Source organism: Sorangiineae bacterium MSr11367 (assembly GCA_037157805.1).
In the GTDB taxonomy this organism is placed as follows: Bacteria; Myxococcota_A; Polyangia; order Polyangiales; family Polyangiaceae; genus Pendulispora; species Pendulispora rubella.
Genome location: CP089983.1, coordinates 1,613,884 through 1,729,226, shown reverse-complemented (window position 1 = coordinate 1,729,226; position 115,343 = coordinate 1,613,884). Strand labels below are relative to the sequence as shown.

The following is a 115,343-nucleotide window of genomic DNA, read 5'->3' as shown; positions in this document are numbered from 1 at the left end:
GGAATGCGGCAATCCGTTCGCGTTCAACCAATGACGCAGATGCATGGGGGCCATCTCAGTGCCTCTCGATTCGTTTGACGGCTTCGCTCGTCGTTTCCAGGAGCCGTTGCATCGCTTTGGCGGCCTGCTTCGGCTTGCGACCGCGCACCGCCACCAGCACGGCGCGGTGCAGCGGCAAGGTGGCCTCCACGCCCCCGGGGGCGTGCGAGCTCGCCTCCAGCCCGTGGTAAAGGCTCGTCTCCAGCAAGCGGCCGAGGTGCTCGATGAGCCGATTGCCGCACGCACGCAGCAAGGTCAGATGAAACGTGAGGTCCGCCTCGACGAACGCCGCCTCGGCTTTCGGCAGGCGCGGGGCGTATTTGGCCATTCCGGCATAAGACGATTCCAAAATGGCAATGTGCTCGGGACCGGCCCGCTCCGCGGCAAGCTGCGCAGCCGCGGGCTCCACCATGAGACGCAATTCGAGCAAATCCTGGAGAAACGCCGGATCGGCCACGTGGCCGTGCCAATCGATCACCTCGCGATCCATGAGGTTCCACTGTTCGCGCGGCAGGACGCGCGTTCCGAGGCGCGGACGCGGTTCGACCAGGCCCTTGGCGGCGAGCGCTTTGACGGCCTCGCGCACGCCGCCGCGGCTCACTTTGAGCTGCGCCGCCAGATCGGCCTCGTTGGGCAACTGCGTCCCGTCGGGCAACTCTCCGGAGACGATGCGGCGCCCCAACCACTCCACCACCTGGCCATGCATCGTGCGATGTTGGCCCAAGGGACTCGAATGCGTGTTGTTCACGACCCAATCATTGGATGATTGATCCATTCTGTCAAACGACTTAGCTTTGGGCGCAGCATGAAGATCACCGGAATACGAACCCACGTGCTCGGCACCCCGTGGCGCAACCTCACCATCGTCGAAGTGCTCACCGACGAGGGCATCACGGGCCTCGGAGAGGTGCGCATGCTCAACCACACCGACGCGCTCCTCGGTTACCTGCAAGAGGCGGTACCCAACCACGTGTTGGGGGCCGACCCCTTCGAGATCGAAAGCCTGGTGCTGCGCATGACGCGGCACGACTACGCCCGTCCCGGCGAAATTGCGATGTCCGCATTGGCCATTTTGGAAATCGCGTGTTGGGACATCCAAGGAAAGGCCCTGGGCCTCCCCGTCTACAAACTGCTCGGTGGCGCAGTGCGCGATAAAATCAAAGCGTACGCCAATGGCTGGTACCAGGTGGAGCGCACCCCCGAGCAATTCCATGCCGCGGCGAAGCGCGTGCTCGAACGCGGGTACCGCGCGTTGAAGCTCGATCCCTTCGGCGCGGGCATGTTCGAGCTGGATGCGGGGGAAACCTCGCGGTCGATGGCGCTGGTCGAAGCGGTGCGCGACGCCGTGGGGCCCGAGGTGGAAATTCTTTTGGAAATGCACGGCCGTTTCAGCCCGAGCACGGCCATCCGCCTCGCCGGGGAGCTGACCAAGTACCGCCCCGAATGGCTCGAGGAGCCGGTCCCACCCGAAAACCTGAAAGCCCTCGCCAAGGTGCGCGAACACACGGACATCCCCATCGCCACCGGCGAACGCCTTCACACGCGCTTCGACTACCGCGAACTCTTCGAACTGCAGGCTGCCGACATTCTGCAGACCGACATTACGCACTCCGGCGGTCTGCTCGAGGCGAAGAAGCTCGCCGGCACGGCGGAGACGCATTACATGCTCATGGCCCCCCACAACGTGGGCGGTCCCATTTCCACGGCCGCCAATCTTCATTTGGCTGCAACGACAGTGAATTTCAAAATCCAGGAACACTTCAACGATTTTGCGGATAGCTACGTCAAAGAGTGCGCCCCGGGTTTGCCCGAGGTCAAAGATGGCTATTTTTCTCTGCCCAACGGACCTGGCCTCGGCGTCGAGCTCAATCGAGAAGCCCTGGCCAAGTATCCTCGCGCAAAAGTGAATTTCAATTTGTTCGCGGAAGGTTGGGAACGGCGACAAGCGAAGTCTTGACGAAATCTATGAATCATCCAATGATTCGTAGATTCGCCCCGTGGCCTCGACAGATGCTCGAGGCGTGGGCCGGAGCGAAACACTCGAGGGAGTCATCATGAAAGAGGAAAGCCTTGCCTCGCGCAGGACAGCGCTGAAGCTATTGGGTGCGGGGGGCGCCGGCGCATGGCTGGCGGCCTGTAAGGGCGCGGCCAGCGAGAATCTGGCCAACGCGCAAAAGACGGTGGGGAGCTTCCCGAGCACCCCAGGGTGGAAGTTCGTATTCGTCAACCATGTCACCACGAACTCGTTCTTCGTCCCCACGCGCAATGGCCTGGCCGATGCCGCGGCCATGCTCGGCCTGCCCGCGCCGCAATGGACCGGCTCGCAATCGGGCAACGTGGCGGAGATGGTGAATGCGTTCGACACCGCCATCAATAGCGGTGCCGAGGGCATCGCCGTGGCGCTGACCGACAGCAACGCCTTCATCGAGCCGACCAAGAAGGCGCTGGCCAAGGGCATCCCGGTCATCGCCTACAATGCGACGGCGCCCGCCAATTTCCCGCTGACGTACGTGGGGCAGGACCTTTACCGGTCGGGCTTCATGATGGGCCAGCGCATTGCCCAGCACGTGCAATCGGGCACCATCCTCGTGGGCATTTCGCAGCCGGGCGGAAACAACGTGCAACCACGGCTCGACGGCATTCTGGCCGCACTCAAACAGGCCGCGCCCCAGGTCAACGTGCAATCGGTCAACACCGGCGCCGAGCAAGCGGGCGAGCTCAATGCCATGACCGCGGCCTTCCTGGGCCACCCGGACGCCAAGGGTGTCTATGCGGTGGACGCGGGAAGCACGGCGGCGATTGCGCAGCTGGTCACGTCGCGCGGCATTCAAGGCAAGGTGCACACGGGCGGGTTCGACCTTCTCGCGGACACCATCAAGGGCATCTCCAACGGGGCGCTCGAGTTCACCATCGATCAATCGGCGTACCTGCAGGGCTTTTTGCCCGTGCTCTACATGTACTTGTACCGATTGTCCGGGACCTTGGTCACGCCGCCGGTCACCGACACGGGGCTCACCTTCGTCACCAAGGACACCGTCGGGCCGTACGCATCGGCGGACAGCAAGTTCGAGGGGGGCTCCAAGCAGGACCTCATCACCATGCCGAGCTCCATTCCCTTGCCACCGGCGACCCTTGCAAACAAGTAGCGCGCGCAATCCCCCGGCGTGGGCCGCCCTATCGGGTCTCATCCAGATCAAGGAGCTGAGCATTCTCCTGGTCACGGTGGCGGCCGGCATCTATTTCACGGCGACCAGCACGGGGTTCAACAGCGCGGACAATTACCGCACGATTGCGCAATACGTGGCGCCATGGGCCATCGTGGCCAGCGGTCAGGTCATGCTGCTCATTTGCGGCGAAATCGACCTTTCCGCGGGCTTCGTGTTCACCTTGGCGCCGTTCGTGCTCACGTCGTTCTTCAAGAACGGAGCACCATTCGCGGTGGCGTTGCTCGGGGCGCTGCTGGTCGCGGCGCTCATTGGCGCGGTCAATGGGTGGATCCGCACGCGGCTCAATCTTCCGTCGTTCATCACGACCTTGGGGATGGCGTTTCTCCTCCAGGGGTCGTCACTCATCATCTCGAATGGGTCTCCGGTCCCCGCGCCCACGGTGGTGGACAGCGGCTTGGTCGGGATTTTCGGCGGCGGGCGCTGGTCGGAGTTTCTCTGGGCACTGATCATCGTGGCGACGATGCAGCTCGTGCTCTCGGCCACGCGCTTCGGCATTCACACGCAGGCCACGGGTGGAAACCCGGTGGGTGCGGCGGAATCGGGCATCCTCACGAACCGCGTGAAGGTCGTCAATTTTGCGCTGACCAGCGCACTTTCGGGTTTCGCGGGCCTCTTGCAAGGTATCCGCGTAGGTTCGTTCGATCCCACCAACGGCGGGTTCAACACCATGTTCTTCGCGGTGGCCTCTGCCGTCATTGGAGGCACCGCGTTGCTGGGTGGGTCGGGTACGGTGGTGGGGGCCTTGTTGGGCGCCATGCTCTTGGGCATCGTCTACGATGGGTTCAATCTAACGGGCGTAAACGCCAATGCCTTCAACGTGGTGCTCGGAATTGCGATTCTGGTGGCCATGTTGCTGAACGTTTACCTCACCGCGCTGCGCAAGCGCGCGAGCTCTCTGCGGAGGACGGCATGAGCGCCGACGTGATCCGGGTCGAACACATCAGCAAGCGCTTTGGCCCGGTGACGGCGCTGCGGGACATCAATCTGTATGCGCGCAAGGGCGAGATTTTGGGCCTCATCGGCGACAACGGCGCCGGGAAGTCGACGCTCATCAAGATCCTGACGGGCTTTCACCGCCCGGACGAGGGCCGGATGCTCTGGGAGGGGCAGCCGGTCGAACTCCGCTCGGTCACCCATGCGCGCTCGCTGGGCATCGAAACGGTGTTCCAAGATCTGGCGATGGTGAACGACCTTCCGGTGTACCTCAATTTGCATTTGAACAAGGAGCTCGTTCACAAGCCATTTCCGTTCTTGCGGCGCAAGGAAATGCAGCGGCGGGCGCGCGAGGCGCTGGATGCCATTGGCATTCACATTCCCTCGGTGACCACCGAGGTGGGGAATCTCTCGGGCGGGCAGCGTCAAGCCATTGCCGTGGCCCGCTCGGTGACGTCCAATGCCAAGCTGCTTCTCTTGGACGAGCCGCTCGCGGCCATGGGGGCCAAGGAGGGCGGGCTCATTCTGCGGTTGCTCACGCAGCTCAAAGAGCGGGGCGATATTGCGATGATCCTCATTGCGCACAACTACAGCCAGGTGGTCGACGTGTGCGATCGGGTCAACCTGCTGCAGCACGGCGCAATCACCTTCGACAAGCCGTGCAAGGAGACCTCCGTCACCGAGCTGCTCGATCTGGTGCACGCGGAGTATCGCTTCAACGGGGTGCGCACCGCATCGGCCGATTGGCGGAAACCCGACGCCAAGACGGCTTGAACGCGGGTTTCCGCCGGGCCGGCGCTCATCGCTGCGGATCGGTCATGCGGCCGAAGAAGAGCAACGCGCCCGTGGGGATGTCGCGGATGAAGAAGAAGAAGGGGCGGTTCGCGTTGAAGACCTTCACCTCGCGGGGCGCGGAGACTTTGTCCACGATCACGGCGGTGGCGGCCGCCGCCTCCGTACCCACCTCGTCGACATTGACGAACGCCTTGTGGAGTACGTCTTTCAGCATGAGCGGGTAGACGCTGGGGTCGAGGATGCCGGAGAAATCGGCATTGCCGGTGAAGGGCGTGGGCATGCCGAGATTGGAGAGCGTCTCCTTCAAGCTCATTGACTCGCCGGCAATCTTGAACTTCGGCAGCGATACCTTGACGGTCGCCGGAGCGAGGCTCGAAGTGATGTTTCGGTAGATGGAGCCATCGAACTCGGATTCGAAGGTCGCCCAGCGGCCTTCTTTCGGCAGCACCACCACCATCGAGGTCTCGCCACCAGCATACAGCAGGTTCACGGCCTGGTAGCTGTCCGTCTCGGCGTACGTGAAATCGGTCTGCCGGGTCATCATGTCGGCACGTTGGTTCGTGCCATCGGCGCGGGTGAAGTCCTGTTTGGCGGTGAGGTTTGCATCGAACTTCGCGAACCACTCGGCATTGAAGTAGACGGCGTTGACGAGCACCATCCGCGTGTTCGTGCTAATTTCGCCCTTTGGAATGAGATCGTTGATGCGATTTTCCGTTTGGCGGCTCGTCCATTGATTGATCAAGGTGCGTGACGGTTCCGGCTCGCGCTCGAAATCGGTCACGTACATCCCGGCGCCGTAGTTGCGTGCGAGCGTGTCGAGGAATGGCTTCTCGAACGGTGTGCCGGTGTTGGCCCAGTTCGAATTGACGACCCGAAGGCGAAACGGCTCTCCGTCAGCCCCTTTTTCACCTTGGCCGCGGCTAGAAAGTGCGAGATCGACGGCGTTCATCGCCGAATGCAAGGTCTCCGGCGCCTGGGCGAAGTGGAGCGCTTTCGTCATCTCCTGCGCGGTCGTTCCGCGGGCGCCGGCGAAGGTCATGGCCAACGCCGCCGAGATGCTGTGCGGCGAGAAGAAGAGATTTTGACCCGCGAGCTTGGGTGCGCTCGTACGATAAAAATCGAATGCAAAATCGGTATTGGCGGACGTGAGCGCGGCCACTTCGGCGGAGGTCGCCGACGGCGCCGTATCGCGTGCGAGCTCGGATTTCACCTGATCCGGCTCGCGAGCGGCGTTGTCGTCGCCGTTGCTGCACCCCACGGACGAGGCGGCGAGAGCGAGCGTGGAGAGAAGCATGGACGAAGAAAGTGAAATACGTGAGCGCATGGGCGGAACCTCCGAACACGGCAACGAGCCAGTGTACGGAGCGGATTCGCAAACGGCATGCCCTGGCTGGAACGATGGGATTCTTTGCGCTGCTCACGGGAGAATGTCGACCTCCGCGATGCCGCCGTGATCCGAGTGGCACAACACCTGGCACAGCGCCGTGCGACTTGGCTTGCGCCGTTTGCGGAAAATTGCCGTCACACGCTCGGCCGAATCGGCCACACGAGGGGGCCGGGGACCGACGGCTCCTTCTCCAAACGCTTCCGATAGCGCAGGTGGCGCAGGCGCGTCGCATGGACGAGCGGCGCCCAAACGACGTGCGTGAGGCGGTGGCGAATGAGGAGTTTCCAGAGCCAATTGGATCGTTTGTAAAGCAAGGCCATGCCGAGATATGGCAACACGGCCGACGCCTGCCGCGGGCGCCGGGCCCAAATGGATCGCAGCGAAAAGAGGCGCTGGTAGATCCATTCGTACCCCGCCTCGAGTTGCTCGGGCGTCATGTGCTTCGGCCGAAAGACGCAATGGGCGGTATCGTAGAGGGACCAATCGCGGTGCAAAATGCGATTCTGGCGCTCCATGCGCACGAACAGCGGCGTATTAGGGTACGGCGTGAGGATGTGGAATGTCGCACACTCGAGGCGCTGCTCCTCGATGAAGTTGGCCAGCTTTTCGAAAGCGTCGGGGCGGTCCTGGTCGAAGCCGAGGACGAAGCTGCCGTTCACTTGAATGCCATTCGCGTGAAAGAGTTGGATGCGGGCCGCATAGTCCTCGGCGCGCGGGGAGCGTTTGCCGGCAAGGCGGATGTTGTCGTCGGTGAGGCTCTCGAAGCCGATGAAGACGCCGGTGCAGCCGGCGAGGGCCATGTCGCGCACGAGGGAAGGATCGTCGCTCACGTCGAGGGTGACGGCAGCGCTCCAGATTTTGTTCAATGGGCGCAAGGCGGCGCAGAGCTCGCGGAGGTAGCGGCGGTTGGAGCCAAGGTTATTGTCGACGAACACGCCGTACGGTGCGCCGGTGGCCGCGAATTCGTCGGCGACTTGCTGCGCGGTGCGCATTTGGTACTTGATGCGCGTGTCGCCGGTGGCGAGATAGCAAAAGTCGCAACGATTGTGGCACCCCTGGGTGGCAATGAGGGACGCCGGGGTGAGGAATCCCCAGCGCGGGAGGACGCTGCGATCGGGCGCCGGGTCGGATGCGTAATTGCGGTATTCGGCATGGTAGCGGCGCTCGAGTTTGCCGTGTTCGATGTCCGAGAGAATTTTCGGCCAAATGGGCACGCCGTTGCCGATGGCCATGGCATCGCAGTGCTCCGCCACTTCGTCGGGGCACGAGAGCGCGTGCAGTCCGCCCAGGACGACGATGCTTCCGCGGGCGCGGTACCAGGCGGCAAGCTCGTACGCGCGCTTGGCAAAGGTCAGATGGACGGTGATGCCGACGACCTGGGGGACTTCGTCGGATGGCGGCGCGCCTTGAAGGAGGTTTTCGTCCCAGAAGCGGACCGTCCACGGTGCAGGGGTCGCTCCGGCCAAGCTGGTGAGCGCAAGGCTCGGGGTGAGCACGTGTTTGCCGAAGCTGGCATGGATATCCTTCGCGTAAAAAGGGTTGATCAAGAGCACCGTGTACGGCACCGGCTCGCCGCGCGGGGCGGGCGGCAAGAGGGGTGCATTCTGCATCGGATCGGGCATCGTATGTCCTTTCGTTCAATGGAAGTACGTCCGGGGATCGCGGGGAATTCGCGGGGCTTGGGCGAGCGGTCGAAAGCCGGCCGCGAGCGGTCGCCGGGTCGCGCGCGGGTCGTCCGCTCACGCGATGGAGCGCCGCCGTCTCGGCGGCGGCTTGCCGGCTTCCAGCCGGCTGTCTCCCCCATGCGAGGCGGCCCCGCCGCCGAGCATTTGGGGGAGACCGCCACGCGCCCGCAGGCGGCCCGCCGCCGAGGACGCGTGGCGAGTGGGGGCAGCCCCTCCTCTCTTCCTTCTCCTCCTATCTCGTCAACGATTACGGGTCGTCGTCGGTCGAGCGGCGGAGGCCGAGGCGTTTGCGGAGGGCGCGGGCGGATTGGCGCGAGATTTCGACGGTGGCGCCGGTGCGGGTGTGGGCCAGGTAGCCGCCGGTGGGGCACGGCTCGAGCTGGACGACGTGCTCGAGGTTGAGGAGGGCCTTGCGGTGCACGCGTTCGAAGGGGAAGCGGGCGAGTTTGTCGGAGAGGGTCTGCAGGGAGAAGTCGGTAAAGTACTTTTGGCCGCCGACGTAAATGGTGACGAGCTCCCCCTCGAGCAGCGCGTGGCTCACATCGCGCGGGTCGACGAGGACGATGCCCTGTTGCGTGGGAATGGCCAATCGTGGAAGGGCATTCTGGCCCTGTTCACGTTGTTCGCGAAGTTCGGCGTGGAAGCGCTCGCGGGCCTCGCGCGAGCGTGCGCGTTGCAGGGCTTTTTCCAAGCGCTCGCCCTCGATGGGCTTGAGGAGGTAGTCGATGGCGCCCACGTCGAAGGCGGCCACGGCGTGCTCCGCGTATGCGGTGCAAAAGATGGTGTATGGGCCATCCTCCGGCAGAAGGGCCATGGCCTCCAGGCCGGTGAGACCGGGCATTTGAATATCGAGGAGCATGACGTCGATATCGCCTTCCGCGACGCGCTTGAGGACGGCGATGCCGTCGGCGCATTCACCGCGAAGTTCGATATCGGGGATGGCTTTGAGCAGGCGCGTGAGGCGCTTGCGCGCGATTTCCTCGTCGTCGGCAATGAGTACGCGAAGCGGTGTCATACGAGCACTCCGGCGTCGGGGCCCTTCGCGGGAAGTCGCAATTGGGCGCGCGTGCGGTCGCCCAGGGGGACCATGTCGAGTTTCACGGTGTTGCCGTAGGCGACGGCGAGCCTTCGCTCCACGATGGGGAGGCCCTCGCTGCCGGGACGCGCGCCGCGGTATGCGCCGGGGTTCTCCAGGGAGAAGAGCACCACCCCGGCGTCGAGGCGAACGCGCACGGCGATCTCACCGCGGTGGCCGGCCGCGGGGCCGTGTTTGACGGCGTTTTCGGCCAGCGGGAGAAGGACCATGGGCGGCACGTTGGTTTCGGCGGCCGCGTCGTCGACGTCCCATGTAAGCGAAAACGCGGCCGGGTCGCGGATCAAATGCAGCGAGAAAAGCGCCTTCATGAGCTCGAGCTCCTTCGACAATGGCCACGTGGGGGAGCGGACGCCTTGAAGGATGGTGCGCAGCATCGAGGACAATTGCAAAATAGCACGCTCGGCGGTCTCGCCGTCGTCGCGGCACCATTCGGCAATCGCGTTCAACGTGTTGAAGAGAAAATGCGGGTCGAAGTGCGCGCGCAAGGCGAGGAGCTGGGCGCTCTCCGCTTCACGTGCAAGCGCCGCCGCACGGGCGCGCTCGCGCGAGAGGCTGGCCTCGAGGCCGATGTCGCGCCCGAGGCCCCAGCCGCCCACGAGGAAGAGCGCCACCGAGACGAAGAGGCTCGGGGCCGTCGTCAAGAAGGTGAGGCGCATGGAAAGCAGCGCCGGGGCGGCCACGCCGAGGGTGACGACGACGCCGATGCCGAGGACCGCGTAGGCCAAGAGCCCCAGGATGCGCCGTCGTGGCGCCGCCTCGTCGGGCACGAGGACGCGCCACGAGAGCGGGGCGATGAGGATGAACGCGAGGCAGTCGACGACGGCCAGGGAGACGGCCAGCGGATCGTCGCTGAAGCGGCCTTGGGCAATGACGAGGGGGATGGCCACGAGAAGCACGGGCACGAGCCGCTTGGGCGCGAGAAGCGCGCGGGTCGTTTCCCGAACCGTGGACCGTACGGACATGGGACGGAGCTTACCTCGTGAGCCATGAAACCACGGCATCGTGGGTCTCCTCGGCGCGAATCAGCATGGAGAAGTGCCCGGCATCGAGCTCGACGTAGCGGCCCCCCACGCGCTGGGTGTACGCACGCACCATGGATGCGGGCATCATCGTGTCACGCCGGCCTTGCACGGCGAGGACGGGAATGCCCGGGTTGGCGGCGCTCGAGGAGGCTCCGGACAGGAGAATGAGGCCCTTGAAGGTTCCACGCATGCGCGGCGCCAGAACGGTCGCGCCGACGCCGCCGTTCGAGAGGCCCGCGAGGTAGAAGCTTTGGACGCCGCGCCGGCGCAGGTTGGCGACGGTGGCGCGTAGGGTCTTTTCGCCGGAGGCGGACCACCAGTCGCCGTTCACGCCCGTCGAAGGGCACACGGTGGCGAGTTTGGCATGCGCGGCGGCGCGCGAGAGTTCCCAACAGGGTAGGACGAAGCTGCCCGCAAAGCCGTGGAGAAAGATGACGACGCCGGCGGCGTGCTCGATGTCGCCGAACTCGATGGGGTCGCGCGGCGTGAGGTCGACGTCCTGGGCACGCAGGCGCGCGTACGCGAAGGACATGGCCGCGGGTAGCTTGGCGACGTCGGGGTCGCGGTAGTAGCCCGTGACGCGTATCGCGTGGGCCGCCGTCACGGCGACATGGCCTTCGTCGACGGTGCTGGCGATGCCGAGGGTCACGACGAGGACACCGAGCCATTTGCGCATGCTATAGAAGCTAGGTCGCGCCGGGCGGCAGGCGTGGAGGCGTCGCGCCGAGCGGTCGCAACGCGGGGGTCAGCGGTCGCGGGCGGGGGGGCGGCCTCGGCGACGGGCGGAGACCGCAAGGGCATCGAGCAGGGCGACCGTCGCGGGAGGATCGGGCGGTTGCCCGTAGGTGGCCGCGAGCACGTAGCGCTCGGCACCGGGGAGTGCGCGCGCCACCAGGCCCGCGTGGCGTGCGGAAAGAAGTGCGAGCTCGGGCAAGGTGGTGACGCCCAGGCCTGCGGCGACGAGCGCTTGCACGGCGATGTAGTCGTCCGTCGTAAACGCGATCTGCGGCGTGAATCCCGCGAGCGCGCACTGCGCGAGCAGGTGGCGGCGGCAGCGCTCGCAGCCTGCGATCCAGCGATCCTTGGCGTACGCGGCGAGGTCCGTTCCGCGACGGCGGCCCTTGGGCACGACGAGGTACACGGGCTCCGTGAGAAGGCGGGTCAGGCGGATGCCGTGCTCGCCCTCGTCGGTGGTGGCGGCGAGATCGTGCTGGAACACGACGGCCACGTCGACGTTGCCGGTGCGGAGCATTTGCAGAGCCTCCGGGGGCTCGGCTTCGAGAAAGGTGAGCTGGAGGCGCGGATGCTGCTCCGCGAGGATGGCGGCGGCGGCCGGAACGAAGGTGCCCAGCGCCGAAGGAAATGCGGCGAGGCGCACCCTGCCCTCGCGCAAGCCGACGTGCGCCGCGAGCTCCGCCTCCGCCGCGTCGAGGCGGCCGAGGATCTCGGTGGCCCGGTCGGCGAGGAGTCGGCCGGCATCGGTCAAGCGGATGCCGCGCCCTACCCTTTGCACGAGCTTGGCCCCCGTTTCTTCCTCGAGGCGGGCCAGGTGATGGCTGACCGAGGGCTGCGCATAGTGAAGCACCTCGGCCGCGGTGGTCACGGAACCGTGTTCGGCAACGGTGGCGAGCACACGCAGGCGCGTCAAATCCAGCATGACGCAAATATAGACCGCATCTATGAATTGTCGCCAACATTGGCATTGGACGTATGTGCCAAACCTTGCGACGGTGCCCCATGCGCATTCCGAATTTCACCGATGTGCTACGCGCGCGGCGGGTGATCGGCCAACATCTGACGCCGACCCCGATGTGGTCTTACCCCGTGCTCGACGCCTCCCTGCGGGCGAAGGTGTACGTGAAGCACGAGAATGTGCAGCCCACGGGGGCGTTCAAGATCCGTGGCGGTATCACGATCCTATCGTCGATGGATGCCGAGTACCGGAAGCACGGTGTGGTCGCGTACTCGACGGGCAACCATGCGCAATCCATCGCGTACGCGGCGCATTTGTTCGGGGCGCCGTGCGTGATTGCCATGCCGGAGCGCGCGAACGCCGAGAAGGTGCGGGCCGTGCGGGCGTGGGGTGCGGAGGTGCTGCTCGAAGGCGCCACCGTCGACGAGGCGGCGACCAATGCGGCGCGCGTCTCGGTCGAACGAGGGATGCGATTGATCCACGCGGACGAGGCCGATCTCGTGGCCGGGGTTGCCACGTGTTACGTGGAGATCTTCGAGTCGATGCCCGATCTGGACGCGGTCATCGTGCCGGTGGGCAGCGGTACCGGGGTCGCGGCGGCATGCCTGGTGGCGGCGTCGATGGCCCCGAAGTGCCGTGTGGTCGCGGTGCAATCGGAGGCTTCGCCCGCGGCGCACGAGTCGTGGCGCCTCGGGAAGTGCGTCACGCAGTCGAACCGCACCATCGCCGAGGGGCTCGCCACCGGGCGTGGGTATGCGCTTCCGCAGGAGATCATCCGCGGGAAGCTGGCCGACTTCATTCTGGTGAGCGATGCGTCGATCCGGTGCGCGCAGCGCCTCATGTTGACGCATGCGCATACGCTGTCGGAGAGCGCGGGCTCCGCAGCCGTGGCCGCGGTGCTCTCGTACCCGGAGGATTTCGCCGGTCAGCGCATCGCGGTCGTGTGCAGCGGCGGCAATGCGAGCGAGCGCGAGATGCCCGAGGTGCTCTGCGCAGACTTCAAGCGGGAGAGCTTCGAGCGCACGGTCCCCATCGCGGCGGCAAGCGCCTAGCGCGCTCCCCGGGCAAACGTCCGCGACGAGTACGCGGCGGGAGCACCACCCCCCGGGTCCCGAGCGGCAAGAGGACAAACGCGTGCGCAAACGAGCGCTCCGCGCGTTCGCACACATTCTGCTGCTGGCCTTTTCTTATTTGCCAGATGAAGAGGAGGCATAAGGTCCGGTGGTTGCGAGCAGTTTTGTACAAGGCAGCTTCCCCAACGAGGATTCCGCCACCGGTCGGCGCCCGCTGCGCTTCCCGTCACACGTCGCGTGTTGTTCCCGATAGCTGGACGCCCGTGGGCGTTGGTTCCCTGCCTTCTCGGGCACGCGGCGAGCTGTCGACTCCCATCTTTACCAAATGTCGACCCATCGTCTGCGGTCTCGACCGCGCGGTGTCCGGAGCACCACGCGGCGATTCCTGCCCTGATGCAATGCCAGATTGGGGCCACCGGCGCCCCCACCCATTCGAACGAGAAAACCGCGCATCGCGCACCACGCCTGCCCGTCCCGGCCACCATGTGCCTGTCCCGGGACAGTCGCATCGAACCAAGCAGGAGCGCCGCACGGCGCCCAGCTGCCTTGGACCCCCGGAAACCTAGCGCACGGCCACGCTCACGCTGAGAACCGGCTCGGGGTCCCTGGTCGACTGGCTCAGGCTCGCGCTCACGCGCACATGGCGCGACTTCGGGGACGAGGACGTCGCCGTCCAGGTCCTTGCCACGACACTCGATTTGGGGCCGTTGGGATCCGTGGCATCGATGCGCAAATGCGCGTGCCCGCAATTGTCCGCGGTGGGCCATACCACGTGAACGAAGTGCTCATCGCGGTACGCGTAGACGTGGCGCGACTCGCCCGCGGACGCGAGAAAACTCGCCACGGGCTTCAGCGCCATCGTCTCGCTGCGGAAGCTCCGGGCCGCCCGCGTGCGCCGATCGACGAAGACGTGCTCGATGCTCAACGATGCCGCGCCCTCTTGCTCCCGCAAGCGCTCCACCCGCACGGGCATGACCCGCTCCGGCGGAAGGATCGACATATGGGGCGACATATGTTCGAGCCCGACACGCGTCAGGCAGCCCGGAGCGGTACCGGGCAGCGCATCGGCGTGGATCTCGACGCCCTCCTCCGGGCGCTCGTGGGGCTCCACACGAAGACCTGGCACCGCTTCCGCCGAAGCGACACTCGTCGGCATCGTTCGAATGCCGTCCTCCACCGTCGGACCTCGATGAAGCTCCGAAAGCAACACCACGGCAGCCGCGATCAAAGGCTTCATCACAGGGTCCGAACGTAGGCTTCCAGCGCATCGAGATCGCCGGGAGCAAGGTGCGAAACTTTGCCCATTCTGCCGTCCGTCTCCACGAGTAGGGCACGAAGCGACGTATAGCGACCGTCGTGAAAATACGGCGCGCTGCCGCCGATGAACCGCAGCGACGGCGTATCGAATTCGCCCGTCACGTCGGAGGTGGCTCGGCTCGAAACGTCGTGCCGCAGCCCGTCGGGATCGCGGCCGTTCTTGCCGTGGCACGAGGCGCAGCCGGCCTCCGTCGAGTGGAAGATCTGCGAGCCGCGCTCCAGCCGCGCGGTATTCGCATCGCCCTCGCGCGGCGGTGGCGTCATTTGCGTCACATAGGCCACCAGAGCCTCGAGCTCGTGCTTCTCCAAACCACGCCCGCGAAGCCGCGAGAACGTGTGCCCGAGGTGCGCGCTCACATCGTCACCGCTTCCGACCCACGCGTAGGGCGCCGTTCCTTCGATGCGCCCCGCCAGCATCGGCGTCTGCCGCGGCCCATCGGGCGTCGCCCACGTGATCGTGTCGTCGCGACCATCGGGATGGCACGACGCACACGCCCGGCCATCGGACGCGATGCGCTCATCGCCCGCCGCGTGAAAGAGCCTTCGCCCCAACGCGAGATCCGCCATCTCGGCCCGGGCCGAACGCCGGCTCAATGCAAGGCGCATCACCGGCGCGGGCTCCGCGGCATCGCCCAGCGGCACGGCGTTCAAGGTTCGGTCGAATTGTGACCACACCAGGGCGCGATGCGACGCCGCGTCGATGGCCAGCCCCATCGGCCCCGAGGCCACCCGCCAACGACGCAGCTCCGTGCGATGCGGCTCGGTGGAGGCCGCGTCGTACTCGACGAGGGTATCGCTTCCAAGGCAGGTGACGAACAGCGATCCGCTCGCCGGATCCACCGCCGCCGCGCGCGGCAGAAGGCACTCGGTCTCGTGCGGGGAGACGCTGCGGTCCGAGCGCACCAGCAGCGACGCCTCGAAGGGACGATCGGATCCCTGGTCGATCACCGCGACGTCCGGCACCTCGGACGGACCGCCGCTCATCGAACCGTACCCGTCCGACGGCTCGCGCGTGTCGCCGTTCTCCACCAGCACCTGCGGCGCAAGCACACGCCCCGTCGGTGCGACGCTCTTGGCGAGGGCAAACCCCTGGCATGCAAGGCGCTCGACCTTCTCGGTCCCCTCGAAGGCCGCCTCCAACGTCTTGGCGCGGCGCTTGCGAATCCCATCGTGCACGCGCTTCGCCTTGAACCGCGGTCGTTCGTCGTGCCCTTTGAGGCCGATGCTCGTCACGGCATGCGGGTCGGCGCGAAGATCGACCACGCTCATCGCCGAGCCCACGGCGTGGGCGACGTACGCTTTGGCGCCATCGTCCGAGACGATGACACTTCGCGGTTCCCTCGGCAGCTCCACTTGGTATTTCCGGTGCAAATCACCGCCATCCAGCGCCGTCAGCGCATGGCCCCAGCCCGAGGTCACGACCACGGTGGCATCGTCGGGGCTCATCGCCAGCCCCACCGGTTCGGTCGCCGTATCGACCGCGCACCGCTCGACCATCGTCCCGCCCTCGGAGGGCTCGAACACGCGCACCTGCGCCTTGTCCCGCAAGGTCACCACGAGGCGACCATCGGCAAGCATCATCATTTGCCCCGGCGTGCCGCCCGCGTCGAACGTCGTTCGCTCGAGCATCGACCCCACGTCGATGACATGAATCGACCCATCGTCCTCGTCCGCCACGTACGCCAATCGGTTCGAGCCCGCCGTCGCGAGCACCACCTGCGCACCTTGGCGGCCCCGATCCTGCGCGGCTGCCGCGGCCACCGAGGGTGGCGGGTGCGCGCGCAAGCACGCATGCTGCGTCTTCGCGGGCGGGCGCGCCTCCGACAGGACCCCGCGGCCCGAACCACATCCGGAGGCCACGACCACACCGAGAACCCCGACCCCGCGCACCCATCCTCGCGCCATCGCCAACACCTCTCGCCTAGCCAACGCCGATTCTGGAAACCCGCTTCCGAGCTACGGCGCGAAATCCCAAAAGATCTACGGTGCGGTCATTTTTGGCGGCGGATACTCTCGGACCGATGGATGTCACGCGGAGAAAAGCCACCAAAGGTCGCCCCAAGGGCGGCGACGTCACCCGAGCCATCGAGAAATTTCGCGATGTGCTCCACGGCCGCGCCCTCAAACTGTCGACGGTGCGCGAGGCAATCGTTCGCGCCGCCCTCACCTACGACGGGCACTTCAACGTGGAAGACCTCTTGCGTGTGCTCAAGAACCAGGGCGTATCCCAAGCGCACCTGGCCACCGTCTACCGGGCCATTCCCCTCTTGATCGAGGCCGGCATCATCCAGCCGACCATGCTTTCGCGAAGCCATGGCAACTATTACGAGGCGGCCTTCGAGCGGGAGCACCACGATCACCTGGTCTGCAAGGTCTGCGGACGGGTGATCGAATTTCACTCCGAAGCGATGGAAGCACTTCAACGCGAGATTGCCGCACGGCACCATTTCGAAATCGAAGAGCACGTGCACGAGCTCCTCGGGCGCTGCAAAACGTGCCGAAAGTCGTAGTGCGCTACAAATCAGCGGTAACCTTGACGAAATAGGCACGACCGGGCCGCTGTACGCCGAAAAAGTCGAACACCTTGGCATCGGTGAGGTTCTGCACCTCGAAGCTCGTCGATAGGGTCGTAAGGTCGGTGTGCAGCCAATAGGTCACGCCCACAGCATGGGTGACCTGTGCATCGATGGCATCTTTGGTATCCAAGGCGCCGAAGCTTTCCCAATTTCGATAAAAGCGATGCACGTACCGGCCTACGTAGAATGCTTCGAGCCAGTCGTCTGCGCGAAGCACGTGGGGAAAGCGCAGGCGCGCGCCCCAGCTGCCGAAGAGCCACGGCTTGCTCGGGACGCGATCGCCATCGAAGGCACCGAAAAGACCTTCGCTGGAGGCGTTGCGCACGTCCTGATAGGTCACCGTTCCATCGAGGGTGAGCCAGCGAAAGGGCGCCGTCCACGCAAACGAACCTTCGACGCCGATGGCCCGCGTCTTGTAGACATTTTGATACGAATAGAAGCGCTCCGTTCCGAAAAGGACGATGAGCTTGTCGCTCTCACGCAAGAACGCATTGACGTCGACGGCGATATCACCGGCACGCGAGCGCCGAAGCTCGATGCGCGGACCGAGGTTGGCATTGTGGCTCACCTCCGGCTCGAGTTGGAGATTCGGCGTGATGAGCACGCCGTTGCCGAACACCTCGTCGGGGCGGGGCAACCGGGTGGCGTATTCGTACGACGCTTTCGCGTAGAGCCAATCGTTCACGCGGTAGCGGAGGGTATCGCCGGCACCGAAGGTCAGCGAATCTTTCTCGAGGGACTTCCCGGCCCCATTGAGTTCGATGTCTTCGCCGTCGACGTGGTAAACGTAGTTTTTCACGAAGGCGATATTTTGAAATCTTGACTCCGCACCAAATTCGTATTCCGCCCCGGAGACGAGGGTCATCGACGTATTTCGCGCCGACAGCGGATCGCGCACCGTCATGTCGCGAAGGCGGCCTTCGCCGGTACGCGTGGCGTAGGTGGGCGTGGTGGTCAAACGAATCGTGTGCTCGGGCGCCACCGTCCATGCGAGCGTCGCGCGGGCGAAGCCGGTATGTTGCCACTCGGTTTGATCGCGGGGTTTGGCGTCGATCTCGCCACGGCCGAAGTCACGGAGCTCTCGACTGCGCTGTCCCAGCCAATTGTACTGCCAATGGCTTTTGTCGACGAAATCGATGCTGCGGTACGCGTAGCTGCCCACGAGCTCGAGCTCGACGTTCTCACGGAGCGGCTGCTCGTAGCGCACCGTGACGCCACTCACGCGCTCACCGTAGGTCGGCTCGCCGTACACCCTGGACATGATGGCGTCGTTTTGGAGATCCTTGTCGTAGCCGGTGGTAAACCCTCGAAGCAGCAGGCGCTTGGCCCACGGGCGATCGACGACGCCAGCCTCGACGGAAACACCGTAGGCGAGGTACCCGTCGTGAAAGCGGCGCACGGTCATGGGGATTTGCGCACCGGATGTCTGTGGGACGAGCACGTCGACGTCGTAGTTGTTCTTCGCCACGTCGAAAAAGCCATTCGCGCGCGCGACGATTCCGCTCGGCTCGTGGCGGTAACGACCCCCGAGTGTGAAGCGTTGCGTGCCGAAGGAACCGAATTGGTAGGAGACGTTCGCTCCGGTGTCGTATCGACGATCGCCCGCGAGGTTGACCGCGCCCCCGAGCGCGTCAGCACCGAAGCGCACCGGAACGACACCGCGGTAAATCTCGATGCGATCGATCAGGTTCACGGGAACGTTGGCAATGCCGAATGGATAACCGGCGACGTCGAGTGGAACGCCGTCGAGGAAGAAGCGAATCTGGTCGTCGGAGAATCCATTCAGGGAGAAGCGCGCATCCGATCCCAATCCGCCCATACGGCGCAGGGCCACGCCCTGAATGCGCGCGAGCACCTCCCCCATATCCGCCGATTGTCGTTTTGCGCGGTCGGTATTGACCACGGTAACGGCCTCGGCGGAGCGTTGAAGGCGCTGGGATTCCGAGGCACGTCCGCGCACTTTGACTTCCGCGGGGGCAGCTTCTTGCGCATGTGCGCGGACGGCGACCGTGCAGGTGCCGAGGATGCAAACGACGAAAGCGAGTTTCATTCGACGACGGGGTGACGCCTTGACAACCGGGCGGCAGAAATTGAAGATGCGAATCATTCGCACCCACACCGACCGGCTGTCAAGCCGCGCGAGAGAAACATCATGACGAAGACGACCATCGCCCTTGGCGCCACCGCCATTGCCGCACTCGCAGCCTGCAGCAGCTCGGATGACAATTCGGGTGGGAACGGTTCGGACACAGGTCCGGCCTACGTGGTGAGCAGCTTGGTGTTCACCCCCGAGGGCGGGAGGACGGCGTACGTGAGCGTGCTCGATTCCTTGCAACCACAAGAGATCGACTACAAAAAAGCGCGCGAATATTCGGGCGCGGCCGATACGTGGGTGTACGGGGGAATGGTCTACGTGTCGGACAACGAGAAGCAAACGGTGACGAAGTTCGCCGTGCGCGGGGGCGCCCTCGTGGAACAAGGGCGCATTTCCTTCGGTGCCTATGGCTTCTCGGACGTAGGTCTATGGAGCAACGACTTCGTCAGCCCGACGAAGGCGTACATGATGAACTTCAAGGCGCGCGAATACGTCGTATGGAACCCCACGACGATGACCGTCACCACGACGGTACGCCTGCCCGAGCTCGAACAGCGCCCCGGATTCATCATCGATTTGGGCCTCGCCGATCGCTCGACGGAAATTCGTGGCGGGCGATTGTATCAACCGATTTACTGGACCGACGAGTCCTATCACAACTTCACGCAGGACTCGCGCATTGCGGTCATCGACGTGGAGAACGACACCTTCGTCAAATACATCGAGGCCGGCTGCCCGGACCTGGATCATGGCACCCAGGACGACGCGGGAAATCTGTATTTCAGCAATTGGCAAAGTGCCGCCGTGGTGCACCTCGTGAAAAAGTCGCCCGCGAGCTGCGTGGTCAAAATCCCCGCCGGAAAGGACGAAGCCGAAGCCGCCTTTACCTTTGCCAGCATCGCCGACGGGCACGAAGGCTCGGCCCTTCGTTACGTGGGCAACGGCCGTATGATCTTCTCGGCCTTCGACGAAACGCGGGTCACCTACGATGAAACCACCGACCCCGAGCCCCTCATCGGCTCCGCCAACTGGCGCATTTGGTCCTACGACATGGCCACGGGCAAGGCTGCGCCGCTCGAAGGCATCGATTGGAACAGCGGTTCCTTCTACGCATTCGAAATTGACGGGCGAATGCACCTCCTGAGCCCGTCCGCCGAGTGGACCGGCTCCACGGTGTACGACTTGGGCGACCCGAGCAAGCCGGTCGAGCTGTTCAAAACGCGGGGCTGGTCACTTCGGTTGTTCAAAGTTCGCTGATCGGATTTTCGCAACGTCGCGAAAGGAGCGTACAACGTAGGCCATGCGCTTCTCACGCCTGGCCCTGCCCTTCGCTGCACTCGGAATCGCCTGCGGACAAGCGGAGGCACCGCCCGCCGCGGTGCCTTCTTCGCCTGCGGTCTCGGCGTCTGCCCCGCCGGTGGCCTCCGTGAGCAAGCGGCCCGTGTACCCGCCGACGGAGAAACGGGCCTCCTCCTTTCAGATGGGAGGGATGTCGTTTCAGGACGACTATGCCTGGCTGAGGAACGACGCCGACCCCGCCGTGGGCCGCTGGATCGAGGCCCAGAATGCATTCACCACCGCCCGTCTCGGTGAGTATCCGCACCTCGAGGCATTGCGGAATCGCTTTCAAGAGCTCACGCTGCGCTCCAAGCCGACGCTTTTTCAAATGATCGGTACGACGGGTGGCGTCTTTGCGCTGCGTCGCGCCCCGAAGGCGCCGCAACCCGCGATCGTGCTCGGGCCACAGATCGAAAAACTGAGCGACGAACGCATCGTGTTCGATCCGGCGGCATTCGATACGACGGGGCAGACGTCGATCGATTGGTTCGCGGTTTCGCTGGACGGCAAGCGCCTTGCGGCGTCGCTATCCAAGAATGGCAGCGAGGACGGCTCGCTCTATGTATTCGAGGCTGCGACGGGCAAGCGCATCGACGGACCGATTTCTCGGGTTCAATACGGCACCGGCGGGGGCAGCGCGGCCTTCGCAGTCGATGGAAAGAGCATCTTTTACACGCGCTACCCCGCACCGGGCGAGCGACCCGAGGCGGAGCTGCACAGCCATCAACAGCTCTATCGCCACGTGATCGGCACGCCGATCGAGCGCGACGAACGCGTGCCGCTCGAGCTTCCGGTCATTGCCGAGATCAAGCTGCTGCACCCCACGGAGGATGGGGTCATCGTGGCCAAGGTTCACATTGGTGACGGCGGCGACCGTCTCTGGTACGTCGGGCAGCCCTCGGTGAAGGGTTACACGTGGACGCGCCTCGCGGAGGGATCCGATGGCATCCCGGAAATGGGCGTTGCGCGCGACGCACTGTATTTGCTGTCGCGAAAAGGCGATCCGCGAGGATCCATCGTGCGCATTCCCATTCGCACGCCGCGGCTCGCGGAAGGCAAAGTCGTGGTCCCTGCGTCCGATCGGGAGCTCACCGGTGTCGTCGCGACGAAGAATCAGCTGGTGGTCTTCGACATCGTGCGTGCGGCGTCGCGCGCTCGCTCGTTCGACCTTTCCGGGAAGCTCCGGGGGGAGGTGCGGCTGCCGGAGCGTTCGACCGTGGAACCCACGATGCCAGCGCCGAACGGTTCGCTCTACGTCGAGATGGAATCGTACGCGGCGCCGCCGTCGATTCGACGGCTCGATCCAGGGGCGTTCGAGCTGCAAAAGACGCCACTGTTCGCGGAATCACCGGCGCGGTTCGACGATCTCGACATCGTGGACGAGGTGGCGGCGTCCCGCGATGGCACCAAGGTGCCCATCACCCTTTTGATGAAGCGCGGAACACCGCGTTCGGTCTCCACGCCGCTGTTGCTCAATGGATACGGCGGATACGGTTTCGGCTACACGCCGAACTTCGAAGCGCGACGCCGCGTGTGGCTCGATCATGGCGGTATTTGGGCGATTGCGCACATCCGCGGCGGCAACGACAACGGCGAATCGTGGCACATCGACGGAAAGCTGGGGCGCAAGCAGAACGTGTTCGACGACTTCATCGCTTCGGCCGATCACCTCGTTTCCGCCGGCTACACATCGAGGCGCAAACTCGCAATCCGCGGCAGCTCGAATGGCGGCCTTTTGATGGCGGCCGTGCTCAGCCAACGGCCCGACCTGGCACGCGCGACGGTCGTCGGGGTACCTTTTCTCGATATGGTGCGATTCGAAACATGGCCCAATGGTCTATTCAACACGACCGAATTCGGGTCGATGCTCGATCCCGAGATGGCACCGAAGCTTGTAGCCTATTCGCCATACCAAAACACCAAAGCGGCAGCTTACCCTTCGGTGTTCATCCTGTCCGGGGTGACCGATGCGCGGGTCCCGCCGGGCGATGCGCGGGAATTCGCCGCGAAGCTGCAGACGCTCTCCACGTCGGACTCGCCGATTCTCCTGCGCACATGGCTCGACGCCGGCCACGGCATCGGCACGAGTGTCTTCAAACGCGCCGAGGAAGACGCGCAAGTGTTCGCATTTCTTTTCCGCGAGCTCGACATAACGTATGCGAATCGGCAATAAGGAGTAGCATTCATGACCAACGTCGTCGTCATTAGCGGTGGGGGTACGGGAATTGGGTTTGCCTCGGCCGTGTACTTTGCACGAAAGGGGGCTCAGCTCGTTCTCCTCGGGCGCAGGGCACACATTCTCACGGATGCGGCCAAGCGGCTCGCCGCGGAATTGCCTGCAGCCCCTGCGGCGCTTTGCCTGACGGGGGACCTGAGCGCGGCGGAAAGTGCCGAGGGGGTCGTCGGCCGGATCCGGGAAGCGTTCACTCACGTCGATGTGCTGGTGAACGCAGCGGGCGGCTCCGTCGTCATGCAAGCGTCGGATGCGCAGTATGCCGATGGGTTGGCGGGCGTTGCGCGACGGTGGACGGACAACTTTCGGCTCAATGTATTGTCCACGGTGCTACTCACCGAAGGGCTGCGGGACCGATTGCGATCGCCCGGCGGACGCATCTTGTTCGTCAGCTCGATTGCGGCCTACCGCGGTTCCGTCCAGGGTTGCTATGCCGCGGCCAAGGCGGCATTGCATCCGTATACCTACGATCTGGCGACGGCGCTCGGCCCAAAAGGGATCACCGTCAATACGGTGGCCCCGGGCTACATCCGCGATACCGAGTTCTTCGGGGAGAAGCTCTCCGACGAGCGCCGTGAGACGCTCATCGCGCAAACCATGAACAAGCGCCCAGGAACGCCCGAGGACGTGGCGAACACCATTGGCTGGCTCGCATCGCCGGAGGCCTCCCACGTCACCGGGCAAATCATCCAAGTCAACGGCGGTGCCGAACGCGGACGCTAAACCGAGCAAGACGGACGCGACCGCGGGCGATTTCTGTGCGCCAACCACGTTCGAGCCGCGTCCTATCGTGGGTGAGGCTGACCAGCGATGACATTGCTCGACAATCGGAAATTTCCCATCAAGATTGACGTCCACGTGCGGCAGGCCGACCTCGGCCGAAATGGCAAAGCAAGTACGATCGGCATGGCCCGCTGGCTCGAGGATGCCCGGATCCGGCTACGACTGCGCCGCTTCGAACGCCTCGTGGCGACGGGTGGTTTCGGCCCGTTCGCCATCCTGCTCGTCGGTCAAGGTATCAACCGGCTCGCACCGGCCGGCTCGACCGGTGCTCACGTTCACGTGCACACGGGCATCAGCCGGATCGGGCGCTCCTCGTTCTCCTACGAGCAAGAGATCACCGCCGGTGAGCAGCGTGTAGGCAGCGGCAACGCCACGGTCGTATTGGCAAGCCATACGGGGCCGCTCCAACTTCCGGACGAGCTCCTCGCCGATCTCGCTGAACTTCAGCTATCAGGAAGCGAATCGACGGTGGCTCGCCCGAGTCCCCAGCGCCTGCAACGCGATCATTACGCATACTGGGCCCCGCTCCGCTCCCGGATCGGTGACGTCGATTCCAACCATCACGTCAACTTCGTCGCGCTGGCCACTTGGTATGACGAGGCCGTCGCCGCGTTTACGACACAATCCATCGGAACGGGCGGTGCGTACCCGCCGCCGGACCTTCCTCCGTGGTCGTACCAGATCCACTATCTCCGCGAGGTGACCTACCCGGGCGAGTACGAGATCGGGCTATCGATCCGATCGGCCGACACGGAATCCGTGCATTACGAGCTAGGCATTTTCCGCGACAGCACCTGCCTGGGCGTGGCCGATGCCGTCGGCGCACGCGGCGATCTGCCGGACGTGGCGCTTCAAGTAGCCAAAGCAACCGCCTAAAGTTCCTCCTCCAGGCTTCTCAAAATCCCCTCGAGGTGAATGCGGTCTTCGCCCGCAAGGGGAAGGATGGGGCGGCGTGGGGTGCCGATGGGGCGGCCTAGGATCTCCAGGGCGGTGTGGCACACGCTGACGTGGCCCTTGTCCATGAGGAAGGACATGAGCGGGGCCAGGCGGCGCTGCAGGATATGGGCGGCGAATTCATTTTGCGAATCATTCGCAAAATTGAAAAGGCGGCGGCATGCGCGGGGGACGATGTTGGCGGCGCCGGAGGTCCAGCCGTCGGCGCCGAGGCGCAGGGCTTCGACGATGGAGTCGTCGCGGCCGCCGAAGATGCGCAGACGGCCTTCTGTGGCCTCTTTGACCTGAGGAATGCGTAGAAGATCGCGGGCGCTCTCCTTGAGGTATTTCACGCGGCCGTCTTGCCAGAGACGCACGATGATGTTCGGTGTCATGTCGACGCCGGTCAGCACGGGGCTGTTGTATGCGAAAATGGGAAGCTGCGTCGCGGATGCGATGGCGCGGTAGTGCGCGCAGAGCTCCGCCTCGTTCAAGGGCCAATACGTGATGGGCACGACCAAGAGGGCGTCGGCACCCACTTTTTCCGCGTGCTCGGAAAGGCGCACGGCTTCGGCCGTGGTCATGGCGCCCGTGCCAATGGCGACGGGCACGCGGCGGCCGACGTGCTTCGTCGTCACCTCGGCGACGCGGCGGCGCTCGGCCTCGGAGAAGGATCCAATGGATCCCGTGCTACCGAAAATGGCAATGCCATCGACACCCGCCGCGATGAGCGTGTCGATGTGCGCGCACAATCGGTCTTCGTCGATGGATTCATCGGGGCGGGTCGGCGTCACCGAAAAGGCGACCAGTCCTTCGAAGGTACCCATGTTCTTGCCCTAGCTTCCTGGCACTTTTGTGGCACTAGCGAAGCGGCGAAAAGCGCGCGGGGATGAGAATCTTGTTCTCTTGCCGCGTGATCAGCGGCCGCACACGGTCGGCGTACCTCTGCCAATCGGGATCGGCGTACAACTGGGCGCGACGCTCGGAACGCTGTTTCAAATCGTCGTAGCCGACCATGAACGTGATCTGATCCAGTTCGCCGATCTCCGAGGAGAACACCCCGATGAGGTTTCCCTGTGTTCGGGCGTGTTTTTCGAGCCCCTGGGACTCGTACAAGGAATAAAATTCAGGGATTTTGCCGCAATGAAGGGTGTACGTCCGCACCTCGATGAACATGCATGGCCTCCCCAGACTGGGCGCGGGCACGCACGCCCGCTACCTTAGCGATGTAAGCTCACCGAAGCGCCGGCGCAAGCGCCGATGCCGATGTCGAAAGATGGCGCCAATCACGCGCTTCAAAAGGGGCCCCAGCGCGCCAATGCGCGGGGTGAACGTCAGCGCGTCCGTCAAAACGCACCCCCCTTCGCCGCCGCTGGTGTCGCCGCTGGTGTCGCCGCTGGTGTCTCTGGCGGCAACACGGCGGCGGTGCTCCCAGCGCGTTTGACTCCAGGACGTGGACTCTTCCCAAAAGGCACGCCCGGGTTCGACCGCCGCCAGCATGAAGTGATGCCGGTCGATGGGAACGAGGCCGCCCAAAAGCACCCAACTGGAAAACATCGGCGTGCGGAGCGGCGCGTCTTCGATGCGCAGATCGGAAGCCTCCGGCGGCGCGGTCATGCGCAGCCACGGCCCCAACTCGGCATTGACGCCCTTCATGGTGCCAACCGTGGCCCAGACCACCTCGACCGGGGCGTTCAACTCGGAGGCGAAGTGGAGGGAGTACGTCCGCGGCATCCTTGCGTTATATACCTCGGCAAGCGTTCACCATGGAGATTCGCTCGAACGAAGAATGGCTCGTCGCACTGCGAGGGCCGAGCCCGCAGGGCGACGGCGTCCGCGAGGAGCTCCGACGTCGTCTCTTGCGCGGGCTTGCGCATGGGTTGGCATCCCGCGCGCTCGACGAAGCCACGCTCGAAGACATGGCCCAGAATGCGCTGCTCCGCGTGCTCGATCGCCTGGCGGATTTCCGCGGCGAGAGTCGGTTCACCACCTGGGCCATGGCCGTGGCCATGCGGGTCGCGCTCAGCGAGCTGCGGCGGGCACACTGGCGCGAGGTCTCGCTGGAGGCCGTCGCCCCGGACGATGCGTGGAACCTCCCCGGCTACGACGAGCCCGTCGCGACAGCCGAGCAATCGATGGCGCAAAGGCACGCGCTGGAGGTGCTCGAGCGCGCGACCCAAGAGAGGCTCACCCCGCGCCAGCGGCAGGTGATCGCCGGCGAGTTGCGCGGCATGCCGCAAGAGGAGATTGCCCTGCAGCTCGGCATTGGACGCAATGCGCTGTACAAACTTGGCCATGACGCGCGGCGTGCCCTGCTGCGTGCGTTGCTCGACGCCGGCCTGAGCGCCGACGACGTGCGCTGGGCCTTCGAGAGCGAAAGGTAAGGCAGTCCGTGCACGATGCATCTAGAGGAAGAAGGTAGCGAGCGATGTCCCTCACAAAACAAGAGATCCAGTGGTTGGTCGAGGGGGTCCTCTCCACGCGAGAGGACGAAATCGGCTGCGACGACTGCCTCTCCCGCGTGGGCGCCTACGCCGAGACCGTCCTCGCCGGGCTCACCATTCCTGAGGCGCTCCGCACCGTCGAGGCCCATTTAAGGGATTGTCCCGAGTGCCGGGAGGAATACGAAGCGCTTTTGCTCGCGCTGCGCGATTCGGCGTAAGACTTCGCGCGGGCGTCGAAGGGGAAAGGAGGCATTGGTCATGGATTCCCTTTCGATCGACCCGGTACGTGTCGAACGCGTCGGCGGTTACGTGCTCCGTTATGGTCTGGTGGCGATTCTTCTGTTCTTCGGCGCCTTCAAGTTCACCGCCGTCGAGGCGCAAGGCATCGAGCCGCTCGTTCGCAACAGCCCGTTCATGTCGTGGATGTACGCGCTCACCAGTGTGCGTGGCGTGTCGAACGTCATTGGCATCCTCGAGATCGTCGTGGCCGGCGCACTGCTCGCACGACCGTGGTCCGCGAAGGTCGCGGCCGTGGGAAGCTTCGGCGGGGTGCTGATCTTTTTGACGACGTTGAGCTTTCTCGTCACCACCCCAGGCATCTGGGTGTCGGTTCCCGGCTTTCCCCTGCCTGTGCCAAACGAAATGGGATGCTTCATCGCGAAGGACGTCTTTTTGCTGGGCGCCTCGCTATGGAGCGCCGCCGAAGCGTTGCGGCATTCGAACGAATACACAATTGGCGAATTGAGCAGGTCACTTCGGTGATTGCCATATCGCCGAAGGTGCCCCATTTCTTCGGCTCATGCATCGTATCGGCTCGTTGGCGTTGGCACTCGTTCTCACCGCATGTTCCGCACACGCCACCGCCGTCGCGGAGCCGTCCGCGGCGGGCCAATGGGGCAATGTTCGTGTCGAGCCTGGGCAGAAGCAATCGGGGTTCTTGCCGGTGGCGGCGGGCCCCGATGGAGCAACGCAATTGCCCATGACCATCGTGCGCGGCGCGAAGCCGGGGCCCGTCGTCGCCGTGCTCGCGGGGGTCCACGGTTCGGAGTACGTGCCCATCTTGGCCTCGCAGCGATTGCGCGAACAGCTCGATCCGAAGGAGCTCTCCGGCACCGTGGTGTTGGTGCATTCGTCGAACCCGCCCGCGTTCTTTCAGCGCACCGTGTACTATTCACCCGTCGACTGGAAAAACCTGAATCGCGTCTTTCCCGGAAAGGCCAATGGAACGCTCACCGAACGCGTCGCGCACGTGCTCACCCGCGACGTGATCGAGCGCGCGGATGCGATGCTCGATCTGCATGCCGGCGATGCGAACGAAGCGCTCACCCCGTACGTAGCCTACATTGCAGACTCGCCGGATCCCCGGCTCGTGGCGCGGGCGCGGGACATGGCCCTCGCCTTCGGCATCGACGTGGTCAAAGCGCGCACGCCGGGGGTGCTCGATCCCGCGCACACGAAGTACACGAGCGACACCGCCGCCGCGCGGGGCAAGCCGGCCATTGGCGTCGAGTTGGGGCAGCTTGCGCAAGCGCCCGAGGCCGAGGTGGCGCGCGTGGCCGATGGGGTGATGCGGGTGCTGCGGCACCTCCACGTTCTGCCGGGGGAAGCGCGGCCGGTGGAGCATCCGCGGTGGCTCGTGCGCACGGAGTCCATCACGGCCACGGCCGAGGGCATTCTGACGACGAGTCTGCAACCAGGGCAACGGGTCGAGGCCGGTGAGCGCGTGGGAACGATCCGCGACTTCTTTGGCCAGGTCTTGGCCGAGGCGCGTGCGCCCATTGCCGGTACGGTCGTCTATGTGACCAAGACGCCGCCCATCCGCGCCGGGGAGTCGATTGCCAGCATTGGGCAATTCGACGATGCGCCACCTCACGCCAATCCGTGAGACGTCGAGATCGTTGACGCGGGCCGTGCGTAAGAGACGCTCATGGCACGCGTGCAATTCGGTTGGGCGCTGGGGATGGGATGTGCAGTGGTCGTGAGTTGTGCTCCGTCGGGTCATGCCCCACCGGGGGCATCGGGCGTTGCGGCGCCTGCGGAGGTGGCCATCGCCAAGGTCGAGCCACCCGCGGTCGCAACCGCAACGGCGCCACCTTCTCGTTTCGTGCATCGGCCCCGGCCGCCGGTGCCGCAACGTCCGCCGCCGCCCGTGGTCATGGCCGCGATGGCGGGTGAGCCGAGCCCTGCGACATCGCGTCTGGAGAGTGCGAGCTGCGCGAAAGCGGCGAGCGAGGATCGCGAAGCACGCGTGCAGGCCATGCGCGCAGAGGTGGATCGCGCCTTCGGACAATGGCGCAGAAATAAGGAGTCTTGTCAGGCGCGAAGGTATTCCAAACGGAGCTCGCTGGAGATGGATGCGCCCGAGCCCCCGCGGTCCGTCCCCGTCCCCACCACTGCAATGCCCAAACCCCTCTCCGAAGGCCACGCGAGCATGGCGATCGATGCGGCTGCACCGCAGGGTACCGGTGCACCGAAGCAAGAAGCGCCTGCGAAGGCCGGCAGGGCCTCGGGTACGAACAACCAGGTCGCAGGGGTCGACGAGGCGGACATCGTGAAGAACGATGGCCGCTACGTGTACTTTGCAGCCAATGGCGCTTTGCGCATCGCCGAAGCGCTGCAGCCGCGCATCGTATCGGTCACGCCCCTGTCGGGTGTCGCGCGCAACCTGTTCGTCGAGGGCGATCACGCCGTGGTCTACAGCTCCAATGCGCCCGCGAACCGCCCTTGCACCTATGGCTACGATTGCGCCTTCGCCGGAGACGGCACCAAAACGACCATCACCGTCTACGACGTGGCGGATCGCACCGCGCCGAAGATCGTGCGGCAAATCGACCTCTCCGGCTCCCTCATGGCCGCCCGGCGCATCGGCAATGCCGTACACACCGTGGTCGCCGATGGCGATTCCCTCGCCCCCTCGTACGCCACATGGCCCGAAGATCTGGGCAGCTGCGACGAGATCAGCGAAAAGGTCGCCGAGGCGAAGTTCTGGAAGCTCAAACTCGCCAACGAGCGCAAGCTTCGCGAGCAGCCCCCCACCTTTCCCACGATGCGAGACCACGGAACCGAGCAACCCATTTGCAAGGAGGGCTTACTGCGCACCCGGGTCCACGATGGCGGGGCGTTCACCACGGTGGTCTCCTTCGATTTGCAGAACGACAAATCCGCGCCCACCACGGCCATGGTCAAGAGCCGGCCCGGCGCAGTATTCGCCTCCGAGAGCGGGCTCTATCTGTCGGTCACCCATCAAAAATCGTCCTACGACGAGGTGAGCGAGATTCACAAATTCCGTATCGGCGGCAACCCGCACGACACGAAATACCTGGGCAGCGGCGTGGTTCCAGGTCACGTGCTCAATCAATTTGCCATGGATGAATGGGCCGGCTATTTGCGTATCGCCACCACGCGCGGACGCGTGCCCGATCCCAAGGTGCAAAGCACGGTATCCATTTTACGCGAAGGCGGAGGGCACAACCTGGCCCGCGTGGGCGCCATCGGGAAAATCGCCCCGGGCGAAGACATTCGCGCCGTCCGCTTCGACGGCGACCGCGCCTATGTCGTCACCTTCAAGAAAACCGATCCCCTGTTCGTGCTCGACCTTTACCATCCGGCGCACCCGGCGATCCTCGGGGAGCTGAAGATTCCCGGCTTCTCCACATACATCCACCGCATCGACCCGGAACACCTGTTGTCGATTGGCTTCGACGCGAACGACCATGGCAGCTTCGCCTATTTCGATGGAGTCATCCTACAGCTTTTCGATGTGAAGAATCCCACCGATCCAAAGCTCGTGCACAAGGAGAAAATCGGAACGCGCGGTTCGAGCTCGGAGGCGGCGACCGATCATCTCGCGTTCAACTACTTCGCCGAGCAGGGGCTCTTGGCCGTGCCCATGACCGTCTGCGAAGGCGGCGGGGACGGGATGCAGGGCAACGAGGTCTCCTTCAGCGGATTGCTCGTCTACGACGTGGACATCGACAAAGGCTTCACGCGGCTCGGGGGGGTGAACCACGCCGGCAGCCATATGGGATGCAGCACCTGGTGGTCCAATGCCTCCTCGGCGGTCAAGCGCAGCATCTTCCTCGACGACCTGGTCTACTCCATCGCCTCGGATCGCGCGAAGGTCCAGCACCTCGGCCGCCTGGGCGTCGACGTGGCGGACCTTCCGCTCTCTCCCTGAGTTCAGCGCGGGCGGGGAATGGATGCGAATTCGTCCCCCGGTTTCCATGCGGGCAGCGCCGGCGTATTCGCAATGCGCAGTCCGGCGAGGAGCAAGAGCCGTGCATCCTGAACGGCGCCGCTCAAATCCCAATTGGGATCGTATTCGTCGGAAGGCTGGTGGTACTTGGTGCTCTCGAAGAGGACCGTTTGCTCCGCGCCCCAGCCGGCAGGGCGACCGACGAAATCGGGCCCGCCCTTGATGTAGATTCCAGGAATTCCAACTTTCGCAAAGCTGAATTGGTCCGAGCGGTAATAAGAACCACGATCGGGGAACGCATCGCCATGCACGGTGCGGCCTTGGGCCTTGGCCACGGCGGTCACCACGTCGTCCAGGGACGATTTGCCCAATCCAACGAAACCAACGTCGCGCGTCTCGCCTAGAACGTTGGCCGAGTCGGTGTTCAAATTCGCGGCAATGCGGCCCGGCGCGAACGTCGGGTGCTCGCTGTACCACTCCGAGCCCAAGAGACCTTGCTCCTCGGCGCCCACGGACATGAAGAGGACGGAGCGGCGCGGTTTGGGCTCGGAAAGCGCAGCGGCACGTGCAACGGCGAGAATTTGCGCCACGCCCGATGCATTGTCGACGGCACCATTGTAAATGGCATCCCCATTGCGAGGGGCACCCAAGCCGAGATGATCATGGTGCGCGGTGTAGATGACCGCCTCCTTCGCCAACTCGGGATCGCTGCCCGGCAGAACACCGATGACGTTCCCCGTCTTCATGTTTCGCACGGTGTTCGTGAACGTGAGATCCATGGTGACGCCCAGCGGCCGAGGGCGGAAATCTCGCTTTTCGGCGGCGCTGCGCAGCGCATCCAGATCTTCACCGGAGAGGGCGGCGATGCGCTTGCTGGCCTCCTCCGTAGCCCACATCTTGGCGGACGTGCGCGGCTGGCCCGACGGCGGAAGCTCGTATTTCTCCCGCGCGTTCGACGTCACCACGACCTGCCACGGATAGCCGGCCGATGGCGTCGTGTGGATGATGATGGCGCCCTTTGCCCCTTTCTTCGCGGCTTGCAGGTACTTGTAATCCCAGCGGCCGTACCATAGACGCGTGCTTCCCGCGAAGAGTGCGGGATCGTCCGAGGGGTCGTTGTTCATGACCACGACGATTTTGCCGGTCACATCGACATCTTTGTAATCGTCCCACTGGTATTCCGGTGCGACGATGCCGTATCCGACGAACACCAGCTCCGCCGCGGTGATCTTCACCTCGGGCTCGTGCACGCCCGACACGACCACGAGCTCGTTGGGCACCTCGAGCGACTCCTTCTTCTGAGGATCGCGCTGCGACGAAAAGACGACCGGTGTCGGAACTTCCGCCTTGATGGCAACGAGCGGCACGTCTTGAAGAAATGTCCCTTGCTCTCCCCCCGGCTGGAGCCCCACCTTGCGAAATTCGTCGGCGATGTACTGCATCGCCAGCAGGCCGCCCGGCGAACCAGGCCCGCGGCCCTCGAGGGCATCGTCCGCCAAATATTGGATGTGCGGCGCGATTCGCTCGGCCGTGACTTCCGACTGAAGGCGCTGCTCTTCGGCAGAGAATCCATCCGCCGCGGGTGAACCGCCGTCGTCGCTCGAGCTGCACGCGAGCGAAACCACGGAGATGACCCCGAAGAAAACGCGATGGCCGTATGTCGTTCTCATACGGACGATTTTACGGCCATCGTTCCTCCTCGAGATACCTGAATTTTCCACTGACAGAGAAAATGGCGGAAGACGCCATCGCTCTCAGCCACGGCGCGGCGCGCAACGGTGAAGCGTCTCTGGTATTCTGGGCACGACCTGCGATGGCGATGACGGAAGAACAACTCCCGATCCAAATCGGAGACGTCATCGATGGCAAATACCGGATCGAGCGAATCCTGGGCCGAGGTGGCATGGGGGTCGTGGTGCGCGCCACGCACCTGCAGCTCGAACAGGCCGTGGCGCTCAAGTTCGTGCTGCCGCGGGTCGCGGAGGTAGAGGCCTTTCGCGAGCGCTTTCTGCGTGAGGCTCGGGCTTCGTCGCGCCTGCGGAGCGAACACGTGGCCCGGGTGTACGACGTGGGCACCACGGAAGCGGGCCTTCCCTACCTGGTGATGGAGCTCCTGGAGGGCAACGATCTCGCGACCCTGATCCATCGAAGTGGGCCGATGGCGGTGGCCGATGCCGTCGAATACGTCGTGCAAGCGTGCGAGGCCATCGTGGAGGCGCACGATTTGGGGATCGTGCATCGCGATCTCAAGCCCGCCAACTTGTTCGTCACGCGGCGGCCCAATGGAGCACCGTTGCTGAAGGTGCTCGATTTCGGGATTTCGAAACAGATTGGCCCGGGCGCGACGGCGGCGGCCGCGCTCACGCAGTCGACGGCGGTCTTGGGCTCACCGTTGTACATGGCGCCCGAGCAGCTGCGCTCGGCACGAGCGGTGGATGCGCGGAGCGATGTGTGGGCGCTGGGCATCATCGCGTACGAGTTGCTCACAGGTCGGGTGCCCTTCCACGGGGAGACGCTGACCGAACTTTGTTTGAAGGTGGTGAGCGATCCTGCGGCGCCGCCGAGCGAGGCACGGCACGATCTGCCGCCGGAGTTGGTGAGCATCGTGATGCGGTGCCTGGAGAAGGAGCCGAGTGCGCGCTATTCGAGCGTGGCCATGTTGGCGGCGGCGCTCGAGCCTTTCTCGGCGAGCGCATCGCGCGGGGTGACGGAGCGCGCGTGGCGGTCGCTGGCCGAGACGATGGCACCGCTGGATGACGTGGCGATGCCCGTCCAAGCCGCGCCGACGAATGCGACGGAGAACTCGACGTGGGGTGGGACACGGCCTTCGGCGCTCGATCTTCCGCGGAGGAGGAGTCGGGTCGTGGCGGCAGCGTCGCTGGTGATCGTGTTCGTGGCAGGTGCAGGGCTGTTCGCGCTGCGAGGATCGGGCCCCGCGCCAGCACCGACGCCGACGTCGGGTGCTGCGTCGCCCGCGGTGGTGGTGGCGTCTCCCTCGACGGCGCGGGTCACGGAGTCGGAGATCGTCGCTGCATCGACCGCACTCCAGGTCGAGGTCGATGCCGGCGCGCCGCTGAAAGCGAATCCTCCGCCGGTGCGGCGGCCTTCCTCGCGACGGCCGGCGGGCCCTGCGGCGTCGGGGAGCGCGCCGGCATCCGCTTCTTCGCAAGCGCCTTCGGAAACGCCGAGGACCTCGCCCAACGGGGCACCGATCCTTCACTAGGAAAACGCTATAGTGCGCCCGTGCATTTCGCCCGCCTCGCCGTGGTCCTCGGTCTCATCGCCCTCGCTTCGCCGGCATGGGCGGACGATCCGAATGCGCTGATCGAGCACGGCGTGGCGCTGCGGGAGCAGGGGCGCGACGAAGAAGCGCTGGCCGAGTTTCGAAAGGCATTCACCATCGCCCCCACGCCGCGGGCGCAGGCGCAGCTGGGGCTCGCCGAGCAAGCGCTGGGTCTATGGGTCGCGGCCGAGGCGGATGTGCGCGATGCGCTGAAGAGCCAGGGCGATCCCTGGATCCAGAAGAACCGCGCGGTGCTGGAGCAATCGCTCCGAACCATCGCGCAACACCTCGGCACCCTCGAGGTGCGCGGAAGGGCGGGTGCAGCGCTCTTCGTCGACGGCGCCCAGGTCGGTCAATTGCCGCTGGAGCGCGGTCTTCGCATCGAAGCCGGGCATCGAACCCTCGAGGTGCGCGCCGAGGGGTTCCAATCGACGTCGCGCACCATCATCGTCTCGCCGGGCGAAACGGCACGCGAGACGATCGAGCTGCGCCCCAGCGTCACGCGGGAGGAACCCTCGACGCCCGTGCGCGAACCGCGCCCCAACGACGTCCCTCCGCCTCCTGCGTCCAGCGGTGCGACCCAGCGCACGTTGGGCTGGGTGCTCACCGGCGTGGGCGGCGCGGCCTTGGTCACGGGAGTCATCGGCCTCATCGCGCGCGCAAACGCCGTGTCGGCCTACAACGACGATCCGAGCTGCCCTGGAACGGACAACCCGGCCCCTCGGCCGTCGCAGTGCCAATCGCACGTCGACGCCGAGGGAACATGGAAGGCCATTGCCATCGCCGGCCTCGCGGGCGGTGCAGCATTGGGCGCCGGTGGTTTGGCGCTGGTGCTCACCGCTCCCCGCGGGCCTCACGGCACCGCGGGGATTTCTCTCTCAGGCACCTTCTAGCGACGGATCAGAACAGCCCAGAAACCAGATTCGTAAACGTGTCGTGCCCGGCGCGGTTCGGGTGGTACGACTCGCTGATCGGATTGGAGAGACCGTTGATCCATTCCGTGTCGTCGCAGACGGCGTGACCGTTGAACGGCGTGCGCGCATCGACGAACTTGAAGCTGTGCGCGCTCGCGCGCCCCTTGATCGTCGTGGCAAGGAGATCGGCGGTCGCGTTCAGCCTCGACTGCTCGTCCGCGCTGATGCGGGCCAGCGCGTTGCAGGTCTCCCCGTTGAAGATGCGCGGGTAGCCCACGACGATGACCACGGCATTGGGCGCCTTGGCGCGAATGTCGTTGTACAGGCCATCGAGCTGGCCGGGCAGCGTGTTCTTGATGAAGTTGTTCGCCTTGTCGATGTCGCCGTTGCAGTTCGTCGGCCAGGGCCCGGCGCACTTGGTGATGACGTCGGCGAAGCCCGCGTCGTTGCCGCCGACCGAAACGGTGACCAAGCCGGTGTTGGAGTTGAGGGACCCCAGTTGATTCCGCACGTCCGGGATGCGCGCGCCCGAGCAGGCCACGAACGTCAGGTTCAAGCCTTTCGCCGAGGCGAGCTGCGGGCCGTAGGCATGGTTGGAGCGCTTGCAGCCATCGTCCGTGTACTCCCTCGTGCCGAGGCCCGATGCGTACGAGTCGCCCAGCGCCACATAATTGTTCGAGACGAGCTGACTCTCGATTCCCTCGGAGTCTTCATCGACGTCGCGTGCTGCACATCCGACCAACATCAACGCCAACGGCAAGAACGTAGTCCATTTCATGTCAGCCCTCCGCATCGAGTACGGCGATCCGTGATGCAATCGAGATCGCGATGCTTCGATTGAGCACTTCGAAACTCGATGAACACCTTATTTCGGTGAGATACTCTCATAGGCATGAATCAAAAGTCCATGTAGTTCCAGGCAATTCTACATTCCATGATCACATGGAATAGTCCGTCCTTTCCGGAACGGGATGCATCCGTGGTCATGACGCGCGGCGTCTATTCGCAATTGGGCAACGTGTTTCGCACGACTTCGCGACAACGTCGCGAGGCATGGCGAGATCACATGTCATACGCGCAGGATCATCGCCGACTCACCCCCGCACGGCCGCGGCTCGGCCTCGGCGATCACGAAGACATCGGTCGCGCCGAAGCGGACGTCCTCCGCCATGCCCGCGGCAATGGGCGTCACGATGTGCTCCTCGATCCAGCGCTTGAGCGGGCGCGCGCCACGGGTCAGGTGCTGGAAGGCGCGCGGCTGTTGCTCGACGCGGCTCGCAAGGCTCTTGACGTTGCCGCCCGATTCCAGACGGCGCCGCGAGATAGCGAGTCGGCGGCGTCGCGACTCAGGGAATGTTCTTGTGCACCGTCCAATGTGGGGTGTGGTCGTAGCCCTGGACTCGGGCAATCGTATATTGCGGATTGCCTGGATTGCGCGGGTCCTCGAGGACGTCGCTCAGTCGGACGAGTTCCGGCTGGCCGTCGGCGGTGACGTCGAGAAGGGTCCAGTTTTCGTCGCCGACCTTCTTGCTGCCCTCGCTCGCGAAAAGGCTCTCGGTCGTGGCAAAGCCATGGTCGCGCAGGCCGCCGGGCTGCGGGAGCTTCCAGTCTTTGCCCTCGTTCTCGCCTTCGAACGAGTCGCCCTTGTTGTGGAAGACCCTCCAGAACGGATTGTCGCCCTGACGTCCCAGGTTGTACACGCCCGGGTCGGCGCCGGCGGAGAATTCGCCGGTGACGACCAGATCGGGCTTGGCGTCGCCGTCGATGTCGACCGTCCTCCACACCTTGTCGCCGGGAACGTTCACGGAGCTCACCGCCGCAGCAAAGTATCCGCCCGCACCGATTCCGCCGCGCGGCAGGGGCCATGGTTTCATGCTGTCGAAGCCCGTGCCCGTGTTGGCGTACACCTCCCAGTGCGACGTGCTCGGATAGCCAAAGGCTTTCATCTGCTGGCTGATTTGGGACGCGGTGATGACCAAATCCGGTTTTCCGTCGCCGGTCATATCGAATACGCTCCACACGTTGTCGCCGTCCTCGGCGTCGGCGACGCTGGCGGGACCAGAGGTTGCGTTGAGGCCATCGTCGCCCACCCCGCGTTGCTTCGGCAGCGTCCACGAGGTCGACGCCGCGGAGAATCCCTTGCCGTCGTTCAGGTACACGTCCCAGTGCGGCGCGCTCGGTTGGCCGGGGGGACGCGCGCGGAAGCCGCCAGCGCCGGCATCGGGCCCCGCTTTGATCTCCTCCACCTTGCCGTAGGCGACGATGTCCGGCCGCTTGTCGCCGTTCATGTCCCGCATTTCCCAGACCTGTGTCTTGTAGTTCGCCCGCACGGCGGAGGCTTCGAGGGAGAGGCCCGCGAACGTATCCCAAACGGGGGTCTTGGGAACGAGCCACTTCGTCGGTTCCTTGGAGAAGCCCGATCCGTCGTTGAGGTACACGCGCCAATACGGCGCCTCCGCATCGCCGCCGAAGACGCGGAAGACATACCCCACTTGGACGAGCTCCTCGGCGGAGCCGGTCACCACCAAATCGGGTTTGCCGTCGCCGTCCATATCGCGCACCACCCAGGCGAGATCGCCCTGCTTGTTCACCTGGCCGTGGCCATTGTGGATTCGATCGGCGCCTCCCTGCATGGCCATGCGGTTGAAGCCGCGCGCGGTCCGGCCGCCCTGCGGCACGGGCCATTGGATGAAGTCTTTGCGGAAGCCCTCGGCGCTCCCCAAGTACACGTGCCAGTTCGGTGACGCGCTGAGGTCGAAGACTTCGTCGAGGATGTTGTCGTCACCCGGCTCCTCGGAGAGCACTTGGCGAATGGTCGTGGTGATGACCAAATCGGGATACCTGTCGCCGTTCATGTCGCGCAGGGCCCAGAACTCGTCGCCCTCGCTCGTGTACGCCCCCTGGTTGGCCGTGGTGTAGATGCCCGCGAGGCGCATGCCGGCCACCGGCAACGTGTACTCGATGGGCGAAAGCTCGAACTTCTCTCCGAGAACCGGGTTATCGTTGCCCGGATCGTTGGGACTCTTGTCGGGCGAATCATCGCTCTTGCTGCTGCAGGCCACGGCGAGCGCGCCGAGAAACGTCACGAGCAAAAGGGGATCATGTCGGCGCATTCTCGTTCAACACCTTTCCATTCGTAGCGACTTATCGTTCTTGTTTCGTGTTCTGGACGTCGATGGGTTCCCCATCGAGCCGTCGTCGCCGGCGTCCATAGCAACGCGAATGCCCGAGGCTTCCGCGTGTGATTCCCGCCGCTTGCGGCGCACATGTACCGAGGCGCCGTCGGTCGGGTGTACCAAATGACGTATTTGCGTCGGTACACCGAGAACCATCGGTACACGCCGTGATACACATGCCTCGAAGGAGACGCCCCATGTCGCTGCGAAGACTCCTGCCGTTCGGCGCCATTCCCCTCGCCGGCTTTGCCTGGCTCACGTGGTCCGCTTGCCAACCCAGGACCCAATCGGCCGAGTGGCGCCACTCCGCGGGGGATGGTGCGAGTAGCAAGTATTCGCCCGCCCATCAGATCACGCGCGAGAACGTGTCGTCGCTCACGGAGGCTTGGTCCTGGACCTCGCCGGACGATGCCATCGTTGGGGAGATCAACAAGAACGGCGTCAAGATTTGGCCGCATGCCTACGAGACCACGCCGCTCATGGTGGGCAATGTGCTCTATGCAAGCACCTCGCTCAGCCAGGTGGCGGCCGTCGATGCGACAACGGGCCAAACGCTGTGGGTGTACGACCCAAAAAGCTATTTGGCCGACGATGGCAAGACGGTGGCATTTCCACCAAACTTCGGTTTCGTCGCACGCGGCGTGGCCTATTGGGAAGATGGCGAGGACCAGCGCATCTTCTTCGGCACCGGCAATGCGCAGTTGCTCGCCCTCGACATCCATGGGCACCTCATCTCCAACTTCGGCACCGGAGGGCGCATCGACTTGAAGGCCGGGCTCCGCCGGCCGGTGTCCCAGAAGTTCTATTCGGTAACCTCACCACCGATGGTGTGCGGCGATACCGTGGTCGTGGGGTCCAGTATTCTGGATTTCCCCGTCATTCCCGAAATGCCCCCTGGAGACGTTCGGGGCTTCGATGTGCGCACGGGCCAACTGCGCTGGACGTTTCACACGGTGCCGCAGGCGGGCGAATTCGGCACGGATACGTGGAAATACGATGCGTGGAGGACTTTCGGCGGGGCCAATGTTTGGCAGACGATGAGCTGCGATACCGAGCTGGGAAATGTCTATTTGCCGGTAAGCACACCGGCCAATGACTATTATGGTGGTCAGCGGCAGGGCGACAACCTGTTTGCGGACAGCCTGGTCGCGGTGAATGCAAAGACGGGCAAACGCGTTTGGCATTATCAATTCACGCACCACGGCTTGTGGGACTACGATCCGCCCGCCGCGCCGACGTTGCTCGACATCCAGGTGGGCGGCCGGCCGATCAAGGCGCTGGCGCAGGTGACCAAACAGGGGATGGTCTTCGTCCTCGATCGGGTGAACGGCCAACCCGTGTGGCCCGTCGAGGAGCGGCCCGTGCCCGCGTCGACGGTGTTGGGCGAGCACACCTCGCCGACGCAGCCCTTTCCCACGCGACCCGCGCCCGTCGATCGGCAGGGCCTCACCGACGAGGACCTCATCGACTTTACCCCGGCGCTGCGGCAAGAGGCCTTGGCCCTCGTCCAGAAATACGACTATGGGCCTCTCTACACGCCACCCAGCGTGGACAATTCGCTTCTTGGCGGGAAAAAGGGGGCCATTGCGCTGCCGGGCAACCTCGGGGGCAGCAGTTGGTCGGGGGCCAGCTTCCACCCGGACAAGGCCATTCTCTACGTTCCATCGGTGACGCGCCCGGTGACCTTGTCGCTCACACCATTTCTCGGGGCGGGGTACGCCGGCAATGTGGCGCCCATTGCCCTGGCCAATGGATTGCCCATCACCAAGCCGCCCTACGGCCGCGTGACCGCCATCGACATGACCACGGGCGAGCACCTCTGGCAAACGCCCCTCGGGCGCGGGCCCGTCGATCATCCCGCGCTCCGAGATCTCCATCTGTCCGGCCTGGGTTGGCCGCGCCGCAGCTTCGTTCTGGCCACGAAGGATCTGCTCTTCGCCGCACAGGAGGGCATCGTGACACGGCGCCCGCAGCAGCCGAGCACGTTCACCACGGTCTACGAAGTCCAAAACAGCGAAGCTTACCTTTGGGCCTTCGACCCCGATTCAGGGAACGATGATCTCCGAGACGCCCATCCCTGCAGGAAACGCCTCGGGATCGCCCATGACGTACGTGGCCAATGGCCGGCAGTTCATCGTGGTGCCGGTGGGCGGCGGCGGTCAGCCCGCCAAACTCGTCGCCTTCGCGCTGCCGTAAGGCGAAATCGTTTACATGTGCCGATAAAGATAGAAGCCATTCAGCGTCCCATCGAAGGCGAAGTTTTCGCGGACGACGTCGCGGAGCTCGTTGCCGAAGGCGCTCACGCGCCCGAGATCCAGCGGGTTGCTCGGCGGGTTCTCGAGATCGAAGTCGAGCACGATCCAGCGCACGCTCGGAAGGCGCAAGTCGTCGCGCCATGCGTCCACTGGAAAGCGACCGCGTCGAACGAGAAACGACGTCTGCCATTCAGGCACGAACAAGCGCCCATTCAAATCGAGCTCCACGTCCAAATTCGTCGAGACGACCACCTCGCCCGGTGCGCGCTTGCAATGTCGCGCCAAGGCATCGACGGCGCGATGGTGCTCGTCGTAGCTGCGGAGCTCCTTCAGCATTCCAAATATCGAGATGCCCGCCACCGTGGCGGCGAGGACCAAGCTCGCCCCCCGCACCAGCGCTCGGCCACCCTTGGAAAAGGCCACGCCGTCCCGGGCCATCGCCGCGACGACGGCGATGGCGGCGATGGTAGGCTCATGCCAATAGTGCGTGCTGCTGCCCACCTTGGCCATCAAGAAGGTCGACCAGAGGATGCTGGTGAGCAGGGGCACGACCACCACCACCGGGACGTTTCTTCGGCATGCGAGGAACGCGATGACCGCATGGGGAATGCCCAATACGACGGCGCGGCTGCCGAACTCCACGACCCAGCGCGAGAAGGCCACGGGTTGCCCCGTCGACATGGCGATATCCCTCAGCCATTTACCGTCACTCAGCCCATGGCATAGGATGCAGAACCCGATGAAGGTCGCGAGGCCGGCGCCCAGCGTGCGCAGAAACCCGGGCCTGCGCTGCACCACGCAAACGAGGGCGGCTCCCGCGAAGATTCCGAGGCAACTCGGCTTCATGAAAGGTGCCGCCGTGAAGAGCACGGCCGAGATCGGATCGACGCGGCCTTTCGTTGCCGCACGCGCGAGGCCTACGGCGGCAAGGGCCGCGGCCAGCGTGTCCGGCGTGCCCGCGGGGGCGTTGCGGGTGAGAAAGATCAAGCACGCACCGAGGATCGACGCGATGGCTGGCGCCGTGCGCTTTCCCTTGGGGGCAATCCACAGGGGAACGATCTGCGAGATCAGCCACGCGAGGATGCTCACGGTGCGACCGATGTTCTTCACACTTGCGATGGACGGCATCGCGAGGTGGCCGAGGATCCAAGGCCACAGCGGCGTGTACAAAACGAAATAGCGCGAGGCGGGCGCGCCTTCCTCCATCGCGCCCCGTGCAGGATCGACGTACAGCGCAAATCCTTTGGCGACGCGTGTGGACTCGAAAATGAGCTCCGCCTCGACGGCATACGACGGGCGAGGCCCGAAGGAGCGCGCGAGGAACACGAGCGTGGTGAGCAGAAGCCCCAACAGGCACGCGGCGAGAAGTACGCGACCGACGCATTCGATAGGGTGCAATGCGGTCGTACAGCGGCGGCGCACGGCGCTCTTCGAGCCGACGTCGAAATTAGGACTATCCATTTGGCAAAATCGCGCGCAAGGCGACGCTCCATGGTGCAAGCACGCATGGCGTTCCCCGCTTCGATGTCCTTCCCTTCCTTCCGCAGTGTTCGGAGAAGGCAGCTCGGATCACGAAATCGAACACGTGCCCTTACGCGCCACGAGATCGGGAGCCGTGAATCTTCGTGTTCGAACCGACTGGTTCATTCGTGCCGCGCGTGGTTGAAAAATGCAGTAAGAAATGGTTCGTGAACCTACTCCGCGCGAAGCACCTGGGCGTTCTATCCCTTACGTTGCTGGTCGCAGCCTGCTCCAGTGCGAGCGACGATCCTGGCGCCACCCCGAGCGTCGATTTGGGAGTGAACGACTCCACGGCCGGGACGAACTACGATGTCGAGCGGTACGACGTGAAGGGCGAGCTCGATTGGGCGCGCCATCGCCTCGTGGCCACGGTGAGCATCCAGCTCCGCGGACATGGCACCGTGGTTCTCGACAGCGCCGTGTCCGAAATCAACGCGGTCCGGCTCGACGATGGCACGCCGCTCCCCTTTGCGGTCGATCGCGAGCACCAGAAATTGCGTGTGGATCTTCCGGCCAACGCAGAAACCGTCCGGCTCGAGATCGACTACGAGGCCGAGGGCGCGGTCTCCGGCGGCGTTGGCCAGGGTGCGCGCCTCTACATGGTGCCGGCGCTCAAAGGCGACCCGGCAGCGGTCCGTGCAGCTTACACCTTCTCCGAACGCTACGGCGCACACTGGTGGATGCCCAGCCACGACGTCCCGTCCGACCGCGCATTCTTCTCGGTCGATATGCGAATACCGGCGCACGAGAAGCTCATTGCCAATGGCGATCTCGTTTCGGACGAAATCGACGGCGCCACGAAGATGCATCGGGTGAAATACGAGAGCGGCTTCACCTTGCCCACGTACATCATGGCCTTCAACGTCGCGGACTTCGAGGTGGAGACCGCCCACGTGCGCTCGGGCGACCGTCATGTGCCCCTCTCCATCTGGCACCGGCGAGGCATCCCCAACGACTACCGCACGTCGCTTCGAGAAACCGCGCGGGCGATGAAGGCGTTCGAGGCGCTGGTGGGCCCTTATCCTTTCAAGAGCTACTCGCAAGTCTTCATGCCGGGCGATTGGGGCGAGGAAAACGCAACCATCACGCTGATGGGTGAGTCGTACCTCGACTACTCGCTTTCCGATGGCATCGACGTCGCGGGGCACGAGCTCGCGCATCAATGGTTTGGCGATCTCGTCACCAACGAGACATTTTACGATGCGTGGTTCAAAGAGGGAATGGCCACCCTCCTCGAAATGGAAAACCTGCGCGGCTACCTGGACGAGGAGAACGTCGGGCTTCTCGGCGGCGACCGCCAGCGACCGCGCGAGGGGGAGCCCATCGTTCGGGATCGCTCCATCCCCATTACCTCCTACGGAACGGGGCCGTATGCGCGGGCCGCGTGGCTGCTCTCGCAAATTCGCAGCCGTCTGGGTGACGCGCCCTTCTGGCAAACGCTGCGCGGCGTCCTTCGCGAACATGCGTACGGCACCATGGGGACCGACGCCTTCATCGACGCGTTCGCGCCCCATTTGGGCGCCGAGACGACGGCCGCCGTGCGGCGCGCCGTCGTTGCCAAGAGCATCCCGCGGCTGCACGTGGAGAGTGCCCCGGACGGAGCCGTCGTCACCTTGCGCGATCCGGAGGGCGCGTTGATCACGCCCATGGTCGTTCGCTGGGTTTCTCCCGACGGCAGCTCGCGCGAACAGACGCTGGCCCTCGACACACCGGTCACGCTGTCGCGCCAGACACCGGGTGAGTTTCTCGTGATCGATCCGCAGGACGTGCATCCCGATGCCAAGGTGTTCGCCACGCAGGACGGCGCGAGCTCCGATGCGAACTACGAGACGAGCGTGGCACCGCTGCTCGTCCCCCAAGGCCAGGCGGCCATCGCGCAATGGCTTCGCGCGGGCGGGTTGCACCAAATCGCCACCCTGTCGCACGCGCTGCCTGCGCTCGCGCCGGGGGAATTCGGCGCGTTCGTCCGAGAGCTCGACGCCAAGGCGGCCGAAACCCTGGCCATCCAGCGCGCGTGCGACGTTGCGGTGGATCCGAAGCTCGACGCGGCAACGCGTGCGGCCTGGTCCGGCGTGATCGGGCGCGCACTTCGGCAACCGCCGCCCGCCGTGGGCCTTGCCGCCCTTGGAACGAAACGATGGGCCACGTGCGGCAAGGTGGTCGACGTCGAACGCCTCTTCGCCGTCGATTGGGCGCGGCTCGAGGCATTCGGCAGCATCTCCGAGAATCGGATCGCGTTCCTTTCGCAATTCGATTTGCCGCCCGTGCGAGAATTCTCGATTTGGTCACGGGTCGCCACGCACGCCGACACGCTCAATCAGCGCAAAGCCGCCGTGACCAATCTGAGCCGGTACGCCACCGAATCGCGCGTCCCCGTCTCGAACGCGCCATCGTGGCGCGAATTCTTCGTAGCCTTGCTGTCTGACTCGCAAGACCTTACCGTCCTCCAGCAGGCGATTTATGGACTCGTGGCCACGAAGGGGGCCTCGCTGCCCGAGAATGCCGCGGCCGTCACGGGATTGAGCGCCGTGCTCCACGATCCCGTCGATCACCACTTCGGCATCGTTCACTCGAACGCGGTATGCGCCGCGTACGCGCTCATCCCCGGATCGCCAACCTCGCCGGCATGGCAAAACTTCGTCGACGGCCTTTCAGACGCCAAATTGCAGCCAAACGTTCTCGCCTTCGTCAGCGACCCGGCCCGCTGCGCATCCGGCTTGCCGTTCTAGGAGGAGTGGTCCCACATCTCGTGACAGTCCGGCTCGCAACTCGCCCGCGGTAGGCATCATGGATGCGCCGTGGCATCCTACGTGCGGGCGATCAGGATGAGGACGAAAAAGGAACCAGAGAGGCCCGCCGAACCGGAGAGCGCAGTTGGAACGGTGACGGACGGTGCTCGTTGGTCGCCCGACCGGCCGCGTAGCGATGCTGTCGAGTCGACGAAAACGGTGAGCACCGGCCTGAAGCCCGGACGAAGGCTCGGCGGCATGACCCGAACCCGATTCGAGCTGATCGAGCGCCTGGGCACGGGCGGTATGGGGGTCGTGTTCCTCGCGCAGGACACCGTTCTCGATCGAAAGGTGGCGATCAAGTTTCTCACGCGCAAAGATCTGAACACGACGGAGGCCTTGGAGCGTGTTCAGCACGAGGCGCAGGCGTGCGCGCGTTTGAACCACGAAAACATCGTGCGCATGTTCGATATCGGCCAAGACGAGGGACTCCCCTTTCTCGTGATGGAGCATCTCGAGGGGCATCCCCTCGACGTCATCATGTCCCGAAAGCGCGAGACCAACGAAGCCGTGCTCGATGTCCGGCGCGCGGTCCGACTCATGATCGACGTCGCCAAGGGATTATCGCACGCACACCGGGCCGGAATCGTGCACCGCGACTTGAAACCGAGCAATGTCTTCATCACGAGAGACGGCACGGCCAAGATTCTCGACTTCGGCGTCGCCCAACTGACCGCGGGCAATGACGTCGCCGGCAAGCATTTCCTGGGGACACCCCAGTACATGTCGCCCGAGCAATGGAGTGGTCAGGTTCAAGACGGCCGGACGGACATCTGGGCCGCGGGGGTGATGTTCTTCGAATTGCTCACGGGAGTTTCTCCCTTTGCGAGCAAGCGCATTGCCGAATTGCGCAATACCGTCCTCGCCTCCGACCCTTCGCCATCGCTGCGGGGGGCGCGGCCCGAGCTGCCCGAGGAAGCGGAACGAATCGTAAAGAGCGCACTCGAGAAAGACAAGGACGCGCGATTCGGCAGCGCAGACGACTTGCTGGACGCGTTCGTTGCCTTGGAAGTGCTGCTCGTGCATGCCTTGCGCGGACAATCCAGCGACACCGAGGCGGTGCCGACGTCGACCCCGAGCGTTCCGCGACGGCGAACGCCCGCGGCGAATGCCGAACGGCGTCAGATTACCGCCATGGCTTGCTCCCTTTCGTACACGACATCGACGGAGGGGCTCGACGACTCGGTGGGCGAGTTTTTCGAGGCCTGCGCCACGATTGTGCGCCAATTGGAGGGCACGATTCTGTCCTCCCTGGGCCGGCAGGTCGTAGCGTGCTTTGGCTATCCTCGAGCCCACGAAGACAGTGCTCAGCGCGCATTGCGTGCGGCGTCCCTGATCGTCGATGCATTTCGGCCCGACGACGATGGGCGCTCGCGGGGCGCCCGCGTGGGGGTCGCGACGGGTCCCTGCATTCCACTTGCCGTGGACCCGGAAGCCGCTCCGCTGAGGATGCAGGGCGAGGTCCTGGACGTCGCACAATGGCTCGAACGCCGCGCCGAGCCGAACGAGATTCTCACGGAACGAGCAACCCAGATGCTCCTGCAGGGCGCCTTCGAGCTGGCGCCGCTCGATGACGTGGCGCCCGAAGATGGAATGGCGCCACTCCATTCGTATCGATTGTTGCGACGGAAAGAGAATCGGTTCCGCTTCAACCCGATTGCCGCGGGCAACGTCACGCCGCTGGTGGGGCGTACGTCCGAGCTCGATGAACTGCGCCGCCTTTGGAGCGCGGCCAGCAGCGGCAAAGGCCAATTCGTGTTGGTCGCGGGCGAGGCAGGAATCGGTAAGTCGCGCCTGCTCGAGCAGCACCTCGAAGGTTTGGCGTCGGAGAGGCACAGGTTGGTGCGGTGCCAATGTTGGCCGCACTCCCAGAGCAATGCCTTGCAGCCCATCCTCGAAGGCCTGGAGCACTCGATGGGATTGGATCCGGATGCCCCTCCGCTGGAGAAAGCGGCCCTCCTGGGGCTTCCCTCGCAAGATACAGCCGCTCTGGCGATGTCGCGAAGTGCGAATTTGGTCAAGCACCAGATGCTCGAAGCCCTCGTCGGCTTGTTCCAGCGGCTGGCCGAGCAGGAGCCTTTGCTGCTCGTCGTCGAGGACGCGCACTGGGCGGACTCCATTACGCTCGATTTGCTGGAGCGCTGGCTACCGGGTCTCGCGACGGCGCGGGCCATGGTGCTGGTGACCGCACGCCAAGAGTTTCAGCCGCTCTGGGCGCGGTCTTCGCTCTTGCATCACCTGGCTCCAGGTCGCCTTTCGCCGAGTGAGAGCGCGGCCATGGTCGGCTTTGCCGGCCGCGGGAGCCATCTGCCCGCGGCGATCGTGGAGCAAGTCGTACAGCGCGCCGACGGCGTCCCACTCTTCCTCGAGGAGCTCACGTACAGCGTGGTGGACGCGCTCCAAAAGGGCGGAAATGAACCGTCGTCGTGGGTCGGCGCGGTGCCAGCGACCCTCGAGGCACTCTTGCGCGCACGCCTGGACAGCTTGCCCGAGCCCGGCCGGGAGCTGGCGCGGGTCGCATCCGTGCTGGGGCGCGAGATGAATTACGATCTCCTTCGGGCCATGTGGCCTCTTTCCGAGGAATCACTGCGGAGCGGACTTCTCCAGCTCGTCGAGACAGGGATTTTTCGCCCCATAGGGCCCCTATCGCGCGCGACGTGTCGGTTCAAACACGCCCTGGTGCAAGAAGCCGCGTACCAATCCCTCGTCAAACACGAGCGGCAGGAGCTGCACCAGCGAGCCGCGGAGGTGCTGGTTTCGCAATTTTCTCAAATTGCGGAGCAGAACCCGGAGATCGCCGCGAGGCATTTCGCCGAGGCGAAGCGCCCCGAAGAGGCCTGCGTGTACTTCGAGAAGGCGGCGAAGCAAGCCATGCAACGATCGGCGAGCGCCGACGCCCTCACCCATTATGCTCGTGCGATGGCACAACTGGATCTGTTGCCATCGAATTCGGCCCGCGACCGACGAGAGCTTTTGCTGAAGGCCCAATTGGCGGGCTTGTATTTCGCCGAAGATGGACTCGAGTCGAACCGTATTCGGGAAACCCTTTTGCGGATTCGTGAGCTCGCCGAGAGGTACGACGGCGACGAACCCTCGTTTTGGGCGCTGTTGAGCCTACAGCAATTGAGCCACGTTCGGGGTGAGCACCGCACCAGTCGCGACTTGGCCGCCAAACTGATGGTCCGTGCCAAAGGAGCCGCGCATCAAGATATGATCCTCGCCGCGTACACGGCGACGGTGGCGTCGGCCGTCTCTCGCGGCGACCTCATGGTGTGTCGCAACGATGCGGAGGCGGGGATACGGCTCTATGAGGAGGCGCAGGCGCGAGGGGCGATTCGCGCCCATATGGGGGCCGACGTCGGCGCGCTTTTGTACCTCTATCTTGGTTATACCCTCTGGCTCTTGGGGGAGCCCGAACAAGCGATTCGCCAGTCCCAAGAGGGGGTGCGCATCGCGCGCAAGTACGATCATCCGGCCAGCCTCACCATACGGTTGCTCCTCCTCTCCATTCTGCACAATGACCGCGGTGAGTACCCCGAGGCGCGAGCTCTCGTCGACGAGATATTGCGTCTGGCCGACGAACACGGCTTCCAGTTTCTCGGTGCCGCAGCCCGTGTCGTCCGAGCGTGCACGCAAATCGAGTGCGGCGAGTTCCACGGGATCGACGACCTTCAAGCGGCCCTGGAGCATCGGGCATCGATGGGCGCGACCATGGGGTTCACGCGCTATTTTCCCATCCTTGCCCTGGGGCAAATGCAAATGGGCGCATTCGACGAGGCCATGCTTTCGATCGACAAAGCGATGGAGATCTCGGAACGGACGGGTGAAAACTATTGCGACCCGGAGCACCTCCGCGTGAAAGCGGAAATACTGCTCGCCATGGACCCATCGGATCCCGATCGTGCTGCACGTATCTTCGAGCAGGGCCTCGAACGAGCGCGCCGCGAGCATGCCAGGAGTTGGGAGCTGCGGCTCGCTTGCAGCTATGGTCGCTTGCTTGCCAGCCAAGGGAGCATTTCCGAAGCCACGGCGCTTCTTGCTCCGGTTCTATCCAGCTTCACCGAAGGTCACGATACCCGTGACCTTCGTGTGGCGCGCGACCTGCTTTCTTCCTGGATGGCCTCTACGCATTCATGACCATCGAGCCGGCGTTCTTCACGCGCGGCGGCGCCGGCGGACGACGAGCGCCAATCCACCGATCATCGACAACCATGCGGCGCCGGTCGCGGCCGATCCGACGTGCGACACGGAGCACCCGCCCGAGGAGCTTTGCTCCTCCGACGACAGGGCCGATTCGAAGGCCTCCGCGCCCTTCGCATCATTGACTGCTTCCGTGAACGACGCCTTCTTCACCACGGCACCGCCCCCGCACGGCGCGTTCAGGCCGGAGACCATTTTGGCCAGTGCCACCGGATCGGAAATCATGTCGACGTGCGCATTGGCCGTAACCGTCGTGGTCAGGAGATAATTCTCCACGTTGGACGCCTCGTCCTGAAAGCCCGCGGAGCCACCCGTCACGAGATCCGCCACGGCGACGATGTTCGTGTAGCAGACATTCGGCGCGGCATCGTTCGTGGGGCGAGAGTGCCCGCCGTTGCCCACCGTGATGTACGTGCCATCGGCCTCCGACAACGAACCATGAAGGTCGTTCCAATAATCGGGCTCGAACAGATCCGCCGTGAAGTTCGATTTCGCGGTGGCGGCCAAAGCCGGGTCGACCGGTCCGAGCGGCGCGCCCGCCGCGGCGTACGTATCCAGCGCGAGGGTGACCACCTGCTGAATGGAAATACCGGGGATGAACTTGCGCGCCGTGGCCGTGAGGTTCGGCAAGAAGACGCTCGCATCGAGGAACTTGGGCGCCCCGGCATGCGCGTACGGATGGTGAAGGCCGCCAAAGGAAACCAGGCGATGAACCTTGGCCGCGCCACCCCTCTTCAAAATGTAATTATTGAGTACTCCGGTGCCCGCCGAGTGCCCCACCACGTCCACCTTGGAGGCGCCCGTCCGACCCAATACGTCGTCAATCAACTCGCCAATCTGGCCGGCCGACGTGAACAAGTGATCTTGCCCATTGGCACCGCCGGGAACGTACCCGTAATTCTTCGCGTACACGCAGTAGCCGTCTTGGACGAGGGTGTCCGTGATGGCGCGCATCCCTTCGAAATTGCCCGCCTGGCCATGAACGACGATGGCGGGGTACGGACGCGCCGCCGTGGGCGCGCAATTCGGATCGTTCAAGCCTGCGGCATAGCCGGACGAGGTCGTAACCAGCGCACCGGCACCGATCGCCGCGGCGAGCAGCGTTTTTGCGGATGTTTTCATGGTACCTTCCAGGATCGAAGAGCGGGTCAGGGACGAAGTATACATGACGTATACCTTCTTATGGCCCGCGGCCACGAAATTCGGTCCGAAATCGTTCTCGCCCCCCGCGCAGGAAGAGGCTAAGACGTATACATGACGTATACAATTAGATGAAACTATTCCACCGTGGGAATCGCCGTCACGCGCGGGCCGGTGCCTTCGAGCGTAGCGGTGAGGACGCGAACCATCACGCGCCGAGCGCGATCGAGGCTCGCGTCGCTGACGTTGCGCCCTTCGTCCCCTTCCTCGAGGAGGATGCGCACGCTGGACTCGATGGACAAAAGAAGCATGCGAAAGAGCAGCGGATCCGCGTGTTCGAGTGCTCGGTTGGCCTTGGCGGTGCCGGCGCGGAGAAGTTCGACGATGGAGTCGTGCACCTGCATGCGCCGCGCGTGCAGCGGCGACTCTTGCCGCTGAGCCTCACCGCCGAGGACGAACACCAAGCGCCCGAACTGGCGCGCATTGCCAAGGTGCGCATCGATGCATCGCTCGAATAGGCGGATGGGATCCTTTTCCTCCCGCACGGCCATCTCACATGCGTCGAGCAGGAACTTCGTCCCGAGCCGATACAGTTCCAGCGCCACGTCTTCTTTGCCGCCGTAAAGGCGATAAAAGGTGCGCCTGGAGATGCCGGCGGCGTTCAGAATGTCTTCGACGGACGCGGCGCGCAGGCCGAGCTCCGCGAAGGTGGTCGCGGCCCCCTGCAGGATCATGGCGCGCGCTTGGCGTTCTCCGAGCTGCAGACCGGGCGCGCGGGCGGGGGCGGTTTTTGTACGGTCGACGGACGTTCGGGCCACGACAGGAGTATGCAACGAGGCCTGCAGCAACGGCAGACAATTCGATTGGAGCACACGGAGTCCCCCCACCCAGGGGAGCGGCATCAGCGCAGGGCTTCGGTGAGAAACTCTGCAAAAGCGCGGACTTTGGGCGCCACGTACCGCGATGGCGGGGCCACCATGAAAATGCCGTAGCCACTCGCCGAATAGCGTTCGAGCACGGGCTTCACCTTCTTTTCGGCGAGCTCTTTGGTCACGATGAAGTCGGGCACGAGCGCGACCCCGAGGCCGCCAACCGTGGCATCGCGAATGGCAATGCTGTTGTTCGAGAGAAGGGGACCGCGGATCTTCACGCTGACGTGGCCATCCGGTCCGTCGAAGTCCCACACGGCGGGCGCGGCGTGCAAGGCATAGCGGAGGCACGCGTGGCGTTCGAGATCCTGCGGGTGCTTTGGTGTGCCATGCGCGCGCAGGTAGGCGGGCGCGGCGCAGACGACGCGCTTTCCGCCACCGATGCGGCGCATGATGAGGGCGCTGTCCTCGAGCGGCCGCGCGAAGATGCGGATGGCGATGTCGAACCCTTCCTCCACGAGGTCCACCACGCGGTCGTTGAGCGCGACGTCGAGCTCGATCTCGGGGAAGCGCAGGGCGAATGGCGCGAGAAGCGGTGCGATGCGAAGAAGGCCGAAGGACATGGGTGCGGCGATGCGCAAACGCCCGCGCGGCTTCGCATGAAGGCTGCTCAGCGAGCGCTCGGCCTCGTCGACCTCGTCCAGGATGCGCTCGCAGTGTTCCAGATAGATGCGGCCCGCGTCCGTGAGCGAGAGGCGGCGGGTGGTGCGATTCAGGAGCTGGCTGCCCAGGTGCTCTTCGAGTTGCGAAACCTGTTTGCTGATCGACGCCGTGGTGACCTGCGCCGCGCGCGCGGCGGCTGCGAAGCTTCCCGTGGTGATGACACTGCGAAAGGTTCGCATGCCGCGCAAAACGTCCATGACCGCTCCAATTTCGCTATTACCCTAGCGATTGGAAACAGTTATTCCGTATCGGCCTCGATTGTCAACGCTTCGGCAATGGCGTTGGCTGCCCCGGGGGCGGCTCGGTGGGTTGCGTGGGGGGCGGCGTCGGCAAATCCGAGCCAATCGAGATGCATGCATAACGGCCCGTGAGGCTTCCCCCGGGTTGGCCTGGGCTACCACCTCCCGAGCCGGTCGAAGGCTCGCCCGGCGGATTGCCGGTGGAGCCACCGCCCGAGCCGCCCGAGGGAGGAGGCTGCGTGGGATCGGAGCCGGGGCCGGAGATCAACACGGTGCAGGGAATACCAACGGGGCCCGATGGCGGCGTGGAACCGGAGCCCGGGGGCACGGGCTCGCGGCCCGGTTTGGAGGGCGGGTTTCCTGGGTCGGTGGGCGGAGGAGGAGGCTGTCCGGGATTGCCCGGTGAGCCACCACCGGTGAAGCAGCCGCACAGCAGATTGGCGGGGTTGGTCGGTCCGCCTCCACCACCCTGCGTGGGCGTATCCGGCGAGCCGCCCCCAAGCGGATCCTGCGTGGCGTTGGAACTCTCACTCGGATTTCCCGCGCACGCGGATAAAGCCAACATGGCTACAAAAGCCCAATTTCGCATTGAGAACCTCCTTAAGGTTTCGTCGACGCGATTAGGCAAAAACATCGCCAATCGAATTAAGGCGGGCGGAGGAACGGCGTCGCGCGATCGGGGCGTCGTGCGTGGCACAGATGGGCGCGGATGACGACAATGGGACAACGTAGCGCCATATCGATCCAATGCCATCATGAGAACGAGCGGTTCTCGGCATCCCTGATTTCTGAATTTCAAAAATGCATCAAACGATGCTGCGATTTATTCTCAAACTCGTTTTTCACAACTCCCGCCGAAAAACTCTGCCTCGGGGTGGTGGTTGCGCTGGCGAAGCCGATGGCGCGCTCGCCGTGCTCGTTGGCTGCGGGGGCAAGCCCACGCTGTCTGCGGGAAGCGGTACCGCGGAAGCCGTCGGCGAAACGCTGCTCGTCGCTCGCGGTGCAGGCGGCGGCTTTACCGCGGGAGGCGCCACCGGGACGCTCTTGGGCGGCGGTGCGCTCGCGGTGGGCGCCGGGTGGGTCGGGGGCATCGGATGAACTTCCAGCACCGGCTCCGGCACCCGTGCGACGACAGGGATCGTCGCCGGAGCTTCGGCAAGGCGCGTCGGGGCAGCGTGGTGCGAACGCCAGATGGCCGCGCCCGTCGCCAAAAACACGGCAAATGACACGCCACATCCCAGCATCGTCGCAACCGCGATGGCGACACCACGGCGGACGCTCATGGGCTTGCGGGGAGCGGGGCCGTCGAGCGAAGCGGTGGTGGCCCGCAACGTGACTCGGTTCGTTCTCGTGCCTTCTTGCTCGGCTAGATCGCTGAAGTCCAAAAGCAATGCGCTGCCTAGATTGCGAATTTGGCTTTCCAAGAAATCGCCTTCCGAGCGCAGCGAGAGCCTGGCGACATAATCGCGAGTTTCCGCTTGCAGCCTCTCGCGTGTGTCACCGAATAGCTGCCGCGGGAGACCCCCCACGTCGTGCTCGGTGACGAGGCGCTGGCTGCGGATGAACTCTTCCAGGGCCATATGCATCTCGTGGGCCGAGGCATATCGGTCGTCGGGGTTGCGTTCGAGAGCTTTTGCGATGATCGCAGCGAGTTGCTCGGGGACCTCCGAGTTCACGTCGGACGCAAGCGGCAGGCTCTTGTTCATCAGATTGAAAAGCGTCTTGGCGGGTGTTTCATCCGCCAACAACGACTCACCGGTAGCCGCTTCCCATAGACAAATTCCCATGGAAAAGAGATCCGCGCGGTGATCGACCTTGTCCCCTACGAGCTGCTCCGGGGCCATGAACGCCAATTTGCCCTTGAAGATACCGTGCGCCGTCTGGCTGGTGCCCACGGCCTTTGCGATTCCAAAGTCCAACACCTTCACACGACCGTCGTAGGTGACCATGATGTTTTGCGGGCTCACGTCACGGTGGACCATTCGAAGCGGCGTGCCGTCGAAGTCGGCGAGTTCATGAGCGTGGTGCAACCCCTCCAGTGCGTTCGAGCAGATGCGCGCGCCAATGGTCGGATCGATCCGCCGTCCCTTCCGTTTGAGCCGCCGGCTGATGCGCGACAGGGGCTGGCCGTCCACATATTCCATCGCGATGAAATAGCAGCCGCCTTCGGAGCCCGCCTCGAAGGTTTGAATGACGTTCGGATGGTTCAGACGTGCTGCCAGCCGTGCTTCGTTGAGAAACATCTCCCGTGCGTCGGGATCGCTTGCATGCTCTTCGCGCAGGCGTTTCACCACAGCAAGCTTGTTGATGTTCAGCGCCCCTCGCGCAACCGCGAGGTACGCATCGGCCATTCCACCGGAGCCGAGTCGCGCGAAGAGATAATACTTACCGAGCGAAAATGATCGGCGCTCTTCGACGACTTCGGGCGCATCCTCTGCCGTGTTCGTACTCACGAGCCACCCCCTATCGCCTAGAGATACGATGCCCGCGCGATGGAGTCGTAGTGCGACATGGTGTGTTTGATACACGGTCCACCTGTAAGTCCCGCGCGGAGGGTCGGTAAGGCAACGGCATGTCGCGCGCCCACCCACGAGGAAAAAAAGCCTGTCCGGACCGCCGTGGAAAACGGCAATTGGGTTTAAGTGATTATTCGTTGGTTGGTCACATCGTTCGAGTGGGTAAACGGCCCCCCACGGTGCGGCGGGTTAGGTGGCATACTGGGGCCATCATGAAACGTGCTCTGGGCTTGGCGCTTCTCCTGTCGGTCGCCTGCGGTGGTTCGAACAAGCCGGCTGCTGTGTCGACGTCGTCGGCGGGGGAGGCGGCGGAGGTCGCCCTCGTGCACGGGCGCATCTTCACCGCGGATCCGGAGCACCCCGAGGCGCAGGCGCTGGCCATCTCGCATGGACGGGTCGTCGCCGTCGGAAGCGATGCGGAGGTGCAGCCGTTCCTCGGTCCTCGAACTCGGATCATCGATTTCCAGAATCGGCGCGCGGTACCCGGATTTCGCGATAGCCATGTGCACTTTCTCTACGGTGGGCTCGGGCTCTCACGCGTCGATCTCAAAGACGCCGCCAACGAAGCGGAGCTCGGACGCCGTCTGGTCGAGGCCGATCGCCAATTGCCACCGGGGCGATGGATGCTCGGGGGGAATTGGGATCACGATCGCGCGCTGGCAGGGCGTCTGCCCGATGCTGCGCTGCTCGACAAGTACGTCCCCCATCGCCCCGTGTTCTTGGCGCGCTACGATGGTCACATGGCCCTGGCCAACAGCCGCGCGCTGCAGCTCGCCGGCATCGATGCGCGCACGCAGGACCCACCGGGCGGTGTCATTTATCGGCAATCGGGGACACGCACCCCGTCGGGCCTTTTGCGCGACAACGCCATGGACCTGGTGTTGCCCAAGGTCCCGCCGCTCGAGGAGGAAGAGATCCTCGAGGGCGTGCGCGCCGCCGCCCGCGAAGCGCACCGCCATGGGGTAACCGCCGTGGAGGACCTGGACGGCAGCGATCCCGCGACGCGTGCACGGTTGATCGACGTGTACCGGCGCCTGGGCGCGCGCGGTGAACTCGGGGTGCGGGTGGACCTGTATTGGCCACTTGCCGAATATGCGGAGGCGGCGCGCGTGCGGTCGCGCGGAAACTTCGATGACGATTGGTTGCGCCTGGGCGGGGTGAAAGGCTTCGTCGATGGGTCGATTGGATCGAGCACCGCCCGATTGTTCGAGCCTTATCTCAATGAGCCCAACTCGACGGGGCTGTACGTGACCCCTCCGGAGACGTTGCGCACGTGGATTGCCGAGGCCGATGCGACCGGCCTCGCGGTGGCGGTGCATGCCATTGGGGACCGCGCCAATGCCGAGTTGTTATCCATGTTCGAGAACGCGGCCCGAATCAATGCGGGGCGAGCGCACCGCTTTCGCATCGAGCACGCGCAGCATCTGCGGCACGCGGACATTGCGCGCTTCGCGTCGGCGGGGGTGATCGCCTCGATGCAGCCGTACCACGCCATCGACGACGGGCGATGGGTCGAGGGGCGCATCGGCCCTGCCCGCGCCGCCAGCTCGTACACGTGGCGCTCGCTGTTGAACGTCCACGCGACATTGGCCTTTGGTTCGGATTGGCCCGTCGCACCGCTGTCGGCGCTCACGGGAATCGATGCCGCCGTCCACCGCCGCCCCCTCGATGGCAAGCACCCCGAGGGCTGGTACCCGGCCGAGCGCATTTCCGCACGCGAAGCCGTTCTCGCCTACACGCGAGGCGCCGCCATCGCCGCCGGCCACGACCGCGACGAAGGCTCCCTCGCCCGCGGCAAATTCGCCGACCTCGCCGTCCTTTCCCGCGACATCCTCGACGACACCGCCAAAGACGGTATAGCCGACACCCGCGTGGTCCTCACCATCGCAGGCGGCCAGGTGGTGTACGAGAATCGCTAAAGCGCGAAGGTAACGCCGTGATCCGCGATCAGGGAAAGCGCGCCTTGATTTCGTCGGCCGTCATGAATCGGCCATGGACTCGAAGGTCATCGATCGAACAATCGCGGCAATCGCCCAAGAGGCGCACCTGTTGGGCGACGGGCCGAAACCGCGAAAGGTCCGCATCCGGTGTGCAGACCTTGTCTCCAATGCGAAGCACAACCGAAGATCGGGTGCTATACCAACTTGCCGCGATACGAACCCATGCACCCCGGGCGACCGCCTGCGAGCACGTCACTGGCGACGTCGAGGCGTCCGAGGGCGGCAACGTCAGACCGACTTCGATGACGTGCGACCCTCCGACCAGCGTCGTGCGAGCGTAAATCTTCGGCCGATCTGGATCGCCATCATCAAGAATCGAGGCATCGCCGATGCCAAAACTGTCGCCGAGATTCACGTCGAAGGCCACGGTTCCCTCGGACTGGGGGAATCTCTCCCCGGAGAGCGATGCGATCTCGATATGGCCGGAACTGAGCGTGGCTGCGAAACCTCCGTCTCGGCCGGGGCTCCAACTCGATGTCGATGGGAGCACGGCATCGTGGCCGTGCCCCGTGATGTCCACCGCCTTGGTGCCCGTGCCCTCATCGAATGGGACGTGGGCGATCAGATCGCCGGACGAAGCCGAGTCTGGATACGCATCGACGTCTCGGTAGGCATCGACCCCCGAATCGAGGATCCCGTCGGAGGGCTCTTGGTACGCATCGAGCCCCGAATCGAGGGTCGCATCGGAGTGTTCTCGATACGAATCGAGCCCCGCGATGGCTGCGCAGCCCGCGGACGCACCAACGACCAACACAGGAATGACCATCGCTCGACGTTCCCACATGCGCATGATGGCCCTCCACCGCCACGTTGCCCCCAACTCGTGCGGTGACGAGAGTGAGACTCCGTTCTACGGGAAGATTGCGGATGACGCCCGAAATCTATTCGTCAAATGGACATCCCGACCGTCCCGTTTTCCTCATGTCAACAAGGCGCGCTGTCATGTCGAACATCACGAGTGTAACGTTGGGCATCTCACTAGAATCCGAAGCATGGTTCGACGATTGGTCACTTGCCCCGGCGCAGATGCTGCGCATTGACATCAATAGCAACGACGCCAAACGACCTTCCGGTCCTGGCGTCCGAAGCCCTCACCCACGGTCAGCGCATCTTCGCCGTGACTCGCGCCAAGTACGCGTTCATGCAGCCTTCGAGGCTGCTATGATGATCGCCGGGAACGACCTTGGCTTCCAATGGCAGGTGCTCGGCCTTTGCTTGCGGCATGATGGCCTGGAGTACCTGCACGGGATACGGATCGCGCTCGCCGGCACACGCGAAGTGTGGCTGCTTCATATCCGATAGGTTCATCGAAAAGAGGCGGAGTCGCCGCTCCATGGGGCTATCCTCGAATGGGATAGGGAATTGGTCGAAGATCGAGGACTCGTACATGCCCCCTGCGCTTCCTGTATCGAGTACGGGAAGCGAGGGGTCGAGCGAAAGCAAAGACGTAAGCATTCCTCCAAGGCTGTGACCAAAGATGACCACCCGAGAGGGATCAGCCGGTGGAAGCGTTCGTGCAAAATCGATGGCGGCGCGGGCGTCATCCAATTCACCAAATGCAAATTCGAAATCACCAGGATTGCCATTTTCTCCGCGGAGCGCCGGCGCCCATACGATGAAGCCCGCCTGCAAGAATGGCACGGTGTCCGCGATGTCTTCCTTACCAAGGGCAAACCCTCCGTGGAGATACACGAGCACGGGTTTCTTACCATGGCGGACCAGCGATTCGTTCGCAGGATTCAGCATTATCCCCTTGAGCATACGACCCGCCGAAGGATAGTCCGTCACCGTTAGACCGGGAACGGTTGGCCACGGAGGGTACTGCTGCGGCGAGGGCCCATGGTGCGTGAGGTGCGTCGGGAATTTCGCGCGAGTGGCCAAGAAGTCCGAAGGCGGCGCGGAAACCGGCGCCGGTGGGGAGGAGGGACGAGCCTCAGACGGAGCGGCTGCGACCTGGGCCTGCGGCTGCGCGGCTGCGCAACCCCAAAGGCTCGAGAGAACCGCGGAGACGACGAGGGTTCGGCGGATGCCATCGAACATGGTGGCTTCCTGCTACACGCAAATCGGCAACGTCTCCATCGCGCACGGGACGATTTGCGAATCGCCGAATCGTGACGTCGCGAAAAAGTCACTCGTGCTCGAGGCCCGCTGGGGGAACGCACGATGCGGGGGAGCGGTACGGCTCGCGAGGGAGAGGCATCGCGGGAAACTCGGGTGGGACGAAGGCCGTTCGCAGGCGCCCGCGAAGGCGGGCCAGGTCCGCGCGGTGCGTCCAGGCAAGGGAGAGCACCGCCACGAGCCATCCGCCAAAGGCGAGCCAGAGGAAGGAGTCCGTCACGTAATACACACTGGGCGAGAAGGGCCGGCCGGATGTGACCATCGACCGCGAAATGCGCACGGTGCGCAGTGCGTCGGGCATGGCCAATTGCGCGGAAAAGGGACCCGGTTCGGACAGGCTTGGGGCCGTCGGTGCCGGCAGCGCGATGAACTCCTCGAACGACGGCTCGAGGGTGGCATCTTCCACCCGCACGTCGGGCGCAGCGAGGCGCCCCAGGTAGAGCGCAGGCGCCGCGAGCGCAAGCACGCCCATGCCCACGATCAGACGGCGCGCCCATCCTGGCCCCATGCGCTTGCACGCCGTGCAAAGCACCGCCGCCCCCACCGCAAACGTGCCGACGACGGCAAAGACCGCGGGCGCGGAGCACCACAGGCCCAATGCGGAAAAGGCGCACGCTACGCGACTCCGCCGGCGCGCAAATGCCAACCACGCGAGCACGATGGACAGGGCGAGCGCCACGGCATCGCGCACGTGCCCCACGAACCAATGCGGCTGGTCCCCGCCGACGCTCACGATAGGATGCACCTGCGCCGGCAACCCGACGGAGAGCGAGCCGGTGCTCGCGGCCAGCGGAAGGGTGGGCCCGGGCACGTCGAGCCGCCCTGCAAACCAGCGCAACGGCCCGTCCTGACGCGATTGCAATTGCAGGGTATGCCGCCCCTGCGAAACGGCAACATCCATGGGCCCTTGGCTACCCCACGCTTGTGAGAAGCCATCCGTCGCGGCGTACGAGAGGCGCCCCGGGACGCGGAGTGGCAACTCGTCGAAAGCCCCGTTGTCATAGGTAATCGCGTCGTTCACGAGCAAGCTGCCCGATGCCAGAAGCGCCGCCTGTCGATCGTGCCGCCACACGGCGGCCCCCACCCAATCCTCGCCGGGCGGGCGTTTGGACACGGACACGGAGATCTCCTCGCCCGGAAAGATCTGCAGCTCGCGCCGAGAGCGGCCCGGCGAGCCCCCTGCCAGCTTCACCTCGTACTCGGGATCGGACTCGAGGAGGAGCGATTCGCCATTCGTCGAGCGCGGGTCCGCGACGATGGGCCCCAGCTTCGCGATGTTCCCACGAATGGTGACCCGCGCCCTCGTGTCCACGATGCGCAGTTTGATCCCTCCGCCGGTGGGCTCCCATGCGTTGGCGCCGCTGACGCCGGTCACCTCCTCCCCCATGCCAAGTGGAAACGTCTGCACCCCGACGCCTTGCGCATCGAAGATCTGAATCTGGTATTCGAACTGGGTACTCTCTCCCACGCGGAAGATCCGCCGCACGACGAACTCCGGCCGCACCTCCACCGCCTTCCCAACCACCTTGCTCCCCAGCGTCGCGAAGTAGAGCTCGAGCGACTGCGCCGCGTTGAAATGCGTCTGTTCCTCCTCGGTCGCGGTCCCGACCCACCCATGTTTCGCCTCCACGTCGACGGCATTGATGGGGCCCACCACGGTGAGCTTCCCGAATTCGTCGAAGACGAGGGTGCCCGTGAGCGTGAAACGCTTCTCCGCGGTGAGGAGGAACCATTGATCGTTCTCGAAACCGATGGTTGCCGGAGCGCCATTCAATTTCGCGTCGCGAATGCGAACCGTGCTCGGCTCGGCAAAGAGGGGGATATTCTGCGGAGTGCCCGCAAGGACGCGCCCGGTCAACGCAAAGTGCGCCACCCTCTTCTCATTGTCCGAGGAAATCGTAAGCTGCTCCAGAATCGAGCCATGCTGAGAACACTCCGTCGCTTCGCGATGTTCATCGACCCATGCGCGAATTTCCTCGATGGATCCGCTGAGGGTTGGTTCGGCCTGCGCATCGACCGACGAGACGAAGGCACACAGCGAGACCAAAAGGGCACGCATTCGCATAGGCTGCTCCTCTCCGAAGGCTTTTGAACGCCCCTCGGCGACGAAGTTCCTCGAAACGGCACATCAAATGACGACAAGCACCGAAGCTCAACAGAGGAGTGGACGCATGCGTGACGTGATGAACGGCTATGTCGAGCGGGGCGAGGTGCCCGGCGTCGTCACGCTGGTAAGTCGAGCCGGCGACGTGCATGTCGAGGCACTCGGCACCAGGGCGATGGATAGCCATGTCCCCGTCCATCGCGATACCATGTTTCGCATCACGTCGATGACCAAGCCGGTGACGGCCGCCTCCACGATGATTCTCGTGGACGAAGGCAAGCTGCGCCTCGACGATCCCGTGGACCGATGGCTCCCCGAGCTGGCGAATCGCCGCGTGCTCGAGCGCATCGATGGTCCGCTGGCCGAAACCGTGCCTGCGAAACGCGCCATCACGGTGCGCGATCTTTTGACGTTCCGCATGGGGTTCGGCCAGCTTTTCGTGCCGTCGGGAGCCTACCCCATCGTCCAAGCGGCCAACGAGTTGGCCATCGGCATGGGCGGGCCGACCCCCGGGGCGACCCCCGAGCCAGACGAGTGGATTCGCCGTTTGGGAACGTTGCCGTTGATGCGTCAGCCGGGCGACGTATGGTTGTACAATACAGGTTCCGACGTCCTGACGGTTCTCGTGGCCCGCGTGTCAGGGCGCCCGTTCGACGTGTTTCTGCGCGAGCGCATTTTCGAGCCGCTCGGTATGAAGGATACGGGCTTCAGCGTGCCCGCCGAGAAGATTCATCGGCTGCCGGTCCAATATTGGACCAATTTCGAATTGGGCGTGGTGGAAGCCTTCGACCAGGCCGCGGGCGGCCAATGGAGCCGGCCCCCGGCGTTTCCCGGTGGCGGTGCGGGGCTGGTGTCGACGGTGGACGACTATTTCGCATTTGCGAACATGCTGCTCCACGGCGGAGTGCACGCGGGGGCGCGCATTCTCTCGGAGGCGTCGGTCAAGGACATGCACACCGACCATTTGACCCAGGAACAGAAACGGGCCTCCGAGTTGATTCCCGATTTCTTCGCCCACCAGGGTTGGGGCCTCGGAATGGCGGTCATCACCGAGGGCGACAAATTGAAGCGCTCACCGGGCACGTTTGGGTGGGACGGGGGATTTGGCTCGTCGTGCTACATCGATCCGACGAAAAGGCTCATCGGCATTCTCATGACCCAGCGAGCCTGGACCTCCCCCACGCCCCCCAAGGTGTGCCGCGACTTCTGGCACTCGGTGTACGCAACCTGAGGATTGAACAGGGAGATCGGGAGATCGGGAGATTATTTAGAATAATCCTCTCAAAACTCCCGATCTCCCGATCTCCCTGTCCATCATTCTCCTTCGGACCACGACGCGAGTGAGCAGCCGCCTAGAAGGCGGCGGACCGCCGGCGCTCCATGGACTCGTTCGCCGCCAGGCGAAAAGCCCACGAATATTACTTCGTGACTTTGATCCAGTATTTGCAGAGGCCGCGGAAGTTCGGGACGCGGACGTATTCTTCGCCCTTGTCGGACACCTCGAGGTGCTTGTAGCGGGCAAACACGGCGGCGAAGGCTTCCTGCAGCTCGACGCGGGCTAGGCTCGCGCCGAGGCAGAAGTGGGAGCCACCGCCGAAGGCGTGATGGTGCACGTCCTCGCGCTCGATATCGAACTTCGTCGGGTTCGGATATGTGCGCGGATCGTGGTTGGCCGCCGACAAGGAGGTGGCGATGTATTCGCCCTTCTTGATGGGGCAGCCGCTGACCACCGTATCTTCGTTGGGGATGCGCCCCGAGGACTGGACGGGGCAGTCGTAGCGCAAAATCTCCTCCACGGCCTTGGGCATGAGCGACGGATTGTCGCGCAGCTTCTGCAGCTGCTCGGGGTGCTTGAGGAACGCCTTGAGGCCGTTGCCCAGGGTGTCGCGCGCGGTGATGTTTCCGGCGATGAGCACCAGGATGCACATGCGCACGATCTCGCCGTCGTTGAGGCGGTCGTTGCCCTCTTGCGCCGCGACCATGTCGCCGATGATGCCGCGCTGCAGCTGCTGGCGATTCGCCGCGATTTCCTGCGTGAACAGCTCGACCAGGTTTCGCTCGACGACCTTGCCGGCGGCCTTCTGCTCCTCCGTTGCGTTGACGCTGAAGATGGCATTCATGAAGGTGTCAGACCACTCGTTGAAGTGCTTTTGGTCCTCCTTCTTGGTAAAGCCCATCATGTCGGCAATGACGGTGATGGCAAAGGGTGCGGCGAAGCGCTGGGCGAAATCGAACTCCGTTTCGTCGCCGATGGCGTCCAAAAGCTCCTCGGAGATCTCCCGGATCCGGCCTCGCATCGCCTCGGCGGCCTTCTGGCTGAAGGCCTTGGTCACCAGGTTGCGAAGCCGTTTGTGATCCGGATCGTCCATGGCAATCATCATGGGCTCCTCCGTCAGATCCATCAGGAGCTGCGGAAAGGTGCCGGGATTGCCCTTGCGGCCGTCGACCCAATAATTGCGATTCTTGACGATGCTCGCCACGTCGTCGTGGCGAGACACGATATAGCGCCCGAACTGGTCATCGTAATAAACGGGAGCCTCGTCTTGAACACGCTTCAAGATCGGATACGGATTCTCCCGCCATGCGTCGTCGAGAGGGGTCAGCTGGATGCCTTTCGGGTACTCTTCTTTCATCGTCCGCTCCTCGAAAAATCGGCGACCGTCCCCCTCCCCCTCCGGGGGAGGCTAGGTGGGGGGAGGCAATGACTCAGCGCTTCACGCGATAGCGAAGCACCACGACGCCGCTGTTGAAAAACTTTTTGTCCACGAGTTCCAATGCGGTCAATTTGACTTGGTCGGAAAACATCGTCTTTCCGGAGCCAAAGAGAACCGGGTTCACCTTGACGATGACCTCGTCGATCAGCCCTTCGGTGAAGAGCTGCGAGGCCACGTCGGCGCCACCACACAGCCAGATGTCCTTGCCCTGCCGGTTCTTCAGCTCACGAACCAAGCCCGCCACGTTCTCCGAGACCACCTTGACGGCCGGGTCGGGGCTCTCCTTCAGCGTGCGCGAAAAGACGTACTGCTCCATGGTGGGGTACGGATTCGTGACCCCGAACTTGCGCCCGAGATCGTACGTTTCGCGGCCCATCAGCACGGTGTCGTAAGACTGCAGCGACGCGAAGAAGTCTTGCGCGTGGTCACCTTCCATCAGAAAGCCTTCGAGGCTTCGATCGGCGTGCGAGATGAATCCGTCGACTGTGGAGGCAATGTAGTAGGACAATTTTCGCATGGTGAACCTTCCCTGATCGGTGCGTACGGTCGCTCAGACGTCGACCGTGACTTTCATGTACGGCGGAAAATCCGGACCCCGAGAGAGATCGTTTTCCAACACGGAGATAGTGCCCCGTTTCTCGATCTCGCGGAAGCCCGCAAATTTGTAGGTAACGTACATGGTTCGATTGCGGTCGGTCGGCACGAACTCGGCGCGCAACTTCACACCGGCCGCCTTGGCGCGCTGGAGGATGGCGTTGAGCAGCACCGTACCCACGCCGCGGGACATGACTCGACACGACATCAGCAAGAGCTTGAGCGTCCATACGTCGGACGTGCGCTCCACCAGGGCCAGGCCGATCTTACCGTAGGTGCCGTACTTGTCGTCGAGCGAAGCGACCAACAAGTCGTGGTCGGGGGACTTGCGGAACGCGTCCAGCTCTTCGTACGAATACGTGTAACCCGTGGCGTTGAGCTGGTTCGTGCGAACCGTCAGCTCTTCGGCGCGCTTCAGATCTTCCTCGCGGGCGGCCGAAATATCGAACACCATCTCGAGCGACGCTAAGAACGCTTCGGGGCTTCCCTCGTGCGAATCCTCCACGTTCTTCCGCTCGATGTCCGCCAGGTACATCTTGCGGCGCACCTTGGAGTCTTCGGTGATGAAGCGCGGATTCATCGCGGGCAAGCTGGCGATGCCCGCGGCATCGGCCGCGTCGATGCAGCGCACCACGGCGTGTTCGAAGGCGACTTCGTCGCGCTCGAAGGGCTGATCGTCGACGAATGCGATGGTGTCCAAGCCGATGTTGATGGACTTGGCGATGGCCGCCACGGACGCCGACTTGTTGCCCCAGTTGATCTGCGGGTACAGGAAGTACTCGTCGAGCCCGAACTCCTTCAACTTGGCCATCGCCGCGGCGTGGTCGTTCCGGCTGGCAATCGAATGCAAAATACCGCGCTCGTCGAGCGTGCGAATGACATCCGCCACGTCTTGGCGCAACGTCACCTTCGAGTCCTCGAGCAGAACGCCTTCCCAGAGCGTGTTGTCGAGGTCCCACACGACGCACTTGATGCTGCTGCTCTTTTTCTCTGCCGCCTTCTTCTCTTCGGGCCGCGGCCGCTCCTTCACCGCATCCACGATCTGCTCACTCACGATCTGCGTCGTCATGATGGTCTCCGTGAAAACTAAGCAGCGTTCGCGCGGGTCAGTTTGCGCGTGACGAAGGCATCCAGGGCGCGAATCGAGCGGAAGTTGTCCAGCTCGAGGTCCTCGTTCTCCACCTCGACGCCGAACTCGTGCTCGACGTACGTGACCAGCTGCATGGCGAACATGGAGCTGACGAAACCGAGGGTGAAGATGTCTTCGTCCTCGCGAAGCTCGTGGCCGGGGAAGAATCGAACGAGGTACGTGGCAATTTTGGATTTGTTGTCTTGCGTGGTCATGATGGTTCCCGTTTGGTTCATTCGTAAGAGAAAAAGCCCCGGCCGCTCTTTCGCCCGTGGAGCCCCGCATCGACCATCTTCTTGAGAAGAGGGCACGGACGGTATTTGCTATCGTTGTAGCTCTCGTAGAGGACTTCGATGGAGTAAAGAATGGTATCGAGTCCAATGAGATCCGCCGTCTCCAGCGGGCCCATTCGGTGCTCGAAGCACGTCTTGAAGATGCGGTCGACGTCCGCGGGGGCGGCCACCTTGTCCTGCACCAGGAAGGCGGCTTCGTTGATGGTGAGCATCAGCACGCGGTTGGAGACGAAGCCGGGCATGTCCTCGACGACCACGCACTGCTTGTTGATCTCGGCGAGGAAACGCTTGGCGGTATCGATGGTCTCGGGGGCGGTGTGGAAGCCGCGGATGACTTCGACCATCGGCTTCATCGGCACCGGGTTCATGAAGTGCATGCCCACGACTTGGGGCGCGCGCTTGGTGATGCCCCCCACCTTGGTGATGGAGATGGCCGAGGTGTTGACCGCGAACACCACGTCCGGGCGGCAGATGGTGTCGATACGCCCGTAGACTTCCTGTTTGATCGGCCACTTCTCGGTGACGTTCTCGACGACGAAGTCGACATCGGCGAGGCGCTCGTAGTCGGTCGTGTAGGAAATGCGCTCCATCGAGGCCTTGTGGTCGATGGTTTCCTTTTTGTTGAAGAGCGAAAAGGCCCGCAACCCATTGCGCACTTCCTTTTTCGCCTTGGCGAGCACGTCGTCCGAAATATCGACCAGGACGACATGATGCCCCGTTTGGGCCAGCGACTGCGCCACGCCGGCCCCCATGACTCCGGCGCCCACTACTCCGACTGATTTGAATTCCATGGCTTGCTTTTCTCTCGTTACGGTTACGCGCGAACGCCGTAGATGTTGTGAATGTTGGTTCCTTCGTACATTTCGTCGTGCTCGGTTTTGACCGAGAAACCATGCCGCCGGAGCAACGTTTCGATGGTGTGAACGCGGTCGTCGACGTCGTGCGCTTCGAGGACGACCTGGCGAATTTTCGACCAATCCGCGTCGTCGATGCCCTCGAGCACCTCGAGTTCGCACTTTTGCACGTCGACCTTGAGAAGATCGATTTTCTCCACGCCGTATTCGCGAATGACATCGCTCAGGCGGCGGAGTTTCGCGGTGAAGGGCACCGCTTCGAAGCGTGCATCGAGCAGTTCTTCGGTGTAATCGGCGACTTGGTCGACGACGTCGGCCATGCCGACCTGGCGCTGGTTGCGCATGATCGAGCGAAGGACGTGCTTTTCCTCGGCCACGTCCGGGTGAAAGGACGACATGCCGGCGCTGCGCGGATAAAAGGTGAATTGCGCTTCCGCGTTGCGATTGGAAATACCGCAGTTCACCAAGGTGGCGTTGATGCCATGCTCCGCCACGTTGCGGCTCAGAATCTCGAAGATCGGCGGCGCCGGGTCGAAGGCGAAGATGCGAATGTTGCCCTTCGTTTCCGTGTGGGCGAACAACGTGAAGAGGCCAATGTTCGACCCAACGTCGAAGACGCACGCGCCCGGCTCGATGGTGACGCCGTTCTTCGCGTAGGTTCGATGGTCGAAGATATCCGAATAGAAGTGGCGCGTTTCCGCCTCGTTCTGGTGGGTGACGTGCAGGCCGTTCGGCAGCTGGAGGCGCGGCTTGAGGGCACTCTTTCCGGGCTGCGACGGGGCGGGCTTGGTGGCCTTGGCGGGCTCGGAGCCCGACTTCAGCGCGTCGATGGCCTTGGCCATGTCCGCGAGGGTGGGCACCTCGTAGAGGCGGCGCAGCGAGATCTTGACGCTGAAGACGCGCGAGATGCGGAAGATGAGGCGCGTGGCGACGAGGGAGTTGCCGCCCAGGTCGAAGAAGCTGACGTCGCGGTCGAGGGTCTCGAGGTTGAGGGTCTTCTTCCAGATGGCTCCGAGTTTGTCCTCGGTGTCCGACGGCGCGGCCGCTTCGGGGCGGGGGCCCGTATCATTTGCGGCGAGTGCGGACTGGGGAACCTGGTCCCAATCGAGCGAGGCCGCGCCTTGCCAGAGACGGCTCACCGCTTTGTGGAGCACGGCCACGTCCGATTGCGGATCGTAGGAGTGCCGCATGGAGGCGATGACCACGGGCTTTTTGGCGCGCGTTTGAGCATGCTGCGTAACCATGCTGCTCAGCGTTTGGCCCGGGCCCGACTCGAGCAGAATGCGCTCGGCGCCATCGAGCAGCTGCGAAATGCCTTCGAAGAAGCGCACCGGCTGGCAAAGATGTCTCGCGAAGTACGAAGGATCCGTCGCCTCCGCCTCGGTGATGAAGGCGCCCGTGACGTTGGACACGTAGGGGATGCGCGGCGCCTTGAGCGTGTAGCCCTTGGCGAGCTGGGTGACCTGCTCCGCAATGGGCTCCATCATGCGCGAGTGGAAGGCGTGCGAGGATTTGACCCGGCGCGAGGCCACGCCGTCGGTGGCGAGCCGGCGCTCCAGTGCCTCGACCTCTTCGGGCGGGCCCGCCACGACGGAGAGCTCGGGCGCATTGATGGCGGAAAGCGAGAGGTGCGTGCCGAGAAGCGGGAGCACCTGAATCTCCGGCAGGGAGATGGCGAGCATGGCCCCCGGGGGCAGCGACTCGATGAGCGCGGCGCGGCGGGCGACGAGGGTGAGCGAATCCTGAAGGGAGAGCACGCCGGCCAGGCAGGCCGCCACGTATTCGCCGAGGCTGTAGCCAATCATGGCGTCGGGACGAAGGCCCCACGAGCGCCAGAGCGAGGCGAGCGCATACTCCACGACGAACAGCGCCGGCTGCGTGTAGCAGGTGCGATGGATGGGCGCGTTCTTCTCCTCGGCATTGGCGCTCTTGTCGCGGCCGAGCATCTTGCGAAGGTCGATGCCTTTGCTCGGAGCAGCGGGCGCGACGGGCGCGGGGCTCGATGCGCGATTCGGGTAGATGATGTCCCGAATGTCCACGCCCAGCTCGGGCTTCAACAACTCCGCACACAGGTCGACGTTCTTCTGGAAGATGGGCTGCGTGCGATACAGCTCGAGCCCCATGTCGAGGTAATGATCGCCCAGTCCGGGAAACATGAGGGCCACCGGCAGACGGGGCGTCGTTTCCGCAGCTGCGAGCGGGACCTGCGGGACCTGCGCCACCTGCGTAGAGGGCGCCGTCACAATCGAATTGGATAGGGTCATAACCAGATAGGTTCCTGCTCGCGTCGAGCGTCTATTCGGGAGAGCCGAGTTAAAATGTATTCGAACTTACTATTTACCGTCGGTTACCAACCACGCAACCCATATTCACGACTATTATTTTCCGCTTCTCTTTTATTTAGCTTTTATTCGGCGCAGAGAAGATGCACGTCGTCAGAAGGGATGACGGCGCGAAGGAGTTCTTGCGCCATGGCGGCAGGGTTCTCGATGGGGGCGGCGTGGCTGCCTTCGACGGTGCGGTGCTGGAAATCCGCCGTGGTGAGGGATGCCCAGACGTCCATGGCGCCTTTTTCGATGAGCGGATCGTCGGTGGCGGATATGGCCACGATGGGAATGTTCAGGGGGACGTGTTTGCGTCCGGTGAGCTCGCGTTTGTGATTGAGCGCGAGTTTCATGTCTGCACGAAGCGCAATGAAATATTCGGCAAATAGCTCGTCGTTACTAAGGAGATCGTCGGGAAGCGCTCCTTGGAATCGGCGGGCGATTTCACGAAGGGAGATATTCCCGTCCGCGTTCTCGTTCCAGGATTCGGTGACCTCGGCGAGCTCACGCACGCCAGCAGACATTTCCGTGGTGGGCGGGACGGCGGTGGCCACCACGAAGGCGAGCGGCGGGCGTCCGGGGAGGACTTCGAGCCGGCGAGCCACCTCCAGGGCGAGCCACGTTCCCTGCGAATACCCGTAGAGCAGAATGGGCGCATCGAAGTGTTCGGCGATGGCCGATGCGATGGCGTCGGCCAACCGGTCCATGTCGTGCATGGGCGCCTCGCTCTTGCGCCCCTCGCGGCCGGGCATCTGCGTGGCGAGGACTTCGAGATCCGCGGGGATATGGCGAATCAGCGGGAGGTGGCCCGAGGTGGCGCCGCCCATGCCGGAGAAGCAGAAGATGCGGGCACGGGGCTGCGAGGCGGGCTTGAGAACGCGCAGCCAGGGATTTTCCGCACCGGCGTCGCGAACGACCGCCGTCTCGGGCACGAGGCGCTCGAGAAGGTGCCGCGCGATGCCCGCGCAGCTGGCATGGCGGAAGATGATTTCCGTGGTCATCGGCAGATCGGTCAGCCGCGAAAGCTGGCCGCGGATGGTCACGGCGAGAAGCGAGTCCATGCCGAGCTGCTGCAGCGGTTGCTCCGGCGGCACGGCCTCCGGCGTGAGGGCCAGCACGACGGCCACCTCGTGGCGGAGGATCTGCGTGAGCCAGGCGAGGCGTTCGCCCTCGGGCATGGCGCGGAGGCGTTCGCGCAGGGCGGACGGCGTGGAAGATGCGCGGCCGGCCCGGCGCGGTTTCGCGCGCAAGAGCGATCGCAGCAGTGCGGGCGGCTCGCCCCCGCGGTCGAGGGCGCGCTGCAAGGTGCCGCGCTCCAATTTGACGGGGACGAGGGTCGCGAACGAGGGGAGCGAAAGCGCGGTGTCGAGGAGCGCGAGGCCTTCGTCCATCGAGAGGGCCGCAATGCCTTGGCGCTTGAGAAAGGCCAGATCGGCCTTGTTCAAGTGCGCGGACATGCCGCTCGTTCCTTGCTGCGCCCAGAGGCCCCAGGCCAGGCTGAGCGCCGGAAGGCCGAGCCCGCGGCGATGGGCCACGAGGGCGTCGAGGAAGACGTTCGCGGCGGCGTAGTTGCTCTGGCCCGCCGCGCCCATGACGCCCGAGGCCGAGGAGAAGAGCACGAAGGCGTCGAGCTCGAGACCGAGCGTGAGCTCGTGCAGGTGCAGCGCGCCCAAGGCCTTCGGGGCCATGACGGCCTCGAGGCGGGCGCGCGTCTGGTTGGCCAGAAGGCCGTCGTCGAGGACGCCGGCGAGGTGGAAGATCGCACTGCACGGGTGCTCGGGGTCGATGCCCTCGAGCAGTGCCTTCACGTCGTCGCGGCGGCCGATGTCGCACGCGACGATGTGAACCGCCTCGGCGCCGAGCGCGCGCAGCTCCTCGAGAAGGGCCGGCGCGCCCTGGGCCTCGGGACCGCGGCGCGAGGTCAGCACGAGATGGCGCACGCCGTGGGCGCGCACGAGGTGCCGCGCGATGGAGGCGCCGAGGTCACCGGTGCCACCGGTCACGAGCACGGTGCCGGCGCGGCGAAGGGCCGGCGCGGTCTTCGCGGTCTCCGCGGCGCGCACCAGGCGCGGCACGTAGGTCGTACCGCGGCGAACGACGAGCTCCGGTTCGCCGGCGGTGAGCAGCGCGCGGGCGGCGTCCGCCGCGCCTCCGTCGTCGAGATCGACCAAGCGCAGGTTGCGCTCGGGGTGCTCGGCGCGTGCGGTGCGGAGCAGGCCCCAGAGGGGAGCCTGGGCCAGATTTTCCACCGCGTCGTGCGCGGCCGTTCGGGTCATCCACGCGATCGGGGTGGTGGCGAGCGCCGGCGCCGCCAAGAGCCGCTGGATCAGCGCCAATCCGTCAGCGGCCACGTCCATGGGATCGCCCGAGGCGGCGGTCGCGTCGACGAGGAGCCGCTCCGGGGCCGCCGTCAGACCGGCGAGCCACGCATCGACGTCGCCCATCGCGACCACCGTCGGTGCCGGCGCAACGGTGCGCGCGGGTCGAACGGGAACGAGCTCCGTCGCGTACAGGTGCTCGACGGCGCGCGCAGGCGCCTTCGTGGCATGCCGGTGCGCGAGGCGAACCTCGCCCACGCGCGCCACGGGGCCGCCGTTGGGATCGCACAGCCAGAGGCGAAGCCGCGGTTCCTCCGGGGCGGCCACCGTGAGGTGCTCGGCCCGAACGTGAAGCTCGGTCGCCCCGGTCGCGTACAGTTCGACGTCGCGCCATGCGGTGGGCATGAGCCCCTCGCCGGCGAACGCCCGCACGGCGGCGTCGAGCAGCGACGGGTGCAGTTCGTACGACGCGGCGCTCGCCTTCTTCGACTCGGTGAGACCTGCGGTGCGGAAGCCTGCGCGATCGCGCTGCCAAAGCACCGCGAGCTCGGCCTCGCCGTCGTCGGACTCGGCGCCCTCGTCTGCAAGGACGCCCGTCGCGTGCCGCGTCCATGCCTGCGGATCCGCGGCTTCGTCGCGCTGGCTGTAGATGCTGACCACGCGGCGCCCGCGCGCATCGGCGCTGCCCACGACGATCTGCAGCCGTGCGGAGCGGGCCACCACGAGCGGCTCGCCCGAGGTCAGCTCCGTCACACGACTCGTCGAAGCACCGCCGAGGTACGCCGCGGTGGAAGGCCGAAGGCCCGCAACCTCGCGGCAGGCGGCCAGCGCGAGCTCGACCAACACCGAGCCCGAGAGGACCAGGCTGTCGCCGGTCGCGTATTCGCGCAGCCACGGATGCTCCGAAAGCGACAGGCGACCCATCAGCAGATGGCTCGCGCCGTCCGCCGTCGTCGTCACGGTCTCGATCCACGGATGCTCGGTGGAACCGGCGGCGCGCTGCGACTTCTTGCCCTCGCGCCAGTAGCGTTGCCGCTGGAAGGCATACGTCGGCAGCTCCGCCACGCGCGCTCCGATGCCCGAGAAGACGCGCGTCCAGTCGACCGGATGACCCTTGGTGTGAAGCACACCGAGGGTGCGGAGCATCTGCACCAGACCGCCATGGTCGCGCTCCAAGGTGTCCACGATGACGGCACCCGCATCCAAGGTCGCGTTGGTGATGGGCAGCGCGAGGACGGGGTGCGGGCTCACCTCGACGAAGACCTGGAAGCCATCCGCCACCAGCCGGTCCACGGCGCGATCGAGGCGCACGGTTTCGCGCAGGTTGCGGCAGAAGTACTCGATGGTCAGCGCCTCACCCGGCAGAACGCCGCCGGTCACCGTCGAGTAGAACGGCACGTCGGTCGCTTTGGGCGCGAGATCCGAGAGCTCCGCGCGCAGGCGGGGAAGCAGCACGTCCATGTACGCGCTGTGAAACGCGTAGTCGGAGTTCAGATCGCCGCAGATGACGTCGCGGTCGTCGAGATCCCCGAGCAGCTCCTGCAGTGCTTCGCCGTCGCCGGACACGACGGTCGACCCCGCGTTGTTCACGGCAGCGATGGAGAGAAGATCGCCGTAGGACTCGAGAAGCGGCGCCACCTCGGCGACGGGCAGCTCCACGACGGCCATTTCACCGCGCTCGGCGTCGGACCATAGCGCCTGACTGCGCACCGCAATGAGGCGTGCCCCCTGCTCGAGGGTGAGCGCGCCCGAGACGACGGCGGCGGCCACCTCGCCCTGGCTGTGGCCCACGACGGCCGCCGGCTCGATGCCCATCGCACGCCACGCGGCGGCGAGGGAGACGTACATCGAAAACAGGGCCGGCTGCTGAACGTCGACCCGATCGAGGGGCGGCACTCCCTCGACGGCCTCGCCGCGCACGACGGAGAGCACGGACCAACCCGTCCACGGACGCAGGGCTTCGTCGCACGCGGTGAGCGCCTCGGCGAAGGCCGGGGACTCGTCGAGCAGCGTCTTGCCCATGGCCGGCCAGTGCGTTCCCTGGCCGGGGAACACGAAGACGACCTTGCCGAGGCTTTCGGCCTTGCCGCGCGTGAGCGATCGCTCGGGGCGATCCTCGGCCAACGCGGTCAGCCCATCGAGCGCCTCGTCCACCGAGCTCGCCACCACGGAGGCGCGCCACTCGAAGTGCGCGCGATGCTCCGCCGCGGTGTACGCGATGTCGCGCATCGACGCACCCGGGTGCTGGCGAAGCCACTCGGCCCACCGCCCCGCCTGCGCCCGCAGCGCCGTCTCATTGCGACCGGAGAGAACGATGGGAAAACTCCCCGCCGCGGCATCCGCCAAAGCAGGCTTCGGAGCCTCTTCCAGCACCACGTGGGCGTTGGTGCCGCCCATGCCGAAGGAGCTCACGCTGGCGCGGCGCGGCTTTTCGGAAGCTTCCCACGGGCGTAATGCCGTATTGACGTAAAAGGTATTCGGGTCCAACCCCAATTCGGGATTCGGCCGCTCGTAATGCAATGTCGGGACGAGCTCGCGGTGGTGCAAGCAGAGCACCGCCTTGATGAGCCCCGCCACACCCGCCGTCGCATCGACGTGGCCGATGTTCGTCTTCACCGAGCCCAGGGCGCATGGCTCCGCGCGTTCGGCCCGGCCGAACACCTGCTGCAGGGCCTGCACCTCGATGGGATCGCCCAAGGTGGTCGCCGTGCCGTGCGTCTCGACGAACCCGATGTCCTCGGGCCCGACGCCGGCCGTCGCCAGGGCGGAAGCAATCACGCGCGATTGGCCTTCCACGCTGGGGGCCGTGAATCCAACCTTGTTCGAGCCGTCGTTGTTGATCGCGCTACCGCGAATTACCGCGTAAATGCGCTCTCCGTCGCGCACGGCGTCTTCGAGCCGGCGCAGCACCACCACGCCGACGCCGTTGCCGAAGACGGTGCCCGCGGCCTTGGCGTCGAACGCGCGGCACTTGCCATCGGGCGACACGACCAGGCCGTCTTGGTAGACGTATCCGCGCGTGAGCGGAATCGAGAGCGACGACGCCCCGGCGAGCGCGGCATCGCATTCACCGCGCAACAGGCTCTCACGTGCCAGGTGCAGGGCGACCAAGCCCGTGGAGCACGCGGTTTGAACGGTGAGCGCAGGGCCGCGCAAATTCAACTTGTGCGCAACGCGCGTGACCATGTAGTCGTCTTTGGTCGAGGTCATCGTGCGGTAGAACGCGGCCACGTCCTCGGGGGCCTCGGGCTCGTAGCCGCCGTAGCCGCCGCCGCCGAAGACCGCGATCTTGCCGTCGAAACGCTCCGGGACGATGCCCGAGTGCTCCAGTGCCTCCCAGGAGCACTCGAGAAAGAGCCTTTGCTGCGGGTCGAGAACCTCGGCCTCCATGCGCGAGTAGCCGAAGAAGTCCGCGTCGAAGAGATCTGCATCGGCGAGGAAGCCCTTCGCGCGCACGTAGTTCGGATCGGCCAGCTCCTCGTCGGTGACCCCGGCTTGCCGCAACTCTTCGTCCGTGAAGCGAACGATGGACTCGACGCCGTTTCGCAGATTGTTCCAGAAGGTGTCGAGGTTCGGCGCCCCCGGGAAGCGGCCGGAGAGGCCCACGATGGCGATGGCGCCCGAGCCGTGCGTACCGGTGACGCGGTTCTCCTCGACGAGCGGCGCGCCGGTCTCGCCTTGGAGGAAGCCGGTCAGCTTGCGCACCGTCGGGTAGCGGAACATCGTGGTGAGCGGGAACTCGCGCCCCAGGGCCTTGCAGATGATCTGGTGCGCGGAGAGGGCGGTCATCGAGGTGCCGCCAATCTCGAAGAAGCCGCGATCGCGGTCGATGGTCGCCACGCCGAGGACCTGGGCCCACGCGTCGTGCACCAAGCGCTCCGTGGTGTCGCCCGCCGCGGAGGCCGCGACGGCGACCGGGCGCGCAAGCTCGGGTGCGGCCAAGCGAAGGAGCGCGTTGCGGTCGACCTTCTTGTTCGGCGTGTGCGGCAGCTCGTCCATACGCACGAACTGCGAGGGCACCATGTAGACCGGGAGGCGCTTGCCGAGGTGCACCGTGAGCTCACGCTCCGCGGTGGCCGCATCGCGACCCTGGGCGAGAACCCAGTAGAGGCAGAGGCGCGGATCGTCCTCGCGATCGCGCCGCACGACCGCCGCGCACTCGAGCACCGAGGCATGCTCGCTGGCCACGGACTCGATTTCCCCGAGCTCGATACGGTGACCGCGCAGTTTGATCTGCGCATCGGCGCGCCCGCAGAACTCCATGCTGCCGTCGGCGCGGTAGCGAACGGTGTCGCCGGTGCGGTACATCCTCCCCTGCATCCCCTGCTTCAGCAACGGGTCGGGCACGAAGCGCTCGCGCGTGAGCTCGTCGCGACCCAAGTAGCCGCGTGCCACACCGAGTCCGCCGATCCAGAGCTCGCCGAGGCTGCCCTTGGGGACGCGCTGCCCGTGGCGATCGAGCACGTAGAACGTCGTGTTCAGCACGGGCTCGCCCAAGGAGATGGCTTCGTCGCGCACCTCCCAGGTCGACGACCAAACGCAGGTCTCGGTCGGGCCGTACATGTTGATCACGCTGCCGTGGGTGCATGCGCGCAGCAGCTTCTTCGCGAGACCGCGATCGAGCGCCTCGCCACCGACGAGCATGCGCTCGAGCCCCTGGAGCAAGGTGCGGCCGGCCGCATCGGCCAAGAGCAGGCGCGCCATCGAGGGGGTGCACTGCAGGTGCGTCGGGGCGAACCGGCCGTAGCTGGAGAGCTCGGCCACGCCCCCCTCGGCCACGACGACGCGGTAGCCACGGGTCAAGGTCCAGAGCAGCTCGAGGCCCGAAATGTCGAACGAGATGCTCGTCACGGCCAGCCAGGTTTTGCCAGCGCCCTTTGCCCCGACGCGGGCGTCCATGGCGCGGCAGAAGTTGGCGAATTGGCCGTGCTCGAGCATGACGCCCTTCGGCTTGCCGGTGGAGCCCGACGTGTAGAGCACATAGGCGAGCCGCGAGGCCGCGAGGGGCTCCGCGATGGTGACCGGCGTCGAAGCCTCCTCGCGATCGACCCGCACCACGCGCACGCCGTCGTAGACGACGCTGTCGGCCAGGGCCTCGCTGGAGACGACGACCCGAAGGCCGCTGTCCTCGATCATGTGATCGATGCGCGCCTTGGGAAACCCAGGGTCGAGCGGCACGTAGGCGCCACCGGCCATCCAGGTCGCGAGCATCGCCACCGACAGATCGATGGACCGCGGCAGATAGAGCCCCACGAGCCCCTCGGCGCCGACACCGGCCCCGCGGAGGCGCTGAGCAAGCTCGCCCGCGCGCTCGGCCATCTGAGCGTAGGTGAGCTCCCGATCCTTGGAGGCAAGCGCGATGGCATCCGGGGTGCGACGCACCTGCTCGAGCACGAGGTCCAAGGTGGAGACGAAGGGGCTGCCCTCGTCGAGCGAGCCCGTGTGCGCGTCGAGCCAGGCCCGCTCGTCGTCGCCGAGCAACGCGAGCTCGCTGACCTTGCGCGAGGGATCCTCGGCGATGGATGCGAGCAGCGCCTCGAGGTTCTTGGCCATGCGCTCCGCCGAAGGGCGATCGAGGACGCTGGGGAGGAACTCGAGCTCACCGCGCAGGCCCGCGGCGGTCGGGGTCAGAATGAGACCGAGCTCGAACTTGGAGACACCGCGAACGTTGCCGACGATGCTGTCGTACGGGAGCGTGTGCCAGGTTTGCTCGGCGCGCGTGGGCAGCGGCAGGCTCTCGTAGATGAAGGCCGCGCGGAACAGCGGATTCTCGTCGCCGATGCGCTCACCGTCGAAGCCGCGAACGGCCTCGGTGAGCGGCACGTGTTGGTGCTCGAGCAGGCCGCGCACGCGCGGCTTCATCGTGGCGAGCAACTCCTCGAAGGTGGGGTCGTTCTCGACGGTGCAGCGCAGGACCAAGGTGTTCGAGATGAACCCCGCCGTCCCATCGACGCCGCCCATCTGCCGATTCGCGAGCACGGTGCCGAGGCCGAAGTCCTCCTGGCCCGTGTAACGCGCGAGCAGCACGCCGAACGCGCTCGAGAGCAACGTGAACGGCGTGACCGAGGCGCGCGCCGCCACGGCTTCGAGCGAAGAACGCAGCGCCATGGGCACGGTGAAGTACACGGCGTCACCGCCGCTCGTGTTCGTGCCTTCTGGGGCGGGAGGAAACTCGAGGCGGCGCATGCCGGCGAGCTCCCCTTTGAAGTACTGCAGGGCGCCGTCGAAGTGGCCGTCTTCGAGGGACCGGCGCTCCCATCGGGCGTAGTCGCCGAGGTGGTGTTCGACGGCGGCCTTCGAGGGCTCACCGCCCGCGGCGATGGCTTGGTACGCGTCGAAGAGCTCTTCGAGCAGCAGCGCGACGGACCAACCATCGGTGATGGTGTGGTGCATCGTCACGCAAAGGACCTGCTCCTCGGGCGCGAGGGTGATGAGGCGGCAGCGGAAGAGGCGCCCGTCGCTCAAGTCGAACGGCGTCGTCTCTTCGTCGCGCAGCACGCGCAGGAGCGCGTCGGGTCGCTCGAGGTCCGAGGCACCGGTGAGATCGTCCACGGTGAGCGGGCGCGCGGGGCGGTCATCGACGAGCTGCCAGAGATCGCCGTCGCGCATCTCGAAGCGGGTGCGCAGAGCCTCGTGGCGCGCCACGAGCCATTGGGCGGCCCGCTCGAGGAACGCGGGGTTCAGATCCGCTTCGACGCGGAGGCGCACGGCCATGTGGTACTGCGCGCTGCCGGGTTGGAGCTGCTCGAGGAACCAGAGACGGCGCTGGCCTTCGCTGGCCGGGTGACGATCCCGCGCTTCGGCGCGCTCCACGGCGGGCCACGCAGCGGTGGTCGTCACGGCGCCCGAGACGAGACCGGCGAGCAGGTGCGCGGCGATGGCGTCGGGGGTCGGATGATCGAACGCGAGGCTCGCCGGCAGGGTGATCTGCGTGGCCTTGGAGAGGCGGTTGCGCAGGTCCACGGCCATGAGCGAATCGAGCCCCAGCTCCTGCAGCTGCTTGCTCGAGGCCACGGGCGAGGCTGCGCCGAGAACGGCGGTGACCTCACGCTGAACGAGCTCGGTCAACGCGGCAAGCCGCTCGGCCTCGGGCAGCGAGGCCAGGCGATCGCGGAGCTGCGAGGCGGGTTGCGCACTCGCCTGCGCCTTGGCGACGCCGAACGAAGAGGCGCGGATGAGCGCACGTAGAAGCGCGGGCACGGCGAGGTGCGCTTCATCGAGACTGCGGCGCAGCTGCGCGAGGTCGAGCTTCACCGGCACGAGCGCGGCCTCGGACCGACCGAGCGCCACATCGAACAGGTGCAGGCCTTCGGCAACCGACAGCGGCTGGGTGCCTTGCCGGCGCAAACGCAGCAGATCGGCCTGGCCAAGGTGCGAGGTCATGCCGGCTCCGGACGGCTCCCAGAGGCCCCACGCCAAACTGGTGGCCGCGAGGCCCTTCGCACGGCGGTGCGCGGCAAGGGCATCGAGGAAGGCGTTCGCGGCCGCGTAGTTGCTCTGGCCTGCCGCGCCGAAGGTGGCGGCGGCCGACGAGAAGAGCACGAACGCGCGAAGGTCGAGCCCTGCGGTGAGCTCGTGCAGGTGCACGGCGCCGTCGATTTTCGGGGACAGGACCCGGGCGAAGCGTTCGGCATTTTGACCCGGCAACGCGGCGTCGTCGACCACGCCGGCCAAGTGCACGACGGCGGTCCACGGGTGCTCGGGGTTCGCGAGCAATGCGGCAACCTGATCGCGCTGCCCCACGTCGCAGGCTGCGATGCGCACGGTGTCCGCACCGGCGGACGTCAATCCGTGCACGAGCGCCTTGGCGCCCGGAGCATCCATGCCCCGGCGCGACGTGAGAACGAGGTGGCGCACACCGTGAGCACGAACGAGGTGCTGCGCGAGCGCCTGTCCGAGCTCCCCCGTACCGCCCGTGATCAACACGGCACCGCCCGGCGCGAACTCGGGACGCGCCTCGACGGCGGACTGCACGCGCACGAGGCGGGCCGCCAGGATATGACCATCGCGCAGCGCGAGATCCGTTTCACCGGGGGTGGCAACGGCGCGGGCGAGCAACGCATCGGAGCTTTCCGCGTCGATGTCGAGGAGACGGATCGCACGCTCTGGGTGTTCGCTTCGCACGGACCGAACGAAGCCGCGTACCGCCGCGTGCTCCAAGCCACGCGTCACCCAAAGAAGCTCCGCGGACGCGAGGCGAGGTTCGGAGAGAAGCCGCTGCGCGGACGCGAGCGCCTCCAGCACCGCACGCTGCGCGGCCTGCGCGAGGCCCTCGCCCGGCATCGCCGTCCGGGTGTCGAGGATCACGCGCTGGAACGAGAAGGACTCCCCCACCTCGGAGACGGCCGGGACGCCGAGCGCGCGCGCCAGCGATCCGTCGCCGCCGAGCACCACGGTGCCCTCGAGCGACGGGGAAACCTCGGCGGCCGCGATCGGCTGCAACTCGACGTGGTACAGATGGTCCGCGCGCGAGCGTGAAAGGGACTGCAGCTGCTCGAGCCGGGCACGCTGCAGGACCAACGCTCCGACGCGCAGCACGGGCTGGCCCACGCCATCGGCGACCCACAGCTTGGCGCGCCCATTCCCATCGACTTCGGCGCGAACGCGAAGCTCCGTGGCCCCCGCCGCGAACAGCTCCACCTCGTTCCACGAGAAGGGCAACCACACCGTTCCGGGCTCCGTCCCCGCCTCGAGCGCACCACCCAGGGTGTGCAGCGCGGCGTCCAGCAGCGCGGGATGGATCGCGTACGCTGCGGCGTGCGGCTTGGCCGCCTCGGGCAGCACCACGCGGCCGTAGGCGACGTTGTCGCGACGACGAAGCTCGGTGAGGCCTTGAAACGTGGGGCCGTAGTGGAGCCCCTGCTCGTGCAGGCGCGCGTAGAAGCCATCGAGCTCCGCGCGCTCGGTGCCGGCAAGGTTCCACGCCGCGAGTTCGGCGAAGGCTTCATCACGCGCGGGCGTCGCGTTGGCCCGCGCGGGGCGGAGCTGGCCGGTGGCATGGCGATTCCACGTGCCGCCCGACTCGGGCTCCTGGCTGTAGATCGCGATCGCGCGCAGGCCATCCGCATCGGGACCCGAGACGGCGACTTGCAGACGAACATCGCGGCCCTGCGCGATAACGAGCGGCTCGGAAATGGTGAGCTCGGCGACACCGTGGGCCCCCACGGCCTGGGCCGCAACCTGCGCGAGCTCGAGGAGCCCCGTACCCGGGAGAAGCACGGTGCCGAAGATGGCGTGGTCGCCGAGCCAGCCATGATCGCGCGACGAAAGGAGCCCGGTGAGCAAGTGCCCCTCGCCCTCGGCCAGGGTCGTGGCGGCGCCGAGCCACGGGTGCTCGCGCGACTCGAGCCCGACGGAGCGCACATCGCTGCGAGCCTTCGTGGGCTCGTGCCAATAGCGCTGTCCTTGGAAGGCGTACGTCGGTGCGTCGACGCACCCCGCACCGGTGCCGTCGAATACGCTGGACCATGCGAGGGCACGGCCGCCCACGTGCAAGGCTCCCAGCGCTGCGCCGAGATCGCGCACGTCGTCCTCGCCGCGCAGGCTGGAGACCAAGAGGCGATGCCCGTCGTCGGGAATGCAGCCGGCGGTCATGGCGGTGAGGACGCCCGACGGTCCGCATTCGAGGTACACTGTGGTGCCACGCGCTTGCAGCGTTTGCACGGTATCGACGAACCGCACGGCGGCGCGCACCTGCTCGACCCAGTACGCGGCCGAGCGAATGCCCTGCCCGTCCGGGAGATCGCTTCCCATCCACGTGCCCGTGAGGCTGCTCACCAGCGGAATCTTCGGCGCACCGAAGGTGCAAGTCTGGGCCACCTCGGAGAACGCTGCCAGCATGCCGTCCATGTGCGGGCTGTGGAACGCATGCGAAACGCGCAGGCGCTTCGTCTTGCGGCCTTCGGCCGTGAAGTGCTCCATCACGCGCAGAACGGCCGCTTCGTCGCCGCTGATCACGGTTTGCTTGGGGCCGTTCAGGCCGGCGATCGCGACGCGGCCGGGAGCGCCCTTCATCGCGGAGAGGACCTCCGCTTCGTTCGCCGCGATGGAGGCCATGGCGCCGCCTTTCTCGCAGGCCTGCATCAGGCGTCCGCGGGCGCACACGAGTTTCGCGGCGTCGGCGAGTGAGAGGACGTCGGCGACGTAGGCGGCGGTCAGCTCGCCGATGGAGTGGCCGGCCACGGCGTTCGGTGCGATGCCCCACGCTTGCCATTGGCGAAAGAGGGCGACCTCCAGGGCGAACAGCGCCGGCTGCGTGTACTGCGTCTCGTGGAGCAGCTCGGAGTCGCGTTCGAAGAGGACGGAGCGCAGCGGGCGGTCGAGGTGCGCGTCCAATGCGGCGCAGACTTCGTCGAAGGCTTGCGTGAAGGCGGGGAAGGCGCCGTGGAGACGGAGGCCCATTTCCGCACGCTGGCTGCCTTGGCCGGTGAAGAGAACCGCGACCTTGCCCTCCGCCGCGCGGGTGCCGGTGGTGACGGCGCGGTGGGGCTGCCCCTCGGCCAGCGCGGTGAGCGCCTCGATGGCCTCGGCGCGACCGCCGGCCGCGATCGCCGCGCGCACCTCGAAGTGCGAGCGATGAACCGCCGCGGTGTACGCGAGATCGCGCAGCGAGGTGCGCGCATCGCGGAGCCATTCGGCCCAGCGACGGGCCTGCGCGGCGAGGGAGCCTTCGTCGCGCGCGGAGATCACGAGGGGGTAGCACCCCCTCCCCGGCCCTCCCCCGGGGGGGGAGGGAGCCCTTGTGAGATCTCCAAGGCCTTCTCCCCCTTCCGGGAACGGAACTCCAGGGCTCCCTCCACCTTGCGGGAACGGAACTCCAGGGCTCTCTCCACCTTGTGGCAACGAAACGCCAGGGCTCCCTCCACCTTGTGCGAACGGAACGCCAGGGCTCCCTCCCCCACGGAGGTCCGCGGCTTGCCGCGGCCGACTTTCAACGCAGAGGGAGGGTTGGGGTGGGGGGGCCTCTTCCAAGATGACGTGCGCGTTGGTGCCGCTCAGGCCGAAGGACGAGACGCCGGCGCGGCGCACGCGCCCGTTGCGGGGCCATGCGCGCTCCTCTTGCAGCAAGGAGAGGCCGCTGCTCTCCCATGCGACGTGCGGGCTCGGGTCCTCGGAGTGGAGCGACTTCGGGAGGCGCTCGTGCTGGAGCGCGAGCACCATCTTGATGATGCCCGCCACGCCCGCGGCGGCTTGCGTGTGACCGAGGTTCGACTTCGAGGAGCCCAGGTAGAGCGGCCGCGCGGAATCGCGTCCTTCGCCGAACACCTCCGCGAGAGCACCCGCCTCGATCGGATCGCCCAGCTTGGTGCCCGTCCCGTGGGCCTCCACGGCATCGATGTCCGCGGGGGCGAGACGGCCCGCCGTGAGCGCATCGCGAATGACCCGCTGCTGTGCGGGGCCGTTGGGGGCGGTAAGGCCCTGGCTCCGTCCATCCTGATTCACCGCGGAGGCGCGGATCACACCGAGCACCTGGTCCCCGTCGCGCTGGGCCGCGGACAGCTTCTTCAGCACCAGAATGCCGCATCCCTCCGACCAACCCGCCCCGCTGGCCTTCGCGGAGAAGCTTTTGCAACGCCCATCGGGCGACGACGCCTTCAAACGGCTGTACTCGACGAACTGCCCCGGGCCGCTGATTACCGTCACGCCGCCGGCGAGCGCGAGATCGCACTCACCCTGGCGAAGCGCACCGCACGCCAAGTGGAGCGCCACCAACGACGACGAGCACGCCGTGTCGACGGTCACCGCCGGGCCATGCAGCCCCAAGACGTAGGCAACGCGCCCGGAGATGATGCTGCTCGCGTTGCCCGTTCCCTGGTAACCGTCGAGCGCCTCCAAGTCACTGCGATGCTCGAATCCATAGTCCGAGGACATCGCGCCGATGTACACGCCGGTGTTGCTCTCGCGGAGCGACTCGGGGGCGATGCCCGCGCGCTCCAGCGCCTCCCACGAGGCCTCCAGCACGAGGCGCTGCTGCGGATCCATCGACTGCGCCTCGCGCGCCGAGATACCGAAGAACGCCGCGTCGAACCGCTCGATGTCGCGCAAGAAGCCGCCCTCGCGGGTGTACGACTTGCCGATGGCCTCGGGATCCGGATCGTAGACCTCGAGTCCGTCCCACCGCGGGGGAAAGCCGACGATGGCATCTTGGCCCTGGGCGAGAAGCTCCCAGTATTGCGCCGGCGTCTCGATGCCTCCGGGAAGACGGCAGGCCATGGCCACGATGGCGATGGGCTCGGAGCGCTGGTGCTCGAGTTCTTCGTTGCGCCGCTGGAGCTGGAGAACCGCGGCCATGGCGCGCCGCAACCGGGCTTCGTTCGTATCCGTCGTCGTCGTCATCGATTTCTCCAAGTGCCTCAGCGTGCGTCCGCGCCCAAAAGCGCATCGAGTGCTTCGTCCATTTGCGCGAGGGTGAGCGTCTCCGCTTCGCGCATGGCGTCCCAATTCACGGCGTCGTCGACAGGCGCGACCGGCGCCTGCTCGACCTGCTTGCGTACTTCGGTGTGCTTCGGTGCCAGGCGGCGATGCAAAAGCTCGGCGATGGCCTGGGCGGTGGGGTAGTCGTAGGCCAAGGTCGTGGGCAACGTGACCGTGGTGCATTTGGAGAGCCGGTTGCGCAACTCCACGGCCATCAGCGAATCGAGGCCGAGGTCACGCAGCAACTTGTCGCCCGCAATGGCATCCGCACCGGCGAGCCCCAACACCGACGCCACCTCGGCCCGCACCAACTCGACCAGCCAAGGCAACCGCTCCGCCTCGGGCAAGGCCGCAAGCTGCTCGGCAGGTCCAGGCCCGGCCGTTGCCGCCGCGGCGGCCTTGCGTCCCCGAGCCTGCACGAGCGCCGAAAGGAGACGGGGCAGCTCGCCTCCTTGCTCGGACTTGCGCTGCAACGTCGCGAGCTCGAGGCGAATGGGAACGAGGTGCGGCTCGGGCCGTGCGAGCGCGGCATCGAGGTGGGCGAGCGCCTGCTCGACCGACAGCGGGGCCACGCCCTGGCGACGCATCTGCGCGAGCTCGTTCTTTCCGAGGTGCGCCGTCATGCCGGCGCCCTGCTGCGTCCAGAGGCCCCACGCGAGGCTGCTCGCCGCAAGCCCGCGCTGGCGCCGATGCGCCGCGAGCGCATCGAGGAAGGCATTGGCGGCGGCGTAGTTGCTTTGGCCGGCCGCGCCCAATGTGCCGGCCGCCGACGAAAAGAGGACGAAGGCCGCGAGATCCATGGATCGCGTGAGCTCGTGCAGGTGCAGCGCACCGGCAACCTTCGGCGCCATCACGCGGGCGAAGCGCTTCGCCGTTTGCCCTGCGAGCATGCCGTCGTCGAGGACTCCCGCGAGATGAAATACCGCCGTCCACGGGCGCTCCGCCGCCGTCGCGAGGACCTCGGCGATGCCGCATCGCTCGGCCGCATCGCATTCCACGACGCGCACGGTCTCGGCGCCTGCCGCGTGGAGGCGGCGCACCAGGTCGTCGGCGCCGGGCGCCCGGGCGCCCTGCCGCGAGGTGAGCACCAGATGGCGTGCACCGTGCTGGCGCACCAGGTGCTCGGAAACGAGCTGCCCCAGCTCGCCGGTTCCACCGGTGACCAGAACGGTTCCGTGCGGGTCGATCGCCCGCGGCACGGTGAGGACGAGCTTTCCGACGTGCCGGCCCTGCGCCATGAAGCGGAATGCGGTCGGGGCTTCGCGCACGTCGTAGGCGGCATGCGGAAGCGGGCGAATGGCGCCCTGCGCGAGAAGGGCGGCCAGCTCGCCGAGCATCTCGGCGATGCGCTCGGCGGAGGCGTCCATCAGGTCGAAGGCGCGGTAGCCAACGCCGGGGTGGAGGGCGGCGACATCGCGGGGTTCGCGGACATCGGTCTTGCCCATTTCGAGGAAGCGCCCACCCGGTGCGAGAAGCTTCAAGGACGCGTCGATGAACTCACCGGTCAACGAATTGAGCACGACGTCCACGCGTCGCGGGGCCACCGACCATGCGCCGCCGAAATTCGCATCGCGCGACGAGGCGATCGCATCGTCGGCGAGCCCGAGCTTGCGCAGCTCGCCCCATTTGCCCGGGCTCGCGGTGCCGAGGACCTGCGCCCCGCGGTGCCGAGCCAGCTGCACGGCGGCCATGCCTACGCCACCGGCCGCGGCATGCACCAGGATCGTCTCGCCGGCCTGCAGCGCGCCGAGGTCGTCGAGGGCATGGAGGGCCGTCAGGAAGGCCAGCGGGATGGTGGCCGCTTCCGCGAAGTCGAGCGCATCGGGAATGCGCACCAGCAAGCGAGCATCGGTGTCGACGTGGGTGCCGAAGGTGCCGGTCCCCAGGCCCATCACGCGATCGCCAGCCTGCACGTGTTCGACGCCTGCACCGACGGCGAGGACGACGCCTGCGCACTCGAGCCCGAGCTTCGGCGCGGAGACCATGTCGAGGGCGTTGAGGACGTCGCGGAAGTTCATCCCCGCCGCGCGCACCGCCACGCGGACATGACCGGGTGCCGGCGTCTCCGGCAGCGCCGACGGAACCAGCGCAAACGTGTCGAGGCGGCCTTTCTCCCGGATATCGAGCTGCCAGTGCGCAGTATCCGGCGGCGCGAGAACGTCTTTGGCACTGCGCGCGCGCACCAGCCGCGCCGCGAGGGGTCGATCGCCGCGAAGGGCAATCTCGGGTTCGGCGTCGGCCTCGAGCGCCTGGGTGAGAAGGTCGCTGCGGTCGTGGCCCGCACCGACGTCGATGAGTCGAATGCTGCGATCGGGATGCTCGGTACGGGCGGCGCGAAGGAGCCCCCAGAGCGGCGCGCGCTGCAGATCGGCGAGCGCATCGTCGGCGCTCGCGTGGACCGCGCCCGCCGTGAGCCAGACGAGCTTCGAGGCCGCGAGGCGGGGCTCGGCGAGCAGGCGTTGCAGGAGGGCAAGCGCGTCCGTCGTTTCGGAGAGGGGCGATGCGGCGTCACGGGCAAAGGTGGCGTCGACGAGGATCCGGTGCGGCGTCGGCGCCGTGTCCAGCGAGTGGATCAGGGCGTCGGCATCGGTGAGCGTCTTCAGGGTGAGGGTATGGCCGGATGCGGGGGCGCTTTCCTGGGTGCCCTTCAGCGGTTGGAATTCGACGCGGTACAGATGTTCGGCGGTGGTGGCCTTGGAGGCCTGGAGCTGCGCCGCACTGGCGCGCTGCAGGACGAGGGCGCCCACGCGAAGAAGCGGCTGGCCGGCGCCGTCCGCGATGGTGAGCTTCGCGCGAGCGCTCTCACCTGCGTCCAATTCGACGCGGACGCGAAGTTCGGTGGCGCCCGTCGCATGGAGTTCGACGTCGGTCCAGGCAAAGGGAAGCAAGATGGTGTCGGCATCGCCCTGTTGCTGCTGGGGGCCGAGCACGGTCAGCGCATGCAGGGCAGCGTCCAGGAGTGCAGGGTGAATCGCGAAGGCGGCAGCGCCTTGGCGAAGCGGCTCCGGGAGAGACACGCGGCCGTAGGCGATGTTGCCGCGGCGACGGAGCTCGACCAGGCCTTGAAACGCGGGGCCGTACTCCAGGCCGTACGTGCGCAGGCGCGCGTAAAAGCCTTCCAGCTCCACGGGCTCGGCGTCGGTCACGTTCCATGGGTCGGTGGAGGCTTCACCGGTTTCGTCGCGCAGCTCGCCCGTCGCGTGACGGCGCCATGCCGCGGGGTCGGAGCTCTCTTCGTCCTGGCTGTAGATGCTGATGGCGCGACGCCCTTCCCCGTCCGCCGCACCCACCGTCACTTGCAGCCGCAGGCTCCCCTTTTCGCGCAGCACCATCGGCTCCGCCAAGGTCAGCTCCGAGACGACCTGCGCACCCACCGCGTCCGCGGCCGCGTGCGCCAGCTCGAGCAGGCCCGTGCCGGGCACCAGGACTGTGCCGAACACCGCATGATCGTTCAACCACGCGTGCTCGCGCGACGAGATGCGCCCCGTCAGCAGGTGGCCTTGGCCCTCCGCCAAGGTCGTCACCGCGCCGAGCCACGGGTGCTCCCGCGACGTGAGCCCCACCGAGCGAACGTCGTTGCGCGCCCCTGGCGTCTCTTGCCAGTAGCGTTCGCGTTGGAACGCGTACGTCGGCACGTCCGTACGGCGAACTTCGTGCCCGGCGTAGACCTTCCGCACCTCGACCGCGAGGCCGCTCACGTGCAGTGATCCCAGGGCGCTGACGAGATCGCGCTCTTCGTCTTGCTCGCCCCGGAGGCTCGGCACCAACGTCGCCTGAGATTCGTCGCCGAGGCAAGCCGTCGCCATCGCCGTCAACACGCCCGACGGGCCGCACTCCAGATAATGGGTAATCTTTTGCTGATGCAGTGTCGCGACGGCGTCCACGAAACGAACCGCTTCGCGCACTTGTTTGACCCAGTAGGCCGCGCTCCCCATCTCTTCGACAGCGCCGGTCAAGGTGCTCACCAACGTCACCTTCGGCGCGTGGTATGTGCAGCTCTCCGCAACCTTCGCGAACGCCTCCAGCATTCCATCCATGTGCGCGCTGTGGAACGCATGCGACACGCGCAGCCGGCGCACCCGACGGCCTTGCGCCGCAAATCGGTCCATGATGGCCGCCACCGCCGACTCGTCCCCGCTCACCACCGTCTGCCGTGGACCATTCAGTCCGGCGATGGATGCTCGCCCTTCGAGGACCGCGAGCACCTCCGCCTCGGTGGCCTCCACGGACGCCATCGCCCCACCAGCTTCGCACGCCTGCATCAGGCGACCGCGCGCGCACACCAGCTTCGCCGCATCGGCGAGGCTCAATACCCCCGCCACGTGCGCGGCGCTCAATTCTCCAATCGAGTGCCCCACGAGAACGCTCGGCTCCACACCCCACGCCTGCCACTGGCGGTACAGCGCTACCTCCAGCGCGAACAGCGCCGGTTGCGTGGTCTCCGTCCGATCCAACTGCGCTTCATCGATCCGCGTTTCCAGCGCCGCGATCACCTCATCGTACGCACGCCGAAACTCCGGAAACGCCGCATACAGCCCTTTGCCCATGCCGACACGCTGGCTCCCCTGCCCCGTGAACAGCACTGCCAGATTCGTCTCTCCGCCACCATTCACCCCACGCAGCACACGCCCTTCTTCGAGGGCCGCCGCCGCCTCTTCCACGCTGCGCGCCACCACCGCCGCGCGCACGTCGAACTGCGTCCGATGCGCCCACGACGTGTACGCCACGTCCTCCAACCGCTGCCCCGGATGCTCCCGAAGCCACCCTGCCCACTTCGCGACCTGTGCTTTCAGTGCGCCTTCGTCGCGACCGGACACCATGACCACCAGGGCTCCCTCCCCCCCCGGGGGAGGGTTGGGGTGGGGGAGAGCCTCCTCCAACACGACATGGGCATTCGTCCCACTGAACCCGAACGACGACACCCCCGCCCGGCGCACCCGCTCCCCGCGCTTCCAATTCCGCGCCTCGCGCAGCAGCGCCAGCCCGCTGCCCTCCCACGCAATGTGCGAGCTCGGCTCCTCGGCATGCAGCGTCTTCGGCAGCAGCTCGTTCTCGAGGGCCAGCACCATCTTCATCACGCCCGCGATCCCCGCGGCCGCCTGCGCGTGCCCGATGTTCGACTTCGACGACCCCAGGTACAATGGCCGCGTCGCGTCGCGCCCCGGGCGCCCAAACACCTCCGCCAGCGCGCCGGCTTCAATCGGATCGCCCAACGTCGTCCCGGTGCCGTGCGCCTCCATCGCATCGATGTCCGCCGCCACCAAGCCGCTCGTGGCCAGCGCATCGCGGATCACCCGCTGCTGCGACGGCCCATTCGGCGCCGTCAGCCCCTGGCTGCGCCCATCCTGGTTCACCGCCGACCCGCGGATCACCGCCAGCACACGGTCGCCATCGCGCTGCGCATCCGAAAGCCGCTTCAGCACCACGATGCCGCAGCCTTCCGCCCAACCCGTGCCGCTTGCCTGCGCCGAAAAACTCCGGCACCGCCCGTCACCGGCGAGCCCCTTCAATCGACTGAACTCCACGTACACCGCCGGGGTGCTCATCACCGTCACGCCACCGGCCAGCGCCAGCTCGCACTCGCCTTGCCGCAGCGCCGTGCACGCCAGGTGCAGGGCCACGAGGGACGACGAACACGCCGTATCCACCGTCACCGCAGGGCCTTGCAACCCGAGGACGTACGACAACCGTCCCGAGATCACGCTGCATGCCGTGCCCGTGCCCTGGAAGCCATCGAAGGCCGAAAGGTCCCCACGCGGGCTGTGGCCATAATCCGAACCCATCGTGCCGAGGTACACGCCCGTCTTGGTGCCGTGCAGCGATTCCGGAACCACCGCGGCGCGTTCCAGGGCCTCCCAGGTCGTCTCGAGGATCAGACGCTGCTGCGGGTCCATGGCCGCGGCCTCGCGGGGCGAGATGCCGAAGAAGGCCGCGTCGAATCGATCCGCGCCGCGAACGAAACCGCCCTCGCGCACGTAGCTCTTGCCGGCGGCTTCCGGATCGGGGTCGAACACATCGAGCGTGTCCCATCGCTCGGGGAACGCTTCGATGGCGTCGCGGCCTTCGCGCAGCAATTCCCAGTAGGCCTCGGGGCTGTCCGCACCGCCGGGGAGGCGGCAGGCCATCGACACGATGGCGATGGGCTCCGTGCGGCTCGCGCGCTCGGCAGCGAGCTTCTTCTCCGCCTCGAGAAGCGCGTTCGTGGTGCGCCGCAGATAGACTTCGAGCTTCTCCGTACCTGACGTGTTCATTCGGCCATCCCGAGCTTGCGGTCCAGAAATTCCAAGAGGTCGTCCGTGTTGGCGGTGTCGAGATCGACCACCGGTGCGCGCTGCGGAACGACGACGTTGGACAGCGCGCGCTGCAAATCGAAGAGGCGGGATGCCACCCCCGCCGTTTCCAGCTGCTCGGGGGTTGCCCCGAGCAACAGCTCGGCGACGGCATCGAGCTGCGCTTTGGTGAGCGTCGTCGCTGGAGCCGCCTCCATCGTGCGCTCGAGAATCAGCTGCGCAATCCCCCCCGGCGTCGGATGATCGAACGCCAAGGTGGCGGGAAGCGAAATGCCGGCCTCGGTGGAAAGGCGCCGGCGCAGCTCCACGGCCATCAGCGAATCGAGGCCGAGATCCGCGAGTACGTGCTGAGGCTGCACCCCCTCGATGCCCGAGGCGCCGAGGACCGCGGCGGCCTCGCGCCGGACGACGTTGGTGAGGAACTTCAAGCGGCCGTCCTCGGGCAGTGCGAGCACGCGCTCGCGCAGATTCGACTCGCCCGCCGGCGACGTTCCCGCGCGCTTCCGAGACCGCCGCGAAAGGGATCGAAGCAGCGGGTGCGGCTCGCCCGACGTGGCGCCGAGCTTCAACGGCACGAGGTGCGCTTCGGGCCGTTGAAGTGCGGCATCGAAGAGTCGGAGGCCCTCGTCCATCGAGAGGGCGGCGATGCCCTGACGGCGGAATCGGTCGAGATTCGATTTGGATAGACCGGCGGTCAAACCCGTACCGCCCGGCGCCCAGAGACCCCAAGCGAGGCTGACGGCGTGACGTCCCTGGCGACGGCGGTGCGCGGCGAGGGCGTCGAGGAAGGCGTTGGCGGCGGCGTAGTTGCTCTGGCCTGCCGTGCCGAAGGTGCCGGATGCCGACGAAAAGAGGACGAAGGCGTCGAGATCGATGCCTTGGGTGAGCTCGTGCAGGTGCACGGCGCCATCCACCTTGGGGCCCATCACGCGCGCGAAACGGTCGGCATTTTGGGCCTGCAAGGTGCCGTCGTCGAGAACACCGGCGAGGTGCACGATGCCAGTCCAGGGGCGCTCGACGCGGGCGAGGAGCGCGGCGACTTGGTCCCGCTGGGCGACGTCGCACGCGGCGATATGCACCGTCTCGGCGCCGCTTTCGCGAAGGGTGTCCACCAGGGCCTGCGCGCCGGGGGCCTCCATGCCGCGCCGCGAGGTCAGAACCAGGTGGCGCACGCCGTGGGCCACCACCAGGTGACGGGCGAGCTCACGACCGAGTTCGCCCGTGCCGCCGGTGAGCAGCACGGTGCCTTCGGGGGAGAAACGCCGCGTGGCCTCGGCAACGTTCTGCGAGGGTGCGCGAACGAGGCGCGGGGCGAGGATTTCGCCATCGCGAACGGTGAGCTCGGGCTCGTTCGAAACCGCGAGGGCCCGGTCCAGGTGCGTGCGGTCCGAAGGATCCGGGCCGAGGTCGACGAGGCGAAGAACGCGTTCCGGGTGCTCACTGCGCGCGGCTCGAACCAGGCCCCAGATGGGCGCGTGCTCGAGATCGGCGCCGTCGAGCGCTTCCCGCGTGACAAAGGTCAACATGGTTGACTCGAGCCGCGGGTCCGCGACCAAGCGCTGCAAGGTGCGCAACGCTTCGAGGGTCGAACGCAGGGTGGCCTGGCCAAGGGTGAGGCGGGCATGCTCGGAGCTTTCGGGCACCGACGGCTCCGTGGCATCGACGATCACGCTGCGGGGGATGCGCTCGCCGGCGTCGAGGCGGGCGAGGAACGCGTTGACGTCGGCGGCCGAGACGAGGGTCTCGTCGGCGGGCGCGTACGCATCGGTCTCGGAAGCGCGAACTGGCGGCTGGAATTCCACGCGATACATGGGCTCGGTGCGCTGCGAGGCTTGGATTTGCTCCGCGCTCGCGGATTGCAGAAGCAGCGAGCCAATGCGAAGGACGGGTTGTCCGTCTTCGTCCGAAACGAGGACGCTCGCGGTCGCGTGGTCGGCGCCGGTGTTCAGCTCGATGCGGATGCGAAGCTCGCTCGCGCCGGTCGCGTGGAGCTCGACGTCGTTCCAGGAGAAGGGGAGCAGCACGCTCTGGGCCGGCGAGGTCCGAGCGAGGTCCGTCTCGGTGAGGGCGGCCAGGGCGTGCAGCGCCGCGTCGAGCAGGGCCGGGTGAAGGTCGTAGGCCTTGGTGCGCAGGGCTTCGGGAAGCACCGCACGGCCGTAGGCCACGTTTCCGCGGCGATGGAGTTCGGCCAAGCCTTGAAAGGCCGGGCCGTACTCCAGACCGTACGCGCGCAGGCGCGCGTAGAAGCTTTCCAGGTCCACGGGCTCGGCGTCGGCGAGATCCCAAGGCGCGGAGATCGTGGACGGAACGGGCGCTTCGTCGTGAAGCTCGCCGGTCGCGTGCTGGCGCCATGCCGCGGGGTCGGGCCCCTCTTCGTCCTGGCTGTAGATGCTGATGGCGCGACGCCCTTCCCCGTCCGCCGCGCCCACCGTCACTTGCAGCCGCAGGCTGCCTTTCTCGCGCAGCACCATCGGCTCCGCCAAGGTCAGCTCCGAGACGACCTGCGCACCCACCGCGTCCGCGGCCGCGTGCGCCAGCTCCAGCAAGCCCGTGCCGGGTACCAGGACTGTGCCGAACACCGCATGGTCGTTCAGCCACGCGTGCTCCCGCGACGAGATGCGGCCCGTCAGCAGATGGCCTTGGCCCTCCGCCAAGGTCGTCACGGCGCCGAGCCACGGGTGCTCCTGCGACATCAGCCCCACCGCGCGAACGTCGTTGCGCGCTCCTGGCGTCTCTTGCCAGTAGCGTTCGCGTTGGAACGCGTACGTCGGCACGTCCGTACGGCGAACTTCGCGCCCGGCGTAGACCTTTTGAACCTCGACCGCGAGCCCGCTCACGTGCAGGGATCCCAGGGCGCTGACGAGATCCCGCTCTTCGTCTTGCTCGCCCCGGAGGCTCGGCACCAACGTCGCACGCGATTCGTCGCCGAGGCAAGCCGTCGCCATCGCCGTCAACACGCCCGACGGGCCGCACTCCAGATAATGGGTAATCTTTTGCTGATGCAGTGTCGCGACGGCGTCCACGAAGCGCACCGCTTCGCGCACTTGTTTGACCCAGTAGGCCGCGTTCCCCATCGCTTCGACGGCACCGGTCAAGGTGCTCACCAACGTCACCTTCGGCGCGTGGTATGTGCAGCTCTCCGCAACCTTCGCGAACGCCTCCAGCATTCCATCCATGTGCGCGCTGTGGAACGCATGCGACACGCGCAGCCGGCGCACCCGACGGCCTTGCGCCGCAAATCGGTCCATGATGGCCGCCACCGCCGACTCGTCCCCGCTCACCACCGTCTGCCGCGGGCCATTCAGCCCCGCGATCGATACGCGCCCTTCGAGGACCGCGAGCACCTCCGCTTCGGTGGCCTCCACCGACGCCATGGCCCCACCAGCTTCGCACGCCTGCATCAGGCGACCGCGCGCGCACACCAGCTTGGCGGCATCGGCGAGGCTCAATACCCCCGCCACGTGTGCCGCGCTCAATTCTCCAATCGAGTGCCCCACGAGAACGCTCGGCTCCACACCCCACGCCTGCCACTGGCGGTACAGCGCCACCTCCAGCGCGAACAGCGCCGGTTGCGTGGTCTCCGTCCGATCCAACTGCGCTTCATCGATCCGCGTTTCCAGCGCCGTGATCACCTCATCGTACGCACGCCGGAACTCCGGAAATGCCGCGTACAGGCCTTTGCCCATGCCGACACGCTGGCTTCCCTGCCCCGTGAACAGGACCGCCAGCTTCGTCTCCCCTCCGCTCGATCCACGCAGCACGCGACCTTCTTCGAGCGCCGCCGCGGCTTCCTCCACGCTGCGCGCCACCACCGCCGCGCGCACGTCGAACTGCGTCCGATGCGCCCACGACGTGTACGCCACGTCCTCCATCCGCTGCTCCGGATGCTCCCGAAGCCACCCCGCCCACTTCGCAATTTGCGCCTTCAGCGCCGCTTCATCGCGCCCCGACACGGAGAGAACGCCCACCAGGGCTCCCTCCCCCTCGGAGGTCCGCGGCTTGCCGCGGCCGACTTTCAGCGCAGAGGGAGGGTTGGGGTGGGGGAGCGCAGGCGCCTCCTCCAAAATGACGTGGGCATTCGTCCCACTGATGCCGAACGACGACACGCCCGCCCGACGAACCCGCGCACCACGCTTCCAATCCCGAGCCTCGCGCAGGAGCGAAAGCCCACTCGCCTCCCACGCCACGTGGGGACTCGGGTCCTCCGCGTGCAGCGTCTTCGGCAGTAGCTCGTTCTCGAGCGCCAGCACCATCTTCATCACGCCCGCGATCCCCGCGGCCGCCTGCGTGTGGCCCATATTCGACTTGGCCGAGCCCAGATGCAGGGGCGGCCCCTGGCGACCCGGCCCGAACACCTCGGCCAGCGCCCCCGCCTCCATGGGATCGCCCAACGTCGTCCCGGTGCCGTGTGCCTCCACGGCGTCGATGTCCGCGGCCACCAGGCCGCTCGCGGCCAGTGCGTCGCGGATCACCCGCTGCTGTGCGGGACCGTTCGGTGCGGTCAGCCCTTGGCTGCGGCCGTCCTGGTTCACGGCCGACCCGCGGATCACGGCCAGCACACGGTCCCCGTCGCGTTGCGCCGCCGAAAGCCGCTTCAGCACCACCATGCCGCAGCCATCGGAGAAACCTGCCCCGTCGGCGGTGGCCGAGAAGCTCTTGCAACGGCCGTCGCTCGCGAGGCCCTTCAGGCGACTGAACTCGACGAACAGCGACGGAGTGCTCATCACCGTCACACCGCCCGCCAGCGCGAGCTCGCATTCGCCCTGCCGCAATGCCGTGCACGCAAGGTGCAACGCCACCAGCGACGACGAGCAGGCCGTGTCCACCGTGACGGCGGGGCCTTGCAACCCGAGCACGTACGCCACACGGCCCGAGATGACGCTGGCCGCGCTGCCCGTGCCTTGGTAGCCGTCGAACAGATCCATCGCGGTGCGCTGGTTGCTCCCGTAGTCGGAGCCCATCGAGCCGATGTAGACGCCCGTCCGGCTCTCCCGCAGATCCTCGGCGACCAGCTTGGCCCGCTCGAGGGCCTCCCAGGCGGTCTCCAGGATCAAGCGCTGCTGCGGGTCCATGGCCACCGCTTCGCGGGCCGAGATGCCGAAGAAACCCGCGTCGAACTCGTCGATGCGGCGCACGAATCCACCTCGGTTCGTGTAGCTCTTGCCGATCGCCTCGGGGTCGGCGTCGAACACGTCGAGCGCCTGCCAACGCGCGGGGAACTCTTCGATGACGTCGCGCCCCTCGCGCAGAACGTCCCAGTAGGCCTCGGGATTCTCCACTCCGCCCGGAAGGCGGCAGGCCATCGAGACGATGGCGATCGGCTCGTCCTGCTTCGCACGCGCACGCGGGCGCGCGGGCGATGCACCTCGCGACGACGACGCGCGCGTCAGGAGCAACGTCGCAATCGCGGCCGGTGTCGGATGGTCGAAGGCGAGCGTCGCCGGCAGCGACACGCCCGTCTCCGTGGCCAGACGGCGGCGCAGCTCCACGGCCATCAAGGAATCGAGACCGAGCTCCTTGAGCACGTGCTGCGGTTGCACCGACGAAGCGCCGGCGAGACCCAGCACCACGGCGGCCTCTCGCTGAACCAGCTGCACGAGCCACTTGAGGCGCTCACCCTCGGGCATCGCTTGCAGGCGCTCGCCGAGGCCCGACGCCTTCGATTCGCCCGAGGCCGCGCGGCGCAGACGCGGGCGCACGATGCTCCGCAGAAGGACGGGCAGGCTCTCCTCGGAGGCGACGCCACGTTGCAGCGCGGTCACGTCGACCTTCACGGGTACGAGGTGCGCGTCGTCATGCGAGAGGGCTGCGTCGAGAAGGTGCATGCCCTCGTCGATCGACAAGGCCGCGATGCCCTGACGGCGGAAGCGCGCGAGGTCCGCCTGCGCGAGGCGCGCGGTCAGTCCCATGCCGGCGGGGTTCCAGAGTCCCCAGGCGAGGCTCGTGGCCGCGAGCCCGCGGCGTTGCCGATCCGCGGCCAGCGCGTCCAGGAAGGTGTTCGCCGCGGCGTAGTTGCTCTGGCCTGCGGCCCCCAAGGTGCCCGAGGCCGAGGAGAACAGCACGAACGCGCGCAGGTCCATGCCCGCGGTCAGCTCGTCGAGGTGCAGGGCGCCTTGGACCTTCGGGGCCATCACGCGCTCGAAGCGCTCCGCGTTTTGGCCCTGCACGGTGGCGTCGTCCAGAACGCCGGCCAGGTGCATGACGGCGGTCCACGGCCGCTCGGTGCCGGCGAGGAGGTTCGCCAGCTGCACGCGGTCCGCCACGTCGCATGCGGCCACGTGCACGGTGTCCGCGCCGCGCTCCTTCAACGCCGTCACCAGCTCCGCGGCCCCCGGCGCCTCGGCGCCCCGGCGCGAGGTCAACACCAGGTGACGGACGCCGTGTGCCGCCACCAGGTGCTGCGCGAGCGCCTGGCCCAGTTCGCCCGTGCCGCCGGTGATGAGCACCGCGCCCTCGGGGTCGAGCCCCTTCCATGCCGCCTCACCGGAGACGCGCACCAGGCGCGCGCCCAGGATCCGGCCATCGCGCAGGGCCAGCTCGGGTTCGGCGCTCAGCGACAGCGCCTGCTCGACCAGATCGCCGTCCAGCGGCTCGGTGCCCGCGTCCAGCAAACGCAGCACGCGGTCCGAGGTCTCGCTCCGCGCGGACCGAATCAGCCCCCACACCGGGGCGTGCGCCAGGTCGAGCGTCTCCGTGCCGGTCGCGCGAACGGCATGCCGCGTGACCCACACGATCTCGGCCGACTCGAGCTCGGGATCCGCCAGCATGGCCTGCAGCTTGGCCAGGGCATCGACGGCGGCGGCCTGCGCGGCGACGCCGACGTGGCCCTCGCGGGCGCCCGTCGCCTCGACGACGACGCGGCGCGGTTCCTCGCGGCGTGCGGGAGCCTCGTCCACCGGGTGAAATTCGACGCGGTAGAGATCGCGCGTGCCGGTCGACTTGGAGCGTTGCAGCTGCTCGGCGCTTGCGCGCTGCAGGTGGAGCTCACCGGCGCGGAGCACCGGCTGGCCGGAGGCATCGGCGACGACGATCTTCGCGCGGGCGCTGTCGGCGCCGGGTTCGAGTTCGACGCGAACCTCGAGCTCGGTGGCGCCGGTGGCGAAGAGCTCCACGTCGGACCACGAGAAGGGAAGCAATGCCCCCTCGGAGAGCGCGGCCAAGGCGTGGAGCGCGGCGTCGAGCAGCGCAGGGTGCATGCCATAAGCGCCGGCGCTCGCCTTCACGCCCTCGGGCAGCGCCACGCGCGCGTGGGCCCTCGCACCGTGGCGGCGAAGTTCCACGAGACCGCGAAACGCGGGGCCATACTCCAAACCGCGCGCGCGGAGGCGCTCGTAGAAGCCATCGAGCGACACGGTCTCCGCATCCTCGGGAAGAGCAAGCTCGTACGACTCCGCGCTCGCCTTGCCCTCGACGCTCAATTCGCCAACGGCGTGGCGCGTCCACACGTCATCCTCCGACTCGCGCTGGCTCCAGATGGAGATCGCGCGGCGGCCAGCGCCGTCGGGCGCATTCACCATCACTTGGAGGCGAACGGCGTCGCTTCCGAGAAGCAAAGGCTCCGACACCGTGAGCTCCGCAACGCGGGGCGCACCGACGGCGCGGGCTGCGGTCAGGGCCAATTCGAGCAGGCCCGTGCCGGGTGCGAGCACCACGCCGAACGCCGCGTGATCGCCGAGCCACCCGTGCTCGCGGAGCGAGAGGCGGCCGGACCAGATGTGGCCTTGTTCATCGGCCAACGCGGTGACGGCGCCGAGCCAAGGATGATCCGGCGACCCAAGCCCCAGCTGGCGCACGTCACGCCGCTCGGCCGGCGTCTCTTGCCAGTAGCGCTGGCGCTGAAACGCGTAGGTCGGGAGCTCCGCCACGGGATCGGCCTGGCGGCCGAAGGCGCGCTTCCAGTCGACATCGTGACCGTACGCGTGCAAGGTCCCGAGGTTCGCGAGCAGCGGCGACAAGCCACCTTGCTCCCGCTGCAGGGTGCCCACCACGACACCGCCCGAGTCCGACGTCCCCGTCGTGAGGGGCATGGCCAGCAGCGGGTGCGGGCTCACCTCGACGAACACGCCGTGCCCCTGCGCGAGCATCTGCGCGAGGGCCAAGTCGAGGCGCACCGGCTCACGCAGGTTGCGGCACCAGTACGCACCATCGAGGGCCTCGCCGCCGAGAAGAGCACCGGTGACCGTCGAATAGAACGGTACCTGCGCCGCCTTGGGGCGCAGCACCGCGAGCTCGGAGGCGATGCCCGGGAGGATCGGATCCATGTATGCGCTGTGCGAGGCGACGTCGGCGTTCAGGTTGCCGCAGAAGACGCCCTGCTCGTCCAGCTGGTCGAGAAGCTCCGCGACCATGTCGGGATCGCCCGAGATGGCCGTGGAGGTCGCGGTGTTCACCGCGGCGATGGACACCGCACCGTCGAAGCGGGCGAGCAGCCGCTCCACGTCGGCGACGGGAAGCTCCACGACGGCCATTTCGCCCTGACCGCTGACCGTGCGCAGGGCGCGGCTTCGCACGGCGATGACCCGCGCACCTTCCTCGAGGGTCAGCGCGCCGGCGACGACGGCCGCGGCCACCTCGCCCTGACTGTGGCCGACCACCGCCGCAGGCTCCACCCCGAGCGAGCGCCACGCGGCCGCGAGGCCCACGTACATGGTGAACAGGATCGGCTGCGCGACGTCGATGCGATCGAGCGGAGCATCGTCCGTCTCCTCGCCGCGCAGCAGCGCGGCGACGGACCAACCCGTCCACGGACGCAGGGCCGCATCGCATTGCGCGACCACGGCAGCGAACTCGGGGCACGTCGCGAGAAGCGCTTTGCCCATGTCGCTCCACTGGCTTCCCTGCCCGGGGAAGACGAAGACGACCTTCGCGCGCTTTTGCGCCGTCGCCTGAACGACCGCGCGGTGCGAGTGCCCCGCGGCGAGCGCATCGAGCGCCTCCACCGCGTCGGCCGTGCTACGGACGGAGACCGATGCGCGCGACTCGAAGTGCGTCCGATGCTCCGCCGCCGTGTACACCACGTCGAACAGCGGCCGCGCGGGGTTCGCGCGCAGCCAGGTCGCCCAACGGCCGGCCTGCGCACGCAGCCCAGCTTCGTCACGCGCCGAGATCAGCAGCGGGTACGCATCCAACGCGCGCGACGTTTCTTCCGCGGAAGCGGGAGCCGCGGCCGGCGCGGGCGCTTCCTCGAGGATGACGTGCGCATTCGTCCCGCTCACACCGAACGACGAGATGCCCGCACGGCGCGGACGCCCCTGTTTCGGCTGCCACGGGCGCGCTTGCTGAAGGAGCGAGAGACCGCTCTTCGCCCAATCGATGAGCGGCGTCGGCTCCTCGGCGTGCAGTGTCTTCGGCAGAAGGCCGTGCTGCAACGCGAGCACCACCTTCATCACGCCCGAGACGCCGGCCGCCGCCTGCATGTGCCCGAAGTTCGACTTGGACGATCCCAAGTGAACGGGCCGATCGGCGAGCCTTCCCGGTCCGAAGACCTCCACGAGCGCACCGGCCTCGATGGGATCGCCCAGCGCCGTTCCCGTGCCGTGGGCTTCCACCGCGTCGATGTCGGCGGGCGTCAGGCGGCACGCGGCCAGCGCATCGCGGATCACGCGCTGCTGCGAGGGACCGTTCGGCGCTGTGAGGCCTTGGCTGCGGCCGTCCTGGTTCACCGCCGAGCCGCGGATGAGGGCGAGCACGCGGTCGCCATCGCGTTGCGCCGCCGAGAGGCGCTTGAGCACGACGATGCCGCATCCTTCGGACCAGCCCGCACCGTCGGCCTTGGCCGAGAAGCTCTTGCAGCGACCATCGGCCGCCAGCACCTTGAGCCGGCTGAATTCGACGAAGGTCGCCGGGGTGCTCATCACCGTCACGCCACCGGCGAGCGCGAAATCGCATTCCCCCTGACGAAGCGCGGTGCAGGCGAGGTGCAGCGACACCAGCGACGACGAGCACGCGGTATCCACCGTCACCGCGGGACCTTGCAGTCCGAGCACGTACGAGACGCGGCCCGAGATGACGCTCGATGCGCTGCCCGTGGCCTGGTAGCCATCGAAGAGCGCGAGGTCCGTGCGCTGGCTGCTCACGTAGTCCGCGTTCATCGCGCCGATGTAGACGCCGGTCTTCGTGTTCTTCAGCGAGGCCGGCAGCCGCCCGGCGCGCTCCAGCGCCTCCCAGGCCGTTTCGAGCACCAGCCGCTGCTGCGGATCCATGGCGCTCGCCTCGCGCGCGGCGATGCCGAAGAACGCGGGGTCGAACGCCTCGATGTCCCGCACGAAGCCACCCTCGTTCGCGTAGCACTTGCCGGTAGCCTCGGGATCGGCGTCGTAGAGATCGAGGCTCGCCCAACGCGCAGGAAACGCACCGATGGCATCGCGCCCTTCGACCAGCGCATCCCAATAGGCCTCCGGCGTCTCGATGCCGCTGGGAAGGCGGCAGGCCATCGCGACGATGGCGATGGGCTCGAAGCTTCGAGCCTCGAGCTCGGCGGCGCGCTGCTGCAGAAGTCGGATGGCCGGCAGGGCGAGGTCCATCCGGTTGTTGGCGGGGGTGGTCATGCGCTGAGTCCCAGGAGTGCGTTCAGTTCTGCGTTGAGGTCGTCGACGGATCGTTCGTGAAGGACGGGGGCGGGCTCGCTCTGGGAAGCGCCGTTCGTCGCTTGCCGATTCACCAGCTCGACGAGGCGCTCGAGCAGGCCGCTCTGATGAAGCTGGGTGGCGGTGACGCGCTGGAGGACCCAGCCGAGGACCGCGTCCGGATCGTCGGGCACGGTGGCTTGGGCGGCGGGCGCGAACTCCAAGCGTCCCAGCACGACCTCGGCGATCGCGCCCGGGGTCGGGTAGTCGAAGGCGAGCGTCGCCGGCAACGAGACGCCGGTCTCGGTGACGAGGCGGCGGCGGAGCTCCACGGCCATGAGCGAGTCGAGACCGAGGTCGCGAAGGACGTGGTCCGATTCCACCGCCGACGAGCGCGGGGTGCCCAAGATGGCCGCGGCCTCGCGTTGAACGAGCTCGGTGACGAAGAGGAGGCGCGCGCCGTCGTCCAAGGGGAGCAGGCGCTCGCGAAGACCCGCGCCGCCCTGCTTGGACTCACCGGCGCGGCGCAAACGGGCCCGCGAAGGACGCGCGAGACCGCGCAGAAGCGGCTGCGACCCGACGAAGCCACTGCGCTCGGCGCTGGCGATGTCGAGCTTCAACGGCACCACGTGTGCGGCGTCGAGGGCCAGCGCCGCGTCGAAGAGCTGCATGCCCTCGTCCACCGCGATGGGCAGAATGCCCTGGCGCCGCAGTCGCGCGAGCTCCTGCTTGCCCAAGTGGGACGTCATGCCGATACCGGCCTGCGCCCAGAGGCCCCACGCGAGGCTCGCTCCGGGAAGATCGTTGGTGCGCCGGTGCGCCGCCAGGGCATCGAGGAAGGCGTTCGCCGCGGCGTAGTTGCTCTGCCCGGCCGCACCCAACGTGCCCGAGGTCGAAGAGAAGAGGACGAAGGCCTGCAACGGCATCTCCTCGGTGAGCTCGTGCAAGTGCATCGCGCCGTGCACCTTCGGCCCCATGACGCGTTCGAAACGCTCGGCGCTCTGACTCTGCAAGGTCGCGTCGTCCAGCACACCGGCCAGGTGCATGACCGCGGTCCACGGATGCTCCGCGGGCGCGCTGGCGAGAAGGTTCGCCACCTGATCGCGCTGGGCCACGTCGCATGCAACGAGGCGCACCGTTTCGGCGCCGGCCTTGGTCAGCGTTTCGACCAGCTCGAGCGAGCCCGCGGCCTCGGCGCCCCGGCGCGACGTGAGCACCAGATGACGCGCACCGTGCGCGAGCACGAGGTGGCGGGCAAGGGCCTGTCCGAGTTCGCCGGTACCGCCCGTGATGAGGACGGTGCCCGCGGGATCGAGGGAGAACGACGGCGCGGATTTCGACGCAGGGAGCTCCGCCTCCGAAGACGCGACGCGAACGAGACGGGCCGCCAAGATGTGGCCTTCGCGAAGGGCGAGCTCGGGCTCGCCGGGGGTGGCGAGGGCGCGCACGAGGAGATCGCGATCGAGGCGCTCCCCGTCGATGTCCACGAGGCGCAGGGAGCGCTCGGGGTGCTCGATGCGCGCGGACCGGAGAAGGCCCCACACGGCCGCGTGCTCCAGGTCGATGCGGGCGTCGCTTTCGTGGACGCCGATGGCATGCCGGGTCACCCAGGTAAGCTCCGTGCTTTCGAGTCGCGCGTCCGCGAGAACGCGTTGGAGGATGGTGAGGGCCAGAACCGCTTCCTGCTCGGCGAGGTGGGCGGTGCTCGTGCGCATTTGCGGGGCGCTCGAGCGGGCGGTGCCGGTGGCGTCGACGATCAAGCTGCGCGGTGCCGGCTCGCCTGCGTCGAGGCGAGCCATGAGCGCCCGAAGATCGGGGACGGCGGCGAGGCCGAGGGGGCCACTCACGGCGCCTTCGCCGCCGAGAACGAGGGTGCGCTCGAGGGCGGTCGGCGTGTGCGGAGCGTCCTGCGCCGGCTGGAAGGCGACGCGGTAGACGTGCTCGCGCTCCGCGTGCGACGGGTTCATCTGGGCCGCGTTGGCGCGGTCCAGGGTCTTCAGCTCGAGGGAGCCGGCGCGAAGAACGGGTTCGCCGGTTTCGTCGGAGACGAACAGGGTCGCGCGGGCGCGTTCTCCTTCCACACCGGGGGAGAGCTCCATGCGAACGCGCAGCGCGGTCGCCGCCGTCGCGAACAGCTCCACACCGGTCCACGAGAACGGGAGAAGGACGCGGGCGTCGTCGTCCGCCGTAAGGGCCACCAAGGTGTGGAGCGCCGCATCGAGCAGCGCGGGGTGGAGGTGGTATTGCGCGACGCCGTCTTTGACCGACGACGGGAGAGCGACCCGACCGTAGGCCACGTTGCCGCGGCGATGCAGTTCGGCCAAGCCGCGGAACGCAGGGCCGTACTCGAGGCCGCGGGTGTGGAGTTGCTCGTAGAAGCTTGCCAGGTCGATGGCCTGCGCGTCCGCGAGGTTCCAGGTTTCGACGGGCGCGGTGTCGGTCGATGCGTCGGCGAGCTCGCCGTCGGCGTGGCGGATCCAGGGCGCGTTGTCGGAGGATTCGTCTTGGCTATGGATGGTCAGGGTGCGGCGCCCTGCTTCGTCGGCGACGCCGACATGGACCTGAAGGCGCACCGCCGCGTCCTCGCGCAAGACGAGGGGTTCGGAGAGGGTGAGCTCCGCAACGACGGCGGCGCCCACGGCTTCCGCGGCGGCGTGCGCCAGCTCGAGCAAGCCCGTGCCGGGGACGAGGACTGTGCCGAACACCGCATGGTCGTTCAGCCAGGCGTGCTCGCGTGACGAGATGCGGCCCGTCAGCAGATGGCCTTGGCCCTCCGCCAAGGTCGTCACGGCGCCGAGCCACGGGTGCTCCCGCGACGTAAGCCCCGTCGCGCGAAGGTCGTTGCGGCCGCGCGGCAGCTCTTGCCAGTAGCGCTCGCGTTGGAAGGCGTACGTCGGAGCCTCGACGAGGCGCGCATCGCGTCCCGCGTAAACCTTTTGGGCATCGATGGCGAGGCCGCTCAGGTGCAGGGATCCCAGTGCGCTGACGAGATCGCGCTCTTCGTCTTGCTCGCCGCGGAGGCTCGGGACCAGGGTCGCCCGCGATTCGTCGCCGAGGCACGCGGTCGCCATGGCCGTCAGCACGCCCGACGGGCCGCACTCCAGATAATGGGTAATCTTTTGCTGATGCAGTGTTGCGATGGCGTCCACGAAGCGAACCGCCTCGCGCACTTGTTTGACCCAGTAGGCCGCGTTCCCCATGTCTTCGACGGTGCCGGTCAAGGTGCTCACCAACGTCACTTTTGGCGCGTGGTATGTGCAGCTCTCCGCAACCTTCGCAAAGTCCTCGAGCATCGAGTCCATGTGCGCGCTGTGGAACGCGTGCGACACCCGCAGCCGGCGCACCCGACGGCCTTGCGCCGCGAAGTGCTCCATGACCGCCGCCACCGCCGACTCGTCCCCGCTCACCACCGTCTGCCGCGGACCATTCAGCCCCGCGATCGATACGCGCCCTTCGAGGACCGCGAGCACTTCCGACTCGGTGGCCTCCACCGACGCCATCGCTCCACCGGCTTCGCACGCCTGCATCAGACGACCGCGCGCGCACACCAGCTTGGCGGCATCGGCGAGGCTCAATACCCCCGCCACGTGCGCCGCGCTCAATTCTCCAATCGAGTGGCCCACGAGAACACTCGGCTCCAGCCCCCACGCCTGCCACTGGCGGTACAACGCCACCTCCAGCGCAAACAGCGCCGGCTGCGTGGTCTCCGTCCGATCCAACCGCGCCTCGTCCAGCGGCCTCTCGAAGTGCGAAATCACTTCGTCGTATGCACGCCGGAACTCCGGAAACGCCGCGTACAGCGCTTTGCCCATGCCGACACGCTGGCTTCCCTGCCCCGTGAACAGCACCGCCAGCTTCGTCTCCCCGCCGCTCGATCCACGCAGCGCGCGCCCTTCTTCGAGCGCCGCCGCCGCTTCCTCTACGCTGCGCGCCACCACCGCCGCGCGCATGTCGAACTGCGTCCGATGCGCCCACGACGTGTACGCCACGTCCTCCAGCCGCTGCTCTGGATGCGCCCGAAGCCACCCCGCCCATTTCGTGATTTGCGCCTTCAGCGCCGCTTCATCGCGTCCCGACACGGTGATGACGCAGACGGGCACGGGGACGGGCACGGGCAGGGGCACGTTTACGGCGGGGGGCTCCTCGAGGATCACGTGGGCATTCGTCCCACTGATGCCGAACGACGACACGCCCGCCCGACGAACCCGCGACCCACGCTTCCAATCCCGAGCCTCGCGCAACAGCGACAGCCCACTGCCCTCCCATGCGATATGCCGGCTCGGCACCTCCGCATGCAGCGTCTTCGGCAGCAGCTCGTTCTCGAGTGCCAGCACCATCTTCATCACGCCCGCAATGCCCGCCGCCGACTGCGCGTGCCCCAGGTTCGACTTCGACGACCCCAGGTACAGCGGCCTCGCCACATCGCGTCCCGAGCCGAACACCTCGGCCAGTGCGCCGGCTTCAATCGGATCGCCCAACGTCGTCCCGGTGCCGTGCGCCTCCACGGCATCGATGTCCGCCGCCACCAAGCTACTCGCGGCCAGCGCATCGCGAATCACCCGCTGCTGCGACGGCCCGTTCGGCGCCGTCAGCCCTTGGCTGCGCCCATCCTGGTTCACCGCCGACCCGCGGATCACGGCCAGCACGCGGTTTCCATCGCGCTGCGCGTCCGAAAGCCGCTTCAGCACCACGATGCCGCAGCCCTCCGCCCAACCCGTGCCGTCGGCATCGTCCGAAAAGCTCTTGCAGCGGCCGTCGCCTGCGAGGCCCTTCAATCGACTGAACTCCACGAACAACGACGGGGTGCACATCAGCGATACGCCGCCAGCCAGCGCCAGCTCGCACTCGCCCTGCCGCAAGGACACGCACGCGAGGTGCAACGCCACGAGCGACGACGAGCACGCGGTGTCCACCGTCACCGCGGGACCTTGCAGCCCGAGGGCGTACGACACCCGACCCGAGACCACGCTGGCCGCGCTGCCCGTGCCTTGGTAGCCGTCGAACCGGTCCATCTCGGTGCGCTGGTTGCTCCCGTAGTCGGAGCCCATCCAGCCCACGTACACGCCCGTCCGGCTCTCGCGCAGGCTCTCGGGGAGCAAACCGGCTCGTTCCAGTGCCTCCCAGGAGGTCTCCAAGATCAGACGCTGCTGCGGGCACATCGACGTCGCTTCGCGCGCCGAGATGCCGAAGAAGCCCGCGTCGAATTCGTCGATGCGGGGCATGAACCCGCCCTCGCGGCCGTACGTCTTGCCCGGCGCCTCGGGGTCCGCATCGTAGACGTCCAGCTCCTGCCAACGCGGGAACTCCTCGATGGCATCGCGGCCGTCGCGCAAAAGATCCCAATAGGCCTCGGGATCCTCGACGCCGCCCGGCAGACGGCAGGCCATCGACACGATCGCGATGGCCTCGTCGGCATGGTGCGAGGTGCGGCTGCGCGTCTCTCGCACCACCAACGCCTTTTCCTTGAGCGCGGCGCGCTCCAGAAGAAGCTGCGCAATCGCAGCCGGCGTCGGATGATCGAAGGCCAAGGTCGCCGGCAGCGAGGTGCCGGTCTCCGTGACCAGGCGGCGGCGAAGCTCCACGGCCATCAGCGAATCGAGCCCCATGTCACGAAGAACGTGCTGCGGCTGCACCGCCCCCGGATCGGTGAGGCCGAGCACCGTGGCGATTTCGCGCTGGACCAATTGGAGCAAATGCTTCGTGCGCTCGGCCTCCGGCAGTGCCAGCAACCGCTCGCGCAGACCCGAGGTTCCTGCGGCCGACTCGCTGGCACGACGCAAACGCGGGCGCACCAAGGCACGCCAGAGCGCGGGCACCGGGGCGTCGCTTCGCTCGGCGCCGGCGAGGTCCAGCTTCAAGGGCACCAGATCGGCGCCGCCGCGGGCGAGTGCCTCGTCGAAGAGGTGCAGGCCTTCGTCGACCGACAAGGACAGAATGCCCTGGCGGCGAAGGCGCGCGAGCTCCGCCTTGCCCAAGTGCGAGGTCATGCCGACGCCGGCTTGCGACCAGAGGCCCCAGGCCAGGCTCGTCGCGGGCAGGCCACAGCTTCGGCGGTGCGCGGCAAGGCCGTCCAGGAAGGTGTTCGCCGCAGCGTAGTTGCTCTGGCCGGCGCTGCCCAAGGTGCCCGCGGCCGAGGAGAAAACGACGAAGGCGCGCAGGTCCATGCTCGCCGTCAGCTCGTGCAGATGCAGCGCACCGTGCACCTTCGGGCCCATCACGCGCTCGAAGCGTTCCGCGCTCTGCCCCTGCACCGTGGCGTCGTCGAGCACGCCCGCGAGGTGGAGGATGCCGGTCCAAGGGTGTGCCGGGTCCACGCTCGAAAGGACGTCGGCCACCTGCTCGCGCCGGGCGACGTCGCAGGCGCGCACGCGCACGCTTTCGGCGCCGTGGGCTTCGAGTGCATCCACCAGCGCCGATGCGCCCGGGGACTCTTCACCGCGGCGCGACGTGAGAACCAAGTGGCGCACGCCGTGCGTCTTCACCAGGTGAAGGGCCAGCGCTTGACCGAGTTCGCCCGTGCCGCCCGTGATGAGGACCGTTCCCTCGGGGGCGAAGCCAGGCCATGTTTCGTGGGGTTGCGAGGCGTCGGACGCCGCGCGAACGAGGCGTGCCGCGAGGATGCGGCCTTCGCGCAGGGCCAGCTCCGGCTCGTCCGCGAGCGAGAGCGCGCGATCCATCGCGGGGCGGTCGATGCGCCCGGCGCCCACGTCGAGCAGGCGCAGCGTGCGCTCGGGGTGCTCGGTGCGCGCGGTGCGAACGAGCCCCCAGAGCGGCGCATGCTCCAGATCGATGGCCTGACGCGTACCGGGCACGTTCACCGCTTCGCGCGTGACCCAAACGAGCTCCGTGGACTCCAGGCGCGGCTCCGCGAGGATCCGCTGCAGCATGCTCAGGGCGAAGATGGTGGCGCGCTCGGGCGAGAGACCCGTGGCCGCGTCTCCGCCCGCGAATTTGGTCGCGTCCACGATGCATCGGCGCGGGGCCGTCTGCCCGGCGTCGAGCCACGAGAGGAGGGTGTCCACGTCGTCGACGGCGGGTACGCGGAGTGCCGTGCTCAATTCGCCATTGCCGCCGAGGACCAGGGCATCGTCCTCGGCGGGCGCTTCGTGGATCGCGGCGAGCGGCTGGAACTCGATGCGATAGAGATGGTCGGCGCGCGCGGAGGTCTGAAGTTGCTCGGCACGGGCGCGGCGCAGCTCGAGGCGCGCGGCGCGCAGGACGGGGCTTCCTGCGGGATCGTACGCCGTCACGTTGACGCGAACACCGTCGTCCGCCGACTCGAGCTCCACGCGCACACGGAGCTCGGTGGCGCCGGTCGCATACAACTCGAGGTCCACCCACGAGAAGGGAAGCCACACGCCGTCGGCGGTGTCCAGCATCGCGGGCACCGCGTGCAGGGCGGCGTCCAACAGGGCCGGATGCAGCGCGTAGTCCGGAGCACTCGAGGTGGCGGGCTGCGGAAGCACGACGCGCGCGTACGCCACCGATCCGCGCCGGCGAAGCTCGGTCAGGCCGCGGAAGGTCGCGCCGTACTCGAGGCCGCGGGTGCGCTGGAGCGCGTAGAAGTCACGGAGATCCACGGCGTGGGTATCGGCGAGGTCCCACGGCGCGAGCTCGGCGGGCCCGCGCTCGTCGCGCAGTTCGCCGGTGGCGTGCTGGCGCCATGACGCGGGCTCCGAGGTGCCGTCATCCTGGCTGTGGATGGCGATCGCGCGGTGGCCCCGAGCATCGGCGGCTCCCACGAGGACCTGGAGACGCACCGCCACGCCGTCCCGCAAGACGAGGGGCTCGGAGAGGGTGAGCTCCGCAACGACGGCGGCGCCCACGGCTTCCGCGGCGGCATGCGCCAGCTCGAGCAGGCCCGTGCCGGGGACGAGGACTGTGCCGAACACCGCATGGTCGTTGAGCCAGGCGTGCTCGCGCGTCGAGATGCGGCCCGTCAGGAGATACCCCTGCCCGTCCGCCAAGGTCGTCACGGCGCCGAGCCACGGGTGCTCGCGCGAGGTGAGGCCCATGGAGCCAACGTCGTTGCGCGCGCGGGGGACGTCTTGCCAATAGCGTTCGCGTTGGAACGCGTAGGTCGGGACCTCCACGTAACGCGCATCGCGTCCCGCGTAGACCTGGTGAACATCGAGGGTGACGCCGCCCACGTGCAGTGCGCCCAGCGCGCTGAGGAGATCGCGCTCTTCGTCTTGCTCGCCCCGGAGGCTCGGGACCAGGGCCGCCCGCGATTCGTCGCCGAGGCATGCCGTCGCCATCGCCGTCAGTACGCCCGACGGGCCGCACTCCAGATAATGGGTAATCTTTTGCTGATGCAGTGTCGCGATCGCGTCCACGAAGCGCACGGCTTCGCGCGCTTGCTGGACCCAGTACGACGCGCTCCCCATCGCTTCGACGGCGCCGGTCAAGGTGCTCACCAACGTCACCTTCGGCGCGTGGTATGTGCAGCTTTCCGCGACCTTCGCGAACTCCTCGAGCATCCCATCCATGTGCGCGCTGTGGAACGCATGCGACACACGCAGCCGGCGCACCCGACGGCCCTGCGCCGCGAAGTGATCCATCACCGCCACCACCGCCGACTCGTCCCCGCTCACCACCGTCTGCCGCGGACCATTCAGCCCCGCGATCGACGCGCGCCCTTCGAGGACCGCGAGCACCTCCGCTTCGGTGGCCTCCACCGACGCCATGGCCCCGCCGGCTTCGCACGCCTGCATCAAGCGACCGCGTGCGCACACCAGCTTGGCCGCATCGGCGAGGCTCAATACCCCTGCCACGTGCGCGGCGCTCAATTCTCCAATCGAGTGCCCCACCAGAACACTCGGCTCCAGCCCCCACGCCTGCCACTGGCGGTACAACGCCACCTCCAGCGCAAACAGCGCCGGCTGCGTGGTCTCCGTCCGATCCAACTGCGCCTCGTCCAGCGGCCTCTCGAAGTGCGAAATGACTTCGTCGTACGCACGCCGGAACTCCGGAAACGCTGCGTACAGGCCTTTGCCCATGCCAACACGCTGGCTTCCCTGCCCCGTGAACAGCACCGCCAGCTTCGTCTCCCCGCCGCTCGATCCACGCAGCACGCGACCTTCTTCGAGCGCCGCCGCCGCTTCCTCTACGCTGCGCGCCACCACCGCTGCGCGCACGTCGAACTGGGTCCGATGCGCCCACGACGTGTACGCCACGTCCTCCAGCCGCTGCTCTGGATGCGCCCGAAGCCACCCCGCCCACTTCGCAACCTGCGCCTTCAGCGCCGCTTCATCGCGACCGGACACGGTAAGCACCCCCACCCCAGCCCTCCCCCGGGGGGGGAGGGAGCCCTGGTGGGCAGGCGCCTCCTCCAAAATGACGTGCGCATTCGTCCCGCTCAACCCAAACGACGACACACCCGCCCGCCGCGGCGCACCCTCCACCCGACGAGGCCACGGGGTCAGCTCGTCGATCACGCGCACGGCAAGCTCGTCCCACGCAATGTGCGGATTGCGCGGCGTGCTGTTCAACGTGGGCGGCAACGCCTCGTGCCGGAACGAGGCCAGCACCTTGCAGATCCCCGCAATGCCCGCGGCGGACTCGAGATGCCCGATCGTGCTCTTCGCGGTGCCGAGCCCCAACGGCGCGCCCGCGTCGCGCTGCTTCCCATACACGGCCGCCAGCGCCTGCACCTCGATGGGATCGCCCAGCTCCGTCCCGGTTCCGTGGCACTCGATGTACTCCAGATCGGCCGGCCCGAGCCCGGCGGATGCGAGCGCCGCGCGCAGTACCTTTTGCTGCGACGACCCATTCGGCGCGGTGATGCCGCTGCTCGCCCCATCGTGGTTCACGGCCGTGCCGCGGACCACACCGAGCACGGGTAGCCCGCGGCGCGTCGCCTCGGAAAGGCGCGCCAACACCAGCACGCCGGCGCCCTCGCCGCGACCATAGCCATTTGCGGCCTGCGAAAACGTCTTGCTGCGACCATCGGGCGCCAGCGCATGCGCGCGGCATAGAGCAACGAACGCGGCAGGATCCGCGAGCACCTGCACGCCGCCGGCCAGCGCGAGATCGCACTCCCCGTTGCGCAATGCCTCGCAGGCCAAGTGCAACGCGACCAGCGACGAGCTGCACGCCGTGTCCACGGAGAGCGCAGGCCCCTGCAGACCCAGATGGTACGCGAGGCGCCCTGCGGTGAAGCTGGGCAGGTTGCCCGTGAGCATGTACGTATCGTGGTTCGGACTCGGCCGATACTTCCCGTAGTCGCTCGGCCCCGCGCCCACGAACACGCCCGTGCTCGAATCGCGCAGCTCGCGCGGACGAATGCCCGCATGCTCCAACGAGGCCCATGCCGCCTCGAGCAGCAGGCGATGCTGCGGATCCATCGGTTCCGCCTCACGCGGGCTGATGCCGAAGAACGCCGCATCGAAGCCGGCGACGTCGTCCACGAGCGCCGCCTTTTGCACGTAGATCTTCCCCTCGGCGTCGGGGTCGGCATCGTAGAACGCGTCGAGGTCGAAGCGGTCCTTCGGAATGACCGAGACCGTGTCTTTACCCTGCGCAAGCACCTCCCAGTACGAGTCGAGGTCGTTCGACCCACCGGGCATCCGCATGCCGATGCCCACGATGGCGAGAGGCTCGTCGGCACGCACGCCGGCATCCGTGCGTCCCACCTCCGTACCGGCCGGCACGAGTTGCTCGAAGAGCCACTGCGCCGTGGTCATCAAGTTGGGGCGATCGAACACCAAGGTGCGCGGCGTCGTGATCCCCGTGCGCTGCTGCACGCGCCGGCTGAACTCGACGGCCATCATCGAGTCGAAGCCCAGATCGTTGAAACCCTTGTTCGCGTCGAGCGAGCGTGGGTTCTCGATGTCGAGCACCGCCGCGGCTTCGGTGGCCAGCAGCAGCTGCAGAAAGTCTTTCCGCTCGGCCTCGGGCAGCCCGATCACTTGCTCGAGCAACGGGTTTGCGCGGCGCGCCTCCACCTCGGACGAGGCCAGTGCCTCGCGTGCCTCGTGGATGCCGCGCAGGAGCAGACGCCATCGCCGGCCGGAGAACACCGGCGCCGCCTTGGACCAGTCGACCTTGGCCACGAGCAGCGAGCGCCCCGATTGCACGCACGCTTCGAGGCCCATGAGCGCGCCGGTCGGCGGCATCGGGGTCAGCCCCAGCTCGCGAAGCTGCGTCTCGGCCTGGCCGTGCGCCATGCCACCATCCGCCCACGGTCCGAAGGCCACGCTGACCGCCGGGAGCCCCATGCGCTGACGGAAGCTCGCGAGCGCGTCGAGGCCCGCGTTGGCCGCCGCATAGTTCGCCTGGCCCACGTTCCCCAGAACGCCGACGATGGACGCGAAGAGAACGAACGCGTCGAGCTCGTACTTCTGCGTGAGCTCGTGCAGATGCCACGCGGCGCCGATCTTCGGGGCCGCCGTCGCGGCCACGCTCGCCGCGTCCTGGTGCATGAGGAACTTGTCGTCGAGGGCGCCGGCCACGTGGAACACGGCCCGCAGCGGCGCCGCATCCTGCTCGAGCCCCACGAGCACGGCCTCGAGCTGGCCGCGATCCGCGACATCGCACGCCGCGAAGGTGACGCGCGCGCCTTTGGCCGACAGCTCCGCCTCGAGCTCCGCCGCGCCACTCGCCTTCGCCCCGCGTCGCGAGGCCAGGACCACGTGCTCCGCACCACGCTCGGCAAGCCAACGGGCCACGTGCGCGGCCAGTGCACCACTGCCACCGGTCACGAGCACCGTGCCTCGGGGGGTCCACGTGCGCAGCTCGGCCGCCTCGTTCGCTCGGCGCAACCGACGCACGTAACGCCCCGCCGGACGCAGCGCCACATGCTCCTCGCCAGCGTCGTCGATCAGGGTCGAGAGCAGCTGTTTCGCAATGCTCGCGTCGACCACCGCGGGCAGATCCACCAAGCCGCAACGGCGCTCCGAGTGCTCGTGCGCGATCGCGAAACCGAGCCCCCACGCCGTGGCCTGCTGCCAGCGCGGCATGGGCGCGTGCCGCGCGTCGTTCGTGGCGATGGCGCCCTGGGTCACCGTCCAAAGCGGCGCCCGCACCCCTGCATTTTGCAGCGATTGCGCGACCGCCAAGGTCTGCACCAGGCCGCGCGAAACCGACGGCTGCGCGGCATCGGGCGCTTCGTCCAGCGCGGTCAGGGTCACGATGGCGCGCCACGCGTCCTTCTGCGCCGCGAAGCGCGCGGCCAGCTCCACGCGATCGCCGCTGGCGGCCATCGCATGCACCGTCGCGCCGGCCGTCTCCAGCACCGCGATGAGCGCATCGGCCACGTCGGCTGCGGCCGCGGGAACGACGACCGCCCAGTGGCCCGACGCCGAGGCGTGCCCGAGCGACTCGCCCTCACCGGGAACCCATGCCGTCTCGTAAAGGCAATCGGAAGCCTCGGCGGCCTCGTCCAGCTTGGCGTGCCACGTGGCCAGATACGGCAAGAGCGGCGCGATGTCCGCGCGGGCGCCGTCGCTCACGTTCAGCATGTCGGCCACGCGCTCGGCCTCGCCGTTCTGCACGGCAGCCCACAGCGCACGCTCGGCCTTGGAGCCCGCACCCGCGCGCGACGCCGCCGGCACATCGATCCAATAGCGGCGCCGCTGGAATGCGTAGGTCGGCAGCGCCACGCGTGCCGTGTCGAGCCCCGCGAAAACGCGCGTCCAATCGACGCGATGCCCCGCCACGTGCAGCGCCCCCAGCGCGCTGACCAACGCATGCGCGTCGTCCGGCTCGCCCGACTTCGCATCGCGCAAGCTGGGCACGAACGTGCTCCCGGTTTCCTCCGGCAGGTTGCACGCCGCCCCCATGGCCGAGAGCACCCCCGAGGGCCCGCACTCCAGGTAGTGCGAGATGCCCTGACCGTGCAACGTCGCCATCGCGTCCACGAAGCGAACCGCCTCGCGCGCCTGCGCGACCCAATACTGCGCCGAACGCATGCCCTCGCCGGCCTCGAGCTCGGGGCCCATCCATGCGCCCGATGCCGTGCTCACGATGGGGAGCGCGGGGGCGCGGAAGGTGCACGCGTCGGCCACCTTGGCGAACTCCGCGACCATGCCGTCCATGTGCGCGCTGTGAAACGCGTGCGAGACGCGCAGCCGCTTCCACCTTCGTCCGCGCTGGGTAAAGTGCTCCGCCGCCTCCAACACCGCGGCCTCGTCTCCGCTCAACACGGTGTGCGTCGGGCCATTCAGCCCCGCGATCGACACGCTGCCGGAGACCAGCTTCAGAACCTCGAGGGCCTCCGCCTCGCTCGCCTCGAGCGAGACCATCGCCCCGTCCGCGCGGCATGCCTGCATCAGACGCCCGCGCGCGCACACCAAGCGGGCCGCGTCGTGCAAATCGAGAACGCCCGCCACGTGCGCCGCGCTCAGCTCTCCAATCGAGTGCCCCGCGAGCACCGACGGCTCCACGCCCCACGCTTGCCACTGGCGGTACAACGCGACCTCCAGCGCGAACAGCGCCGGCTGCGTGTACCGCGTCTCGTGCAGCAACTGAGCTTCCTCGCGATCGCCCGGTGCGAACATCACCGTGCGAAGCGGGCGATCGAGGTGCGCATCCAGCGCCGCACACACGTCGTCGATGGCCGCCGCGAACACCGGGAACGCGGTGTAGAGGGCTTTGCCCATGGCCGCACGCTGGCTTCCCTGCCCCGTGAAGAGGATCGCGAGTTTGCCACTGCGGGCGCTCCCCGATTCCGTCCCCAGCCGTGACCGATCTTCCGCAAGTGCGCGCAGCCCCTGGATGGCTTCCTCGAGATTGCGCGCCACCACCGAACCGCGCGCCTCGAAATGCGATCGCGTCGTGGCCAGCGAGAAGGCCACGTCGGTCCACGACCGGTCGGGATCGGCCTCGAGCAGCTCCACGACGCGCGCCGCATTTTCCGCGCGCGCGCTGGGCGTCTTGCCCGACACGGTCAGGCAGATCGGCGCCTCGAGCATGGCGTTTCGGCGCTTGCCCGTGACCGCGTCCCAATCGATGGCAAACCCGTCGCGCGCGAGGTCACCGGCGAGTGCTTCCAAGCCCGCGCGGGCAGGGTCGCCGCGGCGGCAGGTCGCGTACACCCCCGCCGAGAGCGTCGCCTCGAGGCTGCGCAACGCCACCGGGTGCGGCCCCACCTCCACGATGCGAAGGTCCCCTTCGGCGGCGAGACCGAGCGCCGTCTCCCGAAGGAACATCGGCTCGCACATGTTGCGAGCCCAATACGCACCATCGAGGGCCGTCCCATCGATGCGGCCCTGCGTCACCGTGGACCACATGGGGACATGGCCCGGGCGGCCTTCGATGCCCGCGAGGCGTTGAATCAGCTCGGGGGCCAGCGCCTGCATCTCCGCGCCGTGGCATGCATAATCGATGTGAACACGCTGAACGCGAATCCCGTCGGCCTCCAACGCCTGCTGCAAGGCCGCCATCGCATCGAGCGCACCCGAGAAGGCCACGTGCCGCGGCGACAGATCCCCCGCCAACGAAACGCCACGATGTTCACCCGCGACCTGCCGAGCGACCTCCGGCGCGACCTCGCACACCAGAATGGTGCCCCGCCCGCTCGCGCGCTCCGCGACGAGCGACGACCACTCCGCGATGATGCGCGCGCCCTGCTGCACGGAAAGCGCGCCCGAAACGACGGCCGCGGCCACTTCGCCGATGCTCTGCCCGAACACCACGTCGGGCACGATTCCCCATGCGCGCAGCGTCCGCGCGAGGGCCACCTGCAGACCGAAGAGGACGGGCTGAATCACGTCCGTCCGATGCAAGCGCGCGCTGGACTCGCCCGCCGCGAGCTCCTCGAGCACGGACCATCCGGTCACCGCCCGAACGGCCTCGTCGCACTCCGCGAGGGCCGCGCGGAAGGCCGGCTCACCGGCGAGCAGATCGCGGGCCATACCCAGCCACTGTCCGCCGTGCCCGGAAAAGAAAAAGGCGAGCTTCGGTGTTCCCGACGTCGCCTGCGACGGCCTTACTTCGCGGACCGGACGCGGAGTGTGCGGGGGCCCCTCCAGCGCGGCGTGCGCATTCGTACCGCCGAAGCCAAAGCTGCTGATCCCGGCCAGGCGCCGCCCCGGCCACGGCTGCCGCTCGGTGACCACGGAAAGCTTGTTCGCCTCGAAATCGATGTGCGGATTGGGCCGCTCGAAGTGCAAACTGGGCGGCAATTCACCGTGGTA

The 115,343-nt window shown here is 66.6% G+C and carries 58 protein-coding genes (2 of these 58 only partly in view); 23 read left to right on the top strand and 35 right to left on the bottom strand.

Going from position 1 to position 115,343, the window contains the following annotated elements:
• On the bottom strand, window positions 1-45 hold the 5' portion of the coding sequence (locus tag LVJ94_06820) for a U32 family peptidase (GenBank protein WXB06948.1). The gene continues 888 nt to the left of window position 1, outside the view; 45 of the gene's 933 nt are visible here — the first part of the coding sequence; its start codon is at window positions 43-45; its stop codon lies beyond the left edge, outside the window.
• A 10-nt stretch (window positions 46-55) separates the two neighbouring features.
• Window positions 56-814: a FadR family transcriptional regulator gene (locus tag LVJ94_06815; GenBank protein WXB06947.1), complete on the bottom strand. Its 759-nt coding sequence runs from the start codon at window positions 812-814 to the stop codon at window positions 56-58.
• A 30-nt stretch (window positions 815-844) separates the two neighbouring features.
• Here LVJ94_06815 and LVJ94_06810 point away from each other — a divergent pair, with 30 nt between their 5' ends.
• From LVJ94_06810 to LVJ94_06795, 4 genes are all read left to right on the top strand, one after another.
• The gene (locus LVJ94_06810) at window positions 845-1,996 is read left to right on the top strand and encodes a mandelate racemase/muconate lactonizing enzyme family protein (GenBank protein ID WXB06946.1); all 1,152 of its coding nucleotides are present in this window, start codon (window positions 845-847) and stop codon (window positions 1,994-1,996) included.
• A gap of 97 nt (window positions 1,997-2,093) precedes the next feature.
• Entirely contained in the window at window positions 2,094-3,185 is a 1,092-nt protein-coding gene (locus LVJ94_06805) for a sugar ABC transporter substrate-binding protein (protein ID WXB06945.1), read from the top strand.
• Complete coding sequence (locus tag LVJ94_06800; protein ID WXB06944.1) at window positions 3,172-4,179, top strand: ABC transporter permease; 1,008 nt, start codon at window positions 3,172-3,174, stop codon at window positions 4,177-4,179. The genes LVJ94_06805 and LVJ94_06800 overlap by 14 nt, the downstream gene beginning before the upstream one ends.
• On the top strand, window positions 4,176-4,973 hold the full coding sequence (locus LVJ94_06795) for an ATP-binding cassette domain-containing protein (GenBank protein WXB06943.1): 798 nt from the start codon (window positions 4,176-4,178) through the stop codon (window positions 4,971-4,973). The genes LVJ94_06800 and LVJ94_06795 overlap by 4 nt, the downstream gene beginning before the upstream one ends.
• Window positions 4,974-4,998: 25 nt before the next feature.
• Here the strand turns inward: LVJ94_06795 and LVJ94_06790 are convergent, their stop codons facing one another.
• The 6 genes from LVJ94_06790 to LVJ94_06765 all read right to left on the bottom strand — a co-directional run bounded on the left by LVJ94_06790 (window position 4,999) and on the right by LVJ94_06765 (window position 11,841).
• Window positions 4,999-6,318, bottom strand: coding sequence for a serpin family protein (locus LVJ94_06790; protein ID WXB06942.1), 1,320 nt, complete (start codon window positions 6,316-6,318; stop codon window positions 4,999-5,001).
• 197 nt (window positions 6,319-6,515) lie between these two features.
• Window positions 6,516-8,003 (bottom strand): B12-binding domain-containing radical SAM protein, encoded by a 1,488-nt coding sequence (locus LVJ94_06785; GenBank protein ID WXB06941.1) that lies wholly within the window; start codon window positions 8,001-8,003, stop codon window positions 6,516-6,518.
• Between the two features lie 310 nt (window positions 8,004-8,313).
• Window positions 8,314-9,081 (bottom strand): response regulator, encoded by a 768-nt coding sequence (locus LVJ94_06780; GenBank protein ID WXB06940.1) that lies wholly within the window; start codon window positions 9,079-9,081, stop codon window positions 8,314-8,316.
• Entirely contained in the window at window positions 9,078-10,124 is a 1,047-nt protein-coding gene (locus LVJ94_06775; protein ID WXB06939.1) for a histidine kinase, read from the bottom strand. Before LVJ94_06775 ends, LVJ94_06780 begins: the two co-directional genes overlap by 4 nt.
• A gap of 10 nt (window positions 10,125-10,134) precedes the next feature.
• Window positions 10,135-10,860 carry a hypothetical protein gene (locus LVJ94_06770; protein ID WXB06938.1) on the bottom strand — a complete coding sequence of 242 codons (726 nt, stop codon included), beginning with the start codon at window positions 10,858-10,860 and terminating at the stop codon, window positions 10,135-10,137.
• Window positions 10,861-10,929: 69 nt separating this feature from the next.
• Window positions 10,930-11,841 (bottom strand): LysR family transcriptional regulator, encoded by a 912-nt coding sequence (locus LVJ94_06765; protein ID WXB06937.1) that lies wholly within the window; start codon window positions 11,839-11,841, stop codon window positions 10,930-10,932.
• An 80-nt stretch (window positions 11,842-11,921) separates the two neighbouring features.
• On the opposite strand from LVJ94_06765, the gene LVJ94_06760 reads away from it, so the two are divergent.
• The gene (locus LVJ94_06760) at window positions 11,922-12,929 is read left to right on the top strand and encodes a threonine/serine dehydratase (protein WXB06936.1); all 1,008 of its coding nucleotides are present in this window, start codon (window positions 11,922-11,924) and stop codon (window positions 12,927-12,929) included.
• Window positions 12,930-13,512: 583 nt separating this feature from the next.
• On the opposite strand, the gene LVJ94_06755 is transcribed toward LVJ94_06760, so the two are convergent.
• A complete protein-coding gene (locus LVJ94_06755; GenBank protein ID WXB06935.1) occupies window positions 13,513-14,187 on the bottom strand; it encodes a hypothetical protein in 675 nt (224 codons plus the stop codon).
• Entirely contained in the window at window positions 14,187-16,172 is a 1,986-nt protein-coding gene (locus tag LVJ94_06750; protein ID WXB06934.1) for a hypothetical protein, read from the bottom strand. Before LVJ94_06750 ends, LVJ94_06755 begins: the two co-directional genes overlap by 1 nt.
• A 116-nt stretch (window positions 16,173-16,288) precedes the next feature.
• Here LVJ94_06750 and LVJ94_06745 point away from each other — a divergent pair, with 116 nt between their 5' ends.
• The gene (locus LVJ94_06745) at window positions 16,289-16,777 is read left to right on the top strand and encodes a transcriptional repressor (protein ID WXB06933.1); all 489 of its coding nucleotides are present in this window, start codon (window positions 16,289-16,291) and stop codon (window positions 16,775-16,777) included.
• Window positions 16,778-16,781: 4 nt separating this feature from the next.
• Here the strand turns inward: LVJ94_06745 and mxcH are convergent, their stop codons facing one another.
• Entirely contained in the window at window positions 16,782-18,950 is a 2,169-nt protein-coding gene (mxcH, locus tag LVJ94_06740) for a TonB-dependent siderophore myxochelin receptor MxcH (GenBank protein ID WXB06932.1), read from the bottom strand.
• Window positions 18,951-18,995: 45 nt separating this feature from the next.
• Between mxcH and LVJ94_06735 the strand changes: the two genes are divergently transcribed.
• The 4 genes from LVJ94_06735 (at window position 18,996) to LVJ94_06720 (ending at window position 24,168) form a co-directional block, all read left to right on the top strand.
• Window positions 18,996-20,195, top strand: coding sequence for a hypothetical protein (locus LVJ94_06735; protein WXB06931.1), 1,200 nt, complete (start codon window positions 18,996-18,998; stop codon window positions 20,193-20,195).
• Window positions 20,196-20,238: 43 nt separating this feature from the next.
• The gene (locus tag LVJ94_06730) at window positions 20,239-22,449 is read left to right on the top strand and encodes a prolyl oligopeptidase family serine peptidase (protein WXB06930.1); all 2,211 of its coding nucleotides are present in this window, start codon (window positions 20,239-20,241) and stop codon (window positions 22,447-22,449) included.
• Window positions 22,450-22,461: 12 nt separating this feature from the next.
• Entirely contained in the window at window positions 22,462-23,232 is a 771-nt protein-coding gene (locus LVJ94_06725) for an SDR family oxidoreductase (GenBank protein WXB06929.1), read from the top strand.
• Between the two features lie 87 nt (window positions 23,233-23,319).
• Entirely contained in the window at window positions 23,320-24,168 is an 849-nt protein-coding gene (locus LVJ94_06720) for a hypothetical protein (protein ID WXB06928.1), read from the top strand.
• On the opposite strand, the gene LVJ94_06715 is transcribed toward LVJ94_06720, so the two are convergent.
• From LVJ94_06715 to LVJ94_06705, 3 genes are read right to left on the bottom strand one after another with little or no spacing between them, the layout of a single operon-like run.
• Window positions 24,165-25,052: a dihydrodipicolinate synthase family protein gene (locus LVJ94_06715; GenBank protein WXB06927.1), complete on the bottom strand. Its 888-nt coding sequence runs from the start codon at window positions 25,050-25,052 to the stop codon at window positions 24,165-24,167. The two genes, LVJ94_06720 and LVJ94_06715, sit on opposite strands and share 4 nt — an antisense overlap.
• A gap of 34 nt (window positions 25,053-25,086) precedes the next feature.
• Window positions 25,087-25,401, bottom strand: coding sequence for an NIPSNAP family protein (locus tag LVJ94_06710; GenBank protein ID WXB06926.1), 315 nt, complete (start codon window positions 25,399-25,401; stop codon window positions 25,087-25,089).
• A gap of 39 nt (window positions 25,402-25,440) precedes the next feature.
• A complete protein-coding gene (locus LVJ94_06705) occupies window positions 25,441-25,959 on the bottom strand; it encodes a hypothetical protein (GenBank protein WXB06925.1) in 519 nt (172 codons plus the stop codon).
• A 32-nt stretch (window positions 25,960-25,991) separates the two neighbouring features.
• Between LVJ94_06705 and LVJ94_06700 the strand changes: the two genes are divergently transcribed.
• From LVJ94_06700 to LVJ94_06680, 5 genes are read left to right on the top strand one after another with little or no spacing between them, the layout of a single operon-like run.
• The gene (locus LVJ94_06700; protein WXB06924.1) at window positions 25,992-26,609 is read left to right on the top strand and encodes a sigma-70 family RNA polymerase sigma factor; all 618 of its coding nucleotides are present in this window, start codon (window positions 25,992-25,994) and stop codon (window positions 26,607-26,609) included.
• Between the two features lie 44 nt (window positions 26,610-26,653).
• On the top strand, window positions 26,654-26,887 hold the full coding sequence (locus tag LVJ94_06695) for a hypothetical protein (GenBank protein ID WXB06923.1): 234 nt from the start codon (window positions 26,654-26,656) through the stop codon (window positions 26,885-26,887).
• A 40-nt stretch (window positions 26,888-26,927) separates the two neighbouring features.
• Complete coding sequence (locus tag LVJ94_06690; GenBank protein ID WXB06922.1) at window positions 26,928-27,431, top strand: DUF417 family protein; 504 nt, start codon at window positions 26,928-26,930, stop codon at window positions 27,429-27,431.
• Window positions 27,432-27,468: 37 nt separating this feature from the next.
• Window positions 27,469-28,554 (top strand): M14 family metallopeptidase, encoded by a 1,086-nt coding sequence (locus tag LVJ94_06685; GenBank protein ID WXB06921.1) that lies wholly within the window; start codon window positions 27,469-27,471, stop codon window positions 28,552-28,554.
• Window positions 28,555-28,596: 42 nt separating this feature from the next.
• On the top strand, window positions 28,597-30,846 hold the full coding sequence (locus LVJ94_06680) for a beta-propeller domain-containing protein (GenBank protein WXB06920.1): 2,250 nt from the start codon (window positions 28,597-28,599) through the stop codon (window positions 30,844-30,846).
• A gap of 2 nt (window positions 30,847-30,848) precedes the next feature.
• Here the strand turns inward: LVJ94_06680 and LVJ94_06675 are convergent, their stop codons facing one another.
• Window positions 30,849-32,534, bottom strand: a complete 1,686-nt coding sequence (locus LVJ94_06675) for a M28 family peptidase (GenBank protein ID WXB06919.1) — start codon at window positions 32,532-32,534, stop codon at window positions 30,849-30,851.
• 149 nt (window positions 32,535-32,683) lie between these two features.
• Here LVJ94_06675 and LVJ94_06670 point away from each other — a divergent pair, with 149 nt between their 5' ends.
• Both LVJ94_06670 and LVJ94_06665 read left to right on the top strand, forming a co-directional pair.
• On the top strand, window positions 32,684-34,087 hold the full coding sequence (locus LVJ94_06670; GenBank protein ID WXB06918.1) for a protein kinase: 1,404 nt from the start codon (window positions 32,684-32,686) through the stop codon (window positions 34,085-34,087).
• Between the two features lie 20 nt (window positions 34,088-34,107).
• A complete protein-coding gene (locus tag LVJ94_06665; protein ID WXB06917.1) occupies window positions 34,108-35,040 on the top strand; it encodes a PEGA domain-containing protein in 933 nt (310 codons plus the stop codon).
• A 7-nt stretch (window positions 35,041-35,047) separates the two neighbouring features.
• Here LVJ94_06665 and LVJ94_06660 read toward each other — a convergent pair whose 3' ends face one another.
• Window positions 35,048-35,839, bottom strand: coding sequence for an SGNH/GDSL hydrolase family protein (locus LVJ94_06660; GenBank protein ID WXB06916.1), 792 nt, complete (start codon window positions 35,837-35,839; stop codon window positions 35,048-35,050).
• A gap of 568 nt (window positions 35,840-36,407) precedes the next feature.
• Window positions 36,408-38,174, bottom strand: coding sequence for an FG-GAP-like repeat-containing protein (locus tag LVJ94_06655; protein WXB06915.1), 1,767 nt, complete (start codon window positions 38,172-38,174; stop codon window positions 36,408-36,410).
• Between the two features lie 260 nt (window positions 38,175-38,434).
• On the opposite strand from LVJ94_06655, the gene LVJ94_06650 reads away from it, so the two are divergent.
• The 4 genes from LVJ94_06650 to LVJ94_06635 all read left to right on the top strand — a co-directional run bounded on the left by LVJ94_06650 (window position 38,435) and on the right by LVJ94_06635 (window position 48,939).
• The gene (locus LVJ94_06650) at window positions 38,435-41,218 is read left to right on the top strand and encodes a PQQ-binding-like beta-propeller repeat protein (protein ID WXB06914.1); all 2,784 of its coding nucleotides are present in this window, start codon (window positions 38,435-38,437) and stop codon (window positions 41,216-41,218) included.
• A 13-nt stretch (window positions 41,219-41,231) separates the two neighbouring features.
• A complete protein-coding gene (locus LVJ94_06645) occupies window positions 41,232-41,672 on the top strand; it encodes a hypothetical protein (protein WXB06913.1) in 441 nt (146 codons plus the stop codon).
• Window positions 41,673-42,180: 508 nt separating this feature from the next.
• Entirely contained in the window at window positions 42,181-44,742 is a 2,562-nt protein-coding gene (locus LVJ94_06640) for an aminopeptidase (GenBank protein WXB06912.1), read from the top strand.
• Between the two features lie 258 nt (window positions 44,743-45,000).
• Window positions 45,001-48,939 (top strand): protein kinase, encoded by a 3,939-nt coding sequence (locus LVJ94_06635; protein WXB06911.1) that lies wholly within the window; start codon window positions 45,001-45,003, stop codon window positions 48,937-48,939.
• An 18-nt stretch (window positions 48,940-48,957) separates the two neighbouring features.
• On the opposite strand, the gene LVJ94_06630 is transcribed toward LVJ94_06635, so the two are convergent.
• The 5 genes from LVJ94_06630 to LVJ94_06610 all read right to left on the bottom strand — a co-directional run bounded on the left by LVJ94_06630 (window position 48,958) and on the right by LVJ94_06610 (window position 54,426).
• Window positions 48,958-50,124, bottom strand: a complete 1,167-nt coding sequence (locus tag LVJ94_06630; GenBank protein ID WXB06910.1) for a hypothetical protein — start codon at window positions 50,122-50,124, stop codon at window positions 48,958-48,960.
• 155 nt (window positions 50,125-50,279) lie between these two features.
• A complete protein-coding gene (locus LVJ94_06625; protein ID WXB06909.1) occupies window positions 50,280-50,960 on the bottom strand; it encodes a TetR/AcrR family transcriptional regulator in 681 nt (226 codons plus the stop codon).
• 83 nt (window positions 50,961-51,043) lie between these two features.
• A complete protein-coding gene (locus LVJ94_06620; GenBank protein ID WXB06908.1) occupies window positions 51,044-51,931 on the bottom strand; it encodes a LysR substrate-binding domain-containing protein in 888 nt (295 codons plus the stop codon).
• Window positions 51,932-51,995: 64 nt separating this feature from the next.
• A complete protein-coding gene (locus LVJ94_06615; GenBank protein ID WXB06907.1) occupies window positions 51,996-52,538 on the bottom strand; it encodes a hypothetical protein in 543 nt (180 codons plus the stop codon).
• Window positions 52,539-52,815: 277 nt separating this feature from the next.
• Window positions 52,816-54,426 (bottom strand): serine/threonine protein kinase, encoded by a 1,611-nt coding sequence (locus LVJ94_06610; protein WXB06906.1) that lies wholly within the window; start codon window positions 54,424-54,426, stop codon window positions 52,816-52,818.
• Between the two features lie 275 nt (window positions 54,427-54,701).
• On the opposite strand from LVJ94_06610, the gene LVJ94_06605 reads away from it, so the two are divergent.
• Window positions 54,702-56,408, top strand: coding sequence for an amidohydrolase (locus tag LVJ94_06605; protein WXB06905.1), 1,707 nt, complete (start codon window positions 54,702-54,704; stop codon window positions 56,406-56,408).
• 28 nt (window positions 56,409-56,436) lie between these two features.
• Here the strand turns inward: LVJ94_06605 and LVJ94_06600 are convergent, their stop codons facing one another.
• The 3 genes from LVJ94_06600 to LVJ94_06590 all read right to left on the bottom strand — a co-directional run bounded on the left by LVJ94_06600 (window position 56,437) and on the right by LVJ94_06590 (window position 60,672).
• Window positions 56,437-57,279, bottom strand: coding sequence for a hypothetical protein (locus LVJ94_06600; GenBank protein WXB06904.1), 843 nt, complete (start codon window positions 57,277-57,279; stop codon window positions 56,437-56,439).
• Between the two features lie 311 nt (window positions 57,280-57,590).
• Window positions 57,591-58,529 carry an alpha/beta fold hydrolase gene (locus LVJ94_06595; protein WXB06903.1) on the bottom strand — a complete coding sequence of 313 codons (939 nt, stop codon included), beginning with the start codon at window positions 58,527-58,529 and terminating at the stop codon, window positions 57,591-57,593.
• An 88-nt stretch (window positions 58,530-58,617) separates the two neighbouring features.
• Window positions 58,618-60,672 carry a hypothetical protein gene (locus LVJ94_06590; protein ID WXB06902.1) on the bottom strand — a complete coding sequence of 685 codons (2,055 nt, stop codon included), beginning with the start codon at window positions 60,670-60,672 and terminating at the stop codon, window positions 58,618-58,620.
• 106 nt (window positions 60,673-60,778) lie between these two features.
• Here LVJ94_06590 and LVJ94_06585 point away from each other — a divergent pair, with 106 nt between their 5' ends.
• Window positions 60,779-61,942: a beta-lactamase family protein gene (locus LVJ94_06585; protein ID WXB06901.1), complete on the top strand. Its 1,164-nt coding sequence runs from the start codon at window positions 60,779-60,781 to the stop codon at window positions 61,940-61,942.
• A 187-nt stretch (window positions 61,943-62,129) separates the two neighbouring features.
• On the opposite strand, the gene LVJ94_06580 is transcribed toward LVJ94_06585, so the two are convergent.
• From LVJ94_06580 to LVJ94_06535, 10 genes are all read right to left on the bottom strand, one after another.
• Window positions 62,130-63,344, bottom strand: coding sequence for a cytochrome P450 (locus LVJ94_06580; GenBank protein ID WXB06900.1), 1,215 nt, complete (start codon window positions 63,342-63,344; stop codon window positions 62,130-62,132).
• 73 nt (window positions 63,345-63,417) lie between these two features.
• Window positions 63,418-63,942, bottom strand: a complete 525-nt coding sequence (locus tag LVJ94_06575; GenBank protein WXB06899.1) for a dihydrofolate reductase family protein — start codon at window positions 63,940-63,942, stop codon at window positions 63,418-63,420.
• 33 nt (window positions 63,943-63,975) lie between these two features.
• Window positions 63,976-65,088 carry an HAD-IIIC family phosphatase gene (locus tag LVJ94_06570; protein WXB06898.1) on the bottom strand — a complete coding sequence of 371 codons (1,113 nt, stop codon included), beginning with the start codon at window positions 65,086-65,088 and terminating at the stop codon, window positions 63,976-63,978.
• Window positions 65,089-65,105: 17 nt separating this feature from the next.
• Window positions 65,106-65,363, bottom strand: a complete 258-nt coding sequence (locus tag LVJ94_06565) for an acyl carrier protein (GenBank protein ID WXB06897.1) — start codon at window positions 65,361-65,363, stop codon at window positions 65,106-65,108.
• A gap of 17 nt (window positions 65,364-65,380) precedes the next feature.
• A complete protein-coding gene (locus LVJ94_06560) occupies window positions 65,381-66,232 on the bottom strand; it encodes a 3-hydroxyacyl-CoA dehydrogenase NAD-binding domain-containing protein (GenBank protein WXB06896.1) in 852 nt (283 codons plus the stop codon).
• A gap of 23 nt (window positions 66,233-66,255) precedes the next feature.
• On the bottom strand, window positions 66,256-68,559 hold the full coding sequence (locus tag LVJ94_06555) for an FkbM family methyltransferase (GenBank protein ID WXB06895.1): 2,304 nt from the start codon (window positions 68,557-68,559) through the stop codon (window positions 66,256-66,258).
• Window positions 68,560-68,702: 143 nt separating this feature from the next.
• Window positions 68,703-83,273, bottom strand: coding sequence for an amino acid adenylation domain-containing protein (locus LVJ94_06550; GenBank protein ID WXB06894.1), 14,571 nt, complete (start codon window positions 83,271-83,273; stop codon window positions 68,703-68,705).
• 17 nt (window positions 83,274-83,290) lie between these two features.
• On the bottom strand, window positions 83,291-89,602 hold the full coding sequence (locus LVJ94_06545) for a type I polyketide synthase (GenBank protein ID WXB06893.1): 6,312 nt from the start codon (window positions 89,600-89,602) through the stop codon (window positions 83,291-83,293).
• Window positions 89,599-100,188, bottom strand: a complete 10,590-nt coding sequence (locus LVJ94_06540; protein WXB06892.1) for an SDR family NAD(P)-dependent oxidoreductase — start codon at window positions 100,186-100,188, stop codon at window positions 89,599-89,601. The genes LVJ94_06545 and LVJ94_06540 overlap by 4 nt, the downstream gene beginning before the upstream one ends.
• A protein-coding gene (locus LVJ94_06535) for an SDR family NAD(P)-dependent oxidoreductase (protein ID WXB06891.1) crosses the window boundary here: on the bottom strand, window positions 100,185-115,343 show its 3' portion. It continues 1,416 nt past the right edge of the window; 15,159 of the gene's 16,575 nt are visible here — the last part of the coding sequence; its start codon lies off the right edge, out of view; its stop codon occupies window positions 100,185-100,187. Before LVJ94_06535 ends, LVJ94_06540 begins: the two co-directional genes overlap by 4 nt.

What these genes read in the sequence shown, in the direction of transcription:
- LVJ94_06680 (WXB06920.1), top strand. Translation starts at nt 28,597, where the DNA reads ATGGCACGCGTGCAATTCGGTTGGGCGCTGGGGATGGGATGTGCAGTG.
- LVJ94_06705 (WXB06925.1), bottom strand. Translation starts at nt 25,959, where the DNA reads ATGCCGCGGACGTACTCCCTCCACTTCGCCTCCGAGTTGAACGCCCCG.
- LVJ94_06710 (WXB06926.1), bottom strand. Translation starts at nt 25,401, where the DNA reads ATGTTCATCGAGGTGCGGACGTACACCCTTCATTGCGGCAAAATCCCT.
- LVJ94_06695 (WXB06923.1), top strand. Translation starts at nt 26,654, where the DNA reads ATGTCCCTCACAAAACAAGAGATCCAGTGGTTGGTCGAGGGGGTCCTC.
- LVJ94_06720 (WXB06928.1), top strand. Translation starts at nt 23,320, where the DNA reads ATGACATTGCTCGACAATCGGAAATTTCCCATCAAGATTGACGTCCAC.
- LVJ94_06790 (WXB06942.1), bottom strand. Translation starts at nt 6,318, where the DNA reads ATGCGCTCACGTATTTCACTTTCTTCGTCCATGCTTCTCTCCACGCTC.
- LVJ94_06805 (WXB06945.1), top strand. Translation starts at nt 2,094, where the DNA reads ATGAAAGAGGAAAGCCTTGCCTCGCGCAGGACAGCGCTGAAGCTATTG.
- LVJ94_06570 (WXB06898.1), bottom strand. Translation starts at nt 65,088, where the DNA reads ATGACGACGCAGATCGTGAGTGAGCAGATCGTGGATGCGGTGAAGGAG.
- LVJ94_06795 (WXB06943.1), top strand. Translation starts at nt 4,176, where the DNA reads ATGAGCGCCGACGTGATCCGGGTCGAACACATCAGCAAGCGCTTTGGC.
- LVJ94_06755 (WXB06935.1), bottom strand. Translation starts at nt 14,187, where the DNA reads ATGAAGCCTTTGATCGCGGCTGCCGTGGTGTTGCTTTCGGAGCTTCAT.
- LVJ94_06725 (WXB06929.1), top strand. Translation starts at nt 22,462, where the DNA reads ATGACCAACGTCGTCGTCATTAGCGGTGGGGGTACGGGAATTGGGTTT.
- LVJ94_06660 (WXB06916.1), bottom strand. Translation starts at nt 35,839, where the DNA reads ATGAAATGGACTACGTTCTTGCCGTTGGCGTTGATGTTGGTCGGATGT.
- LVJ94_06585 (WXB06901.1), top strand. Translation starts at nt 60,779, where the DNA reads ATGCGTGACGTGATGAACGGCTATGTCGAGCGGGGCGAGGTGCCCGGC.
- LVJ94_06690 (WXB06922.1), top strand. Translation starts at nt 26,928, where the DNA reads ATGGATTCCCTTTCGATCGACCCGGTACGTGTCGAACGCGTCGGCGGT.
- LVJ94_06715 (WXB06927.1), bottom strand. Translation starts at nt 25,052, where the DNA reads ATGGGTACCTTCGAAGGACTGGTCGCCTTTTCGGTGACGCCGACCCGC.
- LVJ94_06785 (WXB06941.1), bottom strand. Translation starts at nt 8,003, where the DNA reads ATGCCCGATCCGATGCAGAATGCACCCCTCTTGCCGCCCGCCCCGCGC.
- LVJ94_06575 (WXB06899.1), bottom strand. Translation starts at nt 63,942, where the DNA reads ATGCGAAAATTGTCCTACTACATTGCCTCCACAGTCGACGGATTCATC.
- LVJ94_06580 (WXB06900.1), bottom strand. Translation starts at nt 63,344, where the DNA reads ATGAAAGAAGAGTACCCGAAAGGCATCCAGCTGACCCCTCTCGACGAC.
- LVJ94_06540 (WXB06892.1), bottom strand. Translation starts at nt 100,188, where the DNA reads ATGACCACCCCCGCCAACAACCGGATGGACCTCGCCCTGCCGGCCATC.
- LVJ94_06650 (WXB06914.1), top strand. Translation starts at nt 38,435, where the DNA reads ATGTCGCTGCGAAGACTCCTGCCGTTCGGCGCCATTCCCCTCGCCGGC.
- LVJ94_06735 (WXB06931.1), top strand. Translation starts at nt 18,996, where the DNA reads ATGACGAAGACGACCATCGCCCTTGGCGCCACCGCCATTGCCGCACTC.
- LVJ94_06590 (WXB06902.1), bottom strand. Translation starts at nt 60,672, where the DNA reads ATGCGAATGCGTGCCCTTTTGGTCTCGCTGTGTGCCTTCGTCTCGTCG.
- LVJ94_06550 (WXB06894.1), bottom strand. Translation starts at nt 83,273, where the DNA reads ATGACGACGACGACGGATACGAACGAAGCCCGGTTGCGGCGCGCCATG.
- LVJ94_06760 (WXB06936.1), top strand. Translation starts at nt 11,922, where the DNA reads ATGCGCATTCCGAATTTCACCGATGTGCTACGCGCGCGGCGGGTGATC.
- LVJ94_06810 (WXB06946.1), top strand. Translation starts at nt 845, where the DNA reads ATGAAGATCACCGGAATACGAACCCACGTGCTCGGCACCCCGTGGCGC.
- LVJ94_06675 (WXB06919.1), bottom strand. Translation starts at nt 32,534, where the DNA reads ATGAGAACGACATACGGCCATCGCGTTTTCTTCGGGGTCATCTCCGTG.
- LVJ94_06770 (WXB06938.1), bottom strand. Translation starts at nt 10,860, where the DNA reads ATGCGCAAATGGCTCGGTGTCCTCGTCGTGACCCTCGGCATCGCCAGC.
- LVJ94_06700 (WXB06924.1), top strand. Translation starts at nt 25,992, where the DNA reads ATGGAGATTCGCTCGAACGAAGAATGGCTCGTCGCACTGCGAGGGCCG.
- LVJ94_06780 (WXB06940.1), bottom strand. Translation starts at nt 9,081, where the DNA reads ATGACACCGCTTCGCGTACTCATTGCCGACGACGAGGAAATCGCGCGC.
- mxcH (WXB06932.1), bottom strand. Translation starts at nt 18,950, where the DNA reads ATGATTCGCATCTTCAATTTCTGCCGCCCGGTTGTCAAGGCGTCACCC.
- LVJ94_06565 (WXB06897.1), bottom strand. Translation starts at nt 65,363, where the DNA reads ATGACCACGCAAGACAACAAATCCAAAATTGCCACGTACCTCGTTCGA.
- LVJ94_06560 (WXB06896.1), bottom strand. Translation starts at nt 66,232, where the DNA reads ATGGAATTCAAATCAGTCGGAGTAGTGGGCGCCGGAGTCATGGGGGCC.
- LVJ94_06745 (WXB06933.1), top strand. Translation starts at nt 16,289, where the DNA reads ATGGATGTCACGCGGAGAAAAGCCACCAAAGGTCGCCCCAAGGGCGGC.
- LVJ94_06615 (WXB06907.1), bottom strand. Translation starts at nt 52,538, where the DNA reads ATGTTGGCTTTATCCGCGTGCGCGGGAAATCCGAGTGAGAGTTCCAAC.
- LVJ94_06595 (WXB06903.1), bottom strand. Translation starts at nt 58,529, where the DNA reads ATGTTCGATGGCATCCGCCGAACCCTCGTCGTCTCCGCGGTTCTCTCG.
- LVJ94_06775 (WXB06939.1), bottom strand. Translation starts at nt 10,124, where the DNA reads ATGTCCGTACGGTCCACGGTTCGGGAAACGACCCGCGCGCTTCTCGCG.
- LVJ94_06630 (WXB06910.1), bottom strand. Translation starts at nt 50,124, where the DNA reads ATGAAAACATCCGCAAAAACGCTGCTCGCCGCGGCGATCGGTGCCGGT.
- LVJ94_06605 (WXB06905.1), top strand. Translation starts at nt 54,702, where the DNA reads ATGAAACGTGCTCTGGGCTTGGCGCTTCTCCTGTCGGTCGCCTGCGGT.
- LVJ94_06545 (WXB06893.1), bottom strand. Translation starts at nt 89,602, where the DNA reads ATGAACACGTCAGGTACGGAGAAGCTCGAAGTCTATCTGCGGCGCACC.
- LVJ94_06670 (WXB06918.1), top strand. Translation starts at nt 32,684, where the DNA reads ATGACGGAAGAACAACTCCCGATCCAAATCGGAGACGTCATCGATGGC.
- LVJ94_06815 (WXB06947.1), bottom strand. Translation starts at nt 814, where the DNA reads ATGGATCAATCATCCAATGATTGGGTCGTGAACAACACGCATTCGAGT.
- LVJ94_06655 (WXB06915.1), bottom strand. Translation starts at nt 38,174, where the DNA reads ATGCGCCGACATGATCCCCTTTTGCTCGTGACGTTTCTCGGCGCGCTC.
- LVJ94_06620 (WXB06908.1), bottom strand. Translation starts at nt 51,931, where the DNA reads ATGGACGTTTTGCGCGGCATGCGAACCTTTCGCAGTGTCATCACCACG.
- LVJ94_06730 (WXB06930.1), top strand. Translation starts at nt 20,239, where the DNA reads ATGCGCTTCTCACGCCTGGCCCTGCCCTTCGCTGCACTCGGAATCGCC.
- LVJ94_06555 (WXB06895.1), bottom strand. Translation starts at nt 68,559, where the DNA reads ATGACCCTATCCAATTCGATTGTGACGGCGCCCTCTACGCAGGTGGCG.
- LVJ94_06645 (WXB06913.1), top strand. Translation starts at nt 41,232, where the DNA reads ATGAAGGTCGCGAGGCCGGCGCCCAGCGTGCGCAGAAACCCGGGCCTG.
- LVJ94_06685 (WXB06921.1), top strand. Translation starts at nt 27,469, where the DNA reads ATGCATCGTATCGGCTCGTTGGCGTTGGCACTCGTTCTCACCGCATGT.
- LVJ94_06635 (WXB06911.1), top strand. Translation starts at nt 45,001, where the DNA reads ATGACCCGAACCCGATTCGAGCTGATCGAGCGCCTGGGCACGGGCGGT.
- LVJ94_06765 (WXB06937.1), bottom strand. Translation starts at nt 11,841, where the DNA reads ATGCTGGATTTGACGCGCCTGCGTGTGCTCGCCACCGTTGCCGAACAC.
- LVJ94_06600 (WXB06904.1), bottom strand. Translation starts at nt 57,279, where the DNA reads ATGCGCATGTGGGAACGTCGAGCGATGGTCATTCCTGTGTTGGTCGTT.
- LVJ94_06750 (WXB06934.1), bottom strand. Translation starts at nt 16,172, where the DNA reads ATGGCGCGAGGATGGGTGCGCGGGGTCGGGGTTCTCGGTGTGGTCGTG.